A 115,343-nucleotide genomic window follows, 5' to 3' on the forward strand; every position below is an offset into this window, starting at 1 on the left:
CTAAAAAGTACCAAGCTACTGTAGTGCTGCTATCTCCAGCTTGCGCTAGTTTTGACCAATATCCCAATTTTGAAGTCCGAGGCGATCATTTCCGTCAGCTTTGCTTGGATTGGGTGGGAATGAAACCAATGCAAATTTAAAAATTCGGCGTTGCATAAATGCAGTAGCTTTCATTTCGGCTAGTTTGCGGTTAGCTTTGGTATCAGTCAAACCAGTTGACTTTGCCGATTTTAGATTGCCGATTTTAGATTTTTTGGTTCATGCTCATCCGTAGGCGGAACAAATCTAAAATCCAAAATTTAAAATCCGACGCTCTATGACTCGCTCTAAGCAAAGCTATGCCGTTGGCGAAGCCTCTCAAAGAGAAGGCTTTACGCTGCGCTATCAAGCCCTGCACCCTTGTGGTCGGGGTCAATCCAAAATCCAAAATTCGTTGACCAATGCCAAAGTGTTGTGCAGGTAGAGACTCACTAAAATATCCTTGTACATCAGCATTTTTATAACTACTGGTACAGAATCGTTTTCTCGCACTGCACGATCAACTATTGTTCTCGAACCATTGTAGAGTTCTTCATTAATGCGATATCCGGGAATACTGACAAGAGTGCTAATACCATTTTGAAAAAAGAACGCGACAGATAGGTGGGGGCACGGCACCTGTAAGATATTTGAATATACCAAAAGATTGTGGATGCCGTGCCCCTACATGGAATTTATCTGTCGCAAACATTATTTGAATTGGTATAACCATATTGCGCTCATCTGAGTATTTTCTCAATCTAGTATTCCCAGGTAGATAAGTAGAGCTACAATTGACACGGTATCTCAATGATAAATTCAGTACCTTCACTGGGGATCGATTGGCAATACAACTTACCAGCATGAGTTTCCTCAACAATTTGTTTAGCGATCGCCAACCCTAAACCTGTGCCTTTACCTACAGCTTTTGTCGTAAATAAATTGTCAAAGATTTTGTGTTTTACTTCTTCACTCATCCCTTTACCATTATCAGCAATAGAGATTTTCACAGATTTATTTACTATTGATGTGGTAATTGTAATCGAGTTATGATGAGCTTTAATGTCCTCAAAACTCCGTCCGTGATTCGATTCATCTAATGCATCAATCGCATTAGCTAAAATATTCATAAATACCTGATTTAATTGCCCAGGGAAACATTCTATTTGGGGTAAATTACCGTAGTTAGTGATTACCTCAATTGCTGGATTTTGGTCGCTACCTTTGAGACGATGCTTGAGAATTAAGATTGTACTATCAATACCTTCGTGAATATTAAATAGTACTTTGTAATCTCTATCAGCACGGGAGAATGTGCGTAGGGAAGTGCTGATATTTTTTAATCTATCGCAAGCCATTGTCATAGAATCCAGCATTTTAGGTAGGTCTTCTATGGTATATTCCAAATCAATTTCTGACTCGTGGTCGAGGATTTCTTCAGTTTTCTCGCTTAAGGTTTCTTGATAGATTTTCAAGTGTTCGATAATATCGGCAAAGGTGGGTTTAGCTTGTTTGAGACTAGCAGCAATAAATCCTAAAGGATTATTCATTTCGTGGGCGACACCAGCAACTAAGTTACCTAATGCAGACATTTTCTCACTTTGGATAATTTGTAAATTCGCTTGTTGTAAAGCCAGTTCAGCTTGTTTACGTTCGCTAATATCCAACACCAATCCATCCCACACTAACGTACCATTGGCAAGTTTTTCTATGCGCGATTCTCCGCGAATCCACTTAGTAATTCCAGAGGGGGTAACAATTCGCCCTTCCCAACGCCAGGGAGTTAAGGTTTTAGCTGAATCTGCAATGGACTGACGATAAGCATCAACATCCTCTGGATGTGTCATATCCATGAGAATCTGCACATTGGCGATCGCTTCAGATGCAGTGATTTCATAGAGATTGTAACAGTCGCTACTCATGTAAGGCATTGACACCGAACCATCGGTCGCCATCAAAAATTGATACACCACCCCAGGAACGTTATCTACTAGATTATGGAAGCGGGATTGAGCAGTTTTTAACTCATGGAGCGATCGCTCTAATTGTTGGGCTGATTCCTGAGAACGTTCATAAAGTTGGGCATTTTCAAGAGAAATGGCGGTTTGTGTGCAGAGTAGGTTGAGGAGTTCGATGCGATCGCTGGTAAACGCTCTCTTGGCTAAATTATTTTCCAGATATAAAATCCCCAGCAACTTACCTTGATATAAAATTGGACTGCACAAAATACTTTGAGGCTGCTGACGGATAATATAGGGATCGTTGGCAAAGGTGATATCTGCGGTTACATCCAATAAGACAACAGTTTGTTGGCTGTGCTTGACTTTGTAAATCAGCTTGTGAGGAATATCCTGACTTTCTTCAACAGGAATTCTTTGCAACACCACTGGGTTTGTTCCTTGGGTAATTGAGCCTTTAATTAGCAGGCGGTTGTCTCGCAACAGCATTAACACACATTTATCAGCACCAGCATTTTCAATGACGATTCTAAGCAACGATGAAAGCAGTTTTTCTAGTTCGATTTCACCAGAGATAGTTTGAGATGCTGTGAGAATTGCTTTTAAATCTAGAGTATTTGAAACACTGCTGCTGCTGGATGTAGCAGCACTGGTGGAGGTGACAGTTCCCAAGGTGAAGATAGTTTCGTTAGTGGAAAACACAGAACGGCTTTGCTGTAATATGGGGGCGAGTAATTGGGGATAGTGTTTTTCTAAGTCGGCAACTTTGGCTTTTGCTCCCCATCGGGCATAACAATAGTAGGCTTCAATCATGTATTCTTGGGCTATACGCTGTTTGCCCCAATCAAGATAGAATTTTGCGGCGAGTTCGTTAGCTAGTGCTTCTTCTTGGATGTATTTGTTAGCTTTCGCCCCAGAAATTGCTTTGTCATAACATTCAGTTGCAGCGATTTTTTCATCCAAAACCCGATGACGTTCAGCCTCCACTAAATACCATTTGTGTAAGTGATTCATGGTTGCTGTTTGCGCCCATTGATGCAGAATAGTTTGATGGCTTTGCATCTGAACCAGAATGTCTGCTGACTCGCTTGGCGACTGACTGGGTAAGAGTGCTAGATGTGTGAGGGCAGCATAGAAGTGGAAAATGGGAATATGCACTGCTCCGGCTGCTGCCATAAAATAGGGCTGGATTTGGTGAATATAGTCAAGGGCATTCTGATAATTGCTAAACAAGTAGGCAAGCATCAGTTTGTAGACATAGCCATAAGCGATAGGTACGAGATCGTTATCTTGCTGATGCTTCGGCCACATTAATGTTTCATTGTAAAAAGTGCCAATCAAGCTATCGGGTTGACTGAATGTTTCTTGCAAATTCTCCACTACTTGACGCACTAGGTTTACTAAAATACAAGTCCCATCCTGTTTCACTTGGGTCAAAAAAAGACTGTAAGGAGGTAATTCGGCGGACAAAGTATCTAAGTCTACATTAGCGAACAGTGCCGTAAAAGCATAACCTTGCATGTTGTAGCCGGCGTAGAGAAAATTGCCAGTTTCCATACAACCTGTATAAGCTTCTTTCATCGTCAATAGTGTTGCTAAAAAAGATTGTTGGCGATGTTGGATAAAACTTCCAAAAATGCCTGCTACAAAGCACTTCATTGCCTGATTATTGAATTTTTCATGTAACGAGATAGCTAAGTAACCAAACTTGTAGCCAGTATCCACCTCATTAAAAAAAGCACATAACATCATGCCATGAATGGCATATCCTACGGTTGAGGCGGGATTATTACCAAATTGCAGCGATAAGCGTACCATTGTTGCACTCAACAGGGGTAGTAAACTCGGATTACCAACCAATATGGGGGCAAATAAAATTTTCAATAATTGCATTGCGGCGATCGCTTTGGGTTCACTCATGATGGGTAAGTCGATGAGTGACTCGATTTCTCTGCTGTTAAGTTGGGCTTGCAAGTCTTGTAAGGCTTGGCTAATCTTTGCTTCGTCTGCTTGTGTGGGTAAATCTATGCCAAATTCTGCTAGTGCGTCTCTGGCGATGGCGATCGCCTCTAACATCTGGCTGCGAGCTGATTGGGCTGCGATTTGAATTTCAAAAATCTTCACTTTGTCAAAAATCGTCTTTGCCTGCTGCAATACTAGTGCAGCCTGCTGTTCCATGCTCTCAAAATCACCATTTAAATAACTGACTTCGGCAGCTGCTACATACAAATTTAGGGCTAATTCATATTGTGTTTGCCAGCAATCGGACTCTAAAAGGGCGATCGCAATTTGGAAATACTCGGTAGCGGCGGTATAAGCAGTAGCAGTTTTCGCTTTTACCCCAGCTTGAAAGTTTAATTGGGCTAAGGTTTGGCGATCGTTTGCTTGAGTGATCAATCCCAGCCCTTGATTTAAATGCCCAACAATATCAAAGATTCTTTCTTCTTGCTCATTCTCTAACAATCGTTGTTGAAGTAAGCGTCCAATTTGTAGATGAGTTGCTTGTTTTTGGTCATCAGGAATCAGAGAATAAGCGGCTTGTTGCACTCGGTCATGTAGAAATTTGTAATTAACAGTTTGTTTATTTTCTGAAGTAGATGCTTGAGTTTCTTGCCCGACATAAAACTTATAAACATCACCAATCGGTAAGATTAATCCTTCTTGTAATGCTTTCCATAAACAAGCTGCTGTTTCAATTTCAGATTGTGATGAAACAATAGCCAAAGTTGTTAAATCAAAAGAATTGCCAATACAAGCTGCTAACTGCAATATTTCTTGTGTTGATGGCGGTAGTTTTTGCAATTGCAAACTCATAAAAGCCACAACGTTATCTGTAACTGTTTGCACCTTGACTTGAGAAATATCACATTGCCAACAGCCCAACTCAAAATCAAATTTAATCAGTCCATCTTGATATAATGATTTCAGAAACTGGGTAGCAAAAAATGGATTACCTTCTGTTTTTTGATGGATCAATACAGAAAAATTCCCTGCTAATTCTTCTGGACATTTGAGGGTGTCAGCCACTAACTTATTCACTTGTACATTACTTAAGGGAGCTAAGGTAATCGTGTTAATTATTACTTGTTTTTTCTGAATTTCACTCAATGTCAGCATTAATGGATGTGCTGGGTAAACTTCGTTATCACGATATGCACCAATGATGAAAAGATGACCAGTATCGGTCATTAATAGCTGCATTAACTTGAGTGATGCAGAATCAGCCCATTGCAAATCATCAAGGAATATTACTAAGGGATGTTCTTTAGTTGTAAAGACTTGGGTGAATTTTTGAAATAATAGATTAAATCTATTTTGGGCGGCTGTTCCTGATAATTCTACGGCTGGTGGTTGTTGACCAATAATGTTTTCTAATTCAGGTATAACGTCAATAATTACTTGTCCATTTTCCCCAATAGCCTCTAATATTTTACTTCTCCATTGTTGAATTTGGGCATCGCTTTCGGTCAATAATTGCCCCATTAAATCACGGAATGCTTGGACAAATGCCGAAAAGGGAATATTGCGTTGAAATTGGTCATATTTGCCTTTGATGAAATAACCGCGTTGTCTAACAATTGGTTTATGCACTTCGTTGACAACGGCGGTTTTCCCAATTCCCGAAAACCCAGCCACTAGCATCATCTCTGTTGTACCCTGGCTGACTCTTTCAAATGCTTCTAGGAGGGTTTGAACTTCACCTTCCCTGCCATATAATTTATCGGGAATGATGAAGCGATCGCACAAATCCCTTTGTCCAATCTCGAAACTTGGAATTTCCCCAGTTTCTCTTAACTGAGTTAAACATTTTTCTAAATCAAATTTCAAGCCTAACGCACTCTGATATCTATCTTCAGCATTTTTCGCCATCAACTTGCTGAAGATTTTTGAGATAGCCAAAGGGATATTTGGATGAATTTCATGTGCTAAAGATGGGGTTTTAGCAATATGAGAATGCACCAATTCCATCGCATCATTAGATGAGAATGGTAACTCACCTGTCAGCAATTCGTAGAAAGTTACACCCAGGGAATAAAAATCTGTGCGATAGTCAATCCCCCGATTCATTCTCCCGGTTTGTTCGGGGGAGATATAAGCCAGTGTTCCTTCTAAAACATTGGGGTTAACTAGGGTTTGAGTTTCTCTGGGTAGGAGAGAAGCAATACTAAAGTCAATTAATTTAACTTGTTTAGTTTCGGGATTAATTAAGATATTACTAGGTTTAATATCTTTATGAATAATTCGCTCGTGGTAAAGTAAATCTAAGATGTCACAGAGTGCGATCGCTATTACTAAAAACTCCTCTAAAGATGCGACACGCTGATTTTTCGTAAAATAATCCTTAAGAGAAATTCCCCCAAAGTCTTCCATAACTAACATATAGCCATTTTGCAGAGGTTCGAGGCTATAGGTTTGGATAATCAGAGGTGAAGTGAGATTTTTGCCGATGGTGTACTGGTTGCGAAATAACAACATTTCGCTAAAGCTGGGGTAAGGATTTTTCAGCAGTTTGGTCACTACTGCTACTGAATCGCTTTCTCTAACTGCGCGATAAACTATTGTTCTCGAACCGTTGTAGAGTTCTTCATTAATGCGGTATCCAGGAATACTGACAAGAGTGCTAACCATATTGCGCTCATCTAATATTTTCTCAATCTAGTATTCCCAGATAGATAAGTAGAGCTACAATTTACAAGGGAATCTCAATGATAAATTCAGTACCTTCTCCTAAAGCTGAGTTACATTTCAATTTTCCAGCGTGAGTTTCTTCGACAATTTGTTTGGCTATAGCTAATCCTAAACCTGTGCCTTTCCCGACAGCTTTAGTAGTAAATAAATGGTCAAATATTTTGTGTTTTACTTCTTCGCTCATCCCTTTACCATTATCAGCAATAGAGATTTTCACGTATTTATCTGCTATTGATGTGGTAATTGTAATGGAGTTAGGATGAGCTTGAATTTCTGCAAAAGTCCGTTCGTGATTTGATTCATCTAAAGCATCAATGGCATTAGCTAAAATATTCATAAATACTTGATTTAATTGCCCAGGAAAACATTCAACTTGGGGTAAATCACAGTATTTAGTTGTTACTTCAATCGCGGGACGTTGTTCGTTACCTTTGAGACGATGTTTGAGAATTAAAATTGTGCTATCAATGCCTTCATGAAGATTAAATGGCACTTTGTAATCTCTATCAGCACGGGAGAATGTGCGTAGGGAAGTGCTGATATTTTTTAATCTGTCGCAAGCCATGACCATTGCATTCATCATCTTCGGCAAGTCTTCTATGGTATAGTCTAGGTCAATTTCTGACTCATGGTCTTGAATTTCATCACTCTTGTCTGGAAAAGTTTGTTGATACAATTTGATGTGTTCACTCAAATCAGCGATTGTGGGTTGAGCTTGTTTGAGAGTTGCTGCAATAAAGCCCAAAGGATTATTCATTTCATGAGCCACACCAGCGACTAAGTTACCCAAGGCTGACATTTTCTCACTTTGCACCATTTGTAATTGGGCTTGTTGTAAAGCCAGTTCAGCTTGTTTACGCTCGCTAATATCCAGTAACAAGCCATCCCACACTAACGTCCCATCAACAAGTTTTTCGATGCGCGCTTGACCGTGAATCCATTTAGTAATTCCAGAGGGTGTAATAATTCGCCCCTCCCATAACCAGGGATTTAGGGTGATAAATGAATCTGCAACCGACTGATGATAAGATTCAACATCTTCTGGATGTCCCATATCTATGAGGATCTGCACATTGGCGATCGCTTCAGAAGCGGTGATTTCATAAAGTTCATAACAGTCGTTACTAATGTATGACATTGACACCGAACCATCGGGAAGCATCAGCAATTGATAAACCACCCCAGGAACGTTATCCACGAGATTATGGAAGCGGGATTGAGCAGTTTTCAATTCATGGAGCGATCGCTTTAATTGTTGGGCTGATTCCTGAGAACGTTTATAAAGTTGGGCATTTTCAAGAGAAATAGCTGCTTGAGCGCAAATGAGGTTGAGTAGTTCGATGCGATCGCTGGTAAACGCCCCCTTTGCTAAGTTATTTTCTAGATATAAAATCCCCAGCAATTTACCTTGATGCAAAATCGGACTGCACAAAATACTTTGAGGCTGTTGACGGATAATATAGGGATCGTTGGCGAAAGTGATATCTGCGCTTGCATCCAGTAGCACTAGAGTTTGTTGATTGTTTTTGACTTTGTTAATCAGCTTATGGGGAATATCTTGACTTTCTGCAATAGCAAAACTTTGCAACACAATGGGTTGTGTCCCTTGGGTAATTGCGCCTTGAATTAATAGATGATTGTCTTGTAGGAGCATTAACACACATTTATCAGCCCCAGCATTTTCAATCACGATTCTTAGTAAGGATGAAAGCAGTTTTTCTAGTTCGATTTCCCCTGAGATAGATTGAGACGCTTTGAAAATTGCTGTTAAATCTAGGGTATTTGAAACACTGCTGCTAGAACTGGAAGTACTGGTAGATGTGACAGTCCCCAAGGTGAAGATAGTTTCGTTAGTGGAAAAAAGCGAACGGCTTTGCTGTAATATTGGCGCAAGTAATTGGGGATAGCGGTTTTCTAAGTCAGCAACTTTGGTTTTTGCTCCCCATCGAGCATAACAATAATATGCTTCCTGCATATAACCTGCGGCAACTTTCTCTTTTTCCCAGTTGAGATAGAATTTGGCAGTTAGTTCGTTGGCTAATGCTTCTTCTTGAATGTAGCCGTTAGCTTTGGCCTGAGAAATCGCTCGGTCATAAAATTCTATAGCTGCGGTTTTATCACCTAAAACTCGATGCTTTTCCGCTTCCACTAAATAGAATCGATGCAACTGATTCATGGGTGCATAATTTGCCCACTGTTCCAGTGTCTCTTGATTTTTTGCTACCTGCTGTAAAGTCTGCTGTTGTTCTGTGGGTGAAGCGGTAGGATATAAAGCAAGTTGCACTAAAGAATCATACCAATTGAGCAATGAAATGTTAGTCGTTGCATATCCTGCAACAGAGTATGGTTTAGCTTTAATCGCACATTCCACTGCCAAATCTAGGACTTCAAACAGATAGCAAAGCGTCAGTTTGTTGACCCAAAAATTCCATAAACCATTGCCATCATTAGCTTGCTCATAGAATAGCAGCATTGACTTTTCATCGTAGGCTGTACCAACTAATTCCCAAGGTGTATTTGTTGGCTCGATTAAATTCAATACCACTTGGTGATAAAGATTGGTATAGTTCAGTGCGCTTTGTTGGTGAATTTTGACTAAAGCTGCACTGTAAATTGCCAATTCATTCGCTAATTTAGTTAATTCTTGACCGGCGATATAAGCTTGACAGCAATAAACGTAGGCAGCGTAACCAGCAAAAGCCAAATCCCCCGTATCCAAACCACTGGTATAGGTTTTGATTAATGGCTTGAGGGTGGCTGTAAGAGGTTCTTGCCAGTGGCTAATCAAATGATAAACGACAACAAGGATAAAGGCTTCGTATTCTCGATCGCGAAACTTGGATAGGACTTGCAATGCTAACTGACCAAATTCATAACCTGTGGGGATAGTTTGTATCTGCCCAGAAAGCATGAGTCCATACCCTGAGTAAGCTACAGCAGAAGCAGAGGTATTACCGTATTTTACAGACAGAGCAACTTCCTTGAGTATCACTAAGCGATGAAGCTGCGGTTTTGCCAGATAAGCAGGAGTCGTGACTTTAACTAAGACACGCAAGGCGGCTTGTAATTCCGGCTGCTGCATTTCTGGTAAATCAGCTAACTCAGCTACTGTTTTACCACTGAGGAGAGCTTGATTTTCCTGTAAAGCTAACATAAAATCTTCGTCTGTCGGTTCTGGGGGAAACTCAATGCCAATCGGCTGCAAAAATTGCATGGCTGTATCAATAGCCGCCAAGAACTTACTTTGGATTGTGTAGGCTTCAATTTTGACTTCGTAGACTTTGGCTGTATCAATGACTGCTTTGGCTTGTTGTAAAACTTCCTGGACAAAGTTTTCCATTAAGTCCAACTCGCCACTGAGATTGCTGGCTTCGGTAGCTTCGTTGTATAAGCTTAAGGTGAAATCATAGTCAGATTGCCAAGGGTTGGCGGGGAGTAAATCAATACTGATTTTTAGGTAAGCTAGTGCAGCCTTATAGGCGGTTGAGGCTTTGGCTTTTTTCCCGGCGATCAAATTTAAGCGGGAGAGTTGATGGCGTTCTTGTGGTTCATGGAATTGTTCAATGCCAATATTTAACTGATTAGCGATCGCAAAAACCTGTTCCTCTATTTCTGCTTCTGGTGTGTTTGACCACAATAAACGACCGATTTTGACATGGGTTGTCTGTTTTTGTGCTTCTGGGATTAATGAGTAAGCCGCTTGTTGGACGCGATCGTGTATAAATTTGTATGTAACAGTTTGTTGATTAGTCGATATGTTTACTAACTTTTTTTGCCCGACATAAAACTTATAAACATCACCAATTGGTAAAATTAAACCTTCTTGTAATGCTTTCCATAAACAAGTTGCTGTTTCAATTTCAGATTGTGATGAAACAATGGCTAAAGTTGCTAAATCAAAAGAATTACCAATACAAGCAGCTAATTGCAATACTTCTTGAGTTGATGGCGGTAATTTTTGCAATTGCAAGCTCATAAAAGCCACAACGTCATCTGTCACCGATTGCATTATCACTTGGGAAATATCACATTGCCAACAGCCTAACTCAAAATCAAATTGAATCAGCCCATCTTGATGTAATGCCTTGAGAAATTGGGTGACAAAAAATGGATTACCTTGCGTTTTTTGAGAAATTAATACAGAAAGATTCCATGCCAATTCTTCTGGACATTTAAGGGTATTAGCAACTAATTGATTTACTTTTACTTGACTGAGTGGTGCTAAAGTAATTGTGTTAATTGTGGCTTGTGTCTTTTGAATTTCACTCAAAGTCAGCATTAATGGATGTCCAGGATGAACTTCGTTATCACGATATGCACCAATAATGAAAAGATGACCTGTATCCGTCATTAATAGCTGCATTAACTTGAGTGATGCAGAGTCAGTCCATTGTAAATCATCCAGGAATATTACTAGGGGATGTTCTTTGCTGCTAAAGACTTGGGTGAATTTTTGAAATAATAGATTAAATCTATTTTGGGCTGCTGTTCCTGATAATTCTATCGCTGGTGTTTGTTGACCAATAATTTTTTCTAATTCGGGGATAACGTCAAGAATTACTTGTCCATTTTCCCCAACAGCCTCTAATATTTTATGTTTCCATTTTTCTAGCTGGGTATCGCTTTCAGTTAATAATTGCCCCATTAAATCACGGAATGCTTGGACAAAAGCAGAGAAGGGAATATTGCGATTAAATTGGTCAAATTTACCTTTAATAAAATAGCCGCGTTGTCTAACAATTGGTTTATGTACTTCGTTGACAACCACAGTTTTACCAATTCCAGAGAAACCAGCCACCAGCATCATTTCTGTTGCACCAAGGCTGACTCTATCGAAGGCTTCTAGTAGGGTTTGAACTTCTGTCTCTCTGCCATATAATTTATCGGGAATGATGAAGCGATCGCACACATCCCTTTGTCCAAGCTCAAAGCTTTTAATTTCCGCAGTTTCTTTTAACTGAGTTAAACATTTTTCTAAATCAAATTTCAATCCTAATGCACTCTGATATCTGTCTTCAGCATTTTTCGCCATCAACTTCTTGACGATTTCTGAGATAACTGAGGGGATATCTGGATTAATTGCGTGTATGAATGGTGCTGTTTTCGCAATGTGAGAATGTACCAATTCCATCGCATCCTCAGACTGGAACGGTAACTCGCCTGTCAGTAATTCATAGAAAGTCACACCTAAAGAATAAAAATCTGTGCGGTAGTCAATACCCCGATTCATTCTCCCGGTTTGTTCTGGAGATATATAAGCCAGTGTTCCTTCTAAAACATTGGGATTGATTAATGTTTGAGTTTCTCTGGGTAATAATGATGCAATACTAAAGTCGATTAATTTAACTTGTTTAGTTTCGGGATTAATTAAGATATTGCTGGGCTTGATATCTTTGTGGATAATCCGCTCATGGTAGAGTAAGTCTAAGGTGTCACAGAGTGCGATCGCTATTACTAAAAACTCCTCTAAAGATGCGAATTGCTGATTTTTCGTAAAATAGTCCTTGAGAGAAATTCCCCCAAAATCTTCCATAACTAACATATAGCCATTTTGCAGGGGTTCAAGGCTATAGGTTTGGATAATCAGGGGTGATGTGAGATTTTTGCCGATGGTGTACTGGTTGCGAAATAACAACAATTCACTAAAGCTGGGGTAAGGATTTTTCAGCAGTTTGATCACTACTGCTACTGAATCGCTTTCTCTGACTGCGCGATAAACTATTGTTCTCGAACCATTGTAGAGTTCTTCACTAATGCGATATCCAGGAATACTAACAAGATTATTAACCATATTGCGCTCATCTGATATTTTCTCAATCTAGTATTCCCAGATGTCTGTAATTTATTTTTAAAATAGAGCTACAATTTACACAGGAATTTCAATCGTGAATTCAGTACCTTCTCCTGGTGCGGAAATACAGCTTAACTTACCCCGATGTTTTTCTACCACAATCGAATAGCTAGTTGAAAGTCCCAAGCCAGTACCACTACCTACGGGTTTTGTCGTAAAAAACGGATTAAATATCTGATTTTGCACCGACTGACTCATCCCTATACCGTTATCTGCAATGCGAATAATGATAGTTTTAGCTTCAGTTAATTCTGTCTGAATTTTAATAGTTAGTTGGACATTTTTCTCTGATGTTTCTAAAGCATCAATAGCATTGTTAATGATATTCATAAACACCTGATTGAGAGTCGATGCATAACAATTAACTAAAGGTAATAATCCATATTGTTTGATGACTATAATTTCTTGCCGTTTACTATTACTTTGAAATCGATGCTGTAAAATTAATAATGTACTTTCCAGACCAGAGTGAATGTCTACTTCTTTAATTTCTGATTCATCCAAGCGGGAAAAATTTCGCAGTGACAGCACTATTTGCCGGATACGTTCTGCTCCCACTTTCATGGAAGATAGGACATTTGGTAAATCATCTAATATAAAATTTAGGTCAATATCGGCAATTTTTTGGTCAATTTCGGGACAAGATTGAGGATAAAATGTCTGATATAAATCATTTAATTCAATTAAATAATTAACATATTCATTTGCTGCTGTTAAGTTGCCATATATAAAATTAATCGGATTATTAATTTCATGGGCAACTCCTGCAACTAATTGTCCTAAACTGGACATTTTCTCAGCTTGAATTAGTTGAGATTGAGTTGAATAAAGTTGATTAAGTGTTGATTCTAACTGAGTGGCTTTTGCTGTTAATTCCTGCGTACGTTCTGCTACTTTTTGTTCTAAATTGTGGGAATAATTCTCTAATTGATGATAAAGGTTGGCATTTTCTAGAGAAATTGCCGCTTGAGTGCAGAGTAAATTGAGTATTTCAATGCGCTCGCTGGTAAATGCTCCCAATGTCACATTATTTTCTAAGTACAAAATGCCAATCAATTTACCTTGGTTGAGAACTGGCGCGCAGAAAATACTCTTGGGTGTATGGTGCAAAATATAAGAATCGGCAAGCAAATTTGGCTCAAATAAGGCATTTTCCACAACAGCCGCAACCAGAGTATTTTTAACTCGATTAATTAAGCTAACAGATACTATGTCTTCACAAGGTAGAGATTGTAAAATTATGGCAGGTTGTTGCAGTTGGGATAATGCCTCAATTACCCAACCAGTATCTTTTGGTATGAGTAACGCACATTTATCGGCTCCAGCATTTTCCAATATCACTTGAAGTAAAGTTGAGAGTAATTTCTCTAACTCAATTTCGCGGGAAAGCGATTGAAATGCTTTAATAATAGTTGCTAAATCCAGGACTTGTGAAAGGCTAGGATGACTGAATTGGGAACTTTGGATTGTGTGAGATGAGGTAGAAATGATGGTTTCTGTTGGTTTGAAAGCCGGTTGTTGTTTGTGCAGAATTGATAGTAGTAATTGGGGATAACGGCTTTCTAAATCGATGACTTTGGCTTTTGCACCCCAACGGGAATAACAGTAATAAGCCTCAATCATGTAGGTTTGAGCAATTTTTGTTTTACCCCAATCAAGATAAAATTTGGCAGCTAATTCGTTAGCTAAGGCTTCTTCATTGATAAATTGGTTAGTTTTAGCCAAGGTAATAGCTTGTTCGTAATGTTCCATTGCCCCTAATTTATCCCCCGTAACTCGCAACTTTTCTGCTTCTACTAAATGCCATTTGTGTAAATAATTCATGGGAGCATCTTGCGCCCATCCATGTAGAGTTTGTTGATGGCTTTCCACTTCGGCGAGAATTTCAGCTGCTTTTGCTTGGCTGGAAACAAGTGCTAGGTGCGTGAGAGCAGCATAGAAATGAAACAGGGGAACTAAAAACATTCCTGACACTGCCATTAAATAGAACTTAAATTGGGTGATATATTCGAGGGCAGCGTGATAATTACCAAAAGAGTAGGCAAGTAGCAGTTTGTAGTTGTAGGTAAAAGCGAACGCTGTGAGATCCCTATCCTGTTCATGCTTCGGGAACATCACCGTTTCATCATAGAAAGTGCCAATTAAGCAATCGGGTTGGCTCACTGTTTCTCTAAATTGCGCCACTGTTTGCTGTATCATATCCAAATAAATCCGCGCCGAATCTTGTTTAAATTGAGCTAAAGCAGCACTGTAGGCAGATAATTCAGCTGCCAAAGCGTTCAGTTCTGCACCTGTGAACAACCTTCCAAAGGCATACCCTTGTATGCTATAGCCAGCGTAGAGAAAATCCCCGCTTTCCATCCCCGCCCGATAGCTTTCTTTCTGGATGATTAGCGTTGTTAACAGTGCTTGTCGGCGATGTTGGATGAAAGCCCCAAACAGGTTGAGAGTTATGCACTTCATACTTTGAGCATTCAACTTCTCTAGTAATGAAAGTGCTAATTTACCAAATTCATAACCGATTTCAACTTCGCCAAAAAAGGCACACATCACCATCCCATGAATTGCATAGCCAGGGATTGAGGCGGGAGTATTGCCAAACTCCAGGGATAAGCGTACCATTGTTGCGCCGAGAATAGGCATTAAATTAGGTATTCCCAGTAACACTGGTGGAAATAACATACTTAATATCTGGATTGCAGCTTGAGCTTGAGGTTCGCTCATTAGGGGTAAGTCAATCAGTGCAGCAATTTCTCGGTTTTGGAGTTGCTGGTTGACTGCGGCTAAGGCTTTACCAATCTGCGTTTCGTCTACTTGGCTGGGGAATTCGACTCCTAGTTGGGCTAAAGCTTCTCTACCGACTGCGATCGCTGCTAATATTTGGCTACTAGCTGTGAGTGCGGCGATTTGAATTTCGTAGATTTTAACTTTGTCAACAATGCTTTGTGCTTGCTGCAATACGAATGTAGCAAGTTGTTCCATAGCATCCAAATCACCATTTAAATAACTGGCTTCTGTTGCAGCTATATACAAATTCAAAGCTAATTTATATTGACTTTGCCAACAATTAATCTCTAATAACTCAATTCCTGTCTGAAAATACTCTTTAGCGGCGGTGTATGCAGTGGAATTTCGAGCTTTATTTCCAGCTTTTAAGTTGAGTATTGCTAAGGCTTCGCGTTCTTGTGGTTGATTAATTAATGCTTGTCCTTGATTCAAATGTCCCACAATATCAAACAGCTTTTCTTCTCGTTCTATTTCGGAAAATTTTTGCAGCAGCAGTTGTCCAATTTTCAGATGCGTTACTTGCTTTTTATCATCAGGAATCAGGGAATAGGCTGCTTGTTGAACTCGGTCATGTAAAAATCGGTAAACTGGATTAGCTGCTGCATAAGCATCTGATATATTATCAGATTTAACAAATAATTTATAGATTTTTGTATGAGGAATAATCAGCCCTTCTTGCAATGATTTCCATAAATCAGCCGCAGTTGCTTCTAGCGATTGTTCGGAAATAATCGCCAATGTTTGCAAATCAAACTGTGCCCCAATACAAGCTGCTAGCTTGAGAATATTTTGAGTTGTCTGTGGTAATTTCTGCAATTGTAGTGACATAAATTCTACCACATCATCAGTAATTGCTAAGGCTTTAATTTGAGCAATATCGCACTGCCAATTGCAGGATGTGAAGTCAAAGGTAATTAGTTGCTCATTATTTAATGCTTTGAGAAACTGGGTAGAAAAGAAAGGATTACCTGTGGTTTTTTGATAGATTAATGTTGTTAAAGGTTGGGCTAGTAATAATTCGCACTTGATTGTATCTGCAACTAACTGATTGAGATTAATTTCATTTAATGGTTTGAGGATGATTTTATTGACGACTGCTCCAATTTTTTCTAGCTCATTTATCGCCAGGATAAATGAGTGAGTTGGGGATACTTCGTTATCACGATATGCACCCAAAAGCAATAAATATTTTGTATCTTGCATCAACAGTTGTAACAATTTCAGCGATGCGGAATCTGCCCATTGCAAGTCATCTAAAAACATCACTAAAGGATGTTCTTGATTAGTAAACACTTGCACAAACTTTTGTAAGAGCAAATTAAATCTATTTTCCGCAGCATTTCCTGATAGTTCTGTGGCTGGCGGTTGATACCCAATAATATGTTCTAATTCTGGAATGACATCAATTAAAACTTGTCCATTTTCGCCCACAACATTCAGAATTTTGGTTTTCCAAATTTGCAATGTTGCATCGGACTCTGAGAGTAATTGCCCGATTAAATCGCGGAATGCTTGCACAAATGCACTAAAGGGAATGTTTTGTTGAAACTGGTCATATTTACCTTTAATAAAATAACCGCGTTGTCTGACAATTGGTTTATGCACTTCATTGACAACGGCGGTTTTCCCAATTCCCGAAAACCCAGCTACCAGCATCATTTCTGTTGCGCCAAGGCTGACTCTATCAAATGCTTCTAGTAGGGTTTTTACTTCGCTTTCTCTACCATAAAGTTTATCGGGGATAATAAAGCGATCGCACAAATCCTTCCTAGCAATTTCAAAGCTTTGAATTTCCCCAGTTTCTCTTAGCTGAATTAGACATTTTTCTAAATCAAACTTTAATCCCAATGCATTCTGATACCTATTTTCAGCATTTTTAGCCATCAGTTTACTGACAATATCAGAGATAATTGCGGGAATTTGTGGATTAATTCTATGTACTAAAGGTGCTGTTTTCGCAAGATGAGAATGTACCAATTCCATCGCATCATGAGATAAAAATGGTAATTCTCCTGTGAGTAATTCATAAAAAGTTACACCCAAAGAATAAAAATCTGTGCGATAATCAATTCCGCGATTCATTCTCCCAGTTTGTTCTGGAGATATATAAGCCAGTGTTCCTTCTAAAACATTGGGGTTAACTAGGGTTTGAGTTTCTCTGGGTAATAAGGATGCAATACTAAAGTCAATTAATTTAACTTGTTGGGAAGAGGGGTTAATTAATATATTGCTGGGTTTAATATCTTTATGAATAATTCGCTCGTGGTAGAGTAAGTCTAGGATGTCGCAGAGTGCGATCGCTATCAATAAAAATTCTTCTAAAAATGTATAACTCTGATTTTTTATAAAATAATCCTTGAGAGAAATTCCCCCAAAATCTTCCACAACTAACATATAGCCATTTTGCAAGGGTTCAAGGCTATATGTTTGAATAATTAGGGGTGAGTTGAGATTTTTGCCAATGGTGTATTGATTGCGAAATAATAACAATTCACTAAAGCTGGGATAAGGATTTTTCAGCAGTTTTATCACTACTGCTACTGAATCCCTTTCTCTGATTGCACGATAAACTATTGTTCTCGAACCATTGTAGAGTTCTTCACTAATGCGATATCCAGGAATACTGACAAGAGTGCTAACCATATTGCGCTCATTTGATATTTTCTCAATCTAGTATTCCCAGATATCTGAAACTTGTCGCAGAGTTTGGTGCAATTACTTATTTACCAATTTGCAATGAGAAAATTAAACTGAAGGTTTGTAATTTTGGTGGCTAACTATCCCATTTGTAGTTCAGATAATGAATTATCGCTGGCTTTTTCCGGTAAAAATCCACCTGCTTGCATTTGCCATAATCTGTAGTAAGCACCACCTTTTGCGAGTAGTTTACTGTGGGTACCATCTTCAACAATACGCCCTCGGTCAAATACTAAAATGCGGTCGAGATGGGCGATGGTAGATAAGCGATGAGCTACGACAATGACGGTTTTGCCATTCATTGCTAAATCTAGGGTATCTTGAATTGCTTTTTCGGTAATGGAATCGAGGCTAGATGTGGCTTCATCTAAAATTAGGATGGGTGCATCTTTGAGGATAACGCGAGCGATCGCAATTCGTTGTCTTTGTCCTCCAGATAGTTTCACGCCCCGTTCACCCACCAGAGAATCATAACCCTCACTCATCTGAACAATAAAATCATGAGCGTAAGCTTTGCGCGCTGCTTGAATTACTTCCTCATCAGTAGCTTCCAGTCGTCCGTAACGAATATTTTCTAGTAAGGTGCGATGAAATAGAGACGGATCTTGGGGAATTAAGCTAATCTGGGCGTGTAATGCATCCTGCGTCATATCGCCAATATCCACCCCATCGATGAGAATTTGTCCAGTTTGGGGATCGAATAGACGCAAAATTAAATTAACAAAAGTGGATTTTCCCGAACCAGAAAAGCCTACTAATCCTACACGCTGTCCTGGTTGGATAGTAACAGAAAGGTCGTGAAATACTTGTTTTTCCGCCGAATAGCTGAAATTAACGCGCCGAAACTCAATTTTTCCGGTAGTGATGGAATGAGCGATCGCATTTTCTCGATCAACTAACTCGTGGGGTTGCACAATAGTTAAAACACCATTGGCGATATTACCAATATGTTCAAATAAATCTAAAAATCTTCTACTTAAATTGCGGGCTTCGCTAATAATTAATAGTGATAAGCTAGTTGCAACTACAAAATCAGCAGTTGCAATTTTTCCTTGACTCCATAAAGAAAGCGAGTAATACAAAGTAGCAATTTTCAAAATCGCAGCTGAGATAAATTGAAACCAGCGAATGCGTTCTGAGTACCAGTTCGCTATTCTCACCTCTATGATTTCGCGTCTAAATCGCTCATTTAAATAGCGTCGTTCAAAACCCAAACGCGCAAACAATCGGCTAGCAGTAAGATTAGTTACTGCATCGACAATAATACCAGCTGTTTCACTTCTAGCGGCGGCGGCTTTGCGGGAATGAATTCGACAGCGAGTAGCTAACCAAAAGGAAATACTGATAAATAAAACTGCCCATATCCCTACCAATGCAGCTAGAGGCGGATAGGCACGATACAGTAAAATGATAGCGACGATATAGACAATGATGACTGACATAAATTCAGAAATCAGCATTTGCATTGTCTGGGTAACGCCGTAAGCAGTTTCGTTAATACGTTGTGCTAAAGCGCCTGCAAAACTACTACTTAAATACCGATGGGAATGTTGCTGTAAATAAGCATAAAGTGAGCGAATAATATGCTGGCGGTGGATGGGATGGAGGATAGTTAATAACAGTCCCGAAGAACGCCCAAATACGACTTCACCTATACTTAAAGCAGTGAACAGCATTAAGGGTTGACTGATAGTTGCAAAAATCTCACTGCTGTTAACCGTTGATTTAGTGACGCTGCGGATAATTTCACCAATGGCATAGGGTAACATAATGCCACAAGTCGCGTGAATGATTTCTAAAATGACAGTTGCTATATACCACCAGCGAAATTGATTGACAAAATAGCAAATAAACTGGAATGAATTCGGCGGTAAATTGGGTGCTTCAGCAGCACGTTGAAAGGTTTTAAGTTGTCTGGACTTTTTTGTCATGAAAATCGATTTTCTCGCTTTAATTCAAACTTTTTGCTGTCAGCACAACTAATAATTTACAAAATAATCTATAATTATAATTTTAGTTAAATCAGTTTTATTAAATAGTAAAATTTAACCTATAAATATATATTTCACGTCCATGAAATATCGTGGCTTTTTCATACTTCATGCCTATTTTTTCTAATACTCTAACTGATGCTGTATTTGCTGGATTAACAATGCCAATAATATCAATAAATTTGAATTGCTCAAATCCATATTGGATTGTTGCTGATGCAGCTTCAGTTGCTAAACCCTTACCCCAAAAATTGGGGTGTAGTCGATATCCAATCTCTCGTTCGGTTACATGATCAATTTGCTCAATGGCGATTCCACAGTAACCAATCAATTGGTTGCTTTCTTTATAAATGACAGCCCATTTGCCAAATCCAAACGCTTTATAAGAAGTTATGAAACTATCTATTTTCTCTTGCGTTTGCACAGATGAGAGAATTCCTGTAAGAGAAAATTTCATTACTTGGGGATTTGCAAGTATTGGCGCAAGTTGATGTAAATCTTGTGGCTGAAATTCTCGCAGAATTAAGCGTTTTGTTTCTATGGAAAACATTCTTGCTACAGTAGCTCAAGGGTGACAAAAAGAAAAAAATAGACGGCTGAACCAACCGTCTGCTGGTATTACTTCAATTTCTAACTAACGCACAGCATCTCCTTTGCGATATTCGGCGGTGATATCGTCTAACTTTTGTTTCAAATTGTCATCGAGTTTGACTTCAATTGCTTTGAGAGTGTCATTCAGTTGTTCTGGACGACTAGCGCCAATAATGGGAGCAGTAATAATCGGATTAGCCAAAACCCAAGCTAATGATAAAGTGGTGAGGGATAATCCCGCTAAATCGGCGACTGTGCGTAATTCTTCAACTGTATTAAACTCGCGATCGCGCCAATAACGATCTTGATAACGTTCTGCGGCTAAACCCAAGGTAAAACGAGTTCCTTCAGTAGGGCCTTGAGCAAGATTATGTTTACCAGTCAGTAAACCTCCCGCTAATGGATTGTAAGGAATTACACCCAATCCTTCCTCTTGCGCTAAGGGTAATAGTTCGCGCTCAATCTCGCGGAACAACAAATTATAGCGAGGCTGAATTGAGACAAAGCGAGTTAAATTTCGCACATCAGCCCGACCTAAAGCGCGGCTGAGTCGGTAAGCTAAGAAATTAGAAACCCCGATATAACGTGCTTTACCTGAACGAACTATGATGTCTAGGGCTTCAAGAGTTTCATCTAAGGGCGTTGACGTATCATCAGAGTGCAATTGATACAAATCAACGTAATCAGTTCCCAGGCGTTTCAGGGAAGCATCAATCGCATCTAAAAGATGTTTGCGCGAAGCACCCTGATCCCAAGGTGCAGGGCCTACCTTGCCTACAGCTTTGGTAGCAAGTATAAAATGTTCGCGTTTACCTTTGAGCCAGCGCCCAATGATTTCTTCAGTGCGTCCGGCTGTAGCAACTCCACCGCCCAATGGATAAACATCGGCTGTATCTAAAAAATTGATACCAGCATCGGCGGCTTTATCGAGAATTACTCTGGAAGTTTCTTCATCAGTCTGCAATCCAAAAGTCATTGTGCCTAAAACAAGGCGCGAAACTGTCAAGCCAGTTTTACCGAGATTTGTGGTAGGTAATGTCATGGGATTGGGGATTGGGGATTGGGGATTAGGGGACTGGGGATTAGCGGGACTAGGGATTAGGGGACTGGGGATTAGGGAACTGGGGAAGAAATTCCCATTACCAATTAGCAATGCCCAATGCCCTATGCCCTATGCCCTAGCAAAGCTTTTATCTAATTGTGGTGATTGGATTTGAGCTACCTGAGATTCAATCGCTGTACCCTTGAAGAAGTTGGAGTTGGCTTCGGTGTAGAACTTGTAGGGATTAGCGAATACATAAGCTTTAAAGTCAGCTTCGGAAATTACGCCTTCTTTCACCAATTCCCAGCTTTCTGCGAGAGGATCTGTCAAATCGGGTACATCCCAGTGACCGACATCTGAAGAATAGATGGCGTTAATCTTCACGTTTAAGGGATTGGCTTTGTCGTTGAATGCTGCGCCGATGGTGCGATCGTCAGATTCGGAACCAAAGAAGAAACTATTCACCCAGCGATCGCGAATATCTTCAATGCTTTCAATTCCAGCTGCGGCAAAATCTTCTAGTTCCTTACCAACTGGTTGACGGCTATGACGCGCAAAGGAAGAACCTAACACAATCTTGGCTAATTCTTCTTTGGTGAAGGAATACCCTTCAGTAATTTCGCCACCGAAGCGTGCAAACAACTCGAACAACTCATCAGCATTTGTCAAGTCTGGGTTGTAGTTTTGTAGCCCCTGAAGATTACGCTTAGAGTAACGATCTACTAAATGAATGTAGACATGAGCGCCCCAATCTGCACCACCTTCGAGCATTCCCACGCGCAATTGTGGGAAGCGTTTGGTAACACCACCAAAGAACAACGCCTTCGCAAAAGCTTGGGAACCATCAGCAAAGTGACCGATATGGTTGTTCATGTAGTTACTGATGGAGGAGCGACCAGTCCAACCTTGGCTGCCGTAGTGGGTAGTAATGGGCACACCCAACTCTACAGCTTTCGCCCAGAATGGATCGTAGTCATATTCACTATCCAGACCGAAGAAGTCTATGTAAGAAGCATATCTAGCAACTTCTGGGTATTTATCGGCGGGATATTTATCTGCGATCGCTTTAATTGGTCGTTTTACACCACCAGGAATATTTGCTACTTTTAAACCTAGTGTATTTACCGCAAATTCTAATTCCTCAATCGCTTCTTGGGGAGTAGTCATGGGGATACCAGCTACCACCGTCAGGCGATCGCTATATTTGCGATATAAATCAGCATGATAGTGGTTAACGGCTCTTTGCAATGCTTGGCGATTCTCTGGGCTAGCTCCAGCAGGTGCGAGGACGTTATTGGGAAACAGTACAGAATAATCTGAACCTTGTTCCGCCTGACGTTCATACAGTAATTCTGGCAGGATGTATGTAGCTAAATCTAGAGTATTTTTGGTCACTCTCGCCCACCAAGGAGAGCGAATTGTGCGATTGTATTGACGTTCTTCTGGAGTTTGTTGATACCAGTCTTTACCATCTGCTTTAGAGTTCAAACGAGAGGATTCAGCCTTGCGTAATTCGTCTACAAGTTTTGCACCGCCATATTTAGCAATGTAATCTTCCAGCGCTGGTGTGAAATCGTTGGTATGAACGTCGGTATCGATTACTGGATAATCTAGGGTAGCTCTGATTGCGGCTGAGGGTGATGTCTTTAATCTGCTATATTCAGTCATTTTTTTCTTCCTCATATTTAGCTAAGATTTTCAGGTTATGTAGAGCATCAGGAAAATCTGAAATCGGAGGCGCTCTACAAAAAACACGCTTGAAACAGTAGAGTTTAAGCATGAGTGAAAAGTCCAAGAGAATTATTTGGAGGTTTATACCAATTCAAAATTAATAGGACTTACGCAAAGTTAACGGAATAATGAACCGCAGAGGACACAGAGAACACAGAGGAATAAGAGTTTGAGAGGTTTCGTGCGAAAGTCCTATAATGGTTTCTTGATGTGAATCTGTATCAGAATTTTTGTGAATTGGGATAACGCACCTAGCAAAATTTATGCTGATACTAATTTTTCATTTGCTTCTTGCACAGCCAAACGATTACCAGGACGACGTAATCCAAGGTTTTCGCGCAAGGTGCTACCCTCGTATTCAGTGCGGAATAGTCCGCGTTTTTGCAGGATGGGGACAACTAAATTTACAAAGTCATCTAATCCTGTAGGTAGAATTGGAGGCATGATATTAAAGCCATCTGCTGCACCATTGTTAAACCATTCTTCTAGTTGATCGGCAATGGTTTCGGGAGTACCAAGTATAGTCCGATGGCCTCTTGCAGTAGCGAGAGAACGGTACAATTGACGCAGCGTTAAACTACCGCGAGTAGCTAAATCTTTAACTAATTTCAGACGGCTCTTATTGGTGTTGGTGTCGCTGGGTAGTTCGGGAGCGATATCATCTAGAGAATATTTCGATAGATCCACACCCTTGTAATAGGTTTTTAAAATACCCCAAGCGACATCGGGATGAATTAATGATTGCAGAAACTCGTATTTCTCTTGTGCTTCTTCTTCTGTACGCCCAATAATTGGGAAAGCACCAGGCATAATTTTTAAATCGTCGGGAGAACGTCCATATTTTGCCAATCTACCCTTGATATCGGCATAAAATTCCTGTGCATCTGCGAGGGTTTGATTAGCGGTGAAAATTACCTCAGCAGTACGCGCAGCTAAATCTCGCCCAGCTTCCGAGGCTCCAGCTTGGACAATTACAGGGTAACCTTGAGGCGGACGACCAACGTTTAAGGGGCCTTTAACGGAGAAATGTTTACCTTTATGGTTGAGTATGTGTAACTTCTCTGGATCGAAATAAATGCCTGATTCTCTGTCACGAATAAAGGCATCATCTTCCCAACTATCCCACAATCCTTTGACGACTTCTACAAACTCTTCCGCCCGTTCATAACGCAGGCTGTGATCTGGGTGATGTTCCAGTCCAAAATTAGCGGCGGCGTTATCATTACCTGTGGTAACGACATTCCAACCGGCGCGTCCTTTACTCAAGTAATCTAGAGAAGCAAACTTACGCGCGAGGGTGTAGGGTTCTTCGTATGTAGTTGAGGCGGTAGCAATGAAACCGATGTTTTGAGTGACTGAAGATAAAGCAGAGAAGAGAGTCACAGGCTCGAAATGGGCAATCTTACCATTACGACACTGATTTTCGCCACCGTTACCCCAAACTCCTGGACTATCTGCAAGAAAGACTGCATCAAATAACCCTCGTTGGGCTGTTTGGGTAATTTCTTTGTAATGCTCGAAATTTAACCCTGCATCTATTTGCGCGTCAGGGTGTCGCCATGCAGAGATATGATGTCCAGTGGCTTGAATAAATGCACCTAACCGAAACTGACGTTTTTTACTCATCTACTTTGTTCTCTTCTTCAATAATGCGGTTCGCTAATAGCGATCGCTTTTCTCACAACATCAGTCATCATTTGACTGCTGCTAAAAAACTTTGGCTGATTTCTAACTGCTCAAAACTCATTGCTTGGGTTGATAACCTGACCGGAAGAGGCAGGGGGAAAGGGAGCAGGGAGCGGGGGGAGCAAGCCCTTTCCCCAACGCGAGTGCGGAGCGAAACATGGGTACAAGCCCCGTCATTATAGGATGCTTATACGGGAAGGAGTGCAAGCGCCTCCTGGTCTTCCCCCTTGCACCCTGCCCCCTGCCCCTTTTCCTCTTCTTGACACATCTTGGTCAAACCCTGATCAATAGCTAGTAAGTGACTTATGAAAAGACGAAAGTTTAAGCTTTCAACTACTGACATACGCCCAAAAAAATAATTGTATCTGGATGGCAGATTTATAAAATCATTTGACTGTAAGGCTTTGAGTTAATCATGTCTGGTATAGGCATTCACCTATAACCGGATAATCAAGATACAGCTTACACAATCCATCCAAAAAAAGATGTGCTGGCAAACACAAGTGTATGATATACGAATTATTAGGTTATCAAATATTAAATATTGCAAAGTATCCGGTTAGGGGCTAAGGGCTAATAAAGTCATAAATTCTGATGATTTCGAGGAAATGGATCGATATAAGCCCAAGGAAATCTGGAGCAGTCCAGATTTGCTCTATGGGCTTAAGGTATTGAATATGGCTGATTATTTTTGAGCTGCACCAACTGTGGTAGGTTCACCAAGCACTTTGCTAAATCTTTCAATGTAGAAGCTAACAGGATTTTCTACGGCTTGAATTGATTGGCGATCGCGCAGTGTGTTCCACCATTGTTGGATACGTGGTGTTTCTGCTGGTAAGCTAAATTTGCGGAAGTGTTCGAGAATTGGTAGGCGTTCAAACCAAGGATAGAAGCTGATATCAACTAAACTTACTTTGTCTCCTAACCAGTAAGGGCCATTACCAGACAGCTTTCCTAATCCTTCTTGCTCAATATATAAGAGGGATTCGATAAACTCTCTGCGTCCTTGTTCTTGTTCGGTGCTATCTTTACCGCGTAGGAATTTGTTAAACGCAGGGACAAAGCGGGTATTAGCATAGTCGATCCAAATCCGGGCGATCGCTTTTGCTCCTGGTTCGCTGGGTAATAAAGCAGGCTCAGGAAAAACTTCTTCTAGATATTCATCGATGATGGCAGACTCATAGATATTGAGATCGCCATGTGCGATCGCAGGGACTTTACCATAGCGCGAAATCTGCGTGTAGCCTTCGGGCTTATTTTGTAAGTCTATTTCAATCGGTGTAAATTCAATTCCTTTTTCTAGCAAAACAACACGGGTTCTTTGGGAGAAAGTCGAGGCTTTGGCGTAGTAAAGCTTGAGGTTACTCATGAACTGCTTTCCTTGTGTTGTAGGTAATTCAGTATTGGGGATGATGAATTGTGAGATGACTTTGGCTGGTATCTATACGAGCTAAACAATAAAGTCCGGTTAATCGCTCGTCTTACCGTATAATATTTATATCATTATTGTCAACACCAGCAAAAACCTTGTCAGGCTAATGAAAATGCTGAGGAAAAGAAAAACTCCATCCATTTGGAGTTTTGGGTATAGGGGATGGGGAAGAAGCTACCAATCATTGGTGTCAACTTAAGCTAAAAGCTATATACGGCGAGTGTTGTACAAATCCCTCGCGCCCTCATCCCCTAACCCCTTCTCCCGCAGGAGAAGGGGAACTAAATCTCTTGCAATACTTGTCGGTTAAGGGGGAAAGGGGAAGGGGAAAAGGGGCAAGAAAAACCTTTAACCCTTACCCTTTCACCTTTTCCCCAAACCAAATTCCGAGTATAAAATCCTTAACCGAGCAGTATTGAAATCTCTTGCTCTCCTCTCCTGGTGGGAGAGGGGCACAGGGTGAGGGCGAAACCTTGCACAAGAGCGGGTTTCACGTTAAGTTGACACCAATGGCTATCAATGCGCCTAGCTGCGGGGCAGCTGTTCCTCTCCACCAACCAGGGATGCAGTTTCCTGCCGCTTTCGATAAATTTAGCTAACCTAAAAATTAGCAATCAAAAAATTTAGAACTACGTATACTTTGTTTACTGAAGACTTGTATTGTCGAGAGGGTTATGCAATACTGCTAATTAATCAACGGTAAATTGGTCAATAAACAGTACTTAACGTTTCTGATGCACATACTGCACAGAAAAACTATCCACACACTTTCAGAATCCAGCAACAAGGCATTGCTGGGGAAAAAATTATTGTGTTGAAAAAGTGTCCCTCCAATTAATCCTCTTACTATCTACAGAGTGTAGACAAATAGGCACTTATAGTCATGGTTTGTCGGTTGGAGGCTTAGTCAAATATTGAGAAATTTCTTGTACGAGGTCATGATTCTGAGCAAACGCCATCTTTACAGTATTGCTTGCAGATGCCAGACTTCAGCCTCACCAATTCAATGATGTAACTGTGGAGAAACTATCGTGACAATTGCTCTTGAACGTCCCACGAAAAAGACTCGGTCAGCACAAATTCGGGAACAACTAGGTTATCCCATCATTGATACTGATGTACATACTCAAGAATTTGAACCGGCTTTTCTGGATTATTTAGAGCAGGTAGGCGGTTCTAAAATTGTTGATAGCTTTAGAGAACATTTACCTGGTGCTGGTCGTTTTCGTTGGTTCCAACAATCTTGGGAAGAACGCCATAAATACCGGACTGCGCGCCCACCCTTCTGGGGTCGTCCTACAAAAGACACCTTAGATTTAGCAACAATTACCCTACCAAAGCTGTTACACGAACGCTTGCAAGAAGCGGGAACGGACTTTGCTGTGTTGTATCCCAACTTGGCAACCCTCGCACCGCAAATTAAGAACGACGAAATGCGGCGGGCGGTTTGTCGGGCGGCGAACCTCTATCATGCAGATATCTTCCGTCCTTATAGCGATCGCATTACCCCTATTGCCACAATTCCTCTCAACACACCAGAAGAAGGGATTGAGGAATTAGAATATGCAATCAAAGAACTGGGGCTGAAAACAATTCAAATTCCTGGTTACGTCACTCGTGTAATTCCTGGCTTTGAGAAATATCCCGAAGAAGTGCAACGAGAAGCAACTTGGATTGATACCTTTGCTTTAGATAGTGCTTACGATTACGATCCCTTCTGGGCGAAGTGCGTTGAGTTAAAAGTTGTCCCCACCACTCATGCTTCTGGTATGGGTTGGACTTCACGGCGTTCTATTTCCAATTACCAATACAACCATATTGGACACTTTGCCTCCGCAGGTGAAGCATTCTGCAAAGCCTTGTTCTTTGGTGGTGTTACCCGTCGTTTCCCCACCCTGAAATTTGCCTTCCTCGAAGGTGGTTCCGCTTGGGGTGCTAGCCTCTACACAGATATTATCTGGCATTGGGAAACCCGCAACCCAGAGATTTTACAAAATAACAATCCCGCCAATATCGACCGAGAAGGATTAGCAGAACTCTTCCGTGTTTACGGTGGGGCAGAATTCCAAGGTCGTGCAGAGCAATTTGGTAGTGGTTTAGGCTTCCACGGACAACATCTATCGCCTCCAAATCCTGGTGAATTAGATGAATTTGCCGCAGCTGGCATTACCAAAGCCGAAGATGTGCGCGATCGCTTCTTGAATCACTTCTACTTCGGTACAGAATCCGACGACACCCGGGCCGCTTACGCCTTCAATCAAAAAGCTAACCCCTTTGGCGACAGAGTTAAAGCCTTCCTCGGTTCCGATTCCGGTCACTGGGATGTACCTGATATTACAGCTGTTACATCTAACGCTTACAGCTTTGTTGAACGTGGCATTTTCAGCGAAGAAGACCTGCGCTACTTCTTGTCTATTCATCCTCTAGAGTTGTACACCAGTCTCAACCGCGACTTCTTCCAAGGTACAGCAATAGAAAAAGAAGCAGAAGAATATCTGAATAGGGCATAGGGCATGGGGCATGGGGCATAACATTGTCAATAGGTGTCAAATTAACACCAAACCTGCTTTGTGCAAAGGTTTTGCCCTCACCCCCAGCCCCTCTCCCACCAGGAAGGAGAGGGGAGCAAGAGATTCAATTCCCCTTCTCTCTGAGGGAGAAGGGGTTAGGGGATGAGGGCGAGGTCTTTTTTACAACACGCGCCGTATATAGCTTTTAGCTTAAGTTAACACCAATGAACATTGCCTCCCTCATCCCCAGTCCCCAACCCCTAATCCCAGCCTCACTTGCTTGCCAACAAACAAGCTGAAAATTTTTTATAGAAAACCTATGGTTGCTACAGTTAAGCCTGCATATATCAATATCTTTCGCCGCTTTACACTGCTTGTAGTGCCTGGATTGTTAACTCTGGCAACTTCATTAACTTTAGTTAGTTGTACGCAACAAAACCAAAAAGCAGATAATCAATCTCCTGCTAGTAATGTAGCGGATGCTAATACTTCAAAAATTAAAACCAAGGTACTCCGCATGGGGTATCAACAAGCTGGCGATTTGGTGAGGGTAACCAAAGTATTAGAAAAGCGGCTAGAACCCTTGGGTGTCAAGGTGGAGTGGGCACAATTTGCCCAGGGGCCACAGCTAATGGAAGCGATGAATGTCGGCAAGATAGACTTAGGTTCTGTAGGTGAAACTCCCCCCATCTTCGCCCAAGCTGCTGGCGCGCAGATTACTTATGTGGTTGGTAGAAGACGCACAGAAAATAGTGGTAAAGGTAGTGCGATCGCAGTCCCACCAGATTCTCCAATTAAGAGTATCAAAGATATTAAAGGGCAAAAAGTCGTCTTCCAAAAAGCTTCTGCATCCCATTATTTTATCCTCCGAGCTTTGGAAGAAGCAGGCTTAAAATATAGTGATATTCAAGTTTTGAGCATACCAAACGTAGAAGCTGCGAGTGCTTTTTTGGAAGGTAAAATTCCCGTTTGGGTGACTGGCGATCCTCATCTAGCGCGTGCTGAAAAATTGGGTAAAGCGCGGGTAATTAAAACTAGCGAAGGACTGGATTCACCTGGTGGATACTATATTGGTGCCAAGCAGTTTGCAATTGATAATCCAGAACTACTGAGAGTTGTGATTGAGGAGATTGATAAAATTGAGCGCTGGGCTGAGGCACATCCCAAGGATACAGCCAAGCTAATTTTACCATTTCAAAAACTACCTCCAGATGTGATGGATTTGGTCATTAGCCGTCGTAGTTTTGGATTAAGAGCTATTTCGCCAGATTTAATTAGCGAACAACAAAGAGTTGCAGATTACTTTCATAAAAATGGCTTGATTCCTAAACCAATCAATATCAAAGAAGCGACGCTCACAGATGAACAGTACGCTGCAATTACTCCACCAACAATTAGTCAGAAATAGTGTGGGGGTTGGGGATTGGTGATTGGGGACTGGGGACTGGGGAAAGGGAAAAGGGAAAAGGGGAAAGGGAAAAGGGGAAAGGGAAATAACAAACAGCAAATGACAAAGCGCAAAGTCTGATCGGAGGTTTCCTCCGATCAGAACTTTGTAAGAATGACGAATGACAAACCCCAATTACCAATTACCCATTACCCATTACCAATTACCAATTACCAATTACCCATTACCAATTACCCATTACCAATTACCCATTGACAAAAGTCAAAATATTTACTTTAAATCTCAAGGAGTTCTATATTTATGGCGCTGACAGCATCAACAATGCTACCTGTAGGTACTTTAGCACCGGATTTTCATTTACCAGATGTGGTTACTGGTGAAACGATTTCACTCTCTACCTTTGCTGATAAAAAAGCGTTGCTGGTGATATTTCTCAGTCGTCATTGCCCTTTTGTGCAGCATATTAAATGGGAATTGGCGAAATTAGGTAAAGATTATCGCGATCGCAATTTGGGAATTGTGGCGATTAGTGCTAACGATGTCACAACTCACCCTGATGATGCGCCAGAATTACTCAAAGCTTTTGCCCAAGAATTGGATTTATCCTATCCTCTGCTGTACGACGAATCACAGCAATCTGCGAAAAATTTCTTTGCTGCTTGCACTCCTGACTTTTTCCTTTTTGATAGCGATCGCAAGTTGGCTTATCGCGGACAGTTGGATGATAGCCGCCCTAAAAACGATAAGCCTGTAACTGGTGCTGATTTACGCAGGGCTATTGAAGATGTGTTGCGCGATCGCATAATTACTTGGGAACAAAAGCCGAGTATTGGTTGCAATATTAAATGGAAGCTAGGTAACGAACCTGCCTATTATAAAGTCCCAGCAATTGCAGTATAAAGTTTATATGTGATATCAATTAATCTCTCTAGGAATTAGGTTTGAAGAGGTGCGCTTTCGCACCTTTTTTATTACTGCATTGTTCTACTTATAGCAATTTAATAAATGGCTGTTCTTGATGGAATTCAAGCGATAACTAATTTTTAATTTTCCACAAGGATGGATTGCAGCTTGAGTAATCGCTCTCCGGCTTTTGCTAAGGTTTCTCGTTGTTTGCTAAAACAAAATCTAATAAAATTTTTACCTAATTCTGAGTGCGAGAAAAAGCTAGAACTAGGAACCACTGCTACACCAATTTCTTTAATTAAATATGTAGCGAATTCCACATCATTTGCATAACCAAACTTGGAAATATCTGCAAATACATAGTAAGCTCCTTGCGGAACAAAATAAGGAATTCCTACCTGATCTAAAATTTGCAGAATTTGATTGCGTTTTTGTTGATATAACTTGGCTAATTCTTGATAGTAGCTAACAGGAAGTTTCATTGCTGCTACACCAGCCCTTTGCAAAGGTGCTGGTGCGCCGACGGTAAGAAAATCATGCACTTTGCGAATTGCACCTGTTAATTCTGGATTGGCTAAAATATAGCCAACTCGCCAACCAGTTACACTATAGGTTTTAGAAAGTCCATTAATAGTAACTGTTCTTTCTGCCATTCCCGGCAGAGTTGCCATTGCAATATGCTGTGTACCGTCATAAAGAATATGTTCGTAAATTTCATCTGTGAATACCAACACATCCCACTGATGAGAAAGTTCTGCAATTAAAGTTAGTTCTTCACGAGTAAATACTTTTCCTGTAGGGTTGTGCGGTGTATTAATAATAATGGCTTTTGTGCGTTCATTAAATGCCTGACGTAGTTCTGCTGCGTCAAATGTCCACTCAGGGGGATGCAAGGATACGTAACGAGGAGTTGCACTAGCTAAAATTGCATCGGGGCCATAGTTTTCATAATAGGGTTCAAAGACGATGACTTCATCACCGGGGTTCAAGGTAGCTAACATCACCGCAGCCATTGCTTCTGTGGAACCGCAAGTAACAGTGATTTGTCGTTCTGGATCGATATTTAAATCTAAATACCATTTAACTTTCTCTGCGATCGCATGACGAAAAGCTTTATCCCCCCAAGTAATCGCATATTGGTTAATGTCTTCCTCAATAGCCTCAATTGCTGCTCGTTTTAACTCTGGTGGACAAGGAAAATCAGGAAATCCTTGCGCCAAATTCACCGCACCATATTGTAATGCAACTCTCGTCATTTCGCGAATGACTGACTCTGTGAACTGGTTTGCCTTATCTGAAATTCTTTGCTTTCCTACCTGAGTCACGTCTATTCCTCTAGATAATTGAGTAAAGTACTTTAAGCCGATGTGTTTACAGGATATTTTACCAAATAACGAGGATGCGTTAATAACGCATCCTCGTTTATGAACAATTCAAAAGTTAATAAATTCTATTTATCGTTTAGAAAAAAAATAGTATTTGCTTCCCTTAGCTAGTAAACCATAAGATTAAATCCATAGATAGCCGAGCTAGCTTACTGTGCTAACAAAACATCTAGATGTGATTGCATAGGCGTAGCCCGTCGTAGACATCGCCGTCAATAAATTCAAGATTTGATTTCAAAATCTGCGGAACTATTTTGACTTCTTCTCTCAGCAGAGCAGAAATAGTTGCACATCATTAAACTATTGCAGGTAAAGATTTATGAATTGGCTGATTGGGACATCACTTATCGGTATATCTGCGGCTATTGCCACTACATTTGATGACAATATATACTTAACAGCTTTTTTTGGCAAAGTTAATCATAACTTCCGTCCTAAGCATATTATTCTGGGTGAATTTGTTGGCTTTACAGTATTAGTTATTGCCAGTCTTCCGGGATTCTTTGGTGGTTTAGTTCTACCAGAAGCTTGGGTAGGATTGCTTGGTATTCTCCCGATTACTATTGGTATTAGTAATCTCATGAGTCGTGAAAATGACGGAGAAACTGTACAAGATGTCTCATTAGACTTTGGTTATGCAGTTAAATCTAGAAGGCAGAAAAAATCATTACTAGCAACTCTACGTGACCCCCAAACATACCGTGTGTCTGCTGTGACGATTGCCAATGGTGGCAACAATATTGGTATCTATGTGCCCTTATTTGCTAGCACTAATCTTCCCAGTTTAGGAGTAATTTTGTTTGTATGTTATTTAACAGTTGGGTTGTGGTGTTTGCTTTCTTATAACTTGACTCGTAATCCTTGGATGGCTCCTATTCTTAACCGCTATGGTCGGAAAATATTTCCTTTTATATTGATTTGGCTAGGTATCTCTATTATGTCAAAGAGTGGAACGTTTCAATTAATACCTAGTCTCGCGACGCTTTTTCACTAAAATTTTGACGCTCATGTAGAGCGTCTTCCTGCAACTTTAAGTAATCTAAAAAATATCAATTATTAAATTAATTAGCAAATTCTTACAAGGTGAGTCTGTAGGTAGTTCAAGTATTAATTTTGATGCAAATAACTCAAATTATCACAAGGAGAAAAAGATGAAGAAACCAAATTCTCAAAATATGGCTTCCTGGATTTTATCAGTTGTCTTTATAGCATTTGTGGCTGTCTTTTCATTATTCGATCAACCTAACGCTTTAGCGCAAACAGAAACACAAGCTATACCTGCTATTCCTACGCAATCAGTACCAGTACCTGTAACATCTCCCACAATTTGGCCAGTAGATTCTGTAGCAGCCAATGTTAGACGTTTATTAACAACTAATGAATGTGTAGGATGCAATTTGATTGGCGCACAATTAGAAAGAGCAAATTTACAAGCAGCTAATTTGGAAGGTGCAAATCTTCAAGATGCAGAACTAGAAAAGGCGAATTTACAAGGAACTAATTTACAAACAGCTAATTTGCAAGGAGTAGATTTAAGTAAAGCAAATATTACAGGAGCTAATCTGCAAGGTGCAAATTTATTTGATGCTGATTTAGAGGGGGCAAACCTCCAAGGAGTAAACTTAAAAGGCGCAAATTTACAAAAGGCTGATTTACAAAAAACCAATCTTCTAACTGCGAATATTCAAGACGCAAACTTGCTAGGTGCTGATTTAGAAGGTGCAGCGATACCTCCAGGAATGATGGTTAAGAATTACTAATTCGTAATTAAATAAGCGCGTGGGATGCGTTATAACGCATCCTACTTGGCATTAAATTTGAATTGGTATTACATGATGGCTCAAATTTGATAATCTAACCTCACTAAAACTTTACCTCTACGTTGATTAGTGGGTACAGCTTGCGATATCTTTTGCAGATAAGGAAGTTTCAGAATGATGTAGCAACTATCGAACCCTGAAAAATGAAAACGATCGCTATAATTACTTATGTAAAATTATGTATCTATATTTAACTTTTCTCAGTGTAATTTGGAAGGCAATGTTAACCTAACATTGATTCAAAACTCAAGGAAGTTTTAGAACATTAAAACAGGGGCATTTCCAGCTAATGTTAACAGAAAAATAAATTTCTGCTGCAAAAAAAATGGGTAGTTTTTAGATGCCATCCCAAAGAGTTCGGCTAATTACGCTTGCTACTTTCTTAACCACCTTTACAATTGGTAATGGATTGGTAAGCTTTTGTGTTGCTCAAGAACAAGTTTTAAAAGAGCAATTAGCAGTAAATGGCCAAGTATTAGCTCAAACCCCAAATCCCTCCAAACTGGAGTTTAGACTAAAGCATGACAAAATGACCCAGCAGCAGTGAGTTGACAAGTTACACATCTCAAAGCAAAAAAACTCAATGTCAAGCGGACTGTGGTTGTTCTTTTTTCGGCTTGGCAGTACTTTTTTTAACTGTAGGATAACGAATTCTACGCAGGCGAACTTTGCCAGCAGGCCAGCCTTGAGACTTTCCACGGGGTTTGGGTGAAACAGACGGTGTACCAATGGCGGCGAAAACTGCTGCCATTGCTTGAGCGACCCGTCCAGGGGACAATCTGGACTGTTTTTTCTGCCAAGGTAAAGGATTGTCATGTACAATCCCATGTGCAAGCCAAAGTTGCCAAGTCATCAGGGGTAAAAGGTCACTCCACCGCTGACACTGTTCTGGGGTACTCAATTGCGGCAGAGTCCAATGCAAGCGCCCTTTGGCAAAACGATACCAGTGGTCAATGGCAAATCGACGGCAGTAAAGCTGCCAGAATGAGGATAAAGCAGGCATAGATAGTCCCACCCACACCAACCATAAAGCCTTGTTTTTTGGCACACCAAATTCATCTAAGCGCTGAATTTGAATCAAATTCATGGAATGATCTTTGGACTGTTGAAAATGAAGATTACACCATAAGCGGATAGATAAACGCCCCATTTTTGGGTCGTTGACTTCAATGATTTGGTCAGGTGTCCACCATGTAGACGAATCGTTGAGTTTAAATTTATCACCGTGGATACGGGGACGACCAGTGCCGCCATAAGGTGGGGGCGCACCATACAGCAGTCGATTGGAGCGCAAACGCATTAATTTGTCTGCGGCAATATCGCTTGTTTGTTTCACGAAACTAGCACACCCGTATTCTGCATCCCACAAGCTAATGGGGCTTGTTGGCAGGTTTGAGCATACTAGTTTTAGTTGTGCGGCAGCTTTTTGAATTGGGTTCTCAAAACTGGTGATGCGTTCATGTAATAGGGGTAATGCCCAACTGCCCTCTGTTTCCGGCACAACTGCAATGGTGCTGTAGCCTTGTCCCAAGGTTACGGGTTTTGCCCCTGACATGGGTTGAACTTGATGCTCATAGGTTCGGTCTTTCAATGTTGGGGCATGTAATCTTGCCCAAGCTGTATGGTCTCCTGCTAAGATGATTTTTTCTGTGGGATTGAGTTGTTTTATATACAACTTCATCAGTTCGGTTCGGGGCGGATTTCCGTCTTGTATTGCCTCGTATACACTCGACCATTGCCTGCGAAACACGGGAGACACTGATAGTTCTGCAAATGAATTAATACTACGTGTTACTAACACTGCATCCATCAAGTCGAATAAGGCATCTTTGGCTTTACCCAGGATAGTGTACACACCTGTGCGAAATTGTTTAAGCTTTTCTAATGTCATGGTCAAGCTGTTAATTTTTTTCCTTTTATCAGCATTGACCAATTTGCGGTTAGTTCAACATCGCTGACCGCTTTTTTTGTTCGCGGATTTTTCTCCTGTTCAGCTATGTCCTTTTTTTGACTATTTTTCTCTCAGTGTTATTTTCCCCGCCAACCCTATTTAGTCTAAAGTCCAGTCCAAAGCTAAAGCAGAGAAATTTTTTGATCAAGGGAATAAACAGCTTGAGACTTACCAATTCCCAGATGCATTACAGTCTTTTCAACAAGCATTAAATATTTATCGGGAAATTGGAGATCATACTCGCGTAGCCGAAACCCTCAACAAGCTAGGAGAAGTTTACACCCTGCTGAGTCAATTTCAAAAAGCTCAAGAAAGTTTGCAGTCAGCTTTAACTTTTTTCCGTACACAAAAACATCGCTTAGGGGAAGCTTTAGCGCTCAATCAACTGGGGGAAGTTGATCGCCATCAGGGTGAGACTGAAACTGCGCTGAAGTATCACGAACAAGCCTTGGCGATTGTACAAGAATTGGGTAACCGTGCTGAAGAAGCTGCATCTTTGCATGATATCGCCGCAGTTTACGAAACCCAAGGAAAGTATGAAAATGCCCTGAAATTCTATGAGCAAGCTTTATTGATGCGGCGCGAGGTGAAAGATAGAGCCGGGGAAGCTCTAACTTTGATTGGGTTGGGAAATACTTACTTGAGTTATATCCAATTAAAGCTGTACTACCAGGCTATTAAGAAGCCGGAAGAAATCAAATCGTATAAAGATGTTCTTAAGTATTACCAGCAAGCATTAGCTATTATGGGATCTGTGGGCAACCGTGCGGGCGTTGGCTGGAGTCTTAACGGCATTGGCATGAGTTATGGTGTTTTAAATAAGCAGGAAGATGCTTTAAAATTTTATGAGCAAGCCTTAGTTAAGATGCGTGAAGTGGGCGATCGCTCTGGGGAAGCAGCTGTTATCTTAAATCTGGGCAAAGACTACATCTGGGGATTCGATCCGCAAAGGGAATTTAGACCGATTTCACTGGATTTGTATGAGCAAGCTTTAACTATTACCCGTGAGATTGGCGATCGCCCTTTGCAAGCTAAAATCCTCTATAGAATGGGGTTTGTTTACAACAATAAAGGGCGTAAACGTCCGGAAACTGCTCTGGAGTATTATAAACAAGCTTTACCGATAGCGCGACAGATAGGCGATCGCTTTCTCGAAGAAAAAATCCTCGATAGTATGGGCTATATCTACAGTAACCTGGGCTACCCTCAAACTTCTCAGGAATATCAAGAGCAAGCTTTGGCGATTAGGCAAGACATGGGTATGGGTGTGAATTTTCCTACAGATATTGTCAAAGTGGGCACGCTGATTACTTACAGTACACCAAAAAAAAGACCGACTTTGATCACTCTGCTGGATGGAGAAGCACTAATCCATTACAGAAATGGCGCAGCTCATGCAAATAACCGACGATACCAAGCCGCTTTAGAATCTTATCAGCAAGCCTTGGCAATTGTGCGCCAACAACAGAATCGCCCTTGGGAATGGGTAATTCTCAATCAAATGGGGACAATTTACGAAACCTTGGGACAATTACCTGCAGCATTAGATAGTTACAAGCAAAGTTTGGCAATTAGACGAGAGGTAGATGAACGTGCAGCAAAACAGCCAATACCCCATACTATTCGAGTAGCTTATGGTACTGATGTTAATTTTGCCAGCCAAGAAGGAATGCAATTGAATGAGGGGATTACCAAAGGTGTAATTAGGATAGCAGAAGGAGAGCCGATTACTACTCCTATTACTACTGTTGTGAATAATAGCTCAGGGATAACGATACAGGAGAATAAGGTAACAGGTTTGATCTCTAGTAAATTTACTACTTTTGGACAAAAAACAGTAGAGGTAATTGCAGGGTTGGCTGGATGGGCAGGATTTACAGAAAATGAAGAGGAAGATACCCTCGCAAATATGGGGGATATTTACAAAACGCAAGGACAATACCAAGCTGCATTAAATTTCTACAGTGAAGCCTTAAAAATTATCCGCGCAGAGATGGAAAGCCAGGAAAGTAAAGAGTCTCAGCTGCGGAGATTAACAATAGAGGGAGCTTACTATCAGCAGGAACAGAGAATTAAAAGAAGTATAGGGGAAGTTTACGCAGCACTAGGACAACACCAAGCTGCTTTACAAGCTTACCAGGAATCTTTAGCCATCGCTAATAAGGAAAATAGCGGTAACCGTATTGCTAGTCAAATACCTATTCTCCTGACGCAGATTGGCAAGGCTTACGAAAATTTAGGACAGTATCCAGCTGCCCTACAAGCTTATCAACAAGCATTGGCGATCGCTCGTGACCCTAAAAATCAAGGCTACTATTTTTCTGAAGAATATCTGATTCGTCGATATGGGCAAGAAGAATATTTTCGTCGGTTTAGAATAGCTTATGCCAGGCCAAATCCAGAAGCACTCCTCAACAGTATTGGCACAATTTACGAAAAGCTAGGACAACCTCAAGCGGCGCAGGAACATCGCCAGCAAGCAGTCGCATTTAAACAAGAAATTAGCAACCGTAGTGAGGAAGAAATCACTGGTAAGAAGGCAATTTTGATTACCGAAGTAGGCAAAGATGAAACAAAAAAACCGATTGTGCAGATAAATCGGCTAGAGGGTGAAGCAGTCGTTCTGTTTGCGGCGGGAAATAGTTACACTTCCCAAGGACAATATCTCAAACAACAATATCAATTTGCCTTGCAATCTTACCAAAAAGCTTTGGCAATTGTTCGTCAACAAAAAAATCGTCCTTGGGAAGCAGTAATTCTCACTCAAATGGGATTAGTTTATGAAAAGTTAGGACAAAATCAAGCAACTTTAGAGTCCTATCAGCAAGGGTTGGCGATTCAACAAGAAATTGAGAAACTGACTGATAAAAAAGCAACTCTCCTGAGTAAACCTCCCCTCAGTGGTTTTGTTAATTATGAAAGTGTAAAAATTCGTTTTGATTCTGGTCAAATTACTACTTTTAAAGCGGAAGGAGGGGTGATTTTCTTTGGTCAAACAAGAGAAAAACTCAAAGCCGATCAAATATTTAAAGAAGGTTTTGAGCAGTCTAGAGACGAGAAGTATGCTAGAGCTATTAAAACATTAGAGACAGCTTTATCGATTTATCAACAGCTAGAAGATAAAGCAGGTATTGCGAAGACTTTCTATGAAATGGGGGAAATTTACAATGCTCAACAAGATGAACTGCTAGCATTGAAATACTACCAGCAAGCTTTGTCAATTTACCAGGAAATAGGGGATAAATATGGAGAAAAATCTAGCCTCAAATTGATGGAGAGAATTTACTATCAGCAAGGTAGTCAACTTTCCCAGCAAGGTCAATATAGTGAAGCTTTAGAGAATTTACGCCAAGTCTTAGAGATTGCCAAAAAACTTGGTCATCAAGAAACAGTATGGAGAACTCTCAACCAAATAGCTATAATTTACAGCAGTTTGGGAGAATATAAATTAGCTTTAGATTACTATCAACAAGCCTTACCAATTCGCTACGAAGTTTTAGGACATTGGGTAGGAGTTGAGTTCAATATGGCGCGAATTTATGAAGTACTAGGGCAATACGAACTAGCTTTAAAATCCTATCAAGAAGCCTTAAAAACTGCCATAAGACCTGCAGAATTAGATATCGATGTTGGGATGATTGGGGATATTGCGGGGGAAGCTAGAGCGTTAAATGCTATAGGGAATATTCACTCTAGGCAAGGAAAGTATGAATTAGCATTGGATTTACATCGCCAAGCTTTAAAAGTTATTAAAAAGGTTAATGATAAAAAAGAACAAAAATTATTAGAAGGAACGACATTTTATAGTATTGGGCTTGTTTACTTCAAGCAAGAAAAATATCAATTAGCGTTAGATTTTTTGCAGTCAGCCTTAGCTATTTACCAACAACTAGGCTCCAGGCGTTCCGAAGGCATAACTCTCCACGCTATCGGCAAGGTTTACTTTGAGCAAGGGCAATATGAATTAGCTCAAAATTTCTTACAGCAAAGTTTAGTGATTGCTCAAGAGATTGGTAATAAAGAAGGTGAAGGATATACTTTAACTACTATCGGTTATTTACTAGAAAAACAGAATAAACCAGAATTAGCGATTATTTTCCTAAAACAATCCGTGAATGTTAGAGAAGCGATTCGCAAAAATATCAGGGAACTTCCCAAAGAACAACAGCAGTCTTACACCCAAACCATTGCTCAAGATTATCGCCACCTAGCCGATATCTTGCTGCAACAAAACCGAGTTTTGGAAGCGCAACGGGTGCTAGATTTACTCAAAGTCCAGGAAATTGAAGACTATCTCCGCAATGTTCGGGGGAGTGATAAGACTGCGACTGGTATTGCTGAACGTTCCCAAGAACAACAAATTCGCGAAGGGATGACGACGGAAACTGATAAAGCGATCGCACTAGGTAAAGAACTCGCCCAACTCGAAAGCCTTCCCGTTACTAAGCGTACACCAGCCCAAACCCAGCGCATCATCGCCTTGAGAAAAACTCAGCAAGAGATTGCCAAACAATTTAACGCCTTCCTCGAAAGCCCCAAAGTGCGAGAATGGATCGGGCAACTTCAGCAAACCACCCAAGGACAGAGTTTTAATTTAGAGTCCTCCGCCAGCGCCTTACAGGATAACTTGAAAAAACTTCAGCAAGATGCTGTAATTATCTATCCCTTGGTGTTGAGCGATCGCTTAGAGCTGATTTTAGTCACCCCCTATGCACCACCACTGCGCCGCACCGTTGCTGTTAAACAAGCAGAACTCAACCGCGCGATCGCTGAATTTCGTTCGGCGTTACCAAAACGTACCCCAGGGGTGAAAGTTCCGGCTAAACAGCTTTATGATTGGCTAATCAAACCCCTAGAAAATGATTTAGCTCAAGCTAAAACCAAAACCATCATCTATGCCCCAGACGGACAACTACGTTATATTCCCCTAGCTGCCTTGTATGATGGTCAACAATGGTTAGTCGAGCGTTTCAGCATTAATAATATCACTGCTGTGAGCTTAACTGACCTCAACACCAAACCGCAGCAGCAGTTAAATGTGTTAGCAGCCGCCTTTACCAAAGGAAACTATAGCTTTGAGGTAGGAACTCGACAATTTCAATTCTCCGGTTTACCCTTTGCAGGTGTAGAAGTAGAAAATCTAGCGCAAACTGTTCCTCAGACAAAAAAACTCTTAGATGAGCAATTCAATCAAGATATTGTGTTGCAGATGAATGATTACTCCGTCGTACATCTGGCTACTCACGCTGCATTTACCAATGGACAACCAGAAGAATCATTTATTTTATTTGGTAATGGCGATCGCGCTACACTACGAGATATCCAAAATTGGCGATTGCCGAATGTTGATTTAGTCGTACTTTCAGCTTGTGAAACTGGATTAGGAGAGCAGTTAGGCGACGGTAGGGAAATTCTCGGTTTTGGCTACCAGATGCAACAAACAGGCGCAAGAGCTGCGATCGCTTCTTTATGGTCAGTGGATGATGGCGGTACGCAAGCATTAATGAATGCTTTTTATACTAGAATAACACAAGGGAAAACCACAAAAGCCGAAGCTCTGCGTCAAGCGCAAATCGCTCTAATTACTGGAAACTATGCAACCATAGGTCAGCAAAGAGGCATCAACGATAATTTATCACCACAGGTAAAGCATCACCTCAGTCACCCTTTTTACTGGGCACCGTTTATTCTCATTGGCAATGGCTTGTAAATCATCTTGGTATACGGTTAAGGATCATTGTAGTGATCGCTTGACAATCGCTACAAATTTTCAGCTTTTTGAGATTAACTGAGCAGTAATAAATTGGACTATTCAGGATTGTAAATTTCGTAATTGTAAATTACCTCACGAGCTTTGAGATCTTAATGACACACGTGAATAGTTTTACCAGTCTGGGTTGCTAATTCTTGTAGCTTCAATTTCCATAGTCGGGAGCGATAACTGTTACTACCACCGCAATCTGCCGTAATCATTATCTGCTGTTAATTTTGAATTGGTATCACCTTTATTGATTACTCTCCAGAAATTTGGACAAAAACTGTTCTTTGTCGTGGGCCATCTAATTCAAAAAATAAAACTGACTGCCAAGTTCCTAAAGCTAATTTTCCATCCACAATCGGAATTACTTCACTAGTACTGAGCATCATTGCCATTAAATGAGAATGAGCATTCATTGGTTCATCTTCCGGGACAACTCTTAAATGCAAATCATTATGTAAGTATCGGTCTGATTCTGGTGCTAATTTTCGCAAAAATACTTTGATATCTTCTAACAGCCTTTCTTCATTTTCGTTAATAGCTAAGGCTGTTGTGGTGTGTCGAGAAAATATTAAAGCCTGTCCATTTTGAATCGATGTGGAAGCAATACAATCCTGAATCTGGGGCGTGATGTTATGAATATTAATTCCTTCTTGGGTTGGAATTTTAATTAGCTGATTAACAATTGGCATATTGAAGAAACCTTTCGCTGATTTTAAATGTTAAATAAGCCTTCTAAAATAGAATATCCGTTCACGTAGGATGCGTTAGCGATAGCGTAACGCATCCGTATCAAAGGTTTTCGCCTAAAGCACGCTACATTAATAAAATTTTTGCAAAAATTTTATCGGCATTATATACCTTTAATATTATCTGTAAATCTTCTATTTTTTATATATCAAAAATACTGAACCAATCGGCCCTGCATTTTCTACATATATTTTATTATTGTAAAATAAGCCGGGAGACATCCCACCATCAAATAATATTCCTTCTTGAATTTTGCCCAAACAATTATTCTTAGAAATACCTTCTAAAACCTCATCAAATTTATCGGGTAATAATTCTTGATTATTTTGAGAAAATTCAATATTAGAATTAGCTTTAGCATCATTCACCAACAAAATTACGTATCCTTTATCGGTAACAGCAGCTAAAGAGCGATTCGTTGCTTGTTTACAAGCAAATTCTCCCAAATCATTACAAATATCTTTAAACTTTCCGTCACGATAAAATCTCCCATTACCTCCTACCAAGTTGTAATTAAGAATTTCCTCTTTTCTTCTACCAGCCTGGATAGTGGCTTTTCTATTTTTTGGGTTACCTCCAGATACACCAAAAGAAGAACGTTTATTTTTAAAGTCTCCAGAATACTCGAATCCGCGAGAAATATTTAAACCCTGGGGTTTGTTATCAGTGCCTATATAATCAGCATTAATTGCTGCTATGGGAGTTTGTCTATTTAATTGAGAATTTTCATCAGCAATGATTTCCCTGAATATTTTTGGCACATATTCCTTACGCAATTTTCCTTGACTATTTTTGGCGTAAATTTTATGAGCAAGTCCGACATTTACCTTAAAATCTAATTTTTCTGAGCGAGGGTTAAAAACAATCACATGATTGATCCCTCTATCAAATTTTTTCCCTAGATTATTAGCTTTGAAAAACTCAATACTAAAATTAGCATTTTTGCCAATGCAAGCAGTCTTCGCTGATTCTTGGGCTGCATTAGATGTATTATCACTACAGCCAAATAATAGATTCAGCGTGATTACAAGAATAGATAATAAAAATAATTTTTTCATTTTGCATTTGGTATTTAGTTTTTAGTGTTCGGTGTTTTTCATTACCCATTACCCATTACTCAGTCCCCAATCCCTCTAAAACAAAAACCCGCTACAGAATTACTATAGCGGGTAAAAATTTATTCAATCTGGAGTCAATGCAAAATTTCTAAGACAGCCATTCTAAAACGGCTTCGTCTTTGGTGTTGGTATTGCGGGATGGTGTTTCACGATTAAACTTCATGTGAATTGAGCGGGTTTGCTCGCCATCAGCAGCAACAGCCAAAATAGGATAGTCGATTAAACCATCTTGGAAGGACATCTGGAAGCGGAATGTACCATCTGGGTTCAGCTTAATTGGACGACCGCCAATTGTCACGGTAGCATCTGGTTCGGTTGCACCGTAGACAATTAATTCAGCATCAGCAATTAACCAGAACTTGCGAGGACGCACTGGTACAGCAGAGGCGGAGAAGCCAACACCAGACATTCCCACACCAGACATATTTAAACCAGAGGTGGTGGGAACTGCCCACATACCTACACCAGATGGGAAAATGTAGGAGCTAATAGCCTGTTCTGGTGTTACAGAACCAGGTACGTGCTGCATAGAACCAAACAGAGAACCTGCAACACGTTGTGCTTCAGCAGATTCCGCCATACCAAAGATTTGGTCGTAAATCGGGTTACCGTTACCGTTAGCGTAGGCTGTGGTAGCAATTTTCTTGGCTGGGGGAACCAATTCGTAAACAGTCTTACCACGCAAGTCTTCTTCAAAGTTGACGGTGACGAATACATCTTCAATCCAGTCTGAAGGATAGACGGGAGGAATGTGTACGCGTGCAGAACGCGCTAGAACTAACCAGCGTCCATCAACAGCACGATAGCCAATATCAATTACATAGTCGCGATCGCTCACAGGAATTGGTAGATACCATTCTCTAGCCAATTCATCAGCAGGATATTCTTGCAGGCTGTGGGGACTTTGGAAATCAATATTGATTTCAGTAACATCATAAATCCGCAGCGCTAGCTGTTGTCCCCCTTGTCTCCGTAATTCTTCTTTATGCTCATTGGGAACATCCCAGTAGGTGTAAGCCCACTGGGGATCGCGTGGTAAAAGTACAATCCGGCTTTCACCGTAACCAGCAGGTAAGTCTCCTAGTTCCTCATCAACATCAATGAGTAAACCACCATTACGATCTTCTTGACCTAACTCGAATTTTGCTGCTTCCACGGTTTCCTGTGCCTCCAGTGAACGAGATGGACTAAGTGAAAACTTGCTGCGCTGAACTTCTTGAATCGATGCCAGTAATTGTGATTTACGCATCCGGCTGTAGCGAGAAATTCCATACTCACTCGCTACTTTGCGTAATTGCCGCAATGTCATCTCCTCTAGCGGCGGGCGTTCTTTTGCCATTAATTTGGCCTCCAGTAGTTTGAAAGGTAAATGATTTCTCCGGGTTACAGAATGCTAAGTAACATTTCATCCAACTCCAGATGAATTTCTTATTCCTGACTTCTGGTATTGCCCAGTGTTGTAGTTTGTTAAATGGTTATTAAATTGAGAGTCACTCCCTTTCAATTCCTTACTCATGCAAAAATCAGCATCTTTTTGGGATCAAGTGGAGTTGTTGAATAAATATTAAGCAATAACCCTGGGTTGGGATCAAGGGGTCTGAAGACGCTTTTTCGGCTATTTCACGAATCTATCAGCCCTTTGGGGATCAAAATGTCAGCAAACCATAACATTATGTCTGCTGGACTCAAGGGGGATCAACCGTAATATCAAGGTTTCATGACAATAAATTTGCCCTAAAAAACGTCGTAGGGACACAGGTATTGTTTGTGTCCCTACGACATATCTGGAAAGAGTGCTGAGTTGGAGAGACGCGATTAATCGCGTCTGTACAAGAGTAAAAATACTAGTTGCTAGCCTAAGTGCCTCTGTTTAGTTAATGTACTTTTAATTTCTGTAGCCAGAGTGGGCTGTAAACCTTACTCTAGAAAAGTTCTACTTATAGGGAACATACAACTTCAACATTCAACCGCTTAAAAGTTCATTGTGATTTTGTTGATAACTGACATACTTTGAATGCGCCAAATACCTTCTTGACGAACCAAGTTATATTTAACACGCAAAGTTTCGTCCGAAGCTTTCTTCAGTTGACCATGTTGATAGAACTGAGTGATTTCCTTGACTGTAGCTTCCACGGCTGTGCGATCGCTATCGTTATCAATTTTTTCTACAGATTCTACCTTGTGGCTATGTTCGTATTTCCGATAACGATTCTCAGACTTATCTTGCAGGGCAATTGAGCGCCATTGCAATAAAGATGAACCAGTGAGAATTTGTTGTAAATTATCAACCTCATGATTTGGCCCTAAAGCCGCCGCTTTGGTAGATAACCAACTCCCAATGATTTCCTCGGCTGTCGTAGTTGTTAAAGGCCCGTCTGGCGATTGTGGTTTGCTGTTGGGGTCAGGAATCTGGATAATAGGTTGATTAATTTCTATTGATAATTGTTCGCCTTCTAGCCTTGGCGACGGATGAAAGAGACTTCTGACAAATCCAAAGGTTGTGGAAACGATCAACCAAAAAACAACTATGACAATCAAAGAAACCAGCACAGTCCATACAAGGCGGGTTTTACCTTCTAGGGAGTTGGCAAAATTACGCCGTCTTTGCGGATAACGTTGTCGCGGATCTAATGGACGTTCTCGGCTAGTAGTTTGAGTTGGCTTGCGCCGCCTGCGCCCAGAAGTTTGCTCTGGTGGGGAAACTCTAGCAGCACCATTTAAGTTTTGCTGGGGTTCTTTAGCTGTGCGTTCGGCAGATGAAAACTGCGTTACTGGCGCATCTGGTGTGCGATAGCTACCAGATATGGGAGTTGAGGATCTCCATTTGGGCGAAGTTTCTGGTAAATCTGGATCGGGAGGTCTGCTATGACGGAATTGTCGAGAATTCCCAGGAACGTTGTTACGGTTCTGGGTATTGTTATTTGGTGGTGGCGATAAAGGTTGACGGTTAATTACAGCCGATTCATCAGTTGTTTCCGCATCTGAGGGTAGAACTTCTAAATAGGCTTGTACCTGTGGTTGAGCAAAGTAACTCTTTAAAGAAGCTGTTTGCTTGTTTAAATCTCGGAAGTGGGGAAACACTTCATGTTGTAACCACTGTTCTCCATAGAGACACAAACCTGGTAATAAATCTGGAGAATCTTGAGATTTTTCCCGAATAAAAGCTAAAGCTTCGTATTCTTGGCTGAGTTCTAAAACACGAGTGGCTTCTTCGGTTTGCCCTAATAACAGCGCACAGAGTGATTGTTCTAAATGTACATCTTGGCGCTTGCCCAACCGCATCAGCATTTGCTTGGCTTGGCGAATTAAGGCTGGTTGACGTTGCACAAAACCCCGTGCTATCAAGGCATAAACAGCCAAATAGGTAGCGACAGCAGAAGGACGTTTGCTTTCTGCTTCAAATAACTTGTGCTGTTCTGCGACGGTTAAGTGGTTACGTAACTGCTGGATAAATCGCAAAAAGTCATCAATGTTCAGACCTGATTCATCATTACCATTGCCATCAATGCCACCGCGATCGTCTAGGATGTTTTGCAATAATTCTAGACCTTGGCGACGTTCGGCGACGTTGGTTTCTGGTAAAGCTAGTAATTCCAGAATCCGATATGGTCGCAACTTATAAAGATCTGCTTGAATTTCCGCCTGTACGGTGGGAAATAACTCTTCGCGAGATAAAACTTCCAGACCAGTTTCTAAGGAATTGGCGGCGTTTTCGTAATGACCTTGCTGCCATTGCTCCCGCCCCAATTCTAAGCAGGCTAAAGCAATGGTGAGAACTACATCCGGGCGATCGCTTTCTCTGGCTTCTGCGTCGGCTAAATTATTGCCTGTTTTGCCCTCTCCTCCATTATTTTTATGGACTAAATATGGCTTTCCTAATTTCAGTACTATTTCGTACTCACCTAAGTCCTGCAAAATTAGTAAAGCACCAACTAACTCCTCCTGAGAAATTTCAATACTTAGACTTTGGTTGTCAATTGCACCATTTGTTTGTCCGGAGCGGTTTTCAACTGCTACGGACGCAGAAGCATTACCATCAGGGTCATAAGCATGGGCAAGATACAGCTGATCGTAACTGCTACGTTCTTTGGGATCTGATAAAACCACGTAAGCTTCTTCTATAAGTTGTTTGCGCGAAGAAATTGCTGCTTGAGAATACTCTCGTCGCGGCAACTGTACAATGCGATCGCTGTATGCTTGCCGCAATTGTTCTTCACTTGCCGCTAACGGTAGTCCTAAAATTCGGTAGTAATCTAGCGGAATTCGCACAGCCTACTTCCCCTGCACCGCGATCAACATAATTCACTTAAAGCGTCCCAGGCATGTAAAACCGTGCCATAATAACACCGTGTTGACTTTACACCACAAGTGTATATTGCAACAACTTGTTTTGTATCCTCCCGAAATTTGAGTCATATTCTAGTACCTATATTTTGCCTTCGCCTAGAAAGGGTCAGCTTTTTGTTTTAATTCTTAGTATTTTGATTTTTTACCAGAGGCTATGAGCCTTGGATACTATAAACTACAAATTCCGCTTTTCTAATTAGTAGAATAATTGTATTTTTTAAAACATTTTAATCTCCGTGTATTTTAGTAATTATTTTCTTGGTAAAACAAGCTAGCTTGATATATCCTACTTATATGGTAGATGTATCAATACTTATATACTCATACTTGTAGATGAGTATAAAGCAAGAGTCAGCAATCATAGCGATGCTAACTTACGCCAATTTTACGGTTGGCAACATGAAGACAACCGTCATATTTATAATTGACTTCCCAAATTTTGACTATTGCTGTCTTGTATCTTGAGGTATATTTATGGACTAGGAACCTTAAATAAACTCAGATAACATTACTGATGATGATCTGTCAACACAGATGTGTTAATTTTTAGCGGCTACCAAATGTTCACTAAAACAAAGCTATTGCTGATTAAAATTTGCCTTAAAGGTAGACAAGGATCTTGTTTTGTGTTCACGTGAGTTAGTGTTAGATTTTTTTAAGAATCTTTCACTAATATGTTTAATAACACGGTAATAAAATCACCGCTTGGTAGATTTCCCTATTGATAGCTAGAGAAAGAAATCATATCATTCCTAGACCTGAATTACAATTATCTAACTAAGTATTTAGCTAGAACAGGAATTAGCGTCCTGATTTTTGCCAAATTGTTAATGGATATGCAGAAAGCAAGCTATCCTGATTGATAGCCTATGAAGGGGTGTGGATTTAACTTTCAAGACGGCTTTTGCTTTGATAGTAATAGCCGCCTGGCAGGTGGGCTATAAAATTGAAAATCAAAAATTAAAAATCAAAAGTCACCCATTTACAAATGTGATTTTTGGTACACAAATTTTGATTGTTGACTCAGTTAAAAATCGTAAATTGCAGTTTGACGCGACAGGGATACTATACAAATAATGGTTCAAGAACGCACGTTACCCACCTTTAATACTGCTAATGTCAAGATAACCAAAGAAGAAGGCTTGCGGTTATATGAGGACATGGTCTTAGGGCGCTTTTTTGAAGACAAATGCGCTGAAATGTACTATAGAGGCAAAATGTTTGGTTTTGTCCATTTGTACAACGGTCAAGAAGCCGTTTCCACTGGCGTGATACAAGGGGCGATGCGACCAGGAGAAGATTATGTTTCCAGTACATATCGCGACCACGTCCACGCTTTAAGTGCGGGAGTTCCAGCCAGAGAAGTGATGGCAGAGTTATTTGGCAAATCCACAGGTTGTAGCAAAGGCCGTGGTGGTTCCATGCATATGTTCTCTGCGGAACATCGCCTATTAGGTGGTTATGCTTTTGTGGCTGAAGGTATCCCTGTAGCAGCTGGTGCAGCTTTTCAAAGCAAATATCGCCGCGAGGTATTGGGCGATCAAAGTGCTGACCAAGTTACTGCTTGCTTTTTTGGTGATGGTGCTGCTAACAACGGTCAGTTCTTTGAGACTTTGAATATGGCAGCTTTATGGAAACTGCCAATTCTATTCGTGATCGAAAATAATAAGTGGGCAATTGGTATGGCTCACGATCGCGCTACTTCTGACCCAGAAATTTACAAAAAAGCCAGTGCCTTTAACATGGCGGGCGTAGAAGTAGACGGTATGGATGTGCTAGCTGTGCGTGCAGTTGCTCAAGAAGCTGTCGCCCGTGCCCGTGCTGGAGAAGGCCCGACTGTAATTGAAGCCTTAACTTACCGTTTCCGCGGTCACTCCCTAGCAGATCCCGACGAACTACGCAGCAAAGCCGAGAAAGAATTCTGGTTTGCCCGCGATCCAATTAAGAAGCTAGCAGCTTATTTAGTTGAACACAATTTGTCAGATCAAGAAGAACTCAAAGGCATTGATCGCAAAATTCAAGGTGTCATCGACGATGCGGTGAAATTCGCCGAAAGTAGCCCCGAACCAGATCCCAGCGAGTTATATCGCTTTGTGTTTGCAGAAGACGAGTAAGTTGGGGATTGGGGACTAGGGACTGGGGACTGGGGACTGGGGACAAGGAGAAATCACCATTTCCTGACTCAGAACTCAGCACTGCCCCATGCCCAATTAGCAATAAGGACTAAATATTGTGTTTTCTATAGCGATTCAACAGCAGCAATACAAAACCTATATTCTTTCTGATGAAAGCGCAGGTTCGCAATTGGAAGTTGTTCCAGAACGGGGCGGTATTATTACCCGTTGGCGCATTCAAGGAGAAGAAATCCTTTATTTAGATGCGGAAAGATTTGCTAATCCCGATTTAAGTGTTAGGGGTGGAATTCCGATTTTGTTTCCCATCTGTGGCAACTTGCCTGATAATACTTACACCGTAGATGGCAAGAATTATTCCCTGAAACAGCATGGCTTTGCCCGTGATTTACCTTGGCAGGTGAGTGATCAAGTAACCCACGATCAAGTTAGCCTCACTATAGTTCTCCACAGCAACGAGCAAACAAGAGCTGTTTATCCTTTTGATTTTCAGCTAGTTTTTACCTACGAACTGCAAGGCAACACTTTAGAGATTAAGCAACAGTATCAAAATTTGTCATCGACTCCATTACCTTTTTCTATGGGTTTTCATCCCTACTTTCAGCTAGGTGACAAAAATCAATTAGAGTTTGACATCCCCTCTGGCGAATATCAAAATCAAACAACTAAAGAAATTTATCCATTTCATGGTAATTTTGATTTTAGTCAGGATGAAATTGACGTTGCCTTTAAGGAACTCACCAGTCAATCTGCCTCTGTGGTTGACAACAGCAGAAAGCTAAGGGTCTCCCTAGAGTACGGTAATGAATATCCCATCTTGGTATTTTGGACGCTTAAGGGTAAAGAATTCTATTGTTTAGAGCCTTGGAGTGCGCCTCGTAATTCCCTGAATACTGGCGAGCATCTGATTGTGTTAGCCCCAGGAGAGAGTTACCAAGCATCTGTACGCCTAACGGCAAATTTCTTCTAGAAACCCCTTTACAAATCTACAGATGTTTGTGCTATAATTGCAAAGTTGCGATACACAACTTAACGGGTCGCTAACTCAACGGTAGAGTACTCGGCTTTTAACCGATTAGTTCCGGGTTCGAATCCCGGGCGACCCATATAAAAGAAAAATGCTCGCTGATGCTTGAGGAATCAAAGTAGAGGCGAGCTTAATTGTTGATAGGGGTATTTGTGAGTGCGATCGCACTCTCCCTAAAATAAATTTTCGCAGTTCGGTAGGATAGGCTTAGGCTAACCCAAATATTAGACGTTATGGTGAAAACCCCTCCCCAGCATCGGATAATTCCCTTTTTGGAAAATGGCGACAAACTTACCCGCTATGAATTTGAGCGTCGCTACAACGCTATGCCCAATTTGAAAAAAGCCGAATTAATTGAGGGAATTGTCTATACTATGCCTGCTGCTTTGCGTTTTAGAAGTCATGGTCAACCTCATGCTTGGATTCTTACATGGCTTGGTACTTATGAAGCAGCTACGTCTGGTGTAGCTTTGGGGGTTGAACCAACTGTACGCTTAGACTTAGATAACGAACCTCAACCAGATGTAGTTCTGCTGATCAATCCAGAGGCAGGAGGCCAAGCACGACTAAGTGAAGATGATTATATTGAAGGTGCGCCAGAGTTAATTGTCGAAATTGCTGCTAGTAGTGTAGCTATTGACCTGCATGGTAAAAAACAAGCTTATCGCCGCAATGGTGTAAAAGAATATATTGTTTGGCAAGTTCTAGAGCAAAAATTGAGTTGGTTTTATTTAGAACAGGGTGAATATCTGGAATTAGTAGCTAATGAGCGTGGAATACTGCAAAGTCGGGTCTTCCCAGGATTGTGGTTAGCAGCAGCAGAAGTATTAGCAGGGAATATGCAATCTGTCTTAGCTGTTTTACAAACAGGCTTACAATCTGCTGAACACGCAGCATTTATCCAGCAATTAGAATCTTGAGAGAATTGCAGCGCTAGACAGACGTTAGCATAGGTAGTTATAGAAATCGGCTTTGGTTGATCGCATTGGATACAAGACTACCAAAGCCTCAAGCTGTGGAGTAGCAGACTGTACAGTACGTTATTGTGAATATGGGGCACATTTATGAGTTGTAGCGTAAACTTTTTCAACATAAACACTCATCAATAGTTATAATTTCCTATATGTTGAAAAAACTCTTAAGATTAGCGTAACAATTACATTAATAGTAAATAATTACGCTTCTCTCACCCCGACTAGCTGACAACCACATTAGGAGGACTATCTATGGCGCTTGTACCCTTACGGCTGTTGTTGGATCACGCGGCTGAAAACGGTTACGGCATCCCAGCTTTCAACGTTAACAACTTGGAACAAATTCAGGCAATCCTGAAGGCTGCTGCTGAGACAGATAGCCCCGTAATTTTACAAGCTTCTCGTGGCGCTCGTAACTATGCAGGAGAAAATTTCCTACGCCATTTGATTTTAGCGGCGGTAGAAACCTATCCTCATATTCCCATTGTCATGCACCAAGATCATGGCAATGCTCCTTCTACCTGCTATTCAGCAATTAAGAACAACTTCACCAGCGTCATGATGGACGGCTCGTTGGAAGCTGATGCTAAGACCCCAGCAAGCTTCGAGTACAACGTCCGTGTTACCAGCGAAGTTGTAAATGTAGCTCATTCTTTGGGTGTCAGCGTTGAAGGCGAACTCGGTTGCTTAGGTTCTCTAGAAACTGGTGCTGGTGAAGCTGAAGATGGTCACGGTTTTGAAGGTACACTCGATCACTCTCAATTGTTGACCGACCCCGACGAAGCTGTTAGCTTCGTAGAACAAACTCAAGTAGATGCTTTGGCTGTTGCTATCGGTACAAGCCACGGTGCTTACAAGTTTACCCGCAAGCCAACTGGCGAAATTTTGGCAATCAGCCGTATTGAAGAAATTCACCGCCGTCTGCCCAACACTCACTTGGTAATGCACGGTTCTTCCTCCGTACCTGAAGATTTAATTGCTGTAATTAACGAGTATGGTGGAGCAATTCCTGAAACCTACGGCGTACCTGTAGAAGAAATTCAAAAAGGTATCAAGAGCGGTGTTCGTAAGGTAAACATTGACACCGATAACCGTTTGGCAATTACTGCTGCGGTACGTGAAGCTTTGGCAAAAAATCCCAAGGAATTTGACCCCCGTCACTTCCTCAAGCCTTCTATCACCTATATGCAGAAGGTTTGTGCAGAACGCTATCAGCAATTTGGTACTGCTGGTAACGCTAGCAAGATTAAGCAAATTTCTCTGGAAGATTTTGCTGCTAAGTACGCTAAAGGCGAACTCAAAATGATCACCAAGGCAGCTGCTAAAGTCTAATTTGGTTGAAAAATCATTAGGAGCATAGCAGGGCTTTGCTCCTATCAGTCTGGAAATTGTGATTTTAAGAGACATGAACCGGGTAGCGTGTAGTTACCTGGTTTTTTTGTTTGGGGTTTGGTAATGGGTAATGGGTAATGGGTAATGGGTAATGGGTAATGGGTAATGGGTAATGGGTAATGGGTAATGAGTAATTGGTAATTGGGGTTTGTCTGTTGTCATTTGGTATTTTCTACCTCATCCCTAATCCCCAGTACCCAATCCCTAATCCCGCAACCGTATGGCTACACTACCGCCGTGGGCTGGTAAGCCTTCGGCTTCTGCTAGGGTGACTGCGGCTTGGCCGATTTGCTGTAATGCTTGTTGATTGCATTCTAAGTAGGTAATGCGTTTTAAAAAGTCGTAAACACTTAAGCCGGAGGCAAAACGGGCAGAACGGGAGGTTGGAAGGACATGGTTTGGCCCGCCTAAATAATCGCCAATGGCTTCTGGTGTATAGCGTCCTAAAAATAGGCTACCAGCACATTTGATTTCGCTAGCTAGTAATTGGGGGTTATCTATGCATAATTCTATGTGTTCTGGTGCTAGCTGGTTGATGAGGGGAATACTTTCGGCTAAATCGTTGACAATAATTACAGCCCCATGTTTTTCCCAACTGGCGGTAGCTACTGATTTGGTAGCCAATTTGTTTAAAACTTGCTCAACTGATGCGATCGCTTTTTGCGCGAATTCTGCTGAGTCGGTAATTAAAATAGATTGGGCGCTAGGATCATGTTCTGCTTGCGATAGTAAATCCCAAGCGATCCATTCGGGATTATTTTTGTCATCTGCGACTACCAGAATTTCGGATGGCCCAGCAATACTGTCAATTCCCACTGTGCCAAATACTTGGCGTTTGGCTTCGGCAACATAGGCATTACCAGGCCCAACAATTTTATCAACAGGAGCAATAGTTTCTGTACCATATGCTAAAGCTGCGATCGCTTGCGCTCCACCAATACCATATATTTCTGTGACACCAGCAATTTTAGCGGCTGCGAGTACTGCGGGATTAATCTCACCGCGAGGCATTGGCACTGTCATCACTATGCGATCGACACCAGCAATTTTTGCGGGTAGGGCATTCATTAATACTGAACTAGGATAACTAGCGCGTCCGCCAGGTACATAAATTCCTACCTTTGACAGTGCTACCCAATTTAATCCCAGCCTCACACCAACTGTATCGGTATAGCCGATATCTTGGGGTAGTTGTTTTTCATGAAATGCGGCAATTCTCTCTGCTGCCAATTCTAAGGCTGCTGTCACATCCTTTGGACATTTGGCTGCAAGTTCGGCAATAAATGTCTCACTTAGACGCAAAGACTCCGGATGATAATGGTCAAAGCGGCTAGTATAGTCATGGACTGCCGCATCACCACGCACTTTGACATCAGCCAGAATCTCTCTTACTGTCCCGCTAACATCAACAGTTGCTTCCCGGCGATCATTTACAAGTGCTTTGAATTTGGTAGAAAAATCTTTGTCGGTTGTTTGAAGTAGCTGCATGGACAGTATCTTTAATGCCCCAAGGTCAACAATCAATTGGGGCGAACAATCACATTTTATCTCAATTGCCATCACCAAAGGTTTAATTGTGGGAGCAATCACACTTTGGTAATTTTTGCGTCTACAATAAGTATTCAAGCGGAGGAATAAGGCTTGAAGTTGGTATTAGTAGCGCCCAATTCATTATTAGCGGCAGCATTTCAAGAACATTTCAATTATTTACCTAACGTTGAAATAGTCAACGACTACTTTGAGTGGTTGCCTAATTTTGACTGTTTAGTTAGTCCGGCTAACTCTTTTGGCATGATGGATGGTGGTATGGATGCTGCCATTATCAAATTTTTTGGTAGTTCTTTGATGGACAGAGTACAGCAACGTATACTTGCAGATTATTTAGGTGAACAGCCAGTAGGAACATCAATGATTGTGGAAACCGGTCATTTTAAGCATCCGTTTCTAGCACATACACCGACAATGCGAGTTCCTATGTCTATTATGGGGACGGACATTCCTTATATATCTATGTGGGCTATGCTTTTAGCGGTGCGCCACCATAACCAACACGCTCAGTACAAAATTAATACCATTGCTTGTCCTGGTTTGGGTACGGGTATTGGTAGAGTACCATATCATGAGGCTGCTAGATTAATGGCATTAGCCTATGACCATTTTCTCTATCCCCCCAAGCATCTTAACTGCTTTGTAGCAGCTTCACGACAACTTTTGATCTGGGAGGGAAGGAGTTAAGGTGATAAACGCCTGACTTCAAATCCCCGCAAACCTTCCGGTTCTTCGTACTCCATCACTACATTTTGTACCACAGCGGCGGGAGGGCCATTATGACACCAGCGCACCATCTCTTCTACCACTTCTCGCGCCCCTTCAAAAACTGCTTCTACTCGACTATCGGGAAGATTTCGCACCCAGCCTGTTAATCCCAACTGGCTTGCTGTATCTACTGTAGCGTAGCGATAGCCAACGCCTTGGACGCGGCCAGAAACGAAAACATGGGCACGGATGAGTTTTGACAGTGGAGTAGAATTTTGCATTGACTGGTCAATGGTGGACAATTTCTAACCTACCGAATTTTGGCTGATGACTTTATTCCAAAATGTAGACAGGCTGAAAATCATCACTAGATTTGGCAGTTTATTGGATTATATAGTGATAGAGTGCTTTGCACTAGGAGTGCGATCGCATTCTTGATTCGCCACAATTACCAATTATTCAACGCGTCAACTTGGAAGTTCAACTCGCTTATGTCTAATTTGCCACCACTCAATACAGATACTATTTGGGCAATTCTCAACGAAACTATTGATGATGCAACAGTCAACCAATTGGTATGGCATTGCTTAGGTTATCGCTACAACTCATCAACTGGAGAATGGGACAATAGCGAAGTCGCACCAGAATGGCGGGATGAATACCCACAACCACCAGATTTCATTGACAGTCGTCCCGCTACAGTCAAATTGACTCGTTCTATACCTAAAGAAAACAAACAAATTCTCAAGGAAAAGTTAGGTTTTAAAGGTTACAAAATTGGTGAATTTGGGCCTCGGCAAACTCGTAGGGCTACTGCTGCGAATTGGTTATATAGTTATATGAATCCTGTTAGCAGTAATTTAGAGTCAGTTTAACAAGAGTCAAAAGTCAAGGGTCAAGAGTCTGAATTTTGGGAATTTTGAGTAGAGATGCGAATAATCGCGTCTCTGTGACTCTTGACTACTTCTGCCAAAAAATATAATTATTGCCTCAATATTCAAATAATAAATTTCAAACTGATATTCAATTTAATATGCAATAAATATTAAATTTATTCCCACAGATAGAGGAAATCATGAGTTAATTATTTCCCCTGGGCGATTGGCTAAATATAAGTGGAGATCAGAAAATATATTTACCAACATTTTCTACTCCTGATGCAATTATATGGCGAAAATTGAATTTAATCTGTTTGCACCTTACAACAAAGGAGCAGCATTAATCGGTTCTTTTTCTAATTGGGAAGATATTCCAATGGAAAAAGGTGACGATGGTTATTTCCGCACTTCTGTTGAATTAGAAGATGGCGTTTATCAATATAAATTTCGCGTCCAATCAAATTCATGGTTTCTAGAACCAGAACAATGGGTTGATGTTACAGACCCTTATGCAACTGATATTGATGAATTAAGTGGTCAAGATAACGGTATCGTCAAAATTAAAGATGGTGAAAGAATTGTTGATACCTACGTTTGGCAACATGATGATAAACATTTGCCTGCTGACCATGAATTAGTCATATATGAATTACACGTTGGTGACTTTTCCGGTGGAGAAGATGATCCCTATGCACGCGGAAAGTATAAACACGTTGTTGAAAAATTAGATTACTTGTGTGAATTAGGAATTAACGCTATTGAGTTGATGCCAGTTAAAGAATATCCTGGTGATTATAGTTGGGGCTATAACCCTCGTCATTTCTTTGCACCAGAATCTAGTTATGGTGCTACAGAGGGATTAAAAAAATTAATTGATGAATGCCATGCTAGAGGTATTCGCGTCATTATGGATGGTATCTATAACCATTCAGAAGCCTCTAGCCCATTAACTCAAATTGACCACGATTATTGGTATCACCATGCGCCTCGCGACCCTGATAATAGTTGGGGGCCTGAGTTTAACTATGAACATTATGATGAAAATTTAGAAACTTATCCCGCACGCAAATTTACTGGTGATACAGTAAGATATTGGATTGAAGAATATCATATAGATGGTATTCGCTATGATGCAGCACGCCAAATTGCTAACTACGATTTCATGCATTGGATTGTACAGGAAGCGAAAAATGCTGCTGGTTCCAAACCTTTTTATAATATTGCCGAACATATTCCCGAAACTACCAGCATTACCAACGTTGATGGCCCTATGGATGGTTGCTGGCATGATAGTTTTTATCACACTGTGACTGCACATATTTATGGCGACACCTTTGATTTAGAAAACCTCAAAGACGTGATTGATTGTAAGCGTCAAGGTTTTATGGGTGCTACCAATGTGGTAAATTATCTCACTAACCACGACCATAACCACCTGATGGTGGACTTAGGCGATCGCAATATTTTTGATGAAGAAGCATTTAGAAGAGTTAAATTAGGAGTTGCTATCCTATGTACCGCTGTTGGTGTGCCTTTAATTTGGATGGGTGAAGAGTTTGGCGAGTATAAACCCAAACAACCGGAATCAGCTAAAATCGACTGGACACTATTAGGGAATGAACTAAATTCTAGTTTGTTTGATTACTATAAGGGCCTAGTTAATCTGCGTAAAAATAGCCATGCACTTTACACAGAAAATATCGATTTTATTCATGAAAATCCCGAAGCCAAAGTACTAGCTTATAGCCGTTGGAATGACGAAGGTTCTCGTGTAGTAGTTGTGGCAAATTTCTCCGAGAACTTCCTCTCTGGTTATCATGTTCCTAATTTCCCCAATGGTGGTACATGGCACGAGTGGACAGCTAATTATGATGTCGAAGCTGGCGATGATGGTATCATCACCGATATCGGCCCCTATGAAGCTAAAGTCTTTGTTTGGCAGTAATTGATTACACTGGTACTGAGAAAACGCTCCAAATCCTAATCAAAGGGGGGAAATATTGCCCCCCTTTTTCTTTAGCTTGATTACCTCAGTTATGAGTAGGATTTATTAGGTCTAATAAAATACACTTGAGTCAAAAATTAGTCAGCTATAAGACTTGGTAATTTGAGCGTTCTATGATATTTTGGTGTATTTTTTGACTATAAATGTGTATAATTTTTAAGTCTCAATTTAGTAGCATAAATCACAATTTCCGCTCCATGCACCATATATTATTCAACGCCAACATTGAGAACTCTCACGTCTTACTAACTCCTAACGAAGTAAAATCAAAATTACCATTAACTAAATCAGCCGAAGAAACTGTTTTGAAATATCGCGAAGAACTAGAACAAATTCTAGATTTTCAAGACAGAAGAAAATTTATAGTTGTGGGGCCTTGTTCAATTCATGACCCCAAAGCAGCACTAGAATATTCGCAACGATTAAAAAATTTAGCAGAGAAAGTCAAAGATAAATTATTACTAGTAATGCGGGTTTACTTTGAAAAACCCAGAACCACAGTAGGATGGAAAGGATTAATCAATGATCCCGAAATGGATGATTCTTTTCATGTAGAAAATGGTTTATTAATTGCGCGAGAATTGCTGTTACAAATTGCCGAATTAGGTTTACCAGCCGCTACAGAAGCACTTGACCCAATCATCCCTCAATATATTAGTGAACTCATAGCTTGGTCTGCCATTGGCGCACGCACTACTGAATCACAAACTCACCGGGAAATGGCCAGTGGACTTTCCATGCCTGTAGGTTTTAAAAACGGTACAGATGGTAATATCCAAGTAGCTTTAAATGCCTTACAATCTGCGAGAATGCCTCACAATTTCCTCGGCATTAATCAAGATGGACAGGTGAGTGTATTTCAAACTAGAGGTAATGCCTACGGACACGTGATTTTAAGAGGTGGAAATCAACCTAACTTTGATGCAGCTAGCGTCAAAACCGTAGAAGAAAAATTGAAAGAGGCGAAATTACCACCCAGAATCGTGATTGATTGTAGTCATGGTAATACGAATAAAGATTACAGATTACAATCTGCGGTTTTGGAAGATGTGATTCAACAAGTAGTTGATGGCAATACTTCAATTGTCGGTATGATGCTGGAATCGAATTTATTTGAAGGTAGTCAATCAGTAAATTGCCAAAAATCAGAATTAAAATATGGTGTTTCTGTAACAGACAAATGTATTGGCTGGGAGGAAACAGAAAGAGTTATTTTGGCGGCTTACGACAAGCTGAAATAGTGATTAATCTGTAGGGTGCGTTAGGCGAAAGCCGTAACGCACCGCTAATTGAATTGAGACGGTGCGTTACACTTCGTTAACGCACCCTACATTGATAAAACTTACAAAATTGTGCCGACTTCTTTCAAATAAACCCTTGTGAATGGTTCATCTTCACCTAAGCTGTAATCTTCAATTAACCCTTTACGGCTAATTGAAATATTGTCTCCTTTTCTAATGACCACAGTCGAGCCTTCTAAAACATCTCGCGCTAACATCATTTCAGTCTCGTTGGGATTATCGAGAACAACCATGTTACTACCTTGGTAGAACATCCCATCCTCTTCTAAAATCTCAGCTTCATACTCAGCAATCAGTAAATCGAGTTTGGGATTACGTAACAAACTTTGAAGATTGCTGTTGTAATTTTTGCTTAAAATCTTTCTCGACCGATTCACAAAAAGCCCATCACGACAAACAGCACCTACTGTCCAATCAGGATGTTGCAAAAGTATATGGTCTATGGTTTCTTGCAACTCTTGAACTGAGATTTTATTAAAGGTAATAATTGGGATTCTCGCGTCTGTCCCTGACTCAAAAAATGTTCCTAAAATATGAGAAGGCACATCCACACTATCACCAACTGCTGGGTTTAAATGCATCAAAATACCAGGTGCGGCGTTGATTTCTAAGATGGCAAATTTACCATCCTTCCAAGATTCCGAGAGACTTTTGGTAATCACATCAATACCAAGACAAGTTAAGCGGAAGTGTTGGGCAATATCCTGCGCCAAAATAATATTGTCATGGTGAACGGTATGTGTGGCATTAATACTCATACCGCCAGCCGAGAGATTTGCTACTTTGCGAAGATAAACAGTGCGGTCTTTTTCCAGCACACTATCTAATGTTAAACGCTGTTCTCTTAAGTACAATTCCATTGCTTCATCACGCTGGATTTTACTCATAGGAGAAGTTGGTGTATCCCAGCGTGCAGGTTTGCGGTTTTCTTCGCGAATTAACTCATCAATAGTGGAGTAACCATCACCAACAACTGAAGCAGGACGGCGTTCTGTAGCGGCGACAAATTTACCATTGACGCATAGCAAGCGAAAATCTGCGCCGGATATGCTTTTCTCGACAATGATCCTTGTAGATTGTTCTTCAGGAATCGCCGCTAGCGCCCTACTATAGGCAGATTCTAGTTCTTCCGAGTCTTGAACTTCGGCTGTCACACCAATTCCTTTATGTCCGACTACAGGCTTCACAGCTACTGGATAGCCAATTTCTCTGGCTACTGCTAAAGCATCCTTTTCAGTATTGACAATATCGCCTTCTGGTACAGGGAAACCCAAGGTTTTTAAGAAAGCCTTACAGTCATCTTTGCGCGTAGTAAAGTCAGAATCTATATGGCTATCGCAGTCAAAAGTCGTGGCTACACCGCGAATATGTTTTTTGCCATAGCCATACTGCGTCAATCCTTCTTCCCAGAGATAAAAAGTGGGAATAGCTTTTTCGTAAGCTGTTCGCAATAAGGCGTAAACTGTGGGGCCACCGTAGACAGATTGTCTAAATCTATTTTGTAAGCGTGCTAACTCATCCTCAAACAAGAAATCTGCATCTCGGTTGATAGCCTCAAACCAATCCCAAACAAAGTAGACTACCCCTCTAGTTGTGCGTTCGTGTAGAGATTGGATAGCGATATACACAGAATTGGAATTTGGTTGCACATTCCAACGGGAGAGGTGCAAACCCATCTCCAGCTTGCCCACTTCCGATAGAGTTTGGGCAAACAGATGGGCATAGGATTCATATTCTTGGTTGGCTAAAGTGGGATAGCGATCGCTAATAATTGAAACTAAGTCCTCAATGGGTAGAGGTTTTCTATACTCAGTCAGCACAAAGTTGAATACTAGCGCCCCTACTTCTAAATAGGGGTTGGGGCCCTGGTAATGCTTGAACTTGAAAATATCGAATACGTCGGTTTTTCTGGCATTGATGCGGACTGCATCGGTGCTTTTTTCTTGAAGCATTGATAGTAAACCTCTAGCTAAACACCCTGAAGTCCGGACGCTGACTTGCGTTTACCCAGACCTATCGATGATCGATTGATTTTTGCGTATTGCTGGGGAAGCGATCGCTTAACGACTGTTCAGAGTATAAAACTCAACCCTTACTGGCACAGCCTAACTCTACTGGGAGACTTTTTCAGCTATCCCAGGGTATAATCACAATTTTTCAATTTTTATTACTCAGTATGGAGTAGATAGAGATATTCAGGGCTGGGAGTCAAAAGTCCAGAGTCAAGGGTCAAAAATTGGACTTTGGACTCTGGACAAGCACTGCACGAAAAATATGACACTTGCGTAAGTCCTATATTGTTACTTTAAGTTCTCTGTCATCAAAAATATAACCTTTGAAAGGTGCAAATTACTTTTGAATTTTATATATCTAGAATACGGATCGTCATAGACAGCAAAGTATGAACAATACACAAATTTCCTTAAGAAATGAAGTTCGGCAACTTGCTGATGAAGCTTTTCACCAAAAGCTAATTTCTGGTCATGGAGATGGCCCAGACAGCAACGAATATCAAATTGTCTACCAGGGTAAACCTCGACATCTCCCCCTAGAACAAGCCCGTCTTTTCTTAGTTAACTTACTTTATCGCAGCCGCCTGTATTAGATGACTCTGGATAGAGAAATCTAATTTCAATTTTTCATGCAAATCTTAGCAATTAAAAAATACTCTGATGTTACTTAAATTCAAATAAAAAAATGATTTTTCAGCCTCTAGAACTAGTATCTAGAGGCTGATATATATTGGAAACAATATAAAAATATTCTCGTATTTATTTGCAGGTATAAAATATTTACAATTTAGACTATTCAAGCTTGTCAATAATTTTAATTTATTAATCTACCAAATGGATGATTTGATATCTGTAATTGTCATGCTTTATTGAAAATACTTACATAAAATTTTAGGTGAGATCATGGTGACGACCGATATTAAACGGCAGTTGGTAATTATTGGTGGTGCTGAAGATAAAGAAGGTGATTGCCAAATCCTGCGCGAGTTTCTACGGCGTGCTGGAGGTACGAAAGCTCATATTGTTATTATGACAGCCGCAACAGAACTGCCTAGAGAAGTTGGAGAAAATTATATTAGAGTCTTTGAACGCTTAGGGGCAGAAAAAGTTCGGATAGTTGATACAGAAACTCGCGAAGATGCATCTTCATCAACAGCTTTAAAAGCAATTAATGATGCCACTGGGATATTTTTTACAGGAGGCGACCAAGCGCGCATTACTGGTATTCTTAAGGATACAGAAATTGATGAAGCTATTCACCAGCGACTTGCTGAAGGTGTTGTGATAGCAGGTACAAGTGCTGGTGCAGCAGTAATGCCTGACACCATGATTGTAGAAGGTGATTCCGAAACAAATCCGCGAATTGAAATAGTTGATATTGGCCCTGGTATGGGTTTTTTACCAGGAGTGATTATCGATCAACATTTTTCACAACGTGGTCGTCTAGGACGCTTAATTTCTGCTTTGTTACAAGAACCTGCTGACTTAGGATTTGGGATTGATGAAAATACCGCTATGGTAGTTACTGATAACCAAATTGAAGTTGTGGGTGAAGGTGCGGTGACAATTGTTGATGAATCAGACGCAACACACAACAATATTGACGAAATTCTCAAGGATGAGCCGTTGGCAATTTTCGGAGCCAAATTACATATTCTCCCAAATGGCTATAAATTTGACCTAAAAACTCGCCAGCCTATTTTACAAAACGCCTCGATTGCAGATTCATCAGTCCCAGTTGGTTCAGCAAATAGCTGATTTTTATAAGATGCCGATGAATTAACTAGAGAGTAAATATCCTTTAGTAATGTTTATCTTCTGTAAATCCCCCAACTATCTTGAAGAAGCAGAAACAGCATTCTGATTCTCAAGCAGTTAGGGGATTAATTACATGGTTTTTGGGGTCGTCTTCAAACATCTTCTGAGGTAACAAAATGTCTGCTGTAATTGAATTTAAATTGTTCGCGCCCCGTAACAATCAAGCCTCATTAATGGGTTCTTTTTCTGATTGGCAAGAAACGCCAATGGAAAAAAGCGAAGATGGTTATTTTTCTACTCAATTAAACTTAGAAGATGGTATTTATCAATATAAGTTTCGCGTCCAAACCAAAAGCCCCAATTTTTCCCCCGATGAATGGGTAGAAGTAATTGACCCCTACGCTACTGATGTTGATGAGCAAGAAAAAGTAGGCATAGTACAAATTAAAGATGGTAAACGTATAGTAGATACTTACATTTGGCAACATGATGATATTCCTCTGCCAGAAAATCAGGAATTAGTCATATATGAAATGCACGTTGCTGATTTTACTGGAGGTGAAGTTGATAGTGACAAAAGAGGAAAATATCTAGATGCTATTGAAAAGCTAGATTATCTGCGTGATTTAGGCATCAATGCAGTTGAATTAATGCCTGTGAATGAGTATCCAGGCGATTATAGCTGGGGCTACAAAGTCCGGCATTTTTTTGCCACAGAATCTAGCTACGGCTCAACAGCCGATTTAAAACTGTTCATTGATGAGTGTCATAGTAGAGGTATTCGGGTTTTCATGGATGGAATTTATAACCATACGGATGAAGAATGCCCGTTAATGCTAATAGATAGAAACTACTGGTACTACGAACATATGCATTATCCAGAAGATCCGGATAATTATTGGGGGCCAGAGTTTAACTATGATAACTATGATGAAAAATTAGACGTTAAACCTGCTTGGAAATATGTTGGGGATGTGGTGCGTTTTTGGGTTCAAGAATATCACATTGATGGCATTCGTTTTGATGCCGTGCGCCAATTAGCTAACTTTGAATTTCTGCACTGGCTGGCTCAACAAGCAAAAAAGAATACTGCACCTAAGCCGTTTTATAATATTGCAGAACATATTCCCGATACCAGCAAAGTCACAACACCAGAGGGGCCACTTGATGCTTGCTGGCATGAAAGTTTTCACTACTTTATAGTTCCCCATGTTTGTGGTGAAAAATTTGAATTAGATCATCTTAAGCAAGTTTTAGATCCAAAACAGCAGGGTTATAAAACTGGTAGAAATGTCATAAATTATTTGTCAACTCACGATCGCGATCGTTTATTTAGAGAATTAGGTAATCGAGGTATCTTTGGCGAATCTGCATTTACAAGGGCTAAATTAGTGGCGGCGCTGTTAATGACAGCAAAGGGTATACCGATGCTGTGGATGGGTGAAGAGTTTGGCGAACACAAGCGGAAAAGTGAAAGTGTGACTCAGCCTAAGAAAATAGCTTGGCCTTTGTTAGAAAATGCGGAAAATCATGATTTATGGCAATATTACCAACAACTCATTGCCCTACGGAAACACAATTTAGCCCTGCAAAGTGACAACATAGAATTTTTCTGTGAAGATGCAGACGCAAAACTTTTAGCATACGTCCGTTGGCGTGAGCAAGGTTCTCAAGTTGTGGTTGTGGTAAATTTCCACGAGCAGAAGCTTACTGACTATTGCATTCCCAATTTCCCCAATGCTGAACATTGGCAAGATTGGTTTACTCAAACTGAGGTAGAAGTAGGTCAAGATGGTTTAGTTACAGACCTAGAACCCTACACAGCTAAGATATACGTTTCTCACTAGTTGTCTATCTCTGTTCAGGGATTTTAGGGACTTCCAGAAAATAAATTATCCAATATACTCCAAGACTATTTTTTTCTCCCCCCTGCTCCCTGCCCCCCTGCCAAGAAAGCGATAGTATATTTTTTTAGTTGGAAGTCCCTTAACAGTCTTGTCCTGGCTGTTCACAAGCGCCTATACTCACCCAACTGCTGGAACCATCTTGCCAGTGTTCTTTCTTCCAAATAGGGGCATTGTGCTTGAGAGTATCTATAGCATAACGGCAAGCTTCAAAAGCTTCACTGCGATGAGGACAACCAACTGCTACTAAAACACTGATTTCGCCAACTTGCAAACGGCCGATGCGATGATGAATCACTACCCGCTTGACATCAGTCCACAGAGAACGAATCTCTGCGGCAATTTGGGAAAATACTAGCAATGCCATTGGTTCATAAGCTTGATATTCTAAGCTAACTACTGGTTTCCCATCAGTTTGATTGCGAACCATACCACTCATTACTACTACTGCACCATTTGCAGGATCGTCGGCTTTGGCGTAAATTTCTTCTAAAGATAAAGGCGCAAGGGTAATAGCAAAGCTATCTTCGGCTCTTGGTTTAACGCGAAAGTTCAGTGTATTTGTCACAACAAAGTTTATGTAACTGAAACCCAATATAGCAATCCTATCTGGTTTGGGGAATTAGCAGACAAAGATACTCAAACGTCTTGGACAAGCCTGGTGTCTTCTTATTCAGGATGATTGAGGATTGCTACAGTTATGTGCAAGTTAAAAATTGTAATCTTACGTAAAATTACGTCAATCTTCAGTTCTGTAGTCATCCATCTTAAGGCAGATCACTATAATTAAAGGTGACAAAGTTATTAGCTAGCTTTTTCGGACATCCCATAGTTTGCAAGTGCATTGGTATTAAGTATCAGCAAGGCTGAGTTAATCAGCAAGTAATTGTTAATTGGTAACCAATTAGCAAATGTACTTAATAAGGCTTACGCAAGTGTCACAAAAAATTCAAGTTTTTGTTTGGAGACAGCAGCTCTATCCCTAATGTTGAGGACTAAAGTCTTGACTAGGGAATTAAATAAGATGCTAGTTGGGTAAGCTCTGATTTACATGGCTTTTGAAAGCAGACTGCATAGAAAGTAGCATTAAATCTTTCTGGTTTGATGAATCTCAATAATCATGAGTCACACCAGTTATTCAAATATCTGGCTACAGATTGTTTTCTGCGGCGACACTGTGATGTGTCACCCTGAAGGGATTTCTATAAGATATCCAATTTGATGCAAAAAGAAGCAGTTCTGATGAAACAAGTTTCACAAGCCTTGCATAAAAGTCGGAATAGGATTTGCACTCAGCACTTTCAAGCTAGTGGGATCAGCACAAACCAATCGCCAATCCCTAGCTTTCAATACCTATTTTCAACAAGATTAGGCAGAATTTAATGAAATCTTTAGTGTATTCTCCAGAAGTAGCAAGGCTTGAGGCTCTTTATCAGTATCAAATTCTGGACACCAAACCAGAACCAGCATTTGATGATTTAGTATTCTTAGCCGCGCAGATTTGTGATACACCGATCGCAGTGATTAATTTAGTGGATGCTGATCGTCAGTGGTTTAAAGCCAAGGTGGGATTGGATTTTGAGCAAGTGCCTAGATATTTAGGGTTTTGTCCAATTTGTATAGCACAGTGTGATGTTTTGATTATTCCTGATACCTTAGCAGATGCAAAGTTTGCTAATTCAGAAATTGTTACTGGCGAACCTTATGTAAGATTTTATGCTGGTGTTCCTTTGCTCGCACCAGGAGGACAAGCGATTGGGACTTTATGCGTAGTAGATCGCATTCCCCATGAAATAACCCCGAAACAGATAGAATCGCTACAAGCTTTAAGTCGCTTAGTTATTAGACAATTAGAGATTCGGAAAAATCCACAATTAGCTTACCTGGTTGACGGTATTAAAGAGAAGCAAGCAGCGTTGCGCGATCGCCAACAAGCCGAAGCAGAATTACGCTGGAAAGAGGCGCTTTTACGCTCTATGACTAGTGTTTCGCCCCTAGCCTTTTATGTGGTAGATAACCGTACTGATAATATACTTTATTTTAATCAGCAGTTTTGTGAGATTTGGGGTATTGAACACCTAGAAGCGCAAATGGCAGCGGGAAAATTGCAAAATCAGGATATTATTCCCGATTGTGCCAAATTAATCTTAGATATTCCCGCTTTTGCAGCTTCCTGCCAACCTTTGCAAAATGAAGAATACCGTGCTGTGGTCGAAGATGAGATTAAATTTAACGATGGACGTACTATTAGACGCTTCTCTACCCAAGTACGCGATCGCAATGATCAATATTTTGGGCGTTTATATATTTTTGAAGATATTACCAGCCGCAAACAGGTAGAACAACAAATTCGCGAACAAGCAGCATTGCTGGATATTTCCACTGATGCGATCGTCTTACGCGATTTATCTAATAATATTTTGTTATGGAATAAAAGTGCTGAACAGCTTTACGGTTGGCAGGCAGAGGAAGCTATTGGTAAAAATGCTTGTCAACTGTTTAACAATGAACCTTTATTACAATATCAAGAAATCTGTCAAACTGTGTTAGGAAAAGGTTCTTGGCAAGGGGAATTACAAAAAACTAGCAAATCAGGCAGAGAAATTATTGTGGAAAGTTGCTGGATGCTAGTCTTAGATGAGCATTCTCAACCCAAATCAATTTTAATTGTTGACACCGATATTACTCATAAAAAGCAACTAGAGCAGCAATTTTTCCGCGCTCAACGTATGGAAAGTATAGGCACTCTTGCTAGTGGCATTGCTCATGATTTAAATAATGTTCTGTCACCAATTTTGATGTCGGTACATTTCCTCAAAAATAAACTACCTGATCGCCAAAGTTCACAAATGCTCTCGATAGTGGAAAATAATGTCAAACGCGGTGCTAACTTAGTTAAGCAAGTACTATCTTTCGCACGCGGAATTGAAGGCGATCGCCAAGTTATCCAGTTGCGAAATATTTTATTAGAAGTCAACGAAATTATCCAAGAAACTTTTCCTAAATCAATTACATTATCTACAGAAATAGCAGAGAAATTATCACCTATTTATAGTGATAGTACACAAATACATCAAGTATTAATTAATTTATGCCTGAATGCTCGTGATGCTATGCCCAGTGGCGGCAATATTACTATATCAGCAGCGAACATTTATATTGATGAAAACTATGCCAGAATGAATCTTGATGCTCAAGTTGGTTATTACATAGTTCTGAAAGTTGCGGATACAGGATGTGGTATCCCGAGCGAAGTATTAGATAGAATTTTTGAACCATTTTTTACCACAAAAGAATTTGGTAAAGGAACTGGTTTAGGTTTATCAACTGTGATGGGAATTATTAAAGGACATAATGGTTTTATTACTGTATCAAGTTGTATAGATCAAGGTACAGAATTTCAAGTATATTTACCAGCAGTAAATACAGCTACAACGCAGATATTAGAAGATAGTAAAATTGAGCATGGCAGAGGAGAATGGGTTTTAATTGTAGATGATGAGGCTGCAATTCGTGAAGTAACAGCAACATCTCTAGAAAGCCATAATTATCAAATTATCGCAGCTCGTGATGGCATAGAAGCAATAGCACTTTATGCCCAAAATACTGATAAAATTAAAGCTGCAATTATTGATATAATGATGCCCAATATGGATGGAGATACTACCATTCGTACATTACAAAAAATGAATCCAAAATTATCTATTATTGCTGTCAGCGGCATATCTACAGGCGAAAAATCACCTATCAATCAAACAGTTCCCAATGTAGCATTTTTACTTAAACCATATACGGTACAGGAATTATTAAAAACCCTACATTTAGTTTTGAGTTGATTAAATATTTACTATGACATCTGATGAAGTTTTAGCAGTCAACGCAGCTTTTTATAGAGCTTTTGAAAAAAAAGATATTGAAGCCATGAGTTTAGTCTGGTCACAAGGAACAAGTAGTACTTGTATTCATCCTGGACGTAATGTGCTGCGTGGTTGGAAGGAAGTTAAATATTCTTGGGAGCAGATATTTAAAAATACGGCTTATATAGAAGTTAATTTAGATATCATCTCTACTGAAGTAACCGACAATATTGCTTATGTGATTTTGAAAGAAAATATCCTCCAAGTATTTCGTGGACAAAGACTAGAAGCACAGTCAATCGCCACAAATATATTTCAATTACTAGGTGGTAAATGGTATTTAATTCATCATCACGGTAGCCCTATTATGCGTTAAACTTAACAGTGAATAAATTAGCAGCTATGGGCTAAACTTTTACACATTTAAGTTGCATGGATTGATATAAATACTGTCGTTAAGGGCAAAAGGGGAAGGGAAAAAGGGGTAAGAAAAAACCTTTAACCCTTACGCTTTCTCCTTTTCTCCAAACTAAATTCCGAGTTGAAAATCCTTAACCGTATTGGGATTGATATTTGATTTCGTAGGGTGTAATGTCGCCAAGCGCCGCACCAAAGCCTAGAATAAGGTGCATTACTGCACATAACTGGCTCCTCTGAAATCTTGACGACTGAACCAAGAAAATGTGCAATCTTTAGATGTGCATCAGTTTATACCAATTCAAATAATGTTTGCAACAGATAAATTCTTTGTAAGGGCACGGTATCCTCAATCTTTTGGCATCTCCAATATCTTACAGGTGCCGTGCCCCTACTCATCTGTCGCGTTCTTTTTTCAAAATGGTATTAGTATTTCTTCAATCGAAAAAACCCCGTTCAACGGGGTTTTTATAAGCCTAATTTCTATTTGAGTATGGGTAGATAAACTTAACGCAACTAGACATTACCCAACGCATAAAAATAGTTTTAGGCTATGAATTTACTTCAGACTTCAGCCATTACAAATCAGGAGGTAAAATTACTTGATCGATGGCATGAATTACACCATTAGAGCCTGTAATATCTGCCTGAGTTACAGTAGCCTCATTTACTTTCACACCTGTAGCCGGATCAACCTTGACGTTGATAGCACCGCCTTCTACACTTTTCACTTCGCCTGATTTTAAATCGCTAGATAATACCTTACCGGGTACTACATGGTAAGTTAATATCTTAATTAAAACTTCTTTGTTTTCAGGCTTTAACAAATCTCGGACTGCATCTTGAGGCAATTTAGAAAATGCCGCATCGGTGGGTGCAAAAATCGTAAAATTATCTTTGCCTTCCAAAGTTGCAGTCAATCCAGCTGCTTTTAAAGCTTGAGTTAAGGTTTTAAAAGATCCATTGGACTCTGCAATTGCTACCAAGTTCTTGTTTTGGGTACTGCTAGAATTTGGTGCAGGCTTAGTTTGGGTTGGTGCAGTGTTAGAAGGTGTTGAAGGTGTTTCTGTTGCAGGTGCTGTAGGTGTTGCAGAAGGTGCTTCGGTTGTAGGTGTAGTGGGTGCAGCTTCAGCAGGAGTGGTTGGGGTTGGTGCAGTTTCTCCACTGCTTGTGTTTGCACTGCTAGCACCACGGTTATAGGGAGGCTCGTTGAATATACTTGGGTTAGGATTGAGTCCTCTTTTTTTGGTTTTCTGTGCTACCAAATTTCTGTTAGCAGTTGTGCCTTTTGCTGTATCTTGTGTAGCCTGAGCAGGTGTATAGTTACTGTTTGCCTCAATGCGTTGACTACGGCTATAGGGAGCCTCGCTAAAAATGCTAGGGTTAGGATTTGTTGCTTCCTTTGCTTGTGAAGGTAATGTAATCACAAGGCTGCATCCAGCTATTCCTACTATACCAGCAAGATTAGTTAGCAATTGGCTGTAATTGACCTTCATAAATTTTGTTTGTTTTTATTTTGCACAGGTTACATAAAGACTTATAACATTTTGCTACGTACAAAATCTCACCTAAGACGTAAGAAATTTTTTCCAAAGATATCTAATATCACATTGCATGAGAACGTCATAATTAGTGAACAATAGTTGTGGTAATAATTTCCAGCTATCTTGCAGGCTCAAATAATCTGCATGAAGTGAATTAATTTATTTGCCTGAGTGAATATTGCTGAGTGCGATGATTAAGTTACTCATTTGACAATGCCAGTATCCAAAAGGTGTCAATTGGTAGCAAGATAAATTTTTTAGATAAAAATCTTGTAACTCTAGCTATCAAATTAAATCATCATTATTTAAAATATTGTTACAATTTATACTTTATCTTTAGTAAGATTAAACTAGCTAAAAAATTTGCTCGCTTATTTCCAGATTTTCCTATTTCAATGCAAGAGGTAATACATATTCTAATTTTTCAATTCAAAATTAGAAAAGCCAGATAACAAAAGGAATTCTGAGTTTGAATCTGTTCCTGGCTTTGGGCGAACAGTTGCGAAAAATTCTGGAAAATTTTATTTTTACTTTGTCAACATACTTAAGCTGATACGCGCCTAGATCAAATATTCTGTCGTTAGGGCTGTCAAGGGTCAAGAGTCAAAAGTCCAAGCTAGCCTTTGACCCTGGATTCTGGACTCTTGACCACCTGAGCGCGAAATATACAATTTAAATGCGTAACAGCTTAGTAAGTTAATTTTGAGAAAATAACCCCACTTCCCCGCAGGATTATCAATCAGAGGTACATAATTTGGCGTGCTGGGCTAGGAGTTGGGGATTGGAGAAGAACGATTTTTATGTTTAGCTGACTAAAGGCAGGAATTCAAATAATACTTATAGTAAAATATAAAGTAGTTTTTTATACGAAATAAATTACGTGATTCTAAAGCATGAGAAATTAAAATGATCAGTGCAAACTCAGGAATAAGATGTTAAGTTAATTTATACGTGAGTAGGTAAGCAATTTAATTATTTGATAATTGCATCCATGAAGAAAGATTTTTTTGATAGGCTTATAGGTTTGCTAAAAAATATCTGAAAATTTAAATTTGTTGGCAATGAACTCGTGAGTAAAAATTGAATTACCAAAACGATTACAGCAACTAAAGATACAATTAGTAAAATTGCTCAATTCATTAGTTATAGGGTATTCAAATGCTGGAATTATACCAATGGGAACTATCCCAATACTCAGAAAAAGTGCGATTGATTTTAGATTATAAAGAGCTAAATTATCGCAAAATAGAAGTTACACCAGGAATTGGTCAGGTAGAACTGTTTCGCCTGACTGGTCAAAGGCAAGTACCAGTTTTAAAAGATGGAAGCAGATATATTGCTGATTCCACAGAAATAGCTAAATATTTAGACTTAGAGTATCCAGAACGTCCACTAATCCCGAAAGATCCCAAGAAAAGAGGTGCATGTTTATTAATAGAAGAATGGGCAGATGAATCGATAGGTATCAAAGGGCGGAAAGCACTATTTGCTGCTATTAGTCAAGACCAAAATTTTCGTAAATCCTTGTTACCCACTTCTACACCAGATATTCTCAAAAATCTGATTGAGGGAGTACCACGTGATTTCTTAACGGTTTTGGGTGTTGGGGTTGGTTATAGCCCAGATGTAATTAAATCTGCGATCGCAGATTTAAAGCAAGACTTAGAAGCGCTGACACTGCTATTGGCTGATAGCCCTTATTTGCTAGGCGATGAACCGAGTTTAGCTGATTTGGCAGTAGCTGGTTTATCAATTTTACTGAAATTTCCCGAGGGGCCTTATTTAGATTTACCTGTAGAACTTAGAGGTAAAGGATTGCCTGGTTTAGCAGATAATCCTGATTATGCACCGTTTTTTGAATGGCGCGATCGCATCTATGCCCAATTCCGTAAACCATTAACTGGTACTTCCCCATCTGCAAGTAGACCGACTTCAATTCAAATTGATTGATAGGTTAAGGGTTATAGAGCAATACGCTTGGGTTAAGAAAATTAATTGATCACAAAACCAAAAAACTAGTTACTCAACCTGAGTTCGGGATAAGCTGAAACCCCCATGACACCGTTGCTTAATTCTAGGATCTGTCAACGTGCTTGCGCCGTTTCAGGCGTTTAACGTTAAATAAACCTCTTTAACCCGAACTGACGTTACTCAACAAAAAAACAGAACAATAATTTTGGAGGGGGTTTGGGGGACGCAACCGTCACCCAATCGGGGGTTTGGGGGAGAATCCCCCAATTGATCTGGCTTTTTAATTAAGTGACAAATCAATCACTAATGAGCTTAACCCAAGCGTATTGGGTTCTAGAGTCGTTAAAAATCAAAGAGACGCGATTAATCGCGTCTGTACTCAACAGTCATTAGTCGTTAGTTGATTTTCCTTATTTCCCAATTTCAAAAGATTGGGGAATAAGGAGAATCACGAACTTCAAATTCGGTAATTAACGGCGGAATCTGTTGGGGTCGAGGCGAACGCCATTTTGTTGTGGGCGAACAGTGGTTTGGCTATTGGAACGGTTACGTAAGGCGACACCATTTTTTAACCCGCTACCATTACCACCATCTTTGCGATCGAGGAAAGGTTTCAGATTAATACCACTTTTAGATGCAGAAGCGCGATTACCACCTATTCCTGTACGACCTAAGTTATATAAATCACCTAATATATTTTGATTGTTGCGGTAGGTGTTAACAGCAATGGTTTGTTGACCGCTATCCGCAGTGGTAAGGTTTTGGAAGATGCTATTGCGGACAGTATAGGGGTCTTTATCGCGGGGTACTGTGAGGACAATCCGACAGCTAGGATCAGCCTCAGTGGTGACACAAACAATGTTCTCGTTATTTAACCTTGTTACTTGGAGTTCTTGTAAGCCATCTGGACGATAGGATTCTAAGCGTTGGGAAATTGTTTGACAGCGTCTGTTTACATCCCAACCACCACCTAAAGCCTGAGGTGCAGCCCAAGCAAAGTATTGACCTGGTTGACTTTCCGGCTGATACATCACGGTATATTGACCGTTGTAGGTTTGACAACTAAACCTACTACCATCAGCTGTAGGATAATTTGTGGTGTTAGTTGCTGTACCTGTTGGTATCGGTGTAGTTGTGGTTGTAGTTGTGCCCGATGGTTCTGTGGGTACAACCACACTATCATTAACTTGGGCAAATGCTGCCGAATTACCCAAGAAGCAGGATAAACCTAAACCACTTAAAAGCAGAAATTTCAAAGCGTGCGATGACATAAATCATCCTCTAGGGAAAATCTGTAGGGATATTGATACCTTCAGTGACGAAAAATTTTGTTTTTGGTTCATTAAGAACGCTGCTTTTTTTCTTCTTGCGATTTTTTCTCTTTGAGAATTTGTTTGACTTTGGCTTGAATTTGTGCGTGTCGTTCTACACCTTCATAGGCGTAGCGGTTGTATTTGCTATTGGTAATCATATCTTCTAGATAACTAACTCGCTCACTACCGCCAGGATGAGAAGATAACCAACTAGGAGGAGCATTTTTCTGTTGTTTTTCTAGCGTCACCATCAAATTACGTAAGCCATCAGCCGCATAACCTGTAGCGACAATCAGACGCGTACCAAGGGTATCTGCTTGACGTTCCATGTCGCGGCTGTAACTGAGGGCTGAAAGTTGTCCGATAATGCCCCCCAAAGGTATATACTGCGTCACATTAGCAACGAGGTTACCTTGGGTAACTAATTGAAAGCCGTGGGATAACACCACATGGGATAACTCATGACCAATTAACCCAGCCAATTCAGCTTCGGAGTTTGTTTTAGCGATCGCACCTGCATTAATAAAGATTTTGCCACCAGGGAGCGCAAAGGCGTTGAGTTCTTCTTGGGGAACGACAAAAAACTCATATTTAAATTCGTTGCGTCCGGCGACTTTGGCGAGTTTTTGTCCAATTTCATCGACGTAGGCTACTACTGTCTCATCGGTAATCTGTTTTAATTCTTGTTTTGCTTGCTTGGCTACCGATTCGCCTATGGATTCTTCACCGCGCAGTAGCATAATTGTGGAATCCAGCGCCGAAAAAGGGCCCAGCAAACTACCGCTAACAGCGTAACCTAATGCACCCGTGAGAATATTAGCGATCGCATTGCCTCTAATTTCTGCTTGAATATGAGATTTATAACGCTTGAGATGCACATCTGCTAAATTCGCAAACTCTGGTGCTTGCGGATCTTTAGGGTTGAGAATTGCAAATTGACGCGCTGCTAAAGAAGCTTCCATCCATTTTTGAGCTTCCGCAAGTGCTGTAACTCTAGCTTTAATCAGTTCTGGTTGGTCTGGATAAAGGGAAGCTCCCCGTTCTAAAATATCTAAAGCTTGTGGAGAGCGATTATATTGTTTAAGAACTTCTGCAAATTTGATATGTCCGGGAATAAATTCCGGATACTGCTCAACTAATAGTTGTAGTGGAATTAAAGTCCGAGATTCTAGCTTCTTCTCTATCCCCGCCTCTGCTTCTCGCCAGTATACCTTACCCGCGGGGGATAGTTGCGTTGGGTCAGTAATTGCAGCTTTGCGTTCTTGAGGTTGACTAGTTTTCGCAAAAGGTTCTTTTACCTCTCGGTAAATTTTTTCAGCTTCCACAATTTGTCCCGCCTGATAAAGCTTGTCTGCTTCGATGAATTTTTGCTGACGCGCAATTTCTTCAGGAGTTAGTTCTGGTTCTGTCGCCGTATCTGGCTTTTTCGGTTCTGTAACTTCTGGGCTGGGGCTGGGCGTAGGTTGTGGTATGATTACAGGCTTCGGCGTTTCCGTGGGATTGGGAGTTGCACGTTGCAGTATTTCCCGCAGCTGTTGTTGACTATTTGCAGCAGGTTCTTGTGCAGGGACGGGTGCTGTAGGCTGGGTAAGAATAATTAATATTGATGTGCCAAAGGATAATAACACCCAGTTCAAGGTTAACAGCAGAGACTTGCGATTTCGTTTCATGCTGGGTTCACCCCTGTAAAAGGTTAGTATTTTTACAATACATCTAAGCGGGTGATTTAGGGAAAAGGGTCAATCAATTTTGGATTTTGGATTTTAGATTTTAGATTTTAGATTGTCGATTGTATTTCTCGTAGTAGGATGCGTTAGCAATAGCGTAACGCATCAGCGCTAAAGTTTTTTGTGCGTTACGACTTACAGATTTTTGTTCAAAAATCAAATCTGATTGCCATATATTATTAAGGATAGGAATAAAAAATTAACTGCAGATAAACGCTGATAAATTTGTAATTCATTAGATTAGGGAATGCTAAAAAAGGGAAAGGTGATTTTAAACCTCTTCCCTTTTTTACATTTTCCTCTTTTTCAACAAAAGAAATGCAATTTTTAACTTTCTATCACAGCATTTTCTAATCCATCAGAAACTAGAAAACCGTTTTTAACGAGTCTAGTATCAACTACTTCTAACTCAGAGTCATAATTATTAATTAATGGTAATATTTTGTCTTGTAAATGCATTGATTGCAAATGGCTATTGATGCCGGAGACCGCTAAATTATAAGCAGCAATTTTCTGGAGAACTAGACTCATAACTCTTTGATTATTAATAATTTTTTCTTGGGCTTCTTTTTCTAGTATATTTTCCAAATAAGCTCTAGCATGAGGATACTGCTGTAATATTTCATCAGCTTGCTTTTCCGCCATTTCTAATAACTGATTTTTAACTATTTGGTTAATAGTTTGGCGAAAAGATTTGCGAATAGTATTAGAAACTTTCGGCTCAAAATCTAACTTCAATAATTGTCGAATTGCTGGTTCTGCTTCTACTATGCTTTCGCAGTCGTAACTTTGAGAAGTTTGCTGCAATGTTTGCCGGAATTGATATATTGAAAAAGTACCTTCATCGTAAAATCTAGGACTTTCTCGCACAAAGCGATCGCACTCTACACTAGCTGCACTAATTAAGGCTTGGGAAACTAGTTTTTCGACAATTTTGATTTCTATTTCAATGCCGCCATCATTTCCTAACAAACGATATAATTGGCGATAATAATCCGATTTGCGAATCTTCTCTATTAGCTGCTGAAATAGATTAGCGACTAATTGCTGTGAAGATAAAATCAAAATATCTTCTAACTGATTCGCTAAATAATAAAATGCTTCTACTAAAATTGCTAGTAAAGGTGCAGTCGCATTCCGGGGATGGCTGAGGGTTGCACGTCGATAAGCATCAGCCACAGAAAAAGTATCTAGCAATTCATCCAAACGGCGAATCATCCGGGATTGCAATTGCCGGAAATCAGCTTCAAAGCTATCACAATTATTATTAATTACTAGGTTAACCTCTTCATTAATATGCTGCACCCAATCTTTACTAACTTGCTGTAATTGCTGGTTGAGACGTTGCAATTCCTGCACCTTCATTGTCTCAATTTCTCGCGGCTGACTATCTAAATCTTGATATACCGCTTGATAATGCTTTTTCAAGTTAATACAGATATCTTGCAAATCCTCAGCCAAGTTTTGAAAAAGTTGAGGGCGCTTTTCTTCTGTGAGATAGCGAGTAATTGCAGTTCTAAATTCTTCTATGCCACTATCTTTAATTAACTGGCTAATTAATGGCATACCCTGTTCTTTAATAATTCTGACATAGTTTTCATTAGGCGTTTCAAAACTATTCACAGAAATGCGAAACTGAGTAGCTGATAATTTACCAGAATTAGCACAGTAACGGTTAAATTCATTGACAAATTGTGGTGTTTCTTCTCCTCCATTGAAGCCTCTCACATTTGTAGCAAAGATGGAATCTAAGCCAAATCTATCTTGCTCGGTTGTTTGTTTAATTTGACTGCCATAAAATCCTAGTAAGCCACTAGTTTTGTAAACTCTATTCGTCTCGCGGAACTGTCCAGTAATTAAATCTTCTAATCGTTGCTTTAGCTGGGCATTGTACCAGGTTTCATCAATGCGATTAAAAATATAAAAAACGCGATCGCGGATTCCTCCGTTACCCCGCATGGTTTCTAAAAGTTCCGTTTCTTCCTTTGTCATATCGCCAGCGGAGGCGGGTTTTAATACGCAGATGACAGCGGAGGTCTCCGGATGTTGAATTCTTTGATAAGTTAACAGTGCATCCTTCGCTACTGGCGCATCAATACCAGGAGTATCAATAATGACGTTACCATCTTGCAATAAAGGATGATAACAATAATATTCAATCCTTTTCAAAACCGAACTATTGCTACCACGTCTTGCATAGCTAGCAGCTTCTTTAATATTGACAAAATTAAATTGTGCCATTGAATATGTAGCATTATTCACTGTATGGATATGTTGGCGATTTGCTACATAACCTTCCAGTAATAAAATTAATGCTTTAGCTTGTTTGGCACGTTCAGATTTACTCTCACCTCCCTCTTGTTGCAGAATAGCTTGACAACCTTGATTCAGCAAATTAATCACATCATTCTGATTAATATTTGCTACTGTCTTAAATCCTAATTGTTGGCATAATGCAACTGCTTGTTCACGGATTTCTGCTTCACTCAAAAATGTTAAAACAACCCTTTCTTCATCTGCGGTTGCATATTCTATTTTGCACTCTGTACCTGTAGCGTGTCCTTCAGCACTGTATAACAATTCTCTTTCTAAAAGTGCATTAATCAGCATCGATTTACCTGCACTAAATGCACCCGCAAACACAATTTCAAATCTAGGAGAAATAACTTTCGCTAGAGAAGTTTTGACAGGTGTAATATCATAAGCGCGTAATGTCGGTTCTTGTTGTAAAAGATTTAATATATATTCAACTTGTTCTTTTAAATCTATAGCTTGATAAGACAAGTCTGACATATTTATAAGCCTGATAATATTTAAGTATATTTTACGAAAAATTGTATAAATTTTAAAACAGTGCTATTACTGAGAAAGTATGCTCGCGCTTTGATGTCATGCAAGAAAAATCAATGATCAACGATAAAAATCCCACCCCCAGAAAGAGAGTAGGATAACCTGATTATCAGTTCTTAATTGATGCGCTGGTGGTTTATGTCGTTAATCTTGCTGAGTTTTTAGATCTCCGACTTCTCACAACTCAGAAGAGGAAGTACTAATAATGAGTACCAGTTTTACGATGATTGATAGCAGTCACCGCATCAGGTTTGAGTAATTTACCGTTATCAACAGTTGCATAAACTACCCAATGATCGCCACATTCTAAGCGTTGGCTAACTGAGCATTCCAAATAGGCGATCGCATCTGTGAGAACAATGCAACCATTATCAGCAACCGCCGTACTAAAGCTAGCAAATCTATCTTCCCCAGGAGCAAAAGATTTGCGGAAATGCTTCATGTAGTCAAGATGATTGCCTTCTTCCAAAACATTTAAGGTAAATTTACCACCTGGATACATCAGAGATTCAATCGCTCTTTCTTTAGCGATCGCCACTGTAATTCCCGGTGGATTAAATGTGGCTTGAGATACCCAAGCACCTAGCATTCCTGTGGAAACATCTCCTTGCTTGGCGGCGATAACGCAAACAGAACCAACAATTCGACCCACAGCTTGTTCTAAAGGAGTAGCAGCTTGTTGTGGTACGCGCACTTTTTTCGCTTTCTTAATTGCTTGAGCAAAGTCTGTGCCAACTTCTTCACAGTACTTGAGAGTGACATCATCTGGTTTAAACTTGACTTTGAGAGTTTCAAAACCAAATTTATAACCAGCATCCCGGAGTTTACCTTCAATTAAATCAAAGGCTTCACCACTCCAGCCATAGGAACCGAAAACTCCCGCCAGTTTATTGTTATCACCAACGCTGAGAACAATTCCTAAAGCGGTATGAATGGGGGTAGGTGCATGACCACCAATAGTAGGAGAACCAATGATAAATGCATCGCACTCTTGCAAGGTGGTGCGGATTTCATCAGGGTCAGCAAATTCACAGTTGATGGATTTGACCGCGACTCCGCCTTTAGTCAGTCCTAGTGCGATCGCCTGTGCTAAAGTTGCCGTATTTCCATAAGCTGAAGCAAACAACAACGCCACAGATATTTCCCTGGTGCGTTGTGCGTGGCTCCATTCGCCATAAGATTTGGTCAGTTCGATTAAGCTGGTGCGTACCAAAGGCCCATGACCAACACCATACATTCTCACCTGCAAATCAGAGATTTTCTCTAAAGCAGCTTCTACGTGTAATGCATGGGGAGCCATCAAGCAGTTGTAGTAGTAGCGTTGGTCTTCCTTAAAGCTTTCCCAATTATCATCAAATACTTCATCGCCACAGATATGAGAACCAAATAACTTATCTGTGTAGAGAATTTGCGTTTGTTGGTCGTAGGTACAAAGCGCTTCCGGCCAGCGAGGACTAGGAATCGGGAAGAATTTTAAAACATGACCCTTACCTAAATCCAGAGTCTCTTTCCCCCGCATTACTAAGATATTTAGAGTGTCATCAGGAAAAGCATTCCGCAAATTCGCAGCACATGGAAGCGAACAGACAAATGTAATTTGAGGTGCTAATTCTAAGAGGGCTTTATATGTTACCACCCGGTTAGGATTAAAATGACCCAAAATCACATAATCTAATTTTTTTAAATTCAGGGTTTGCTGCAAAGCATCCAGATAAATTTCCGTAAAACTTTCTGCAGGTGGATCAGTAATGGCTGTTTGATCGCCTTCAATTAAATAGCAATTGGAGGTAGTTCCCCTTTCAAGTGCATATTCGATTTCAAACCGCAAACGTGACCAACTACGCGCTCTCAGAACTTTAGTATTTGTTGCAATGGGCAAAACTTGTACGTCACGGGGTTTGGAATTGCTCATAGATTTTGGGTGATTTTTATCAAAGAAATGGAAAAACCGGGTATAATTTACCCAGTTTTTAGCTAATTCAAAAACGCGGGTGAAGCTATTGGGAAATTTCATATCGTTCTGAGTCCTGAGTACTAAGTGCTTAGTCTTGAGCGATATTGCAGAGCAAAATATAAAGATGAAAAAAGATAGCTTGCTTGATACCAATTCCTCAAAATTCATGACCAATCCAAACTGATAAACCCTGGTAAATTTGGATTTATGAATTTGGAATTATTGAATTGGTATGAGTAGTTCTGAGCGCAATTTGCATCCTCATAACTCAGCACTCGTTACTCAGCACTCAGAACTTTTGTGTTTAGTAGTAGTTACCTACTTTGCGATGACGAACGGCTGTCAGTCCTTCTGGTTTGGATACACGACCTTCTTGGACAGTGCAATATAAAATCCAGTGGTCGCTACATTCAATGCTGCTTTGTACTTCACATTCCATGTACGCCAGCGCATCTGTGAGAATCGGAGAACCATTTTTCGCGGTTTGAGTTTTCACACCAGCAAATCGGTCAGCGCCAGGGGTTAAGCGCTTGAGGAAGTGCTTTTTAAGTTCCTGATAATTTCCTTCTTCGAGGACATTCAGGACAAAGAGATCGCCTACTTGCATCAAGGTATCTATGGCGCGGTCTTTAGCTACCGCAATGGTCAATCCTAAGGGTTGTAAGCTTGCTTGGCTCACCCAAGATGCCAGCATTGCACCATTAACATTACCTTTTTTGGTAGTGACAATATATAGTCCGCTGCTAATCCGACCCAACGCTTTTTCCATATTTACGTCGAGGGACTTGAGTTGCTTGAGATTGCGATCGCGCATCAGCACTTGTCCCAAATCTGTACCAGCTTCTGCACAAAGCTGATATGTAGAAGCGTTGGGAGCCTCTTTAATCCGAATCGCTGGGAAGGCTTCCTTAATACCTGAGTCAATGAATTTACGACGTAGTGTATCGATGGGTTCATCATCCCCACCGTAACACTCAAATAATCCTACTAGTTGCTTGTTATTAACTACAGCCAACAGCGAACTGATACCAGCTATAGCTGCAGTATTTGTACTTGGTGGCATACCAATTACAATACCAGCTGCTCTACCTGCTAATTCTTGGATTTCTTGGGCTTCAGCCGTGCTGAGATCAATCATTTCGATCCCCACACCAGTTTTTTGAATACCCTCTCCAATAGCCTGAATCAGCTTTTCGCCAAAGCCATATTCAGAAACATAAAACAAGCCAACAGTTGTTTCTGCTTTTGCTTGTCTTTGGCTCCAACTTTGGTAACACTCGGTCAGAATATCTAAATGATGATGCAGTAAGGGCCCGTGACCGTTGGCAATAATTTTAATTTTTCCTAAATCATTCATCCGCTTCATTGCTGTTAGCAAAGAGCGAGCATTAGGCCCCATCAAGCAATCATAATAAAATCTAAAGTCAGCCTCGATGGCTTCTAAATCTTCATCAAAAGTACGCTCATCACAGAAGTGCATCCCGAAAGCATCACAGGTGTAGATCACTTCGGTTTTGCGGTCATAGCTAAAGATGGTATCTGGCCAATGCAGATTCGGCGCACTCACAAATTCGATTTCATGTCCTTTCCCAATATTTATGCGATCGCCACTTTTGACAATCCGCTTGGAAAATGGCTCATGAGACAGGTTTTTAGTGTAAAGTAAAATAGACTTTCTACCAATGCGGGGTTTAACTCCAGGTGAACGCTGACCAAAAAAACGCTACAGCCAGCGGTGTGAGGCGTGCCGCTGGCTAACGATTCAACCATTTTCTTATGGGCGTGAGTAGCAGTATTAAAGGCTACATGGATAGCGTTAGGGGCTGGCCAAGCAATCAACGAGTATCGCGTTCTTGACGATCACTCCTTGCTTGTAGTAGTCTGTCAATTTTGTTTTGAGGAATTTTTGGTAGTGCGGGCATCTTGCCCGCGTGAGCGAGACGCTCACACTACTGTCCCTCATTTCAACCCTGACAGACTAGTAGTGGCTCCAACCAGTTCCGGCAAAACCTTTATTGGATTGGGTTAAGACTAGATTGCCGCTTAAAATGAATATTTTTCATGTGTTTCTTTACCGTATTCATAGTAATATACAGCCGTGCAGCAATTTCTTTGTAGCTACAGCCGGAGCGATAAAGAAACCAAATTTCAGCTTCTCGCGGAGTCAAGCGGTACATCTTCACTTCAGCGCTCACCGCATCATTTTGCATAGACTGATGCTGGTCTTCTATTGTGACTAATAGGTAAGGCTGAGTCCTTTCCTCGGAAGTCAACCATCTAACCCTAATACGAAAAGCACCTAAATTCTCTGTATTAATTTCTGACTCTATTATTATTGTTTTATCGGGAAATAGCTCTTGGCTATCGATTAGAGATTGGCAAACGCTCCAGATAACTGGTGGCACAAAATTCAGGTTTGAACTGCCTTGATTCAATTCAGCACAAATGCGATGAGCAGATGTATTGGCAGAAACTACTTCCCCAACTTCGGTCAAAATTAACATGGCATCATCTATGCTGTCGATTACAGTCTGCAAAAAGTTTCCTTCTGACAGTTTTAGTTGAGCCTTTGGTTTTTCTAACTCAATCTCATCTTGAATCGAAGCGAGATAAATTGGATATCTAGAGCTAGTTCTCAGCAAAATCCTCTCTTGAGTACTTCCTGTCACCAACAGTTGATTTCTTAGAACAGTAAGAATTTCAGACGCACTAGTTTGCGTAGAAGATACAACTTGTAAATCTTGCACTGGAACACCCAGGATCTCAGTCAGTTGTCCCTCTCTGAATAGAGCCAAAATTTGTTGTAAACCTTCCTGAGACCCTTCCAAAACCAGCTTTACACTGCCTGCCTCTATCTTCTGTAGTGTCAAGGATGTGTCTCCCGAAATTTGACGTAAATGGGCAATAATGGCTTCTGCTAGTGGCTTGTTAAGTTCATCAATAGTAGCACTTAATATAAGTATGTATTTAGCTGGCTCTGGGTTATTTTTTATATCTTTTTTTTCAATGATAACGGGAGTTAAATGTTCTGGAATGTCATGTAATCGAATTTCTATACAGCCAAACTTGAAAGCTTTCTCTATAGGATGGTTTGCGCCAAGTGCTTTATAAAAACCAACAGCAAAAGCTATTGCAGCCTTATCGCCAATGGCTTGGTTCATACCGATAACATAATTAATATGCTTGGCAATTGCTTGCGCTTGAATCTTAGAATAACAAGCATTCAAGATGACACAATTTACTTGTTTATCCACAAGTTCAAACAATGCAGCTAGAGCTTCTGGCTTTACAGGCTTCAATTTTCCTACTTCATCTTCACAGCAAAGTTCGCCAGTATTTGTGCCATGACCAGAAAAATGTACAATATGAGGCTCAACATCCAATATTGCTTGACTAATATCGCCAGGACGCACATTCCACCGTTGCTCTAACACAAATTTTTCTCGGTGTTTGGCTAGTTGTAGCTTTTCTTGAATATCTCGCAACTCTTGCCCCAAACGCAGCCGGGAAGCATCACTGGGATCTGACGCTAAAAACAGAATTTTAATAGGATTATCATTGTTCATTCACAGGCAGCGCGAAAGTTTAATTAGTTTTTATAGTACTCTATGCCTCAAGTAGAGCATTAATTAAAACCTTCAACTCTTCACAATGTCTCACTATGTATATAATTGGCAGTAAACTTGCCGAACAATGGGTCGCGACTTTGCTTACTGTGTCGCCTTAATTTCTTCCGCAAGGTCTTGCGTTGAAGTGTAGGTAATAAATTCCCCGCGCTCAAGCTGGTCAATTCCTTTGTGGATGTCGCGTCGCAGCTCTTCAAGTTTGAGTTTTCGTAGGTCTTCGCGCTCTTTGAGGAGGCGCAGCCCTTCACGAATGACCTCACTCTGGGACTGATAGAGGCCACTGGCGATGAGTTCTGCGACAAATTTATCTAAGGTTTCGCCGAGATGTACGTTCATAGGGCAGCACCTCCAATGATCTGCTTCTCTTTGCGATCCTGCCATCATTAACAATAACTGTCAATTTTTGACAATGCTTTCGTAATGGTTATCGGTATGGGGGAGAAAAACTTTACCTGAAGCGGCGGCGGACTTGCCCACCGCTGTCGCTTTCAAGAGGTGCGCTGAGGACGGGCAGGACACTTTCGCGGTGTAAGCCTAAGGGGTTGGCAGCCCGCCCTCAGCGCCGCTGACGCTCACCTCTTGAATGGGCAAGCCCTTTGTAGGTTGGTGGACTAACTGATATTTTCTCTCAAACTAAGGATATAAGACGCAAGATTTATGCAAGATAAAGCTTTGGTGCAATGCTCTTGTAGAAAGTATTAGTCTATGACAATCTTCATTTTGTCCAAAGTCCAAAAAGTTGAAACTTGTAGGAAGAGTCAGTTTCAGTTAAAACCTTGTCTATACATAAATATAGACAAGGTCTAGACGAATCTCGGGGTTCTTCCTAATAAGGAACTACGATCTAGTACTCACAAATGTACACTACCTACCGCGCATGAATTTGATCATCATAAAAAATCAATCGTAGACATGTATGAAGTTCTCAAACTCAAGTAGGAAGCAATAAAACTATACGATTGCTAAACTGTTGAGGTCGCCGCTGTAACCAGTGATTTCAATAATGGCATCATTGCAGGAAGAGAACCCAGCATTGCAGTCATTGAGTGCCAAGAAAGTACGGGTGCTTGCTCCTGTCCCATAGGTAAAAACAGCAGCACCATTGGCACCAAATGTACGCTTGGTCAGTTTAGCAGCGATCTTCGATTCTTTTAAGGCAGAAACGGCTCCCACTTTGGCGATGTTAGCAGCACTGAGAGCATTAAAACCATCAATGATATCTGTACCGATCACTAAATCGGTGATTCGATCAAAGTTATCCAGCAGTGATTCCCTTCCTTTAATGAACACGAAAGTATCGGCTTCGCTACCTCCAGTGAGGATATCGCCGCCTAAGCCACCCTTGAGTCGATCAACGCCTGCTCCGCCATCAAGACTATCATTACCATTACCGCCACATAAGGTGTCGTTGCCTGCTAGTCCAGTCAGTGTGTCTTTCCCATTACCTCCATCAAGATAATCATCTCCTGAGGTTCCTACGAGTGTATCTTTCCTATTTCCACCCTTAAGGTTAATACCAACTTCAATCGCAACTGTAGCTGTAGCCGTAGCTGCTCCATCGCTAATCGTATAAGTGAAGCTGTCACTACCGCTAAAGTTGGCTAGAGGGGTGTAAACCAACAGATCGTCAGTAAGGTTACCAGGGGTACCATTATCACTAAGAACGATGCTACCTCCTTTGGTAGAAACATTATCGAATGTGTTTATTGTGATGGCATTTCCATCAGGATCGCTGTCATTGAGCAGAACATTTATAGTGACTGAGTTCTTTTGATTGGTAGTAGTCTTATCATCTACTGCTATAGGTGGCTGATTCGTACTGCCACCTCCTGGGCTTTCAATCGCTTTAATCAATACATCAACTAAATCAGAAGCTGTCGCTGCATTTAAAAATTTGCCTCCAGTTGCACTTGCAAGGCTTTCAAAGTCAGCACTTGTGGACGGATCGTTGCCAATTAAAACGGTAAAAATTTCAACAGGGACTCTAATTATTTTCCCCTCTGCACTGGTTTCTTCTATTTCAAATTTAGTAAGTATAAGATCGCTTGAAAGACGAGTCGCTTCAATATCACTCGCAATAGAAAATGCACGTAAGCTAGGTGCTGAAGGTACACTTTCAATGCCAACATCAGCAGCAAGTCTCAGCACCTCTGCACGAAGATCAGTATCTTTTGGAGGTGCGTCACCAAAAAGAATTATTCTTCGGGCGGCGGCTTCTTCACGCCATGTTCCCGCACCACCATTCAACGCACGAATTAAGCCAGAATTAACAAGTTCTGGAAAATCACCTCCACCCCCAACAGAGATGCTGTTAATAGCATTCTTGGCTGCGGTTTTTCTATCCGCAATTTTTGGCTGGTCAGTAAAAGAAAGAAAAGTATTTGTCCCAGGATCGTTATATCCAACTACGGCAATACGAGAATCTATAAAACCTCTATCTCCCTCGAAAATAGCGTCAATAATCTCATTAGACCGAGCTTTAACAGCAGCAATATCATCGAACATACTACCAGTTGTGTCGATGACAAAAGCTATATCTTGCCCTGGTGCCAGGTTAATCTTTTTGTCAGCAAATTGGCCAAAGTCAACGCCAGTTAAAATATCTGAACCATCTCGGTTGCCCACGCTATCCGTAATGCGAATTGATTTATCGGGGAGAAATTCTAATTCATAATCGGTAAACGCACCTTGATAGACAGAAGTATCCGTTCCTTCAAATAGCCCAAAAAAGAACGATCCGCCCTTGATCGTGTCATTACCCGCACCACCAATAAAGGTGTCATCTCCCAAACCACCATCTAACACATCGTCACCAGTCCCTCCCTGGAGTTCATCAGCAAAAGTACCACCAGTAATAGTGTCACTTCCATCTCCGCCCGCAAAAAGGTACCCAAAATAAATATCAAAGCTTAGTTCTGCATCAAATTCGTTTAAGCTGTCAGCATTGGGAGTTCCGTAAATAACCTTAAGATCCCCACGTTTATATGACAAGAATGTATCGGTCGCTATATTACTAAGATATGAAGATGAAAGCGATGCAATTCCAAGAGTATCCTTAGTAATACGTGACAATGTACCAACGACACTCACATCTCCTTCCCGTGTTTGGTCAGCAGTATAATCCGATTGTTTATACTCAGTAAGAGTAGCTCCCGAGCCTGTAAAATTAATACTTACCGCACCACGAGCCAATCCATAGGGGTCTAGTGTGGGTTCAAGAAAAACAGTATTGATTAAGTTAGCAAGTGGATTTCCTGCCTCAAAATCAAAATTGTCGTTAAAAGCTCGTACCTCTATATTTTTAATTGTTTTGACACCACCAACTACTTCAAATGTTGCTGTTGAAGTGTCTAGTCTGAAAGCTGTTGTGCCAAAAATGTAAGAACGGTCTGCATGGTCGCTATCGCTGATGCCAGTACCATACTGTGATATTCCAAGTCTAAAATCATCAGGTGAGAATGTTGTTCCTAGCGCTGTTGCTAACGTTGTAACACTATAGGTATTATCGGCTAGAGTCGCACCGAAGAATTTATCTACAACGCCAAATAAAGATGGGTATGCAAAACGTCCTCCGCCTTGAGTCATATAATCACTCATTGAGTAATTAATTGATGCAGGTGTGGCGGTTGTAGGTCGGATATGCTCGTTATAATTGCTGGCAGAGGGATTATTTGTTCCAAAGACGAATAATTTAGTAATTTCTTTTTCGTCGTAATTAAACATAATCTCCTAAAATCTTTTAAACTGGTTGATTATGCTTGATTGTACGGGAATTAGTTTACGTGAAAATACCAAACTACATGAAGATCGGACAAATTCTTGATGAAGCTGCTATGAATGAAACTTCACAAATAAAATCTAAGAAGTTAAAGAAGTAATCATATTTGGAGTAATGGCGTGCAATTTATTGATGGCGTTAAATTTATGTTGATATAGTTAAAACATTTATTATGGAGTAATCGCACGCACCCTTTTTAGAATGAAGATGTTAATTCTGCTCCTAAATCGTAGTTTACTAAGCATAGTAATACTTGCTTTAGTGTTAGTAGCGTGTGCTCATTCTGAGCCTCTTAGTAACTATTGCCTCTCCGAGATAAAACAGAAATATAAAAGCAGTACTCTTTATGCGAGGACAACAACAACGCAAATCACTGTCACTGTTGAGAATGGAAATACATTTGATATATCTAAATTGCATAATAATTATTTATCAGTAAATCAGAGAGGCAATAAAAAAAATTTACAAAAAATAGAAGCTAAACAGTATGGCTATGGAGAAATTAATGAATTAATTTTGAGCACACATGGTAATTGGCTCTGGGTGAATGGCGATGAAACCGATTATGTTGCTTTACTAAAGACTTATAAAACCTCAATCGAGCTAGAAAAGATGATACCTTTGCCTAAAGTTTACAGTAAGCCATGTTCATTTCTTGAAGAATGGTTAGGCAACTGTCTTCAGTCCCAAGGATACTACAGTTATGTATTAGATCGTGTATTTATAACTGGTCATAACTCAACATTGTTTGGAAACTCAAACTTATCTACTTATGAAATTATAGGGAAAACAGTAAAACTTTTAAGGACTAATCAAGCCATATCTTCGATCTTAGTTGATTGGCAGCAACAATACCCCCAGAGGCTCATAGAAATTTCAAACCCTCGTGGAGTTGTTTTCCGAGATATCAATCAAAACGACATATTTTATGATGGAGAACACTTTACGACTCTTAAAAAATGCTCATCGTAATACTTACTACATTTATCAGAAGTTTTAGAAGTAGATTAGAAGATTTTGAAAACCTGGCTTAAGGGGTTGGCAGCCCGCCCTCGATGCCTCATAGCTTCACCACTGTTAACCAATCTCATAGGACTGAGAAAGCAGGTTGTATTTACTAGCGATCGCTTGTTGTCCTTGTGCTAGCTCACCTAGTGCTGCTACCTTTTGATCTGCGTGATGTACGCTACGCTTTTATGTCATGGTGCAAGTAGCTCTACACGTTGTAAAACATGAGTAGCAACGACATTCATGATCGGGATTAATCCTCATGAATAAAGTATGCAGCTATAACCCTTGGGAAGTAGGAGACCATCTCAATGACAACGCTTACCAGTAATAACTACCTCTCAAGGCTTGTCGTAAAGGGGTTTAAATCGATCGCTCACTGCGACGTAACGCTTACGCGGCTTAATGTGCTGATTGGCTCTAATGGCGCGGGAAAGTCTAATTTCATCGGCTTTTTTCGCATGATGCAGCAGATGCTGGACGGTCACTTACAAGTGTTTGTGAGCCGCCAGGGGGGGCCAGATGCAGTGTTACATTTTGGGCGAAAAACAACCGAGCATCTGCACATTGAACTTTACTTTGGTAATAATGGCTACCGTGCAACCCTTGAACCAACCAACGATAACCGCCTTATGTTCTCTCAAGAATCGTTGTGGTGGCATGTAGATGGTGAGCAGTCCTTAGGCGGGGGCCACGTTGAGACACAGGCATTACGCAGCACGGGGACAAGCGTTGATGCCTCTGTCGTACCTGCGATGCAGCAGTGGCGCGTGTATCATTTTCATGACACGAGTGATACCGCCTACGTCAAGCAACCTCATGGTATTAATGACAACGCCTACCTACGCCCTGATGCGCGTAACCTGGCGGCATTTTTATATTTACTCCGCGAGCAGTACCCCGCATCGTTTGAGCGCATTGTGAAAACAATTCGGCTGGTTGCTCCTTTCTTTGGTGATTTTTACCTACGACCTTCTCCTCAAAATCATGAAGTGATTGAACTGGAATGGGTGGAAGCAGGGCAGGATGTCCCCTTTAAAGCGCATCATCTCTCCGACGGTACGCTCCGTTTTATCTGTTTAGCTACCGTGTTGCTGCAACCACCGACGCTACAGCCTGACACGATTTTAGTTGATGAACCTGAATTAGGTCTTCACCCGTATGCCATTACTGTTCTTGCCTCATTAATGCGTCTTGCTGCCCAAGAAAAACAGGTGATTGTCTCCACCCAGTCGGTAGAACTGCTCAATGAATTTCACCCAGAAGATGTGATTGTCGTGGAGCGACATGAAGGAAACTCAACACTGCGACGACTACAGGAACATGAATTACGCGAGTGGCTTGACGAGTACAGCTTAGGAGAATTGTGGAAGAAAAACATCTTCGGCGGGAGGCCCTCTCGATGATTCGCGTGCATGTGTTTGTCGAAGGGCAAACAGAAGAAACATTTGTTCGAGAAGTACTTTCTCCGCATTTCCTCCTACGCCATATTTATTTAAATCCCATTCTGGTACGCACTAGTGCCACAGGAAAAGGTGGGGTGGTCACGTATGCCAAGATTAAGCCGCAGTTAGACCGCAAGTGCCGTGAAGATAGTAATTCATTTATCACGACGATGTTTGACTTTTATCGATTGCCTCAAGATTTTCCTGGGAAGAATTCATTACCTCCTACCAGCGATCCATTACAGAAAGCAGCATATATTGAGCAGCAGATGGCACAAGATATCGGCTTTCCCCAATTTCTTCCTAATATTATAGTGTATGAATTTGAAGGACTTTTATACAGTAATCCACAGGCATTTTTAGCATGGTTTGATCAAGGTGTAGTTGATCAATTGCACGCAGAACGTGAAGTATTTCCTTCACCTGAACATATTAATGATGGTGCAACGACTGCGCCATCAAAGCGGATACTGAAATGGTGCCCTGGGTATGAAAAACCCCTACATGGCTCTTTGATTGCAATAGACATTGGCTTAGACACTATACGTCAGCAATGCCAGCATTTTGATGAGTGGTTGACACGTCTGGAAGCCATACGATAGTGAAGTGATGACAATGCCTTAAGAAGATACTTGTATTCTTCACATTGAATACAACAAAGCCTGGAAATAAAACATAGTTGAAAAACGTACATAACGTGTTTTGTACGATTGCTAATGGAAGTTAATAATTAAGTATGAGCATTAATAAACAAAGTTATAAATTTAAAATAAACATTTAATATAGCTGGCATATGCACTCCTTATTCGGATTAACGTGAAACGGATAAATCGTATAATTATCTGATAGATTGCTCCACGTTTGTAGCGCCTCCTTCTATAAAAAGTTCTCATGATGATACGTGAGCTTCTTGTGGTGATATCGCGGTATGATAGGTGTTGTCCCTGTGGACTTTTGTAAGGGATGGAGAGTGAAGTTGCTGTCTATCTGCTGATCGCCCTTCTCGGTAGCACCGCTTCGTTTTTTGGTGCGTTGGTAGGAGGTTCGGGTCTGGTTATTCTGCCTGGTCTCATCAGTTTAGGGTTCTCAGCCCCAGAGTCGGTTGCTCTTCTAGAAGTGGGAGCACTGGGGATGATGCTGACGAGTGCCTTGCAGTTTCATCGCGCTGACAAAATCGACTATTCTCTTGCAGTACGGTTCACGGCTTTTTCCGGCTTAGGCGCATTGACGGGGGCTATCCTGCTTCTTCGTACTGCACCCGTCTATGCGGAGAAGATTATGGGTATCGCGTTACTCTTAATTTTTGCCTGTATGGTGCTGTGGAAGCAGGAAGGAATTTACCAGGGTGAAGAGCGCCCACACCCAAGAATTAGTCCAACGCTAGGAGCTATGCTGTTTTACGCAAATGGAGTGTGGAGCGGCTTCTTGTCGGCTGGGTCACATATTATAGGCAACTTTATTTTAGTGTTTTTCTTCCGTCGTACCTTGCTTGAAAGTGCAGGGATTCTCAAGATAGAAGGCATTGGCGCAGGAATAGTCACCACGCTTATTTTTTCCTGGGCAGGAATAGTGACGTGGGGAGCAGCACTCGTGCTTTCCCTTTCAATGTCTATTGGAGCATGGTGTGGCTGTCAATTCGGCTTAAGGTTAGGTGATGTCAACGTGCGCTGGCTTTACCTGTCGATTGTGTTGATATCGGCGGTAAAGTTGCTGAGGTGATGTAGCAATCAGACAATTTATGCACGAGGTGAGCAACGTCGATTCCTTCGGAACGCTACGCTAACGAAGAGATGTGTTCACGCTTTACAATGAACAGAACAAAGCCAGAGACTGCACCAGCGATCGCTGTGGTTCAACCTCAACTTACCAACGTGGTTCAATTCCCCACTCCCAAGCAGAAATCACCTTATCGTGGCAATTATCGCAATCGTCATTATAAGTTTGAATTAAGTAAAGACATTATAAATATAAGTACAAGAAAATAAGAAGATTAGGTAAAGAAGCATAAAATTAGATTTATTGTACTGAATTTGTAGGAATATGTGAGTATTCGCGCTATTTCTATCATAAAATGATGAAATTATCCCGATTGCTTGCATTCTCTGCGAGTGGAACTGCGGCTCTTGCTTCTCTTCAATTTATTCTATCAACTCCTGTTACTGCTAAAAGTCTTGCTCCTTACCTCTTTAATTTTCTTGGTGTAAAACATGAAAGAGATTTAAACAGGAAATTTTCCTCGGATTTCTTTATCGCAGATAGTGGAACCGTAACGCCAAAACGCAGAAAAAGCCTTGTTCCTTTTAAAGGTGAGTACAGTGTTCTTTCATTTATTCGCCCTGTGTCGCGGATTATTGAAGCAACTCATCTTTCGATTTCTGGAAGCCGTGCTGTCTGGGATAATGGAAGTCTTTCAGTATCACCGCAATCTATTTCTGTTTATCCAAAAGTTTACTCTGACATCAATGATGGAAGAAACCCCAGTAAAATTGATGATGATGAATACTTTCCTATAGCTACTATTACGATCACAAATAATGCAGGAGATAGCCCAAATATTCCTCGATTAGGGATTCGCTCCCAAATTAATTTATCAATACAAGGCGCATATCAAACTACAGAGCTTGTTCCTTTAGAAACCAAAAGAACATACATTGAATTTAACGATTATAGCGAGAAATTAAATGTTAAAGGGATAAAAGATACAGTCTCTTTCTCTTTTATACATTCAAGTAGCCAAGATGAGTATTTTAAACTCTTTAATCCTCTCACTGGGAAGGAGGAAACTTCGCCATTTTATTTTAGAGATATTGATGTAGTAGAAGGAAAGCCAAAAGCAATTAGTAAGAATGATTTATCAATTAAGCCTGTCTTCAATCTTGGAGATGGTGAGACAAAAACATTTACTCTTTATGCGCGAATTTATACGTCCCAGCTTGATATACTTAGCTATTCTCAACTTCTAGCAAAAGGGAATGCGACCTACGTATTTTACGGAAGTGAACTTAACAGTAGGCAAAATAGTTTAACAAATGGCTCCATTTTTGCTGCTTTTCGGCCTAAGAAAGGCATGGATATTAACATTGCAGCAAAGATTTTAGGCTACGACCACTTTAATTTCTATCAAGAACTACGTTCTGATGCCTCAAAAAATAAAACTTACCCTGATATGCGATTGATTGGTGGATTCTCACAAGAACAAGTGTATAAATATCAAATTAAACCTCCTTATGTAGATCCGCCTCCTTATAGAAAAACATCAGAACCAAATAGTCCAGAAGCAGACAAACTCCCATATTACTGGGATGAAGATATAAATAAAAGTAGTAAATATTACTTAGAGAATAATATAAAGAATGGATGGTTAATATTTTCTGATAGGCCAAGTAGAAATTTTGATCCAACACAAATTACAGATAAGCCCGACTTATCGTTTGTGACTGCTTTAGTTGGGGTAAAAGATCCGATTGGCACAACAACAGATCAGCCACAGTTTGATCCTTTACTCTATTTTGAGTGGAAAACAAACTACAACAGACTGAACACAAAAAATGAAGGGGGAATTTATCAGCTTACAGATGTCAAGCCAGTACAAAATCGTGATGTTGTTATTACAGCACCATTTCCACCTTCATTAGGCAATGGTGGCATTGTACCTATTACACCCTAACCAAGTCATTGGAATTTTGTTGTAATGTTATGTAGAGACATTTCATGTCTCTACATAACATTATTAAAATAACTTAGGCTTAATTTCCGAGTCATAACACGTAAAAGGTTATTTGCAGTATGATTGTTCGCACCAAAAATCAACTATAGTGTCATTACACAGTAACGATTTTTAATGTAAGAAAACAGGATTTATTTTTTCATGAATTATAGAAATGGGAGATGAGTACAAAGTTGGTATTCCTAATGATTATTTAAACGCTAATATTAGAGATATTTTTGAAGACGAGCCTTTCTATTGCTTTTGGCTCTCAGAGCCAAATATTTATATATTAGAATCCTTAATTATTGGAATATGCCTACTAATATTAGGTTTTTTGATTAGGAAGAAACAATTAATTGACATTGCCGCATTATTTTTTTTGGGAAGTGTGTTCTTCGCCGTACTAGGAATAGGGATGAATTTAGCAGGTACTACTGGTATTAAGTTAGTACCGAAATTAACAGGAATTATTCTTCAAGCATGTACTCCTGAACCACCTGAAGAACCCATGATATGTGACGATTTGTATGGACTATACCAATGCTTCCATTCCTTGAAAAAAATGGTAATAGCAAATATTTTAGTCATTTCTGCGATTGTATTATTCTTAGGAATTTGGGTAAAACATAAAAGAACATTACAGGTTGCATTCTTATTTTGCTTGATCACTAGTTTGTTTTCATTAATTTTATATTAATAACTAAATTTACTAATTAATAAGTAAAAAGCCTTATTGCATACTGTTGTAACTTTTTCCAAAAAAGTCTACCGCTCGTCTCGAGAGCGAAGTTATGAAGAAGAAGCTTCAGCCTCTGCTGCCTTACGTTTCTGTTTCTTTGCTTCCTGCACCACTTCTTTATCCTTCTTGTGTACTTTCAAAAACTTAGGCGGCTTTTCTTGTGGCTCGGCAAGCATCTCGACAAAGGCAAACACATTCCTTTGTGGTAAAAACTTGGCTTTAATCGCCACAAAAGGCGGCTGCCCTTGCGCGTCTTTTTCTGCTTTCGGATTAAACCGAAACGGCTTTACAGGCGCATCTTTCCAGAGCACAGGCACATGGCTCGCTCGCATAAACCACACGTTTTGTCCTGGTTCAGCTCGTTTCATAAACTCAAGCCGCTCACGCGTAAAGTTACGTAACACCGTAATGCAGGGCGTAGGACAGACTGGAATAAACTGCCAAAATCCTGAGACCTTAAACTCTAAATCGCCTAAGTCTCCTGACACGGCATTTTCTTCTTGTCCCAGGTCAAAGCCTACGACTTGAAACGCCACAATATGTGGCTCATCTCTTTTAGGAAAGTGGGTTATCTTCGGGTAGACTACTACCCGTTGCCGTGACTGCCCTGAGGTTTCTACATGGCGCTTTAAGGACTCAAAGGCACGTAATTTCTTTTTAATAAACAGCAAGGTGTAGTCATTGCCACCAATGGTGATAGTCGCACGTTCATCACTAAAGCGCACCTCGCCTGTGACCACGCCAATGGCTTTAAACTGAAGCGATGAATCGCTCCATTCCTCACGCGGTGGGTGTTGTTTCCTTAATTCCTCAAGGGAAGGAAGCACTTTTTTCGGGCGTGATGGTGGTGGCGTAGGATCTGTGGGAGTAACGTCAGTAGAAGACATACGTAGGAGCGTAAACGGCGTGAGAGAAAATCTCCCCTGTGTATCATACCCAGGCAGGCACACCACGCCTAGACTACATGGTAGGCCTTAGCCACTACCTGCGCTGCTCACAGAGTTTGTAATAACGATAACGTTTCATCTCGTCAACGGTATACTGCGCGGTATACCCGTTATCCCATTGTATCCAGGCACGTTGTCTACGAATGCCTGTAATAGTGCCAGCACAGCCCCCGTCTACACCGATGCGATCGCCTGCTACCCATTCTTCATGAGGTGCTGTAGGAGAAGATGCTTCCTCAGTGGTAGTATCTGTAGTATCTACTACGTTAAGGTCAAGACAGAGCTGCACCGCGTGGGTACTCGTAGGCGACGCTGTTGTCTTTGGTGCACGGTACCCTTGGGCATGACGTTTCCACCATGAGGCGATGGTAGAAAGCATGAGCGTAGGCGGTTCAACCTCTCGCTTGTAATCCCCCTGCCCTAATAACTCTAATTGCAATGCCGTGCCTGAAGGAAATATAGCGATGATTTGTTGATAGAAATGCAGCGCTTTTGACGCAATCATGGGTGCATAGTCAGCACACCGTACCCAGATGCGATGAAGCGTTAACGCTGCCTGTGATAGGAATGAAAGTGTTTCCTCTGTCCCTAATTTACACCGAATAATCGTGCCAATTGCTTTGCCTGCATTGCTCATGAGTGGTGCAGCTAACTGCGCGAAAAATTGAATGCATTCACCCCGCTCTTTCGTGAGGCGGGTAATATAGGTTGCCGCGTCTTTAATTTCAGATTGAAGTGATAGAAATAGTTGAAAATTATCGGAGCGAAGTGAGGTAGTAACTGCCATAACTCGTCCTCATTGCTACTTTATAATAGTGTAGCATTCCTAATGCCAAAAAATGCATTTTATCTATAAAAATACTTCGTAAACCTTCCTTAATTTTTATGATTGTTCACAATAGTAACCTCAGTTAAACAAGAAGAGGTTACTATTATGTTGGATGCATTATTGGCAGTTTATCTCTGGGTTATTGTTTTTAGTTTTTTGTGTTGGTTTGTAACTCCAACGGTTGAAGACGAAAAGGTTAGGTTGATAAAAATAATTGATTCCCTAAAACTCAAACAAGCTAGACAAGTAGCTTCAAAACTGGGAATAAAGCAAAAAAGGAACAAGAAGGACATACCAAAATTAGAATTAATAAGCGAAATAAGAATAAAAATTGAGACACATGAGCGTGAAGTTTTTCAAGCAGTTTATGAAGTTGTTTCACCAATAAGATGAACAAAAAATTGTAGTGGGATGACCCGTTTTCGCTTCATTACAAACGAGATACCCACTACTTCAGTCTTTAAAAGGGTTATTTAAGCTTTTGGGAAGATGAGCTTAGTAGGTACTACACATTTTATCTTCCCACCCTTTCAATTCTCATTACACCTTATAGAAATACTGCACTACTTCTAGAAAAAACCTGATTGACCTTATGTTGAATTAGGTTTTAGGAAATGTTAGTTGAAAACTACAAACGTGAATTCTCAACCAAATTACTCTCTCTTGTTCATTCACGAAGCCGCTATGAAGTGTTTCGAGATTGGGTAGAAGTCGCCGCGATTACCTCTCAGCAAGTACCGTATCACCAAGGAATTTTAAAAAAGGATGAACTCTACGAACAAGGTGAACGAAGGTATCTTGAGATAGTGAAAGAGTATGATCGTGATTCATTGCAGGTATTTGCAGAAATGTTTGGCCTTGTGCAGCTTGTGCTTTCCACCGCAAAGAGTGACTTTTTAGGACAACTGCATCAAGAACTCGAAATTGGATGGAAAGCCGATTTAGGGCAATTTTTTATGCCCTATCCTGTTGCCAAACTGATGGCTCGACTCTCAATTGACCAGCACTTACTGGATGAGCAGATCACTCAAAAAGGATATGTCAGTTTTCATGAACCAGCGGTAGGAGCAGGATGTTTTTTAATTGCGGCTACTGAGGTGATTGAGGAATTGGGCTATAATCCTCAGGAATGTATGTACTTTGAAGCAGTGGATCTAGATTCGCTCTGTGCGAATATGACGTATATTCAACTGTCTGCCCTGGGCATTTCTGGCACTGTCATTCATGGTAATTCGCTGTCTTTAGAAGTGTATGGTGTAAGGTATACTCCTGCGTTTCTTATCGCAAAGAAATTTCGCGAACTGCATGACGTACCTACGCTCACGCAACAGGTGGAAGAGACATTCACCTTTATTTCTTCATCTGAAGACCCGCAGGGACAGGATGCGTTTGACGTTTCTCCCCGCCAACTGAGTCTTTTTGAGGAGATGCCAGCACCGCCACAGACTGCTGACCAACACAAGGCGAATACGCATAAGCAGAGTAAGAGGGATGCTACACCACCAACTGAGAAGCAACTAGACTTATTCGAGGATTTGTAACCTTAAGGATTTTCAACGCGATGCGCTCACAAAAATTGTCAGCGCATTTTTAAACAGTTTTGATTCATTGCTCGTTCTATATTTTGATTGTTGTACAACAATCAAGTTTGCGCGATTAACTTTTTTATTTATTAACACCTTGCGGTGTTCAGGAGTTACACATGAGTCATTGACCTAGAAGGATAATTTATTTACCCTTTTTAGGTGAAAAAATATGAATGGAATACCGAAAAAAATGCGTTACTTCTTCGAGAGAGAAAGATATCATTTGAGAGAATAGTGTTAGCTATTGAGCAAGGATATGTTTTAGACGTTGTGCCACATCCTAATCCAGATAAATATCCTCATCAAAAAATGTTTATTCTTGAGATAGAAGGATATGCATATATCGTTCCTTTTGTAGAAGATGACAAAAAAGTATTTTTAAAAACTGCGTACAAGAGTAGGCTAGCAACTCGTACATATTTGGGTACTTAGATACTTATGAGCAAACTAAGTAAGGAAGAAAAAGAAATCGAAGCTGCATTTAAGCAAGGTAAGATAACTCCAGTGAAAAACCGCAAAGAGATTGCTCGATATCAAAGTTATGCTCAATCTCAATCCCTTCTCGTCAACCAGTCTGTTCCTAAAAAATATTCATCTAAGAATTCCTTGACTGTATTTCTTTCACCTAATGAACTTGAACAGATAACCCAAGAAGCTCACATGAAGGGCGTGACCGTAGAGTTTTTTGCAGAACATATTATTCGTAGCTTTGCCCTTATGCTCTCTTTTTCTACTCCTACTGCTCAACGCAAACCCGTAAAGAAATCGAAAAAAACAATTTCATCTTCTCCACAAGCGCCTGTATTATCCAAGAAAAAAAGCGCTCCTTCCTCATCTCAACGTAATCGAACATAATCCAGATGGTTCACTTTGGGAGACGATTGCACCTGTATAGTTATTTAACGTCGTAGAATTGATTTTAATAAGCTTAACTATGTACAAGCCCTTCCCCCTTACTTGTAAATAATCCCCTCCTTCTTGTCTGCCTTAATGGCTTTAATTCAGTTACTTTAATATACTTTTTACGCAAATTGTAACCTCTTGTAGTTTAGATAAAGATAACCACAGTTAGTAGAGTACTTACCGTTAACCAAATGATAAGTATTTGATAATGTGCTCTGCATCTTTATATGCAGGGATCAAAAGCTACACGTTAGCCACAGGAGGTAGCTAAGGTTCTGAAGCAGGTAGTTACTCAAGGAGAAATGATAAGTAACAACGAGTAAATGATGAATTTCTCATAAAAAGAAGTAGCAACCATTATTGCAGCACTGCGATTTTTCAAGCTAACTATAACAGTAAATGTAAAGAGTGGTAGGAGTTATTTTCGCTTCATTTCACACAAGACCACTTATCAATAAAATTTTAGAAGGGTTATAAAAGCTTTTGGGAAGATGAGAGAATCAGGTTATAAACATTTTATCTTCCCATCCTTTTAATATTCATTTCTTCCTTACATAAATCCTGCATTACTTCTAGAAAAAACCTGATTGAGCTTATGTTGAATTAGGTTTTAGCAAATATTAGTCGAGAACTACAAACGTGAATTCTCAACAAAATTACTCTCTCTTGTTCATTCACGAAGCCGCTATGAAGTGTTTCGAGATTGAGTAGAAGTCGCTACGATTACCTCTTTGCAAGTACCGTATCATCAAGGGTAAAAAAGGATGAACTCTATGAACAAGGTGAACAAAGGTATTTGTGGAAATGTTTGGCCTTGTGCAGATTGAGATTGTGCTTTTCACCGCGAAGAGTGATTTTTTGGGACAATTGCATCAAGAACTCAACATTCCTCTCTGAGATTTGTCAACATAAAACTTGTCATTTATTTGAGCAAGATCAGCGATCGCCCAAGGTAAATCTTCTAACATCGCTTGTTACCAGTTACTAGAATAGAATTTTTTGGGTGCTATAGGATTGCGGTATGGCTGGAAACATGACAATAACAGAAAAGATACATCATCAACAAAAACCAGTGACTTTATCCCTCTTTACAGGAGCAGGTGGACTTGATATTGGATTTCACCATGCTGGTTTTAGAATTGTTGCTTGTGTTGAACAAGAAAAAATATTCTGCCAAACCCTACAGCTTAACTTAGGTCGATATTTAGAACCAGACTGTCAAATTATCAACAAAGATATCCGCATTCTTGAACCACATGAAATTAATGTAACTCAGGTTGACTTTATTATTGGTGGGCCTCCTTGCCAAAGCTTTTCTGCTATTGGTAGACGGGCTGGAGGCATAAGCGGAATTTTAGATGCAAGAGGTAGTTTATTCGAGCATTACTGTCGTTTAGTAAAACACTATCAACCACAAGGATTCCTGTTTGAAAATGTCAGAGGAATTTTGAGTGCTAACAAAGGTAAAGATAGGGCAAACGCATCTAAATTCCTCATGATCACAACGAAGGTTAAGAACCAACGAAAAAATCAAGATTTCGCGTTTGATTATTTTTAAAGCTCCAAGGCGATCGCCTAAGTTCTTCGCAATAAGCAAGGGTTAATGACATTGTTTTTAACTCTATTGAGAATAGACTTTACTTATTGACATGATGCGGCCGCCCTAAAGGTAAAGATTGGCAACTTATAAATAAAACATTTTCAGATTTAGGTTATCAACTTTCATATAGAATTCTTAACAGTGCTGACTATGGAGTTCCACAACTTAGAGAACGTTTAATTATGGTTGGCACTCGTCACGGGAAATCCAAATTTCCCAAACCCACGCATGGCGAAGATTCATCAAGCCAATGTTCTCATATGAGCGCTTTGGAAGCCATAGCAGATCTTCAAGACCCTTTAGAGCCAATACATAGTTATCCAGGAAAGTATGGTCATCTACTAGCAGAAGTTCCCCCAGGTTGTAACTATCATTACTTCACAAGAGAAATGGGATATCCTGAACCCAGATTTGCATGGCGTTCTCGTTTCTCCGACTTTTTGTACAAGGCCGATCCAGAAAAACCAGTTCGCACAATTGTGGCCCAGATGGGGGCTTATTCAGGCCCTTTCCATTGGAAAAACCGGAAATTCACTTTGCCAGAATTCAAACGGTTACAAACATTTCCTGATGATTATGAGTTAGCTGGTAGTGCTATTACAGTACAAAGACAAATCGGTAATTCTGTGCCTCCATTTTTTGCTAAAAAACTGGCAGAAGCAGTCATGCAACAACTATTTCATGTTGATTTAGGAGTAGAGCTGCTTGAAGAAAATGATAAACTAGCTTTTGATGTTTCTAAATCTCGAAAAGCAAAAGCAACACGTAGTAAGCGTGTTAAGTCAACTGAAGAGGTTCTTCAACTTAGTATATTTCACGCTGCTACTAATCTTCCTGAATCTTCTGCTCATAAAGCTCTATTAGAAAATATCAATAACACAACAGAAATATTTTTTCATTATTCTTCACCCAAGCAAAGAACTTGTCTGAAAACTCCTCATTTTCCTCATACTGGTTCTGGATACCGATTTAGAACCGAGCGTTCTGGAGAAAATTGCTTGGTATCTGTGGCACGTTATGAATTGAGGTCGTTTATAGATATACCATTACTACAATACACAGTACAATTTCATCACCTCATTGGTAATGGTATTAAGGTCATTAAGGGTCTACTTTTTTCTAATACAGCAGAAGATATACCTATCATTTGGGATGCAATTGAAGACTTACTTAGCAGTAATTCTGGTTATCAAACTATGATGGATGTATATGGTCATTTTACTGAACCGCATCCAACATTTGAACTCAAAATAGAAATTTTGAATGCTGATTCTTCTTTCCTCCTAAGATTTGCTAAAGAGTTTAGTGCTTTTGAAAAAACCAGAAAAATTTTCCCTGCTCAGTATCTGCAAGATTTACTAAGTGGAAAAAAATCTTTATTTGATTTAACAGCAGTTGTTAAAAAGCTCAGAGATTTGCGGTTTGACGTTCGAGTTAACGAAACAAATACAACGATTCCTCCTGGTTATTTTCGCTGTTGTTATCCATTTACAATCAATATTGGGAAACAAATCTCTGTTATGTGGAGAGATAAACCAAGTAAAACTATGGCTAAAAAAAATCAGTATACTATTTATCTCTCTGAGGCATTCAGCCAAGCTGAAAAATTGACTAATTCAGATGATATAGAGCAATACAAGCAAGAACATAGATGTCTTTCTCACCCTTTAAAAGCATTACAAGATGGACAAGAAATTTCACTTCATCAGTCTGTTACTGAAGGCATAGAGACTATTATCAATAATCTAGGTAAAAATAAACACTTATACAGTATGATTGATTACAAGTCTTGTAGAAAAGTTAGTTCATCCACATCAGGATATACGCTACGCTCAGGATAATTTAGAAGGTGGTTATTCTAACCGCTCAACAGATGCTACTAACGTCACTCCTTTTCTGAAGCAACACGGGCTGACAGCTTGTGCCACCAGTGGTGCAGAAAGTGGTAGAAACTTTGAAAGGCCCATTTTTCAACAGTTTTTGTTTATTGCTCATTCTATATTTTGATTGTTGTACAACAATCAAGTTTTACCTTTAAAACTTCACACCAAATAGTCCACATTGAGAGTCATTTTCTACCTCAGACTGCAATAGTTCAAATTTTGAGAATATAACAGTGTGTTTCATTGTCCTCAGATGACATTATGAAGACATTCATTTAAACGCTATAAAACCGCTATTATCTATCTTTTTAAATTAGACACTCTCAACATTAGACTAGTAGTAATATCCCCCTTTATGACCGCTATAGAAGCTTTAATACTTAATTCTCTCGTAACAATAGGCTGCACTGTTATTATTTACAAATTAAAAGATTGCTTAAACATAGAAACTATTGCAGTCTGAGGTAGGAATTATTGCAGTTTGAGGTAGACATATTGCAGTCTGAGGTAGGAACTATTGCAGTCTGAGGTAGACATATTGCAGTCTGAGGTAGGAAACTATTGCAGTCTGAGGTAGGAAACTATTGCAGTCTGAGGTAGGAAACTTCGTGAATTGAGGTAAGAAATTAAGTCTAAGTTATTGATTTTATTCGATTTTTTTACCGCTCACTACTAAACTATTAAAACTATATAAAAATAAGAGAACGCTTCGCTTTTATTTTTAAATTTTTTAGGAAAACACCGCGTGATATCAGACAAAGACGAAAGAGATGATGAGGAGTTACAAAGTATTATTTATGGGCGTGATGAAATGAACTTGGCAGAGTTTCCGATTGCAATGCTCGGTAAGCGTAAACCAGATCAAAAAACAATTATTTTTGCTGATACCGTTTATGATGAAGCTATAAAGCGCCCTGTAGCTCGTACCCTCACCATCACCGCTTCAGACCTTTATGGACTCCCTACGAGTTTGGATGAAGAAGTCATATTAGGAGCAGTGCAATTATCGAGTAGAAATGGCTTTGATAGCCGAGAACTCCGCTTTACGCGATATGAATTTTTAAAACTACTTAATTGGACAATCAATGATGTGAACTATAAACGATTAGAAGAATCACTTAATCGTTGGACAGGAATCACGTTAAAGTATGATAAAGCCTGGTGGGATAAAACTGCACAATCATGGGTGAGTGAAACTTTTCATATCATAGAAAATATTTCAATTTACGATAATGAAACGAAACAGGCATTTCTTGCACGTTTCCCTCATGACCCTTCTGCTGGGCTTTCTCGAATTGTGTGGAATGAAATTATTTTTAAGAGTTTTCATGCAGGAAATATTAAACGCTTAGATTTTGATTTCTACACTAGTCTTGAAACGGCTATAGCAAAACGAATATTTAGATTTCTTGATAAGCGATTTTATCGCTCAAAGTGTTTAGAATTTGAACTGCGTAGTTTTGCTACTAATCATATTGGTGTCAGTGATGCCTATGATTCAACGAATTTAAAAATAAAATTGAGGCCTGCAATTCAAGAGCTTGAGAAGAAAGGTTTTATTGTTCCTGTCGCCGAATCTCAACGATTTTATTCGCCCCGTAGAGGGAAACACTATATCCGTTTTGAGAGAGCTACTGCTACTTCACCTACTCCACCACATGCATCTACTGCACCAGAGAAAGAATCTAGTGAGAGTGTTCCTCTACGAATTGTGCCAAGACCGAATCGAAAACCTACTAAAGAAGAACTTGAAATAATGTGCGATAAATTTAATCTTAGGTGGCGGCCATCGTAGGAGGAGAATCTTTTTCTGTGAAACAGAATTATCGTTCAATATAGCAATTGCTACTTTTTTAATATGCTTATTTAATTTATTAGTTACTTAGTGGTTTGGCTAAGAGCCAGCGCCTTATTAATTGCTGGTGTCAGGTCGTTATTATCTTCGATTCTGAGCATCCTGATATCTCTGACTGAGGGAGCAAACCACGAGAATTTTTGAGTAATATCCATGACTGCAATGACGCATGTGACCGGATCTACGGAGTTATTTCCAAAGTACACACTGCCTTGCTGTCGCCCAAAGCCATGTTGTTGCAGGACGGCTTTAATGTCGTTATAGGCGTTTTGATAGGAAGGATTGTGGTACGTTTTGCCTAACGTATCAGTGTCTAAATCAAATGTAATTGCGTACATAAATACTAGTTCAAAATTAGCAAATTTTTATTATTAAAATAAGCGTGCGAATTGATATTCTAATATCATCGCTCCTTCTTTCACATAAGACTCGATGCTTGTTAACGGTTAAGTGTAGAGAGAGTCCTTACAAAAATCATCCTTGATTTGTTATGAAAATTCAAGTTAATTCTTGATATATGAACGCAATTTTAAATAAGAGTATGTGTTTGAATATGTTTAACCTTTGGTATAGGTACCAGTTACTTTTTATAATGAACGATAGTTATGACAGCACGGTGGCTCTAGTGAAGAGGGTAAAGTTTAATTTATTAGGGAATTTCATTATTTAATATTCACTAAAACTCTTGATTAAAAAATCACAAACAAGGAACATCAGTGAACGATTATGTTTGTGAACTGTAAAGATAACATGCCTCAACTTCTGCACTATACTCTGAACACGGATAATACGTTTGATTGCTCTAATAAACAGTATCAACCAGAAACCTTAAAGCTTCTCCATCCAATAGCCGCACGAGCCATCCTAGGAGGTAAGGCAGAAGATCCATTGCCTTATCCTTTTGAAGATTACACTGTCAACACAACGGTTGATGGAGAATGTGCAATGTTTGATGTGCGTGAATCTAGCATTACCTTAACCTCAAACGCTGTTGTTTGGAGTCATACAAAGCAGGAACTTTGTTGGGAACTATTTGAACACTTGTATCTCAACTTAATGGGTGAATGTAGAACAATTCCTCGTACTCCTCACATGCCGAACACTGTGCCTTGGCTTGCTACTATAACTATGCCTACGCTAGGTGCAGCAGTTTCGTGGATGGCAGATTTTGAGCAGTGTTTTGCTATAGCGTTGATTGAAGCCAGTACAGGTAAGTCTTACGCTTAATAAGCCGCTATCTTAGGAGCACTAGCATCTTTTTTCGTAAAGCGAACCTCAATCTTAATGGTAGATAACCCTGCCCGTTTTCTCCTCCTATTCACCTCATGCAGTAATCGTCGCTTCTGCCTCACAATGCCTGGAAAACTAAAGGGAGAGATATTGCGTAGGTACTCAGTGACCCGTGCTTCATTAAAGAGTGCGATCGCATGAAGGTGGGAGCGAATGAGTTGATATCGAGTAGGTTCAATCATGACACATGGCTTTCCTGCGTGTATTCCAATCGAGTAGCCATTCACATATAAAGGGTTCTCTCGAATATCTAGAAATCTTCGTTTCTCAAATTCCTCGTGCATTCCTTCCGTGGCAAGCAGCACAAAGCGACGACCCCACCGAACGTAGGCGACATTGGCACGTCCTGCTTTTTTTCTCCTAAACCGCGTCATCCGACATACGGTAATTTCATAGTCGGCGATTACCTTTCGATCAATAGAATGTACCTCCATCTTTTCAGGAATTACCCTTAGGAGATACCGATAATAGCCGTATCGTAGGTAGTCGATAGCGACCTTACGCAAAAATTCTCCTAATGTGTGCGCTTCATAGATCATCACCCCTGCTCCTAGAAAAAAAAGGTGAGTTGTAGGTGAAAGGCACAACTCACAAAGCCTTGATAAGAAAACCATTGATAACAACGCACGGCGGAAGATAGACTACTCCTGTTAGTAGTAAATGCTACTTATTAGGCGAAGACCCATACCTTCCATATAGCCGTCACAAATCTTGTGTTTTCAAGTGTTTACACTTTGTTATTTTTTTGGACTATTTTTCGTGTTTTTGCGTTGTATTAATTACTACATACTTTTTCTTTGATATGCACGCTTGTGTTTTGTACTGGTAAGAGAGTGAACGCTACACCCGTGTAAGGCATACCATTCACTCCGCACCGCACTAGATGGGGTGTATTCGCATTAACTACCCCTCCTCAGAGCTTTCGTGTGTCCTTTGTCTGTGGATTACCAGCCCACGGGACAAGAACGCCGGACTGTCAGCCCATTGTTCTCTCACATAGTGTGATTCCTACTGCTCCCCGCTCCCTCTCCTGTCATGTTTTACGACTTGCTGACATTGCAAGCTTCCGAAGTAGCTAATTCCGGCGTGCAGGAGATTCCCCGATTAGTAATAAGAGTTCAACGATGGTTAGGTGTTGCTAGAGCCTAGAGGCTCAGGTCGTCAAGGCTAGGTACTTAAGTACCTTTCGCAGTGAGCGATTTGGGGGACTAGAAGGCAGAAGCTTTCCCTTACTCACCTTGAGATGTTTCGCGGTTTGACCTCGCACCATACACCGCATAACCAGTAAGCAGTTTCCCGCCTTTCACTGTTGAGCTATTCGTTGGGCTTATTTCTAAGCCACATCGAAGTTGTCTCCTCCGATCGCCATTGTTACCAATGACGAACTCCCAGCACTGGCAGAGGTTACACGCCATAGGTTATTCCCGTAGGCTATGCCCCCTCTGGTGGATTTACACCACTTCCCTTCTCACGGCTTAAGCGTTGGGTACTTAAGTGTGTCTCGGTCGCCCGTCTTCAATTGTTAAATTTTCAATAATTCAATGAGTGAATGAAAAATCGTATGAGATAGAAGAATGGGATTACTCTGTGCAGCACGTCACAGGATTGCACCATTCAGCCTCTCTTGCACTGGACGAGCTTGGTTACAAGCATCCAGCGCGAAGAAGGACTACACGACCTGACGGAAGCTATGCCGTCCCTGTTTTACGTGAGGTGGTAAGTCTCAACGCCCAGGTGTCGCCTAGTCAACGCGAATACTCTCTATTGCAGGTACGTTAGCGAAGCACCAGCACTGTGAGCCCCTTTTCGGTAAGGGTTAGCTGGTTGTAACATATTGATTTGATTAATATTTTTTGAACAGATTGAAAAAAATATTAGCGACTCACTAATGATTCGTAATTTTTTTAAAAAAATAGTAGAGACAAAGAAATGCCAGAAAGAACTTTTAATTATTATTTAATTCATCTTGAATTGCTTTTTTCAATTTTTCTCGTTTCAAATTAAATTGTTCGTAGTCTTTTTTCACTTCTTGGATATTCTGTGTTTTCCATTCTGCTGAATTCTTACTAGGAGGTGTGCTGAGTAACGATTCGACATCTGATATAGTATTACATCCACATTTTCTTAACTCTTCTAAAATTTCATATATTTCAGGTTTAAGAAGAATTTCGTGGTTGTCGTATAACTTTACTGTTGCATTATGGTGTTCTATGAACGCATTTAGTCGTTGTTGTATATCAGCTTTTTTTGCTTCATCATTTTCGTAGTTTTTGCCTGAGCACGAGTTTAATATATCTATACAATTTCGAGTTTCAGTGACTGAACGAAAAATAGAAACTAACGCATCGTTAACTTTTTCTTGATAGATTTTTCTATGATGAAAAGATATGTCAATTTCTTTGTCTTTATTTCTATTTCTATAAATTGATACTGTAAAAATTAAGTTGATAACTGGAATTAATGTTTGAGTTAATGTACTCATTAAATCTATAAGGGAATTCATTAAACCTTTCACATTAATAATTTAAAACGTTTTTTCAAGCATTACTAATTTGTGATTGACGACCAGATAATTAGTCACTGTCAAAAGAACCTTAGCGGGGCTGCCCGCTAAGATATCAACACAAGCGGGCTGCCCCGCGACCGACGAATTAGAGAAAGGTTTATACCTAAAGACCTCAGCTACCTTTTATTCATTGCCTTGGTCACCTATCCCCTCAACGTCACCCAAGGTATAACAGGTTTATCTTCAGTAAAGAAAGAGATTTAGGACGTTGATTATGTATAAATTCTGTAAAATTAGCTTATTCAGCAAGTAAATACTTGCTGAATTACTTACTGAATATATTGCTGAAGTGTTAAAAGTTTAAAAAATGCCTTTTTTGAGTTACCAAGAATCAGGCTTGTGAAAGGAACCTGCTTTATCATGAAGTGTATGAGGAAATTGGCTACCTTGTAGTGCTCCTTCCCTGATAGGACGAATGAAATGAGCGTGTTTACTCAACTCTATGCTTGGTCTCTTATGAGGGTGCAGTATTCCTACATTGAGCTTGAGCGAACGAACAATTTTTATCGCTTCACAAAGGTCAGAATCGTTAGAAATAACAATTGCTTGCTCAAATTCTTGTTTATAAGCATCACTTACCAGATGTACTGCTAAATTCACGTCAGAACCTTTCTCCTCAGTTTTGATAACTTTTACCTTTTCAGCAGGGTTTGCGGCAAGAGGCATCCAGATTCTAGAAGAAAGAAATGTTCCTTCAATCACTGTTACATGAGGAATAGTCTTTAACGCTCTTAAATAAGTATCTTGGCGAACAGCTTGGCTGGGATCTTGCGGACGAGCTTTCACCCGTGCAGTGAAGTATTTAATGTGATTGATAGAAGATTGTTTTAATATTGTGGTTACAAGGGTATGAAGATTAAGCCATTTATAAGGCGAATCCTTGAGTGAACCGTAGTAGAGATTAAAGCCATCAACATATACATTTGTTTTCATATGTGATGGTTATAAAAAAAGCTAAGGCCGCTGTAAAGAGCGGCCTTGCACCTTACCACCGAAGCGATAAGGGGGATATATTTTTATTATGATACTATGAGAAAAAATTAATCAAGAAATCTTTTTATTAAATGAAAAAACAAGCTTCGCTTACTAAGTTAATCAATTATCTCTTAACTTCACCAATTATTATTTTTGACGATTTTATTTTTAAACAAGGTGTTATTTTGTTTTTGAGGTTCATCAAGATAACCTATATACAATATGATTGAATGCTCTTCTATTAAAAATCTCTTTTAAGTTCCTCAATAGTAATATCCTCACTTATTCAGCAGTTATTGCGGGTAAGCACATAATTCTGCTATAACTACAGCCAGCAAGTAAGTCAGCAACTATTTCAGTAAATACTTACTGACTTACTTGCTGAAATATGATTTGTGTCATACTTTTTACTAAAGGGTTTCATATGCCAGTTATCGGCTTCATTAATCAAAAAGGGGGATGCGGTAAATCAACGGCAGCCGTTCACTATATATGTTGGTTAAAGCAACAGGGGAGAAAAGTGTTTCTCGTTGATTCAGATGCTCAACGCACTTCTTCACAGTGGGTAGAAAGTCTTCAACGAGATATTCCTTACAAAGCAATTCCTGAACCAGATCAAATATTGGAAGAGTTACCAAAGCTCATGGAGATGTATGAGTGGGTAGTAGTTGATGCCCCCGCTGCACTAAGCGAAGCAACCAGAGCTGTTGTTCTATGGTGTGACCTTGCAGTTATTCCTTGCCAACCAACAGGGGTGGATTTATCAAGTGCCTCCGATACTGTCCGCCTTGTTCGTCAAGCCCAAGCAATCCGCAAAGGCCAGCCGAAAGCACTCATGTTTATTAGTCGCGCCATTCAGGGGACTCGACTTAAAGGAGAAGCCGTACAGTTCTTACAGCAAATTCCAGATGTCACCCCCGTACCGCAGGTGATTCACCAGAGACAGATCGTTGCTGATGCATATGGCCAAGCATCGAGCGTGTTCGATTTATCTGGCAAAGCGGCGAAAGAAGCAAGTGAAGAATACGACAGTTTATTTAAGGTGATGGAGTCTGCTCTATGACAGCTAAAAGAAGAACGCTAAGTGAATCTGTAATTAAACAATTTGTTCAAAACCCAGACTCGGTAGCAGCCAGCGAAGAAATACTTGCTGAAGTAAATGCTGAAGCAAGTCAGCAAGTAAGTACTGATAGCAAAGACGAGAAGGAGATTGGGTACTCTGATGAATCAGTTTCAAGTCTTGCCTCAGAAGTAATTGCACAGTTTCAAGTTGCTGAGAAAGAAGCGACGGTGCGCTTTACTGTTGACCTAGCTCAATCTAAGCATAAGAAGTTTGGCGTTATTGCAAAGCAGCTCAACACTAATATGAGTAGTTTGGCGCGAACACTTATCGAGAAGTTTATTGCAGAGGTAGAGCAGCATAAGCTGCTTTAGTTCTAGTATTCAGATATTCAATAATATTTGTCCTAAAGTGTTTACTGAAGTAAGTCAGTAAACACATGCTGATTTACTTCAGTAAATTATCTGAAGTAAAAACTTTTTTAGTTGACATGCTACTGGCGCTCGCTCGTGAAGTCGAGCCACGAGTGGCATCACATTTGGGCAAAGCTTTGAATAATTGGGCTTTGGAGTTTTCGTAAAAGTCTAATGCTTATGGCTACTATGCCTACTAATAATTTAGCAAGCTAACGTTGCCCATTACCCGCCGCAGATATCTTTTGAATCATAACCGACAAATTTAAACGGTCAGTGTGCATGGGGGTTGTTAGGCTGCTTTTAGAGCCTCCCGTACTATCTATTGGTTTCTTGTTAAGCAATTGCTGCGTCACAAGCGTAGCAGCTACTCCAAAAATAAATACCCCTACTGCCCATATAATGTTCGATACAATATTAGCTTTTATATTCTCAATAAATGGGTTAGGTGGTTTCTCTCGGATCACGATTTTGCAGTAGGGAGTTGAAGTACCTAACGATACATAATGTGGCAAAGTAATCTTTACTGTAATATTAAGTAAGTCTCGATAAAAACCTCCTTGATCCATCATTTGAGAGAAAGTTGGGGGATGAGTTAACTCCTCTAAATCGGCAACAAAGTGTTCAAACCATCTTTCATGTTTTGGATCTGCGGTACAAGTGACGCTTGCTTCCTTCTTATCAAAAATGATCTTTATTTCTCTACTATCCACAGGAGCATTGTCGGATGCTCTTATTTCTAGTGAATCAAGAGTATCGCGTTGAGAAATTGCAGTTAAAAATGAACTTTGAGTTTCATCATAGATTTCCCAAATTTTATCAGTCGCTGAATAGGTGGAGAGAGGGAATTCTGTATCCACTAGTTGAGCAATCTTTTGAATATCTTCAAAAGTTACAACACAGGTACCTATTGTATATGTTGGTTTAATGCGAATCGGCATTACTTACTGCTCCTCTAAAATAGGCGTTAAGCCGAGTGTGGACGAAAACGGAAATAAAAGCTGAAAAAGCTTGATTTTTCGTACCTTATAATGATTTTAAGTATAAAAAGTAGCAAATGACTAAATCCTTTTCAGGATATTGGTTTTCAAGTCTTAATTTCCGAATATAAAGCTATACCGTCCCATGTCATAACTACATTCTCGCTGCTCATCGTTAACGAGCATCTTTTATTGATAAAGTAATTACTGAAGTAAGTCAGCAATTACTTACTGAAGTCAGTACTAAAAAATATTTAATTCTTATTTAATTGAGTAGCCTTAAGTCGCTGCTTTGGTCTCCCCACTCCCCTCAACGGCACCCGCGCTGCGATCGCAGCGATTGTTTTCTGCGGTGTCTGCGCTAACACCTTTAACGCCAACCGCACCACCTCACTCGTAGACGGCACCACATACACGTCACTCTCTTCAAGCTGCTGCTTTAACCGCTCAAGCAGAAGTAAATCTTCATCATGCAGTGAGACAGTCACCTTTGTTCTCATCGTTTCTACCTTATAAGCCCTTCACGCAGTCTAAAACGCAAGAAAGGGGAGTTTATCTGTGCTTTAATGCCTGAGTATGCCGTTTTTTATCACGTAAAAGGAATTTCAAAAGTGCCCTAGTGGTCTGACAAATTAATTTTTTCACATTTGGAAACAGTATTTGCACAATATTTAAATGTTTCGCGTGCCCTTTTTCGGTCAAAGGACCATGCGATGGCTACATTTCGTTCATTCATCAAGGTAGTCCATCGATTGGTACGGTTGGCTAAGTCTTCGATGGTTGGAATTCGCGAACGACCTAAACATTGTCGAGCATAGATGCTCAATCCTATCTCAGCTTGATTCAACCAACTCCCGTGCACTGGCGTGTAATGCACTTCAAATCGTTCCCATAACTTCTTGCCTTCATCGTTGCCAAAGGCTTCAATCACTGAGCGCTCGGTATGCGTATTGAGGTTGTCAAGGACTAATACTATGGAAGACGCTGTGCGATAAAGGTGAGCTATATCCTGAAGCATATGGGCAAAATCGGTGCGCTTACGCTGCGTGGTTACTTTTGTATAGTAGCTTCCTCTACGTGGCTCAATCGCCATAAATACGTTTGCGGTACCATTGCGCTTATACTCATAATCAACTCGCTCAGGCGTGCCTGGCTTTATCCCCTGTTCAGGTCGTACCTGCTCAGTGAGTTGAATCAACTTCTCATCAAGGCATACCACGGGTCGTTCCTTCGCATAGGGTCGCTCATACACTTCTAGCACGTCTTCCATTCGCTCAAGGTAGGTGGTAGTCACGGTGGGAACACACCAGCTCTCTTGCTGCCATGGTTTCAAGTCATGTTCAACAAGGATAAGTCGTATAGACTCAGTGCTAATGACTCGTCCTTCATAGACTGTGCTTACTTGTTCCTGGACCAATCGCAACGTCCATCGGTCAAATCCTTCCGGTGGATCGCTACATACCGTGGCAACGATAAACCCTCTCAATGATGCTTCTATGGTGACTGGTTGCCCTGGTCGTACCTCATCATATAATGCCTGCGATAACCCACCCACTTCGTAGCAGTACTCAATGTTGCGCACCGTGCGAGGCGTGAGGTTAAATGCTAACGCTACTTCGGCATAGGTATGACCAATGTCTCGCATACAAAGTACATGCGCACGAGTAACTGCTCGCCCCTCTCGTCCTTCAAAGCGAATTCGGTCTGCTTCTGTTCTATCTTGTCCGGTCAATATCATTCCCATCTCAAGACTTTAACACACTATCTCCAGCCTCTATAGACGTGACACCGTTTCCAAATGTGAAAAAATTAATTTGTCAGACCACTAGTGGGCAAAAAGAGGCGAAATTGCCCGATAAGTATTCTTATCGGGTATGATTTTTGGCACTTTTTGGTAATTGTCCGACAATATAGGGGAAAGGCAGGCTATGCAAGGGCTTTTTTGGTCGTTTTAGGCTTTTTACGGCGATTGTTCCACAGTAACGCAGCAATAGGTAATGTTCATGCCACAAGGTAGCACAGCGAGAGATGTCTACTTTGCAAGGTTAAGTAGTCTAATTTAAATAATTTTTTATTAATTAAGGAGAAGAAGTACAAGTGAAGGTGAACGAAGAACGCTCAAAAAACTAACGCAGCATGTAGTAATAACTAATGCGTGGAACATAAATTCAAAAGCGTTCAATTTTATAAGTTGCCACTTATGCTTGTAATTTGCACATGTAACTGACCAAATTAAATGGCACGTTTTTAACTACATTATTTGGCACACTTTTGTCGTTTTAAAACTTATAAGTGGAAAAGGTAAGTCATTCCTGTTTATTTGATTTTACTGAGTTATATTTAATAGCCACTCACTGCTTTTTAGTGATTTTATCCCATAAACTGCGCCAAATAATGTGGTAAGATCAATGCTACTTATCGTGGTTATTTACATAACTGTAACTTGCATAATT

75 protein-coding genes, 1 tRNA gene and 4 pseudogenes (1 of these 80 only partly in view) are annotated in these 115,343 nt (G+C 40.3%); 42 read left to right on the forward strand and 38 right to left on the reverse strand.

The genetic code is table 11. The features are described 5' to 3' along the window. Positions 1-140: the end of a UDP-N-acetylmuramoyl-L-alanine--D-glutamate ligase gene (gene murD / locus AACU25_RS21985; RefSeq protein WP_096579271.1), read on the forward strand. It extends 1,246 nt beyond the left edge of the window; 140 of the gene's 1,386 nt are visible here — the last part of the coding sequence; its start codon lies off the left edge, out of view; the stop codon is at positions 138-140. Positions 141-806: 666 nt separating this feature from the next. Here murD and AACU25_RS21990 read toward each other — a convergent pair. From AACU25_RS21990 to AACU25_RS22030, 9 genes are all read right to left on the reverse strand, one after another. Continuing rightward, a complete protein-coding gene (locus tag AACU25_RS21990; RefSeq protein ID WP_096579273.1) occupies positions 807-6,605 on the reverse strand; it encodes a trifunctional serine/threonine-protein kinase/ATP-binding protein/sensor histidine kinase in 5,799 nt (1,932 codons plus the stop codon). A gap of 61 nt (positions 6,606-6,666) precedes the next feature. Continuing rightward, positions 6,667-12,456 carry a trifunctional serine/threonine-protein kinase/ATP-binding protein/sensor histidine kinase gene (locus tag AACU25_RS21995; RefSeq protein ID WP_096579275.1) on the reverse strand — a complete coding sequence of 1,930 codons (5,790 nt, stop codon included), beginning with the start codon at positions 12,454-12,456 and terminating at the stop codon, positions 6,667-6,669. Positions 12,457-12,531: 75 nt separating this feature from the next. Then, positions 12,532-17,946: a trifunctional serine/threonine-protein kinase/ATP-binding protein/sensor histidine kinase gene (locus AACU25_RS22000; RefSeq protein WP_096579277.1), complete on the reverse strand. Its 5,415-nt coding sequence runs from the start codon at positions 17,944-17,946 to the stop codon at positions 12,532-12,534. A 134-nt stretch (positions 17,947-18,080) separates the two neighbouring features. After that, positions 18,081-19,931: an ABC transporter ATP-binding protein gene (locus AACU25_RS22005; protein WP_096579279.1), complete on the reverse strand. Its 1,851-nt coding sequence runs from the start codon at positions 19,929-19,931 to the stop codon at positions 18,081-18,083. 100 nt (positions 19,932-20,031) lie between these two features. After that, a complete protein-coding gene (locus AACU25_RS22010; RefSeq protein WP_096579281.1) occupies positions 20,032-20,541 on the reverse strand; it encodes a GNAT family N-acetyltransferase in 510 nt (169 codons plus the stop codon). Between the two features lie 84 nt (positions 20,542-20,625). Then, positions 20,626-21,624: an aldo/keto reductase gene (locus tag AACU25_RS22015; protein ID WP_096579283.1), complete on the reverse strand. Its 999-nt coding sequence runs from the start codon at positions 21,622-21,624 to the stop codon at positions 20,626-20,628. Between the two features lie 129 nt (positions 21,625-21,753). Beyond that, the gene (locus tag AACU25_RS22020) at positions 21,754-23,292 is read right to left on the reverse strand and encodes an amidohydrolase family protein (RefSeq protein ID WP_096579285.1); all 1,539 of its coding nucleotides are present in this window, start codon (positions 23,290-23,292) and stop codon (positions 21,754-21,756) included. A 324-nt stretch (positions 23,293-23,616) separates the two neighbouring features. Further along, on the reverse strand, positions 23,617-24,981 hold the full coding sequence (locus AACU25_RS22025) for an LLM class flavin-dependent oxidoreductase (RefSeq protein WP_096579287.1): 1,365 nt from the start codon (positions 24,979-24,981) through the stop codon (positions 23,617-23,619). Positions 24,982-25,726: 745 nt separating this feature from the next. Continuing rightward, entirely contained in the window at positions 25,727-26,410 is a 684-nt protein-coding gene (locus tag AACU25_RS22030; RefSeq protein WP_096579289.1) for a glutathione S-transferase family protein, read from the reverse strand. A 1,094-nt stretch (positions 26,411-27,504) separates the two neighbouring features. Here AACU25_RS22030 and AACU25_RS22035 point away from each other — a divergent pair. The 4 genes from AACU25_RS22035 (at position 27,505) to AACU25_RS22050 (ending at position 31,291) form a co-directional block, all read left to right on the forward strand. Then, positions 27,505-28,983, forward strand: coding sequence for an amidohydrolase family protein (locus tag AACU25_RS22035; protein WP_096579291.1), 1,479 nt, complete (start codon positions 27,505-27,507; stop codon positions 28,981-28,983). A gap of 319 nt (positions 28,984-29,302) precedes the next feature. Continuing rightward, positions 29,303-30,391, forward strand: coding sequence for an aliphatic sulfonate ABC transporter substrate-binding protein (locus AACU25_RS22040; RefSeq protein ID WP_096579293.1), 1,089 nt, complete (start codon positions 29,303-29,305; stop codon positions 30,389-30,391). A gap of 160 nt (positions 30,392-30,551) precedes the next feature. After that, complete coding sequence (locus tag AACU25_RS22045; RefSeq protein WP_190446033.1) at positions 30,552-30,701, forward strand: hypothetical protein; 150 nt, start codon at positions 30,552-30,554, stop codon at positions 30,699-30,701. Continuing rightward, positions 30,692-31,291 carry a thioredoxin family protein gene (locus tag AACU25_RS22050; RefSeq protein ID WP_096579295.1) on the forward strand — a complete coding sequence of 200 codons (600 nt, stop codon included), beginning with the start codon at positions 30,692-30,694 and terminating at the stop codon, positions 31,289-31,291. The genes AACU25_RS22045 and AACU25_RS22050 overlap by 10 nt, the downstream gene beginning before the upstream one ends. A 143-nt stretch (positions 31,292-31,434) precedes the next feature. Here the strand turns inward: AACU25_RS22050 and AACU25_RS22055 are convergent, their stop codons facing one another. Further along, positions 31,435-32,622 carry a pyridoxal phosphate-dependent aminotransferase gene (locus tag AACU25_RS22055; RefSeq protein WP_096579297.1) on the reverse strand — a complete coding sequence of 396 codons (1,188 nt, stop codon included), beginning with the start codon at positions 32,620-32,622 and terminating at the stop codon, positions 31,435-31,437. 379 nt (positions 32,623-33,001) lie between these two features. Between AACU25_RS22055 and AACU25_RS22060 the strand changes: the two genes are divergently transcribed. Then, positions 33,002-33,676 (forward strand): cadmium resistance transporter, encoded by a 675-nt coding sequence (locus AACU25_RS22060; protein ID WP_096579299.1) that lies wholly within the window; start codon positions 33,002-33,004, stop codon positions 33,674-33,676. A 157-nt stretch (positions 33,677-33,833) separates the two neighbouring features. Then, positions 33,834-34,442 (forward strand): pentapeptide repeat-containing protein, encoded by a 609-nt coding sequence (locus tag AACU25_RS22065; RefSeq protein WP_096579301.1) that lies wholly within the window; start codon positions 33,834-33,836, stop codon positions 34,440-34,442. Between the two features lie 646 nt (positions 34,443-35,088). On the opposite strand, the gene AACU25_RS22070 is transcribed toward AACU25_RS22065, so the two are convergent. Next, positions 35,089-36,393, reverse strand: coding sequence for an NF041680 family putative transposase (locus AACU25_RS22070; protein WP_096579305.1), 1,305 nt, complete (start codon positions 36,391-36,393; stop codon positions 35,089-35,091). Between the two features lie 247 nt (positions 36,394-36,640). On the opposite strand from AACU25_RS22070, the pseudogene AACU25_RS22075 reads away from it, so the two are divergent. Both AACU25_RS22075 and AACU25_RS22080 read left to right on the forward strand, forming a co-directional pair. Then, positions 36,641-38,431 (forward strand): annotated as a pseudogene (locus AACU25_RS22075) (tetratricopeptide repeat protein); the annotation flags it as partial. A gap of 15 nt (positions 38,432-38,446) precedes the next feature. After that, complete coding sequence (locus AACU25_RS22080) at positions 38,447-42,163, forward strand: CHAT domain-containing protein (RefSeq protein WP_339382117.1); 3,717 nt, start codon at positions 38,447-38,449, stop codon at positions 42,161-42,163. A 155-nt stretch (positions 42,164-42,318) separates the two neighbouring features. Here AACU25_RS22080 and AACU25_RS22085 read toward each other — a convergent pair. The 5 genes and pseudogenes from AACU25_RS22085 to AACU25_RS22105 all read right to left on the reverse strand — a co-directional run. Then, positions 42,319-42,435, reverse strand: a pseudogene (locus AACU25_RS22085) (ISAzo13-like element transposase-related protein); the annotation flags it as partial. A 30-nt stretch (positions 42,436-42,465) separates the two neighbouring features. Beyond that, a complete protein-coding gene (locus tag AACU25_RS22090; RefSeq protein WP_096579307.1) occupies positions 42,466-42,903 on the reverse strand; it encodes a secondary thiamine-phosphate synthase enzyme YjbQ in 438 nt (145 codons plus the stop codon). A gap of 192 nt (positions 42,904-43,095) precedes the next feature. Further along, complete coding sequence (locus tag AACU25_RS22095) at positions 43,096-44,019, reverse strand: phosphodiester glycosidase family protein (protein WP_096579309.1); 924 nt, start codon at positions 44,017-44,019, stop codon at positions 43,096-43,098. A gap of 148 nt (positions 44,020-44,167) precedes the next feature. Beyond that, entirely contained in the window at positions 44,168-45,418 is a 1,251-nt protein-coding gene (locus tag AACU25_RS22100) for a DUF4912 domain-containing protein (protein WP_096579311.1), read from the reverse strand. A gap of 632 nt (positions 45,419-46,050) precedes the next feature. Next, a complete protein-coding gene (locus AACU25_RS22105; RefSeq protein WP_096579313.1) occupies positions 46,051-48,348 on the reverse strand; it encodes an IMS domain-containing protein in 2,298 nt (765 codons plus the stop codon). Between the two features lie 957 nt (positions 48,349-49,305). On the opposite strand from AACU25_RS22105, the gene AACU25_RS22110 reads away from it, so the two are divergent. The 6 genes from AACU25_RS22110 to fba all read left to right on the forward strand — a co-directional run bounded on the left by AACU25_RS22110 (position 49,306) and on the right by fba (position 53,891). Next, positions 49,306-49,503 (forward strand): hypothetical protein, encoded by a 198-nt coding sequence (locus AACU25_RS22110; RefSeq protein ID WP_096579315.1) that lies wholly within the window; start codon positions 49,306-49,308, stop codon positions 49,501-49,503. Continuing rightward, entirely contained in the window at positions 49,503-50,540 is a 1,038-nt protein-coding gene (gene pdhA, locus AACU25_RS22115; protein ID WP_096579317.1) for a pyruvate dehydrogenase (acetyl-transferring) E1 component subunit alpha, read from the forward strand. The genes AACU25_RS22110 and pdhA overlap by 1 nt, the downstream gene beginning before the upstream one ends. Before the next feature lie 118 nt (positions 50,541-50,658). Beyond that, positions 50,659-51,528 carry an aldose epimerase family protein gene (locus AACU25_RS22120; RefSeq protein WP_096579319.1) on the forward strand — a complete coding sequence of 290 codons (870 nt, stop codon included), beginning with the start codon at positions 50,659-50,661 and terminating at the stop codon, positions 51,526-51,528. Positions 51,529-51,592: 64 nt separating this feature from the next. Next, positions 51,593-51,664, forward strand: a tRNA-Lys gene (locus tag AACU25_RS22125). A 154-nt stretch (positions 51,665-51,818) separates the two neighbouring features. Then, entirely contained in the window at positions 51,819-52,505 is a 687-nt protein-coding gene (locus AACU25_RS22130; RefSeq protein WP_096579321.1) for a Uma2 family endonuclease, read from the forward strand. A gap of 306 nt (positions 52,506-52,811) precedes the next feature. Continuing rightward, the gene (fba, locus tag AACU25_RS22135) at positions 52,812-53,891 is read left to right on the forward strand and encodes a class II fructose-bisphosphate aldolase (protein WP_096579323.1); all 1,080 of its coding nucleotides are present in this window, start codon (positions 52,812-52,814) and stop codon (positions 53,889-53,891) included. Between the two features lie 264 nt (positions 53,892-54,155). Here fba and hisD read toward each other — a convergent pair whose 3' ends face one another. Next, on the reverse strand, positions 54,156-55,439 hold the full coding sequence (gene hisD / locus AACU25_RS22140) for a histidinol dehydrogenase (RefSeq protein WP_096583936.1): 1,284 nt from the start codon (positions 55,437-55,439) through the stop codon (positions 54,156-54,158). Between the two features lie 153 nt (positions 55,440-55,592). Here hisD and AACU25_RS22145 point away from each other — a divergent pair, with 153 nt between their 5' ends. Further along, positions 55,593-56,186: a macro domain-containing protein gene (locus AACU25_RS22145; RefSeq protein WP_096579325.1), complete on the forward strand. Its 594-nt coding sequence runs from the start codon at positions 55,593-55,595 to the stop codon at positions 56,184-56,186. On the opposite strand, the gene AACU25_RS22150 is transcribed toward AACU25_RS22145, so the two are convergent. After that, positions 56,183-56,488 (reverse strand): acylphosphatase, encoded by a 306-nt coding sequence (locus AACU25_RS22150; protein ID WP_096579327.1) that lies wholly within the window; start codon positions 56,486-56,488, stop codon positions 56,183-56,185. The two genes, AACU25_RS22145 and AACU25_RS22150, sit on opposite strands and share 4 nt — an antisense overlap. Positions 56,489-56,698: 210 nt before the next feature. Between AACU25_RS22150 and AACU25_RS22155 the strand changes: the two genes are divergently transcribed. From AACU25_RS22155 to AACU25_RS22165, 3 genes are all read left to right on the forward strand, one after another. Further along, entirely contained in the window at positions 56,699-57,082 is a 384-nt protein-coding gene (locus AACU25_RS22155) for a DUF1823 family protein (protein WP_096579329.1), read from the forward strand. A 292-nt stretch (positions 57,083-57,374) separates the two neighbouring features. Next, a complete protein-coding gene (locus tag AACU25_RS22160) occupies positions 57,375-59,030 on the forward strand; it encodes an alpha-amylase family glycosyl hydrolase (RefSeq protein WP_096579331.1) in 1,656 nt (551 codons plus the stop codon). 257 nt (positions 59,031-59,287) lie between these two features. Beyond that, entirely contained in the window at positions 59,288-60,331 is a 1,044-nt protein-coding gene (locus AACU25_RS22165) for a 3-deoxy-7-phosphoheptulonate synthase (RefSeq protein ID WP_096579333.1), read from the forward strand. A 101-nt stretch (positions 60,332-60,432) separates the two neighbouring features. Here the strand turns inward: AACU25_RS22165 and AACU25_RS22170 are convergent, their stop codons facing one another. Then, complete coding sequence (locus tag AACU25_RS22170; protein WP_096579335.1) at positions 60,433-62,343, reverse strand: ATP-binding protein; 1,911 nt, start codon at positions 62,341-62,343, stop codon at positions 60,433-60,435. Between the two features lie 449 nt (positions 62,344-62,792). Here AACU25_RS22170 and AACU25_RS22175 point away from each other — a divergent pair, with 449 nt between their 5' ends. The 3 genes from AACU25_RS22175 to AACU25_RS22185 all read left to right on the forward strand — a co-directional run bounded on the left by AACU25_RS22175 (position 62,793) and on the right by AACU25_RS22185 (position 66,008). Then, complete coding sequence (locus AACU25_RS22175) at positions 62,793-62,996, forward strand: hypothetical protein (protein WP_045874577.1); 204 nt, start codon at positions 62,793-62,795, stop codon at positions 62,994-62,996. A gap of 310 nt (positions 62,997-63,306) precedes the next feature. After that, complete coding sequence (locus AACU25_RS22180) at positions 63,307-64,161, forward strand: cyanophycinase (RefSeq protein WP_096579337.1); 855 nt, start codon at positions 63,307-63,309, stop codon at positions 64,159-64,161. Positions 64,162-64,337: 176 nt separating this feature from the next. Next, a complete protein-coding gene (locus tag AACU25_RS22185; protein WP_096579339.1) occupies positions 64,338-66,008 on the forward strand; it encodes an alpha-amylase family glycosyl hydrolase in 1,671 nt (556 codons plus the stop codon). Positions 66,009-66,147: 139 nt separating this feature from the next. On the opposite strand, the gene AACU25_RS22190 is transcribed toward AACU25_RS22185, so the two are convergent. Next, positions 66,148-66,633 carry a molybdenum cofactor biosynthesis protein MoaE gene (locus AACU25_RS22190; RefSeq protein WP_321206757.1) on the reverse strand — a complete coding sequence of 162 codons (486 nt, stop codon included), beginning with the start codon at positions 66,631-66,633 and terminating at the stop codon, positions 66,148-66,150. An 814-nt stretch (positions 66,634-67,447) separates the two neighbouring features. On the opposite strand from AACU25_RS22190, the gene AACU25_RS22195 reads away from it, so the two are divergent. Beyond that, complete coding sequence (locus AACU25_RS22195) at positions 67,448-69,901, forward strand: hybrid sensor histidine kinase/response regulator (RefSeq protein ID WP_096579341.1); 2,454 nt, start codon at positions 67,448-67,450, stop codon at positions 69,899-69,901. Positions 69,902-69,914: 13 nt separating this feature from the next. Beyond that, positions 69,915-70,298, forward strand: a complete 384-nt coding sequence (locus AACU25_RS22200) for a nuclear transport factor 2 family protein (protein WP_096579343.1) — start codon at positions 69,915-69,917, stop codon at positions 70,296-70,298. A 619-nt stretch (positions 70,299-70,917) separates the two neighbouring features. On the opposite strand, the gene AACU25_RS22205 is transcribed toward AACU25_RS22200, so the two are convergent. Continuing rightward, complete coding sequence (locus tag AACU25_RS22205) at positions 70,918-71,835, reverse strand: fasciclin domain-containing protein (RefSeq protein ID WP_096579345.1); 918 nt, start codon at positions 71,833-71,835, stop codon at positions 70,918-70,920. Positions 71,836-73,041: 1,206 nt separating this feature from the next. On the opposite strand from AACU25_RS22205, the gene AACU25_RS22210 reads away from it, so the two are divergent. Then, positions 73,042-73,833, forward strand: coding sequence for a glutathione S-transferase (locus AACU25_RS22210; RefSeq protein WP_096579349.1), 792 nt, complete (start codon positions 73,042-73,044; stop codon positions 73,831-73,833). A 491-nt stretch (positions 73,834-74,324) separates the two neighbouring features. Here the strand turns inward: AACU25_RS22210 and AACU25_RS22215 are convergent, their stop codons facing one another. The 8 genes and pseudogenes from AACU25_RS22215 to AACU25_RS22250 all read right to left on the reverse strand — a co-directional run bounded on the left by AACU25_RS22215 (position 74,325) and on the right by AACU25_RS22250 (position 89,047). Then, complete coding sequence (locus AACU25_RS22215) at positions 74,325-75,125, reverse strand: COP23 domain-containing protein (protein WP_096579351.1); 801 nt, start codon at positions 75,123-75,125, stop codon at positions 74,325-74,327. Between the two features lie 71 nt (positions 75,126-75,196). Next, complete coding sequence (locus tag AACU25_RS22220; RefSeq protein WP_096579353.1) at positions 75,197-76,837, reverse strand: M48 family metalloprotease; 1,641 nt, start codon at positions 76,835-76,837, stop codon at positions 75,197-75,199. Positions 76,838-77,221: 384 nt separating this feature from the next. Next, complete coding sequence (locus tag AACU25_RS22225) at positions 77,222-79,687, reverse strand: dynamin-like GTPase family protein (RefSeq protein ID WP_096579355.1); 2,466 nt, start codon at positions 79,685-79,687, stop codon at positions 77,222-77,224. A gap of 256 nt (positions 79,688-79,943) precedes the next feature. After that, positions 79,944-81,656 (reverse strand): flavin reductase, encoded by a 1,713-nt coding sequence (locus AACU25_RS22230; RefSeq protein ID WP_096583940.1) that lies wholly within the window; start codon positions 81,654-81,656, stop codon positions 79,944-79,946. Positions 81,657-82,002: 346 nt separating this feature from the next. After that, positions 82,003-83,346, reverse strand: a pseudogene (locus AACU25_RS22235) (flavin reductase); the annotation flags it as partial. 364 nt (positions 83,347-83,710) lie between these two features. Further along, the gene (locus AACU25_RS22240; RefSeq protein ID WP_321206756.1) at positions 83,711-85,264 is read right to left on the reverse strand and encodes a LuxR C-terminal-related transcriptional regulator; all 1,554 of its coding nucleotides are present in this window, start codon (positions 85,262-85,264) and stop codon (positions 83,711-83,713) included. A 144-nt stretch (positions 85,265-85,408) separates the two neighbouring features. Continuing rightward, positions 85,409-85,660, reverse strand: coding sequence for a type II toxin-antitoxin system ParD family antitoxin (locus tag AACU25_RS22245; protein ID WP_096579357.1), 252 nt, complete (start codon positions 85,658-85,660; stop codon positions 85,409-85,411). 615 nt (positions 85,661-86,275) lie between these two features. Further along, on the reverse strand, positions 86,276-89,047 hold the full coding sequence (locus tag AACU25_RS22250) for an Ig-like domain-containing protein (RefSeq protein ID WP_096579359.1): 2,772 nt from the start codon (positions 89,045-89,047) through the stop codon (positions 86,276-86,278). A 262-nt stretch (positions 89,048-89,309) separates the two neighbouring features. On the opposite strand from AACU25_RS22250, the gene AACU25_RS22255 reads away from it, so the two are divergent. The 7 genes from AACU25_RS22255 to AACU25_RS22285 all read left to right on the forward strand — a co-directional run bounded on the left by AACU25_RS22255 (position 89,310) and on the right by AACU25_RS22285 (position 95,961). Next, a complete protein-coding gene (locus AACU25_RS22255) occupies positions 89,310-90,074 on the forward strand; it encodes a hypothetical protein (protein ID WP_321206755.1) in 765 nt (254 codons plus the stop codon). A 347-nt stretch (positions 90,075-90,421) separates the two neighbouring features. After that, on the forward strand, positions 90,422-91,516 hold the full coding sequence (locus AACU25_RS22260) for an AAA family ATPase (RefSeq protein WP_096579363.1): 1,095 nt from the start codon (positions 90,422-90,424) through the stop codon (positions 91,514-91,516). Beyond that, positions 91,513-92,157, forward strand: coding sequence for a DUF4276 family protein (locus tag AACU25_RS22265; RefSeq protein WP_096579365.1), 645 nt, complete (start codon positions 91,513-91,515; stop codon positions 92,155-92,157). The genes AACU25_RS22260 and AACU25_RS22265 overlap by 4 nt, the downstream gene beginning before the upstream one ends. 361 nt (positions 92,158-92,518) lie before the next feature. Continuing rightward, entirely contained in the window at positions 92,519-93,274 is a 756-nt protein-coding gene (locus AACU25_RS22270; protein ID WP_096579367.1) for a sulfite exporter TauE/SafE family protein, read from the forward strand. Positions 93,275-93,347: 73 nt separating this feature from the next. Then, a complete protein-coding gene (locus AACU25_RS22275; RefSeq protein ID WP_190445839.1) occupies positions 93,348-93,494 on the forward strand; it encodes a hypothetical protein in 147 nt (48 codons plus the stop codon). A gap of 132 nt (positions 93,495-93,626) precedes the next feature. Beyond that, positions 93,627-95,222 carry a hypothetical protein gene (locus AACU25_RS22280; RefSeq protein WP_190445838.1) on the forward strand — a complete coding sequence of 532 codons (1,596 nt, stop codon included), beginning with the start codon at positions 93,627-93,629 and terminating at the stop codon, positions 95,220-95,222. 214 nt (positions 95,223-95,436) lie between these two features. After that, a complete protein-coding gene (locus AACU25_RS22285; RefSeq protein ID WP_096579371.1) occupies positions 95,437-95,961 on the forward strand; it encodes a hypothetical protein in 525 nt (174 codons plus the stop codon). Between the two features lie 92 nt (positions 95,962-96,053). Here the strand turns inward: AACU25_RS22285 and AACU25_RS22290 are convergent, their stop codons facing one another. Next, on the reverse strand, positions 96,054-96,890 hold the full coding sequence (locus AACU25_RS22290) for a hypothetical protein (protein WP_096579373.1): 837 nt from the start codon (positions 96,888-96,890) through the stop codon (positions 96,054-96,056). 94 nt (positions 96,891-96,984) lie between these two features. Then, the gene (locus tag AACU25_RS22295; protein WP_096579375.1) at positions 96,985-97,737 is read right to left on the reverse strand and encodes a hypothetical protein; all 753 of its coding nucleotides are present in this window, start codon (positions 97,735-97,737) and stop codon (positions 96,985-96,987) included. Between the two features lie 147 nt (positions 97,738-97,884). On the opposite strand from AACU25_RS22295, the gene AACU25_RS22300 reads away from it, so the two are divergent. The 7 genes and pseudogenes from AACU25_RS22300 (at position 97,885) to AACU25_RS22330 (ending at position 105,546) form a co-directional block, all read left to right on the forward strand. Continuing rightward, the gene (locus tag AACU25_RS22300) at positions 97,885-98,172 is read left to right on the forward strand and encodes a hypothetical protein (RefSeq protein WP_096579377.1); all 288 of its coding nucleotides are present in this window, start codon (positions 97,885-97,887) and stop codon (positions 98,170-98,172) included. Positions 98,173-98,393: 221 nt separating this feature from the next. After that, positions 98,394-99,320, forward strand: coding sequence for an N-6 DNA methylase (locus AACU25_RS22305; RefSeq protein ID WP_096579379.1), 927 nt, complete (start codon positions 98,394-98,396; stop codon positions 99,318-99,320). A 204-nt stretch (positions 99,321-99,524) separates the two neighbouring features. Then, a complete protein-coding gene (locus AACU25_RS22310; RefSeq protein WP_096579381.1) occupies positions 99,525-99,797 on the forward strand; it encodes a DUF4258 domain-containing protein in 273 nt (90 codons plus the stop codon). Positions 99,798-99,803: 6 nt separating this feature from the next. Then, a complete protein-coding gene (locus tag AACU25_RS22315) occupies positions 99,804-100,220 on the forward strand; it encodes a hypothetical protein (protein ID WP_096579383.1) in 417 nt (138 codons plus the stop codon). Positions 100,221-101,301: 1,081 nt separating this feature from the next. Beyond that, the gene (locus AACU25_RS22320; RefSeq protein WP_199347368.1) at positions 101,302-101,826 is read left to right on the forward strand and encodes a DNA (cytosine-5-)-methyltransferase; all 525 of its coding nucleotides are present in this window, start codon (positions 101,302-101,304) and stop codon (positions 101,824-101,826) included. Between the two features lie 116 nt (positions 101,827-101,942). After that, a pseudogene (locus AACU25_RS22325) lies at positions 101,943-103,709 on the forward strand (DNA cytosine methyltransferase); the annotation flags it as partial. Positions 103,710-104,496: 787 nt separating this feature from the next. Further along, the gene (locus tag AACU25_RS22330; protein ID WP_096579389.1) at positions 104,497-105,546 is read left to right on the forward strand and encodes a replication initiator protein A; all 1,050 of its coding nucleotides are present in this window, start codon (positions 104,497-104,499) and stop codon (positions 105,544-105,546) included. A gap of 83 nt (positions 105,547-105,629) precedes the next feature. On the opposite strand, the gene AACU25_RS22335 is transcribed toward AACU25_RS22330, so the two are convergent. Further along, positions 105,630-105,944, reverse strand: coding sequence for a virulence factor (locus AACU25_RS22335; RefSeq protein ID WP_096579391.1), 315 nt, complete (start codon positions 105,942-105,944; stop codon positions 105,630-105,632). A gap of 412 nt (positions 105,945-106,356) precedes the next feature. Here AACU25_RS22335 and AACU25_RS22340 point away from each other — a divergent pair, with 412 nt between their 5' ends. Continuing rightward, complete coding sequence (locus AACU25_RS22340) at positions 106,357-106,833, forward strand: hypothetical protein (protein ID WP_190445837.1); 477 nt, start codon at positions 106,357-106,359, stop codon at positions 106,831-106,833. Here AACU25_RS22340 and AACU25_RS22345 read toward each other — a convergent pair. The 3 genes from AACU25_RS22345 to AACU25_RS22355 form a co-directional block, all read right to left on the reverse strand. Beyond that, the gene (locus AACU25_RS22345) at positions 106,830-107,270 is read right to left on the reverse strand and encodes a hypothetical protein (protein ID WP_190445836.1); all 441 of its coding nucleotides are present in this window, start codon (positions 107,268-107,270) and stop codon (positions 106,830-106,832) included. The two genes, AACU25_RS22340 and AACU25_RS22345, sit on opposite strands and share 4 nt — an antisense overlap. Before the next feature lie 1,571 nt (positions 107,271-108,841). Continuing rightward, positions 108,842-109,399, reverse strand: a complete 558-nt coding sequence (locus tag AACU25_RS22350) for a hypothetical protein (RefSeq protein ID WP_096579397.1) — start codon at positions 109,397-109,399, stop codon at positions 108,842-108,844. Between the two features lie 384 nt (positions 109,400-109,783). Next, entirely contained in the window at positions 109,784-110,395 is a 612-nt protein-coding gene (locus tag AACU25_RS22355) for an NYN domain-containing protein (RefSeq protein WP_096579399.1), read from the reverse strand. Between the two features lie 466 nt (positions 110,396-110,861). Here AACU25_RS22355 and AACU25_RS22360 point away from each other — a divergent pair, with 466 nt between their 5' ends. Then, on the forward strand, positions 110,862-111,500 hold the full coding sequence (locus AACU25_RS22360) for an AAA family ATPase (protein ID WP_096583944.1): 639 nt from the start codon (positions 110,862-110,864) through the stop codon (positions 111,498-111,500). Then, the gene (locus tag AACU25_RS22365) at positions 111,497-111,871 is read left to right on the forward strand and encodes a hypothetical protein (protein WP_096579401.1); all 375 of its coding nucleotides are present in this window, start codon (positions 111,497-111,499) and stop codon (positions 111,869-111,871) included. The genes AACU25_RS22360 and AACU25_RS22365 overlap by 4 nt, the downstream gene beginning before the upstream one ends. A gap of 251 nt (positions 111,872-112,122) precedes the next feature. Here AACU25_RS22365 and AACU25_RS22370 read toward each other — a convergent pair whose 3' ends face one another. The 3 genes from AACU25_RS22370 to AACU25_RS22380 form a co-directional block, all read right to left on the reverse strand. Next, positions 112,123-112,851: a hypothetical protein gene (locus AACU25_RS22370; protein ID WP_096579403.1), complete on the reverse strand. Its 729-nt coding sequence runs from the start codon at positions 112,849-112,851 to the stop codon at positions 112,123-112,125. Between the two features lie 293 nt (positions 112,852-113,144). Beyond that, on the reverse strand, positions 113,145-113,390 hold the full coding sequence (locus AACU25_RS22375; RefSeq protein WP_096579405.1) for a hypothetical protein: 246 nt from the start codon (positions 113,388-113,390) through the stop codon (positions 113,145-113,147). Positions 113,391-113,506: 116 nt separating this feature from the next. Continuing rightward, positions 113,507-114,628 (reverse strand): IS630 family transposase, encoded by a 1,122-nt coding sequence (locus AACU25_RS22380; protein WP_190445834.1) that lies wholly within the window; start codon positions 114,626-114,628, stop codon positions 113,507-113,509. Positions 114,629-115,343: the final 715 nt, after the last annotated feature.

The organism is Tolypothrix tenuis PCC 7101 (genome assembly GCF_963874875.1).
GTDB classification, from domain to species: domain Bacteria; phylum Cyanobacteriota; class Cyanobacteriia; order Cyanobacteriales; family Nostocaceae; genus Aulosira; species Aulosira tenue.

Excerpts from the sequence above, each read along its gene's own strand:
- AACU25_RS21990 (WP_096579273.1), bottom strand. The coding sequence starts at position 6,605 with ATGGTTAGCACTCTTGTCAGTATTCCTGGATACCGCATTAATGAAGAA.
- AACU25_RS21995 (WP_096579275.1), bottom strand. The coding sequence starts at position 12,456 with ATGGTTAATAATCTTGTTAGTATTCCTGGATATCGCATTAGTGAAGAA.
- AACU25_RS22000 (WP_096579277.1), bottom strand. The coding sequence starts at position 17,946 with ATGGTTAGCACTCTTGTCAGTATTCCTGGATATCGCATTAGTGAAGAA.
- AACU25_RS22005 (WP_096579279.1), bottom strand. The coding sequence starts at position 19,931 with ATGACAAAAAAGTCCAGACAACTTAAAACCTTTCAACGTGCTGCTGAA.
- AACU25_RS22010 (WP_096579281.1), bottom strand. The coding sequence starts at position 20,541 with ATGTTTTCCATAGAAACAAAACGCTTAATTCTGCGAGAATTTCAGCCA.
- AACU25_RS22015 (WP_096579283.1), bottom strand. The coding sequence starts at position 21,624 with ATGACATTACCTACCACAAATCTCGGTAAAACTGGCTTGACAGTTTCG.
- AACU25_RS22020 (WP_096579285.1), bottom strand. The coding sequence starts at position 23,292 with ATGACTGAATATAGCAGATTAAAGACATCACCCTCAGCCGCAATCAGA.
- AACU25_RS22025 (WP_096579287.1), bottom strand. The coding sequence starts at position 24,981 with ATGAGTAAAAAACGTCAGTTTCGGTTAGGTGCATTTATTCAAGCCACT.
- AACU25_RS22030 (WP_096579289.1), bottom strand. The coding sequence starts at position 26,410 with ATGAGTAACCTCAAGCTTTACTACGCCAAAGCCTCGACTTTCTCCCAA.
- AACU25_RS22040 (WP_096579293.1), top strand. The coding sequence starts at position 29,303 with ATGGTTGCTACAGTTAAGCCTGCATATATCAATATCTTTCGCCGCTTT.
- AACU25_RS22045 (WP_190446033.1), top strand. The coding sequence starts at position 30,552 with ATGACAAACCCCAATTACCAATTACCCATTACCCATTACCAATTACCA.
- AACU25_RS22050 (WP_096579295.1), top strand. The coding sequence starts at position 30,692 with ATGGCGCTGACAGCATCAACAATGCTACCTGTAGGTACTTTAGCACCG.
- AACU25_RS22060 (WP_096579299.1), top strand. The coding sequence starts at position 33,002 with ATGAATTGGCTGATTGGGACATCACTTATCGGTATATCTGCGGCTATT.
- AACU25_RS22065 (WP_096579301.1), top strand. The coding sequence starts at position 33,834 with ATGAAGAAACCAAATTCTCAAAATATGGCTTCCTGGATTTTATCAGTT.
- AACU25_RS22070 (WP_096579305.1), bottom strand. The coding sequence starts at position 36,393 with ATGACATTAGAAAAGCTTAAACAATTTCGCACAGGTGTGTACACTATC.
- AACU25_RS22080 (WP_339382117.1), top strand. The coding sequence starts at position 38,447 with ATGGAAAGCCAGGAAAGTAAAGAGTCTCAGCTGCGGAGATTAACAATA.
- AACU25_RS22090 (WP_096579307.1), bottom strand. The coding sequence starts at position 42,903 with ATGCCAATTGTTAATCAGCTAATTAAAATTCCAACCCAAGAAGGAATT.
- AACU25_RS22095 (WP_096579309.1), bottom strand. The coding sequence starts at position 44,019 with ATGAAAAAATTATTTTTATTATCTATTCTTGTAATCACGCTGAATCTA.
- AACU25_RS22100 (WP_096579311.1), bottom strand. The coding sequence starts at position 45,418 with ATGGCAAAAGAACGCCCGCCGCTAGAGGAGATGACATTGCGGCAATTA.
- pdhA (WP_096579317.1), top strand. The coding sequence starts at position 49,503 with ATGGTTCAAGAACGCACGTTACCCACCTTTAATACTGCTAATGTCAAG.
- AACU25_RS22130 (WP_096579321.1), top strand. The coding sequence starts at position 51,819 with ATGGTGAAAACCCCTCCCCAGCATCGGATAATTCCCTTTTTGGAAAAT.
- fba (WP_096579323.1), top strand. The coding sequence starts at position 52,812 with ATGGCGCTTGTACCCTTACGGCTGTTGTTGGATCACGCGGCTGAAAAC.
- hisD (WP_096583936.1), bottom strand. The coding sequence starts at position 55,439 with ATGCAGCTACTTCAAACAACCGACAAAGATTTTTCTACCAAATTCAAA.
- AACU25_RS22150 (WP_096579327.1), bottom strand. The coding sequence starts at position 56,488 with ATGCAAAATTCTACTCCACTGTCAAAACTCATCCGTGCCCATGTTTTC.
- AACU25_RS22155 (WP_096579329.1), top strand. The coding sequence starts at position 56,699 with ATGTCTAATTTGCCACCACTCAATACAGATACTATTTGGGCAATTCTC.
- AACU25_RS22160 (WP_096579331.1), top strand. The coding sequence starts at position 57,375 with ATGGCGAAAATTGAATTTAATCTGTTTGCACCTTACAACAAAGGAGCA.
- AACU25_RS22165 (WP_096579333.1), top strand. The coding sequence starts at position 59,288 with ATGCACCATATATTATTCAACGCCAACATTGAGAACTCTCACGTCTTA.
- AACU25_RS22170 (WP_096579335.1), bottom strand. The coding sequence starts at position 62,343 with ATGCTTCAAGAAAAAAGCACCGATGCAGTCCGCATCAATGCCAGAAAA.
- AACU25_RS22175 (WP_045874577.1), top strand. The coding sequence starts at position 62,793 with ATGAACAATACACAAATTTCCTTAAGAAATGAAGTTCGGCAACTTGCT.
- AACU25_RS22180 (WP_096579337.1), top strand. The coding sequence starts at position 63,307 with ATGGTGACGACCGATATTAAACGGCAGTTGGTAATTATTGGTGGTGCT.
- AACU25_RS22185 (WP_096579339.1), top strand. The coding sequence starts at position 64,338 with ATGTCTGCTGTAATTGAATTTAAATTGTTCGCGCCCCGTAACAATCAA.
- AACU25_RS22195 (WP_096579341.1), top strand. The coding sequence starts at position 67,448 with ATGAAATCTTTAGTGTATTCTCCAGAAGTAGCAAGGCTTGAGGCTCTT.
- AACU25_RS22200 (WP_096579343.1), top strand. The coding sequence starts at position 69,915 with ATGACATCTGATGAAGTTTTAGCAGTCAACGCAGCTTTTTATAGAGCT.
- AACU25_RS22205 (WP_096579345.1), bottom strand. The coding sequence starts at position 71,835 with ATGAAGGTCAATTACAGCCAATTGCTAACTAATCTTGCTGGTATAGTA.
- AACU25_RS22210 (WP_096579349.1), top strand. The coding sequence starts at position 73,042 with ATGCTGGAATTATACCAATGGGAACTATCCCAATACTCAGAAAAAGTG.
- AACU25_RS22215 (WP_096579351.1), bottom strand. The coding sequence starts at position 75,125 with ATGTCATCGCACGCTTTGAAATTTCTGCTTTTAAGTGGTTTAGGTTTA.
- AACU25_RS22220 (WP_096579353.1), bottom strand. The coding sequence starts at position 76,837 with ATGAAACGAAATCGCAAGTCTCTGCTGTTAACCTTGAACTGGGTGTTA.
- AACU25_RS22225 (WP_096579355.1), bottom strand. The coding sequence starts at position 79,687 with ATGTCAGACTTGTCTTATCAAGCTATAGATTTAAAAGAACAAGTTGAA.
- AACU25_RS22230 (WP_096583940.1), bottom strand. The coding sequence starts at position 81,656 with ATGAGCAATTCCAAACCCCGTGACGTACAAGTTTTGCCCATTGCAACA.
- AACU25_RS22240 (WP_321206756.1), bottom strand. The coding sequence starts at position 85,264 with ATGAACAATGATAATCCTATTAAAATTCTGTTTTTAGCGTCAGATCCC.
- AACU25_RS22245 (WP_096579357.1), bottom strand. The coding sequence starts at position 85,660 with ATGAACGTACATCTCGGCGAAACCTTAGATAAATTTGTCGCAGAACTC.
- AACU25_RS22250 (WP_096579359.1), bottom strand. The coding sequence starts at position 89,047 with ATGTTTAATTACGACGAAAAAGAAATTACTAAATTATTCGTCTTTGGA.
- AACU25_RS22255 (WP_321206755.1), top strand. The coding sequence starts at position 89,310 with ATGTTAATTCTGCTCCTAAATCGTAGTTTACTAAGCATAGTAATACTT.
- AACU25_RS22260 (WP_096579363.1), top strand. The coding sequence starts at position 90,422 with ATGACAACGCTTACCAGTAATAACTACCTCTCAAGGCTTGTCGTAAAG.
- AACU25_RS22265 (WP_096579365.1), top strand. The coding sequence starts at position 91,513 with ATGATTCGCGTGCATGTGTTTGTCGAAGGGCAAACAGAAGAAACATTT.
- AACU25_RS22270 (WP_096579367.1), top strand. The coding sequence starts at position 92,519 with ATGGAGAGTGAAGTTGCTGTCTATCTGCTGATCGCCCTTCTCGGTAGC.
- AACU25_RS22280 (WP_190445838.1), top strand. The coding sequence starts at position 93,627 with ATGATGAAATTATCCCGATTGCTTGCATTCTCTGCGAGTGGAACTGCG.
- AACU25_RS22285 (WP_096579371.1), top strand. The coding sequence starts at position 95,437 with ATGGGAGATGAGTACAAAGTTGGTATTCCTAATGATTATTTAAACGCT.
- AACU25_RS22290 (WP_096579373.1), bottom strand. The coding sequence starts at position 96,890 with ATGTCTTCTACTGACGTTACTCCCACAGATCCTACGCCACCACCATCA.
- AACU25_RS22295 (WP_096579375.1), bottom strand. The coding sequence starts at position 97,737 with ATGGCAGTTACTACCTCACTTCGCTCCGATAATTTTCAACTATTTCTA.
- AACU25_RS22300 (WP_096579377.1), top strand. The coding sequence starts at position 97,885 with ATGTTGGATGCATTATTGGCAGTTTATCTCTGGGTTATTGTTTTTAGT.
- AACU25_RS22305 (WP_096579379.1), top strand. The coding sequence starts at position 98,394 with ATGTTAGTTGAAAACTACAAACGTGAATTCTCAACCAAATTACTCTCT.
- AACU25_RS22315 (WP_096579383.1), top strand. The coding sequence starts at position 99,804 with ATGAGCAAACTAAGTAAGGAAGAAAAAGAAATCGAAGCTGCATTTAAG.
- AACU25_RS22320 (WP_199347368.1), top strand. The coding sequence starts at position 101,302 with ATGACAATAACAGAAAAGATACATCATCAACAAAAACCAGTGACTTTA.
- AACU25_RS22335 (WP_096579391.1), bottom strand. The coding sequence starts at position 105,944 with ATGTACGCAATTACATTTGATTTAGACACTGATACGTTAGGCAAAACG.
- AACU25_RS22340 (WP_190445837.1), top strand. The coding sequence starts at position 106,357 with ATGCCTCAACTTCTGCACTATACTCTGAACACGGATAATACGTTTGAT.
- AACU25_RS22345 (WP_190445836.1), bottom strand. The coding sequence starts at position 107,270 with ATGACGCGGTTTAGGAGAAAAAAAGCAGGACGTGCCAATGTCGCCTAC.
- AACU25_RS22350 (WP_096579397.1), bottom strand. The coding sequence starts at position 109,399 with ATGAATTCCCTTATAGATTTAATGAGTACATTAACTCAAACATTAATT.
- AACU25_RS22355 (WP_096579399.1), bottom strand. The coding sequence starts at position 110,395 with ATGAAAACAAATGTATATGTTGATGGCTTTAATCTCTACTACGGTTCA.
- AACU25_RS22360 (WP_096583944.1), top strand. The coding sequence starts at position 110,862 with ATGCCAGTTATCGGCTTCATTAATCAAAAAGGGGGATGCGGTAAATCA.
- AACU25_RS22365 (WP_096579401.1), top strand. The coding sequence starts at position 111,497 with ATGACAGCTAAAAGAAGAACGCTAAGTGAATCTGTAATTAAACAATTT.
- AACU25_RS22370 (WP_096579403.1), bottom strand. The coding sequence starts at position 112,851 with ATGCCGATTCGCATTAAACCAACATATACAATAGGTACCTGTGTTGTA.
- AACU25_RS22375 (WP_096579405.1), bottom strand. The coding sequence starts at position 113,390 with ATGAGAACAAAGGTGACTGTCTCACTGCATGATGAAGATTTACTTCTG.
- AACU25_RS22380 (WP_190445834.1), bottom strand. The coding sequence starts at position 114,628 with ATGATATTGACCGGACAAGATAGAACAGAAGCAGACCGAATTCGCTTT.